Origin of the sequence: Sphingomonas aerolata (assembly GCF_003046295.1) — a bacterium.
Lineage (GTDB): Bacteria > Pseudomonadota > Alphaproteobacteria > Sphingomonadales > Sphingomonadaceae > Sphingomonas > Sphingomonas aerolata.
Map to the genome: position 1 here is coordinate 1 of NZ_PZZN01000004.1, position 106,145 is coordinate 106,145.

The 106,145-nt window shown below is 66.4% G+C and carries 80 protein-coding genes, 2 tRNA genes and 2 pseudogenes; 45 read left to right on the forward strand and 39 right to left on the reverse strand.

Features of this window, described 5'->3' with window-relative positions; all coding sequences use genetic code 11:
* The first annotated feature begins 309 nt into the window (after nt 1-309).
* Nucleotides 310-2,913, forward strand: a complete 2,604-nt coding sequence (locus tag C8J24_RS16820) for a glycoside hydrolase family 3 protein (RefSeq protein ID WP_107934342.1) — start codon at nt 310-312, stop codon at nt 2,911-2,913.
* A 22-nt stretch (nt 2,914-2,935) separates the two neighbouring features.
* Here the strand turns inward: C8J24_RS16820 and C8J24_RS16825 are convergent, their stop codons facing one another.
* The gene (locus tag C8J24_RS16825; protein ID WP_107934344.1) at nt 2,936-4,462 is read right to left on the reverse strand and encodes a hypothetical protein; all 1,527 of its coding nucleotides are present in this window, start codon (nt 4,460-4,462) and stop codon (nt 2,936-2,938) included.
* A 442-nt stretch (nt 4,463-4,904) separates the two neighbouring features.
* Complete coding sequence (locus tag C8J24_RS17665; protein ID WP_156363498.1) at nt 4,905-5,075, reverse strand: hypothetical protein; 171 nt, start codon at nt 5,073-5,075, stop codon at nt 4,905-4,907.
* A gap of 274 nt (nt 5,076-5,349) precedes the next feature.
* On the opposite strand from C8J24_RS17665, the gene paoA reads away from it, so the two are divergent.
* The 4 genes from paoA to C8J24_RS16845 all read left to right on the forward strand — a co-directional run bounded on the left by paoA (nt 5,350) and on the right by C8J24_RS16845 (nt 9,795).
* Nucleotides 5,350-5,991, forward strand: coding sequence for an aldehyde dehydrogenase iron-sulfur subunit PaoA (gene paoA / locus C8J24_RS16830; protein ID WP_037529025.1), 642 nt, complete (start codon nt 5,350-5,352; stop codon nt 5,989-5,991).
* Entirely contained in the window at nt 5,988-6,938 is a 951-nt protein-coding gene (locus C8J24_RS16835; RefSeq protein WP_056405928.1) for an FAD binding domain-containing protein, read from the forward strand. The genes paoA and C8J24_RS16835 overlap by 4 nt, the downstream gene beginning before the upstream one ends.
* Nucleotides 6,939-6,943: 5 nt before the next feature.
* The gene (paoC, locus tag C8J24_RS16840; protein ID WP_107934346.1) at nt 6,944-9,145 is read left to right on the forward strand and encodes an aldehyde oxidoreductase molybdenum-binding subunit PaoC; all 2,202 of its coding nucleotides are present in this window, start codon (nt 6,944-6,946) and stop codon (nt 9,143-9,145) included.
* Between the two features lie 125 nt (nt 9,146-9,270).
* Complete coding sequence (locus tag C8J24_RS16845; protein ID WP_107934348.1) at nt 9,271-9,795, forward strand: gamma carbonic anhydrase family protein; 525 nt, start codon at nt 9,271-9,273, stop codon at nt 9,793-9,795.
* 49 nt (nt 9,796-9,844) lie between these two features.
* On the opposite strand, the gene C8J24_RS16850 is transcribed toward C8J24_RS16845, so the two are convergent.
* Entirely contained in the window at nt 9,845-12,430 is a 2,586-nt protein-coding gene (locus C8J24_RS16850; RefSeq protein ID WP_107934350.1) for a M1 family metallopeptidase, read from the reverse strand.
* A 128-nt stretch (nt 12,431-12,558) separates the two neighbouring features.
* Here C8J24_RS16850 and C8J24_RS16855 point away from each other — a divergent pair, with 128 nt between their 5' ends.
* Complete coding sequence (locus C8J24_RS16855; RefSeq protein ID WP_107934454.1) at nt 12,559-13,533, forward strand: NAD(P)H-dependent flavin oxidoreductase; 975 nt, start codon at nt 12,559-12,561, stop codon at nt 13,531-13,533.
* A 41-nt stretch (nt 13,534-13,574) separates the two neighbouring features.
* Here the strand turns inward: C8J24_RS16855 and C8J24_RS16860 are convergent, their stop codons facing one another.
* The gene (locus tag C8J24_RS16860; RefSeq protein ID WP_107934456.1) at nt 13,575-14,036 is read right to left on the reverse strand and encodes a DUF1465 family protein; all 462 of its coding nucleotides are present in this window, start codon (nt 14,034-14,036) and stop codon (nt 13,575-13,577) included.
* A 168-nt stretch (nt 14,037-14,204) separates the two neighbouring features.
* Nucleotides 14,205-14,402, reverse strand: a complete 198-nt coding sequence (locus tag C8J24_RS16865; protein WP_031393918.1) for a YdcH family protein — start codon at nt 14,400-14,402, stop codon at nt 14,205-14,207.
* A gap of 221 nt (nt 14,403-14,623) precedes the next feature.
* Between C8J24_RS16865 and C8J24_RS16870 the strand changes: the two genes are divergently transcribed.
* Complete coding sequence (locus tag C8J24_RS16870) at nt 14,624-14,779, forward strand: YdcH family protein (RefSeq protein ID WP_081874429.1); 156 nt, start codon at nt 14,624-14,626, stop codon at nt 14,777-14,779.
* Between the two features lie 185 nt (nt 14,780-14,964).
* On the opposite strand, the gene C8J24_RS16875 is transcribed toward C8J24_RS16870, so the two are convergent.
* From C8J24_RS16875 to C8J24_RS17925, 3 genes are all read right to left on the reverse strand, one after another.
* Nucleotides 14,965-15,387: a PilZ domain-containing protein gene (locus C8J24_RS16875; protein ID WP_235188463.1), complete on the reverse strand. Its 423-nt coding sequence runs from the start codon at nt 15,385-15,387 to the stop codon at nt 14,965-14,967.
* 87 nt (nt 15,388-15,474) lie between these two features.
* Nucleotides 15,475-15,936 carry an RNA polymerase-binding protein DksA gene (gene dksA, locus C8J24_RS16880; protein WP_031393916.1) on the reverse strand — a complete coding sequence of 154 codons (462 nt, stop codon included), beginning with the start codon at nt 15,934-15,936 and terminating at the stop codon, nt 15,475-15,477.
* Nucleotides 15,937-16,459: 523 nt separating this feature from the next.
* Nucleotides 16,460-17,143 carry a hypothetical protein gene (locus C8J24_RS17925; protein ID WP_244180864.1) on the reverse strand — a complete coding sequence of 228 codons (684 nt, stop codon included), beginning with the start codon at nt 17,141-17,143 and terminating at the stop codon, nt 16,460-16,462.
* Nucleotide 17,144: 1 nt separating this feature from the next.
* Between C8J24_RS17925 and C8J24_RS17930 the strand changes: the two genes are divergently transcribed.
* Nucleotides 17,145-17,399: a PEP-CTERM sorting domain-containing protein gene (locus tag C8J24_RS17930; RefSeq protein WP_107934354.1), complete on the forward strand. Its 255-nt coding sequence runs from the start codon at nt 17,145-17,147 to the stop codon at nt 17,397-17,399.
* A 77-nt stretch (nt 17,400-17,476) separates the two neighbouring features.
* Here C8J24_RS17930 and C8J24_RS16895 read toward each other — a convergent pair whose 3' ends face one another.
* Nucleotides 17,477-17,917: a host attachment family protein gene (locus C8J24_RS16895; RefSeq protein WP_031441820.1), complete on the reverse strand. Its 441-nt coding sequence runs from the start codon at nt 17,915-17,917 to the stop codon at nt 17,477-17,479.
* Between the two features lie 97 nt (nt 17,918-18,014).
* Here C8J24_RS16895 and serS point away from each other — a divergent pair, with 97 nt between their 5' ends.
* From serS to C8J24_RS16920, 5 genes are all read left to right on the forward strand, one after another.
* Nucleotides 18,015-19,295 carry a serine--tRNA ligase gene (serS, locus tag C8J24_RS16900; protein WP_107934356.1) on the forward strand — a complete coding sequence of 427 codons (1,281 nt, stop codon included), beginning with the start codon at nt 18,015-18,017 and terminating at the stop codon, nt 19,293-19,295.
* On the forward strand, nt 19,295-20,059 hold the full coding sequence (surE, locus tag C8J24_RS16905; RefSeq protein ID WP_107934358.1) for a 5'/3'-nucleotidase SurE: 765 nt from the start codon (nt 19,295-19,297) through the stop codon (nt 20,057-20,059). Before serS ends, surE begins: the two co-directional genes overlap by 1 nt.
* Entirely contained in the window at nt 20,056-21,276 is a 1,221-nt protein-coding gene (locus C8J24_RS16910) for a peptidoglycan DD-metalloendopeptidase family protein (protein ID WP_244180865.1), read from the forward strand. The genes surE and C8J24_RS16910 overlap by 4 nt, the downstream gene beginning before the upstream one ends.
* Nucleotides 21,277-21,360: 84 nt before the next feature.
* Nucleotides 21,361-22,584 carry a tyrosine--tRNA ligase gene (gene tyrS, locus C8J24_RS16915; protein WP_107934360.1) on the forward strand — a complete coding sequence of 408 codons (1,224 nt, stop codon included), beginning with the start codon at nt 21,361-21,363 and terminating at the stop codon, nt 22,582-22,584.
* A gap of 105 nt (nt 22,585-22,689) precedes the next feature.
* Nucleotides 22,690-23,007: a PilZ domain-containing protein gene (locus tag C8J24_RS16920; RefSeq protein WP_107934363.1), complete on the forward strand. Its 318-nt coding sequence runs from the start codon at nt 22,690-22,692 to the stop codon at nt 23,005-23,007.
* A gap of 12 nt (nt 23,008-23,019) precedes the next feature.
* Here the strand turns inward: C8J24_RS16920 and recG are convergent, their stop codons facing one another.
* Nucleotides 23,020-25,071, reverse strand: coding sequence for an ATP-dependent DNA helicase RecG (gene recG / locus C8J24_RS16925; protein WP_107934365.1), 2,052 nt, complete (start codon nt 25,069-25,071; stop codon nt 23,020-23,022).
* 73 nt (nt 25,072-25,144) lie between these two features.
* Here recG and C8J24_RS16930 point away from each other — a divergent pair, with 73 nt between their 5' ends.
* Together C8J24_RS16930 and mfd are read left to right on the forward strand one after the other, a co-directional pair.
* Nucleotides 25,145-25,411, forward strand: a complete 267-nt coding sequence (locus tag C8J24_RS16930) for an FAD assembly factor SdhE (RefSeq protein WP_107934460.1) — start codon at nt 25,145-25,147, stop codon at nt 25,409-25,411.
* A 128-nt stretch (nt 25,412-25,539) separates the two neighbouring features.
* On the forward strand, nt 25,540-29,010 hold the full coding sequence (gene mfd / locus C8J24_RS16935) for a transcription-repair coupling factor (protein WP_056678762.1): 3,471 nt from the start codon (nt 25,540-25,542) through the stop codon (nt 29,008-29,010).
* 12 nt (nt 29,011-29,022) lie between these two features.
* Here mfd and C8J24_RS16940 read toward each other — a convergent pair whose 3' ends face one another.
* On the reverse strand, nt 29,023-29,466 hold the full coding sequence (locus tag C8J24_RS16940) for a YybH family protein (protein ID WP_244180866.1): 444 nt from the start codon (nt 29,464-29,466) through the stop codon (nt 29,023-29,025).
* Entirely contained in the window at nt 29,463-31,148 is a 1,686-nt protein-coding gene (locus C8J24_RS16945) for an EAL domain-containing protein (protein ID WP_234387242.1), read from the reverse strand. Before C8J24_RS16945 ends, C8J24_RS16940 begins: the two co-directional genes overlap by 4 nt.
* Before the next feature lie 115 nt (nt 31,149-31,263).
* On the opposite strand from C8J24_RS16945, the gene moaA reads away from it, so the two are divergent.
* The 6 genes and pseudogenes from moaA to C8J24_RS16975 all read left to right on the forward strand — a co-directional run.
* Nucleotides 31,264-32,292: a GTP 3',8-cyclase MoaA gene (moaA, locus tag C8J24_RS16950; protein WP_056678753.1), complete on the forward strand. Its 1,029-nt coding sequence runs from the start codon at nt 31,264-31,266 to the stop codon at nt 32,290-32,292.
* Complete coding sequence (locus C8J24_RS16955; protein ID WP_056405940.1) at nt 32,289-33,068, forward strand: NAD kinase; 780 nt, start codon at nt 32,289-32,291, stop codon at nt 33,066-33,068. The genes moaA and C8J24_RS16955 overlap by 4 nt, the downstream gene beginning before the upstream one ends.
* Before the next feature lie 90 nt (nt 33,069-33,158).
* Nucleotides 33,159-33,233 (forward strand) — tRNA-Asn (locus tag C8J24_RS16960).
* A 155-nt stretch (nt 33,234-33,388) separates the two neighbouring features.
* Nucleotides 33,389-34,219 (forward strand): aldo/keto reductase, encoded by an 831-nt coding sequence (locus tag C8J24_RS16965; protein ID WP_107934367.1) that lies wholly within the window; start codon nt 33,389-33,391, stop codon nt 34,217-34,219.
* A 7-nt stretch (nt 34,220-34,226) separates the two neighbouring features.
* Nucleotides 34,227-34,571 (forward strand): hypothetical protein, encoded by a 345-nt coding sequence (locus tag C8J24_RS16970; RefSeq protein ID WP_107934369.1) that lies wholly within the window; start codon nt 34,227-34,229, stop codon nt 34,569-34,571.
* A 73-nt stretch (nt 34,572-34,644) separates the two neighbouring features.
* Nucleotides 34,645-36,003: pseudogene (locus C8J24_RS16975) on the forward strand (L,D-transpeptidase family protein); the annotation flags it as partial.
* Between the two features lie 25 nt (nt 36,004-36,028).
* Here the strand turns inward: C8J24_RS16975 and C8J24_RS16980 are convergent.
* Nucleotides 36,029-38,101 (reverse strand): DUF885 domain-containing protein, encoded by a 2,073-nt coding sequence (locus C8J24_RS16980; protein ID WP_244180867.1) that lies wholly within the window; start codon nt 38,099-38,101, stop codon nt 36,029-36,031.
* Between the two features lie 109 nt (nt 38,102-38,210).
* On the opposite strand from C8J24_RS16980, the gene C8J24_RS16985 reads away from it, so the two are divergent.
* Nucleotides 38,211-39,164, forward strand: a complete 954-nt coding sequence (locus tag C8J24_RS16985) for a LacI family DNA-binding transcriptional regulator (RefSeq protein ID WP_107934371.1) — start codon at nt 38,211-38,213, stop codon at nt 39,162-39,164.
* 8 nt (nt 39,165-39,172) lie between these two features.
* Here C8J24_RS16985 and C8J24_RS16990 read toward each other — a convergent pair whose 3' ends face one another.
* Together C8J24_RS16990 and C8J24_RS16995 are read right to left on the reverse strand one after the other, a co-directional pair.
* On the reverse strand, nt 39,173-40,642 hold the full coding sequence (locus C8J24_RS16990) for a sugar porter family MFS transporter (RefSeq protein WP_208620999.1): 1,470 nt from the start codon (nt 40,640-40,642) through the stop codon (nt 39,173-39,175).
* Nucleotides 40,643-40,676: 34 nt separating this feature from the next.
* A complete protein-coding gene (locus C8J24_RS16995) occupies nt 40,677-41,612 on the reverse strand; it encodes a DMT family transporter (protein ID WP_208621000.1) in 936 nt (311 codons plus the stop codon).
* A gap of 282 nt (nt 41,613-41,894) precedes the next feature.
* On the opposite strand from C8J24_RS16995, the gene C8J24_RS17000 reads away from it, so the two are divergent.
* From C8J24_RS17000 to C8J24_RS17020, 5 genes are all read left to right on the forward strand, one after another.
* Nucleotides 41,895-42,878: a LacI family DNA-binding transcriptional regulator gene (locus C8J24_RS17000; protein ID WP_107934374.1), complete on the forward strand. Its 984-nt coding sequence runs from the start codon at nt 41,895-41,897 to the stop codon at nt 42,876-42,878.
* Nucleotides 42,879-43,003: 125 nt separating this feature from the next.
* Nucleotides 43,004-45,538 (forward strand): TonB-dependent receptor domain-containing protein, encoded by a 2,535-nt coding sequence (locus C8J24_RS17005; protein WP_107934376.1) that lies wholly within the window; start codon nt 43,004-43,006, stop codon nt 45,536-45,538.
* A gap of 13 nt (nt 45,539-45,551) precedes the next feature.
* Nucleotides 45,552-47,354: an alpha-amylase family glycosyl hydrolase gene (locus C8J24_RS17010; RefSeq protein WP_107934378.1), complete on the forward strand. Its 1,803-nt coding sequence runs from the start codon at nt 45,552-45,554 to the stop codon at nt 47,352-47,354.
* The gene (locus C8J24_RS17015; RefSeq protein WP_107934468.1) at nt 47,351-48,244 is read left to right on the forward strand and encodes an ROK family protein; all 894 of its coding nucleotides are present in this window, start codon (nt 47,351-47,353) and stop codon (nt 48,242-48,244) included. The genes C8J24_RS17010 and C8J24_RS17015 overlap by 4 nt, the downstream gene beginning before the upstream one ends.
* Nucleotides 48,241-49,557, forward strand: coding sequence for an MFS transporter (locus tag C8J24_RS17020; protein WP_107934380.1), 1,317 nt, complete (start codon nt 48,241-48,243; stop codon nt 49,555-49,557). The genes C8J24_RS17015 and C8J24_RS17020 overlap by 4 nt, the downstream gene beginning before the upstream one ends.
* Before the next feature lie 15 nt (nt 49,558-49,572).
* Here C8J24_RS17020 and C8J24_RS17025 read toward each other — a convergent pair whose 3' ends face one another.
* On the reverse strand, nt 49,573-50,691 hold the full coding sequence (locus C8J24_RS17025; RefSeq protein WP_107934382.1) for an ROK family transcriptional regulator: 1,119 nt from the start codon (nt 50,689-50,691) through the stop codon (nt 49,573-49,575).
* 141 nt (nt 50,692-50,832) lie between these two features.
* Between C8J24_RS17025 and C8J24_RS17030 the strand changes: the two genes are divergently transcribed.
* Nucleotides 50,833-53,370 carry a TonB-dependent receptor gene (locus C8J24_RS17030; protein ID WP_107934384.1) on the forward strand — a complete coding sequence of 846 codons (2,538 nt, stop codon included), beginning with the start codon at nt 50,833-50,835 and terminating at the stop codon, nt 53,368-53,370.
* On the forward strand, nt 53,367-54,596 hold the full coding sequence (locus C8J24_RS17035; protein WP_107934386.1) for a YdcF family protein: 1,230 nt from the start codon (nt 53,367-53,369) through the stop codon (nt 54,594-54,596). Before C8J24_RS17030 ends, C8J24_RS17035 begins: the two co-directional genes overlap by 4 nt.
* Nucleotides 54,597-54,748: 152 nt before the next feature.
* On the opposite strand, the gene C8J24_RS17935 is transcribed toward C8J24_RS17035, so the two are convergent.
* A complete protein-coding gene (locus tag C8J24_RS17935; RefSeq protein WP_244180880.1) occupies nt 54,749-55,018 on the reverse strand; it encodes a hypothetical protein in 270 nt (89 codons plus the stop codon).
* On the opposite strand from C8J24_RS17935, the gene C8J24_RS17940 reads away from it, so the two are divergent.
* Both C8J24_RS17940 and C8J24_RS17045 read left to right on the forward strand, forming a co-directional pair.
* The gene (locus tag C8J24_RS17940; RefSeq protein WP_244180878.1) at nt 54,924-55,268 is read left to right on the forward strand and encodes a TspO/MBR family protein; all 345 of its coding nucleotides are present in this window, start codon (nt 54,924-54,926) and stop codon (nt 55,266-55,268) included. The two genes, C8J24_RS17935 and C8J24_RS17940, sit on opposite strands and share 95 nt — an antisense overlap.
* Nucleotides 55,269-55,305: 37 nt before the next feature.
* A complete protein-coding gene (locus C8J24_RS17045; protein ID WP_107934391.1) occupies nt 55,306-56,097 on the forward strand; it encodes a DUF2189 domain-containing protein in 792 nt (263 codons plus the stop codon).
* Between the two features lie 53 nt (nt 56,098-56,150).
* On the opposite strand, the gene C8J24_RS17050 is transcribed toward C8J24_RS17045, so the two are convergent.
* The 5 genes from C8J24_RS17050 to C8J24_RS17070 are packed head-to-tail and all read right to left on the reverse strand — an operon-like array spanning nt 56,151 to nt 66,567.
* Complete coding sequence (locus C8J24_RS17050) at nt 56,151-58,493, reverse strand: GH92 family glycosyl hydrolase (RefSeq protein ID WP_107934393.1); 2,343 nt, start codon at nt 58,491-58,493, stop codon at nt 56,151-56,153.
* 22 nt (nt 58,494-58,515) lie between these two features.
* Nucleotides 58,516-59,961 carry a glycoside hydrolase family 125 protein gene (locus tag C8J24_RS17055; RefSeq protein WP_244180869.1) on the reverse strand — a complete coding sequence of 482 codons (1,446 nt, stop codon included), beginning with the start codon at nt 59,959-59,961 and terminating at the stop codon, nt 58,516-58,518.
* Complete coding sequence (locus tag C8J24_RS17060) at nt 59,958-62,315, reverse strand: GH92 family glycosyl hydrolase (protein WP_107934397.1); 2,358 nt, start codon at nt 62,313-62,315, stop codon at nt 59,958-59,960. Before C8J24_RS17060 ends, C8J24_RS17055 begins: the two co-directional genes overlap by 4 nt.
* Nucleotides 62,312-63,454 (reverse strand): glycoside hydrolase family 43 protein, encoded by a 1,143-nt coding sequence (locus tag C8J24_RS17065; RefSeq protein ID WP_244180871.1) that lies wholly within the window; start codon nt 63,452-63,454, stop codon nt 62,312-62,314. The genes C8J24_RS17060 and C8J24_RS17065 overlap by 4 nt, the downstream gene beginning before the upstream one ends.
* Before the next feature lie 29 nt (nt 63,455-63,483).
* The gene (locus tag C8J24_RS17070; RefSeq protein ID WP_107934401.1) at nt 63,484-66,567 is read right to left on the reverse strand and encodes a TonB-dependent receptor; all 3,084 of its coding nucleotides are present in this window, start codon (nt 66,565-66,567) and stop codon (nt 63,484-63,486) included.
* A gap of 403 nt (nt 66,568-66,970) precedes the next feature.
* Between C8J24_RS17070 and C8J24_RS17075 the strand changes: the two genes are divergently transcribed.
* Nucleotides 66,971-69,331 carry a GH92 family glycosyl hydrolase gene (locus tag C8J24_RS17075; RefSeq protein ID WP_244180873.1) on the forward strand — a complete coding sequence of 787 codons (2,361 nt, stop codon included), beginning with the start codon at nt 66,971-66,973 and terminating at the stop codon, nt 69,329-69,331.
* On the opposite strand, the gene rsgA is transcribed toward C8J24_RS17075, so the two are convergent.
* From rsgA to C8J24_RS17670, 3 genes are all read right to left on the reverse strand, one after another.
* Nucleotides 69,328-70,326, reverse strand: a complete 999-nt coding sequence (rsgA, locus tag C8J24_RS17080) for a ribosome small subunit-dependent GTPase A (protein WP_167396803.1) — start codon at nt 70,324-70,326, stop codon at nt 69,328-69,330. The genes C8J24_RS17075 and rsgA overlap by 4 nt on opposite strands.
* A gap of 195 nt (nt 70,327-70,521) precedes the next feature.
* Nucleotides 70,522-71,214 (reverse strand): VIT1/CCC1 transporter family protein, encoded by a 693-nt coding sequence (locus C8J24_RS17085; protein WP_107934405.1) that lies wholly within the window; start codon nt 71,212-71,214, stop codon nt 70,522-70,524.
* A complete protein-coding gene (locus C8J24_RS17670) occupies nt 71,211-71,747 on the reverse strand; it encodes a DUF3833 family protein (protein ID WP_167396804.1) in 537 nt (178 codons plus the stop codon). The genes C8J24_RS17085 and C8J24_RS17670 overlap by 4 nt, the downstream gene beginning before the upstream one ends.
* A gap of 220 nt (nt 71,748-71,967) precedes the next feature.
* On the opposite strand from C8J24_RS17670, the gene C8J24_RS17095 reads away from it, so the two are divergent.
* From C8J24_RS17095 to C8J24_RS17115, 5 genes are all read left to right on the forward strand, one after another.
* On the forward strand, nt 71,968-72,492 hold the full coding sequence (locus tag C8J24_RS17095; protein WP_208621001.1) for an RNA polymerase sigma factor: 525 nt from the start codon (nt 71,968-71,970) through the stop codon (nt 72,490-72,492).
* Nucleotides 72,492-73,514, forward strand: coding sequence for a FecR family protein (locus tag C8J24_RS17100; protein ID WP_107934412.1), 1,023 nt, complete (start codon nt 72,492-72,494; stop codon nt 73,512-73,514). The genes C8J24_RS17095 and C8J24_RS17100 overlap by 1 nt, the downstream gene beginning before the upstream one ends.
* Before the next feature lie 139 nt (nt 73,515-73,653).
* Entirely contained in the window at nt 73,654-76,872 is a 3,219-nt protein-coding gene (locus C8J24_RS17105; protein ID WP_167396805.1) for a TonB-dependent receptor, read from the forward strand.
* A 138-nt stretch (nt 76,873-77,010) separates the two neighbouring features.
* On the forward strand, nt 77,011-79,491 hold the full coding sequence (locus tag C8J24_RS17110) for a glycoside hydrolase family 95 protein (RefSeq protein ID WP_244180875.1): 2,481 nt from the start codon (nt 77,011-77,013) through the stop codon (nt 79,489-79,491).
* Between the two features lie 23 nt (nt 79,492-79,514).
* The gene (locus C8J24_RS17115; RefSeq protein ID WP_107934418.1) at nt 79,515-81,440 is read left to right on the forward strand and encodes an alpha-L-fucosidase; all 1,926 of its coding nucleotides are present in this window, start codon (nt 79,515-79,517) and stop codon (nt 81,438-81,440) included.
* A 767-nt stretch (nt 81,441-82,207) separates the two neighbouring features.
* On the opposite strand, the gene C8J24_RS17120 is transcribed toward C8J24_RS17115, so the two are convergent.
* Together C8J24_RS17120 and C8J24_RS17125 are read right to left on the reverse strand one after the other, a co-directional pair.
* The gene (locus C8J24_RS17120; protein WP_146163733.1) at nt 82,208-82,474 is read right to left on the reverse strand and encodes a hypothetical protein; all 267 of its coding nucleotides are present in this window, start codon (nt 82,472-82,474) and stop codon (nt 82,208-82,210) included.
* A 62-nt stretch (nt 82,475-82,536) separates the two neighbouring features.
* The gene (locus C8J24_RS17125; protein WP_031393879.1) at nt 82,537-83,052 is read right to left on the reverse strand and encodes a YciE/YciF ferroxidase family protein; all 516 of its coding nucleotides are present in this window, start codon (nt 83,050-83,052) and stop codon (nt 82,537-82,539) included.
* A 224-nt stretch (nt 83,053-83,276) separates the two neighbouring features.
* On the opposite strand from C8J24_RS17125, the gene C8J24_RS17130 reads away from it, so the two are divergent.
* Complete coding sequence (locus C8J24_RS17130) at nt 83,277-84,086, forward strand: SirB1 family protein (protein ID WP_107934422.1); 810 nt, start codon at nt 83,277-83,279, stop codon at nt 84,084-84,086.
* An 83-nt stretch (nt 84,087-84,169) separates the two neighbouring features.
* Here the strand turns inward: C8J24_RS17130 and C8J24_RS17135 are convergent, their stop codons facing one another.
* The 3 genes from C8J24_RS17135 to C8J24_RS17145 form a co-directional block, all read right to left on the reverse strand.
* On the reverse strand, nt 84,170-84,532 hold the full coding sequence (locus C8J24_RS17135) for a hypothetical protein (protein ID WP_146163734.1): 363 nt from the start codon (nt 84,530-84,532) through the stop codon (nt 84,170-84,172).
* Between the two features lie 185 nt (nt 84,533-84,717).
* Nucleotides 84,718-85,236, reverse strand: a complete 519-nt coding sequence (locus tag C8J24_RS17140; protein ID WP_107934427.1) for a general stress protein — start codon at nt 85,234-85,236, stop codon at nt 84,718-84,720.
* 162 nt (nt 85,237-85,398) lie between these two features.
* Entirely contained in the window at nt 85,399-85,965 is a 567-nt protein-coding gene (locus C8J24_RS17145) for a hypothetical protein (RefSeq protein ID WP_107934429.1), read from the reverse strand.
* Between the two features lie 478 nt (nt 85,966-86,443).
* On the opposite strand from C8J24_RS17145, the gene C8J24_RS17150 reads away from it, so the two are divergent.
* Nucleotides 86,444-88,369: a S9 family peptidase gene (locus C8J24_RS17150; protein WP_107934431.1), complete on the forward strand. Its 1,926-nt coding sequence runs from the start codon at nt 86,444-86,446 to the stop codon at nt 88,367-88,369.
* Between the two features lie 663 nt (nt 88,370-89,032).
* Nucleotides 89,033-90,835 (forward strand): GGDEF domain-containing protein, encoded by a 1,803-nt coding sequence (locus C8J24_RS17155; RefSeq protein ID WP_107934433.1) that lies wholly within the window; start codon nt 89,033-89,035, stop codon nt 90,833-90,835.
* An 868-nt stretch (nt 90,836-91,703) separates the two neighbouring features.
* Here C8J24_RS17155 and C8J24_RS17165 read toward each other — a convergent pair.
* The 3 genes from C8J24_RS17165 to C8J24_RS17175 form a co-directional block, all read right to left on the reverse strand.
* Nucleotides 91,704-93,170, reverse strand: a complete 1,467-nt coding sequence (locus C8J24_RS17165) for a S41 family peptidase (RefSeq protein WP_167396806.1) — start codon at nt 93,168-93,170, stop codon at nt 91,704-91,706.
* A gap of 82 nt (nt 93,171-93,252) precedes the next feature.
* Complete coding sequence (locus C8J24_RS17170; protein WP_208621002.1) at nt 93,253-94,350, reverse strand: helix-turn-helix domain-containing protein; 1,098 nt, start codon at nt 94,348-94,350, stop codon at nt 93,253-93,255.
* A gap of 405 nt (nt 94,351-94,755) precedes the next feature.
* Nucleotides 94,756-95,496 (reverse strand): glycine-rich domain-containing protein, encoded by a 741-nt coding sequence (locus C8J24_RS17175; protein ID WP_107934438.1) that lies wholly within the window; start codon nt 95,494-95,496, stop codon nt 94,756-94,758.
* A 177-nt stretch (nt 95,497-95,673) separates the two neighbouring features.
* Here C8J24_RS17175 and C8J24_RS18090 point away from each other — a divergent pair, with 177 nt between their 5' ends.
* Complete coding sequence (locus C8J24_RS18090) at nt 95,674-96,045, forward strand: DUF938 domain-containing protein (protein ID WP_420894124.1); 372 nt, start codon at nt 95,674-95,676, stop codon at nt 96,043-96,045.
* 178 nt (nt 96,046-96,223) lie between these two features.
* Here C8J24_RS18090 and C8J24_RS17185 read toward each other — a convergent pair whose 3' ends face one another.
* Complete coding sequence (locus C8J24_RS17185) at nt 96,224-97,117, reverse strand: Gfo/Idh/MocA family protein (protein ID WP_107934442.1); 894 nt, start codon at nt 97,115-97,117, stop codon at nt 96,224-96,226.
* Between the two features lie 252 nt (nt 97,118-97,369).
* Between C8J24_RS17185 and C8J24_RS17190 the strand changes: the two genes are divergently transcribed.
* The 3 genes from C8J24_RS17190 (at nt 97,370) to C8J24_RS17200 (ending at nt 102,658) form a co-directional block, all read left to right on the forward strand.
* Nucleotides 97,370-99,652, forward strand: coding sequence for a TonB-dependent receptor (locus tag C8J24_RS17190; protein ID WP_244180876.1), 2,283 nt, complete (start codon nt 97,370-97,372; stop codon nt 99,650-99,652).
* A gap of 510 nt (nt 99,653-100,162) precedes the next feature.
* Nucleotides 100,163-101,494, forward strand: a complete 1,332-nt coding sequence (locus C8J24_RS17195; protein WP_107934444.1) for a Gfo/Idh/MocA family protein — start codon at nt 100,163-100,165, stop codon at nt 101,492-101,494.
* A 396-nt stretch (nt 101,495-101,890) separates the two neighbouring features.
* Complete coding sequence (locus C8J24_RS17200) at nt 101,891-102,658, forward strand: NIPSNAP family protein (protein ID WP_167396807.1); 768 nt, start codon at nt 101,891-101,893, stop codon at nt 102,656-102,658.
* 100 nt (nt 102,659-102,758) lie between these two features.
* On the opposite strand, the gene C8J24_RS17205 is transcribed toward C8J24_RS17200, so the two are convergent.
* The 4 genes from C8J24_RS17205 to C8J24_RS17220 are packed head-to-tail and all read right to left on the reverse strand — an operon-like array spanning nt 102,759 to nt 105,426.
* Nucleotides 102,759-103,781 (reverse strand): sensor histidine kinase, encoded by a 1,023-nt coding sequence (locus C8J24_RS17205; RefSeq protein WP_107934448.1) that lies wholly within the window; start codon nt 103,779-103,781, stop codon nt 102,759-102,761.
* Nucleotides 103,774-104,550 (reverse strand): winged helix-turn-helix domain-containing protein, encoded by a 777-nt coding sequence (locus C8J24_RS17210; protein WP_244180877.1) that lies wholly within the window; start codon nt 104,548-104,550, stop codon nt 103,774-103,776. The genes C8J24_RS17205 and C8J24_RS17210 overlap by 8 nt, the downstream gene beginning before the upstream one ends.
* A 40-nt stretch (nt 104,551-104,590) precedes the next feature.
* Nucleotides 104,591-104,935: a UrcA family protein gene (locus tag C8J24_RS17215; RefSeq protein WP_167396808.1), complete on the reverse strand. Its 345-nt coding sequence runs from the start codon at nt 104,933-104,935 to the stop codon at nt 104,591-104,593.
* Nucleotides 104,932-105,426, reverse strand: coding sequence for a periplasmic heavy metal sensor (locus C8J24_RS17220; protein WP_167396809.1), 495 nt, complete (start codon nt 105,424-105,426; stop codon nt 104,932-104,934). Before C8J24_RS17220 ends, C8J24_RS17215 begins: the two co-directional genes overlap by 4 nt.
* 315 nt (nt 105,427-105,741) lie before the next feature.
* Here C8J24_RS17220 and C8J24_RS17225 point away from each other — a divergent pair.
* Nucleotides 105,742-105,876: pseudogene (locus tag C8J24_RS17225) on the forward strand (arsenical resistance protein ArsH); the annotation flags it as partial.
* 177 nt (nt 105,877-106,053) lie between these two features.
* Here C8J24_RS17225 and C8J24_RS17230 read toward each other — a convergent pair.
* Nucleotides 106,054-106,130, reverse strand: a tRNA-Met gene (locus tag C8J24_RS17230).
* Nucleotides 106,131-106,145 lie beyond the last annotated feature (15 nt).

Sequence of the window (106,145 nt, forward strand, 5' to 3'; positions counted from 1 at the left end):
CAGCAACCAGACCGTGTGGCCGTTCGCTGCGGTGACACCCCTCTAGGGCCCATCCCCAATCCCGTCAAACGCAAATTTCACTTTTATGGCAATTTCTACGAGCTGGCGCGTTCTGCGCCCCCGTGACGCTTATATCCGGCTTTCTGAGCGGTGGCAGACAGCACCGTGGTTCGGACGCCAGCTCGATCCTTCCCTTGCTTGTAACGTAAATGATTTGCCCGACGCCCCGCTGCAGCGATAGCAGGGTGGCAATGCCCGGGGGCGTCGGCATCAGTCGGAGAGCTTCGAACCGGGATCAGGGAGATAAGGATGTCGACGGGTTTCTCATCGGTGACGATCGCACTGCTGCTACAGACCGCGGCCGCGCCGATCGCGCCGCGACCGCCGGCCTCGCCGCCCCCTGCCCCTGCCCCGACATCTGCTCCAATATCTGCCGTGCCGGCCGCGAGCCCGACGTCCAAACCGGTTTCGGCGGTCGCGAATCCAGGTCTCTGGCCGACCGCGAAGGCCATGCCTTTGCGCGATGCGAAGATCGAGGCGCGGCTCGACGCAATCGTCGCGCGCATGTCGATCGAGGACAAGGTCGGCCAGTTGATCCAGGTCGACATCGCCAGCATCACCCCCGCCGATCTGCGCACCTACAAGCTTGGCTCGATCCTCAACGGGGGCAATTCGGGACCGAACGGCGACGATCTTGCGCCGCCGATCGAGTGGCTGAAGCTCGCGGATGCCTTTTACGATGCGTCGATGGCGCGCAGCGACGGTCGGCCCGCCATTCCGGTGATCTGGGGTACCGACGCGGTGCACGGCAACAACAACATTCCCGGTGCGACGCTCTTTCCGCATAATATCGGCCTCGGTGCGACGCGCGACCGTGACCTGATGCGCGAGATCGGCCATGTGACCGCGATCGAGACCGCCGCCGCCGGGATCGACTGGACCTTCGCGCCGACGCTCGCAGTGGTTCGCGACGATCGCTGGGGCCGCACCTATGAAAGCTATTCGGAGGAACCCGCGGTCCAGGCCGATTTTGCCGGCGCGGTGATCGAGGGCGTGCAGGGCAAGGTCGGCACCAGGGATTTCCTTGCCCCCGACCGGGTGATCGCGACGACCAAGCATTTCCTCGGCGACGGCGGCACCGGCGGGCGCGACCAGGGTGATGCGCTGATCCCCGAAACGGCGCTGCGCGACATCCATCTCGGTGGCTACCCCGCCGCGATCGAGGCAGGTACGCAGTCGGTGATGGCGAGCTTCTCGAGCTGGAACGGCGCCAAGATGCACGGCAATAAGAGCCTGCTGACCGGCGTGCTCAAGAACCGGCTACATTTCGACGGCTTCGTCGTCGGCGACTGGAACGGCCACGGCCAGGTCGAGGGCTGTTCGAACGAGAGCTGCGCCGCCGCGATCAACGCGGGGCTCGACATGTTCATGTATTCGGGCAGCGGGTGGAAGACGCTTTACGCCAACACGCTGAAGCAGGCGCAGTCGGGCGAGATCTCCGCCGCTCGGCTCGACGATGCGGTCCGCCGCATCCTCCGCGTCAAGCTGCGCGCCGGCACGTTTCATCGCGGTCGCCCGTCGTCGCGCGCGCTCGCGGGCAAGATGGAGCGGATCGGCGCGGCCGACCACCGTGCGATCGCACGGCGGGCGGTGCGCGAATCGCTGGTGCTGCTCAAGAACCAAGGCGGGCTGCTGCCGCTCAAACCCTCGGCCAACATCCTGGTCGCGGGCGGCGGTGCCGATGATATCGCGCAACAGGCGGGCGGCTGGTCGCTGACCTGGCAGGGTGGCGGCCTCACCAATGCGAACTTCCCCAATGCCCAGTCAATCTGGTCGGGCATCGACGCGGCGGTCAAGGCGGCGGGCGGCACCGCGACGCTGTCGGCGAACGGCAGCTTCGCGAAGAAACCCGATGCGGCGATCGTCGTGTTCGGCGAACAGCCCTATGCCGAGTTCAAGGGCGACCGCCCGACGCTCGACTATAGCCCCGACGACAAGGCCGATCTCGCGCTGCTGCGCAAGCTCAAGGCGGCGGGCGTGCCGGTGGTGGCGGTATTCCTCTCCGGCCGGCCGCTCTGGGTGAACGCCGAGCTCAACGCCGCCGATGCGTTCGTCGCGGCGTTCCTGCCGGGCAGCGAGGGCGGCGGCGTCGCCGACGTGCTGTTCCGCACCAAGGACGGCCGCATCGCGAACGACTTTCGCGGCAAGCTCAGCTTCTCCTGGCCCAAACGCCCCGATCAATATGTGCTCAACCGCGCGGACCCCGGCTATGATCCGCTGTTCGCCTATGGCTATGGGTTGAGCTACGCGAAGCCGGGCACCGTCCCGAAGCTCGACGAGACGCGCCCCGCCGGACTCGCCGTGGCATCGAGCGGCATCGTGTTCGGCAAGGGTCGCGTCCCCGAAGGCTGGTCGCTCGTCCTCGCCGAACAGGGACAGTCGAAGGTCCGCCTCCTTGGCGTCAATGCGACGACGACGAACCGGCGGCTCACCGCCTCGGCGGTCGACCGCCGCCGCCAGGAGGATGCACGCAGCCTCGTCTGGTCGGGCGGTGCGGCCGAGGCACGCATCGAGGCGGATCGTCCGCTCGATCTCACGCGGGAGAGCAATGGCGAGTTGAGCCTCGTCGTCGACCTGCGCGTCGATCGCGCCGCCAGCGCACCCGTCACGCTCGGCATGGTCAGCCATGACGGTGCCGTGGTGAGCGTCCCGATCACCAGGACGCTCGCGACCGGTACGCCGGGCGAATGGCGCCAGGTCGTCGTGCCGCTGCAATGCTTTGCCAAGCGCGGTGTCGACATGGCGGATGTCACCGCACCCTTCGTGCTCGCGACCGACGGCGCGCTTGGGGTGTCGGTATCCGACGTGAGGATCGATTCGGCGCCGGTGCCGATGACCCAGTGCGGCGACTGAGGTCGATCGGCGTCGCGGCCGCCTAGACGGCGTTCGCGTCCAGCGGCGTCGTCCGCGGTTGGAGGCGGAACGGATCGAACCCCTGCGGCAGCCCGACGCTGACGGGATTCGGCAGGATCCGCCCTACCCGCGTCGCCGCGGCGACGACGTCGGGCGCGGTCCGGACCGCGTCGTCGACCGGGTCCGTCAACCGGTCGAGCGGCGTCGTCGTTGCGGAGCCGGTCGGCTGGACATAGCGCAGCGCCCAGTCGCGGGTCGTCTCGTCGGCAAGCCGGCGGATGACGAGCGCGCGCGCCGCGGCCTGGTCGCCCCGACAGACATACATCTGCATCGCGGCGCCCGGCACCAGCGCTTCGTCCAACAGCACCTCTGCGGTGACGGGTTCGGCGGCAGCGCTCTGTCCAGTCCGGGCGAGCGCACAGGCCTGCCAGGCTTTGACGAGCAGGACGGACGCGCGGTTGACGTTGCTCCCGTATCGTTTCGCCCGATCGAGAAAGACGTCGGCGCGCGTGAGGACCTGCGGCCAGTCGGTCTCCATCGCCGCCAGCTGCAGATAGGCGCCGTCGAGATTGAGGCCATTGCCCTGGTCGTCGGCCGGCACGGTCGTCGCGACCCTGGCCAGCAATGCCCGCGCCTCGTCATAGCGCCCCTGATGCGCCAGCGCCCTGGCGACGATCGGCGCGAGGAACACGCCCTCGCCCCGCGGCGCGCCCGCGGCACGCGCTTCCACGGGCACCGCCGCTCCGGTGTCGATCGCGTCGAACATCGGCAAAAACAGGCCGAGCACCGCGGGATACGCCTCGAGGCGGGAGAGGCGACGCGCATAGGGCGTAGCGGTGTCGAAATCGGCAGCCGCCGCCCAGTCGCCGCGCAACTCGTCGAGGTAGCGCCGCGACTGGGCGGCAAGATCGGCACCGGCCCACTCGGCGATCCGCGGCCAGAGCGGCGCATAGCGTCGGTCGATATACAAGGTGAGGAGATCATCCGGATCGCCGATCGTCGTGACGAGGTTTACCGCCTCGTCAGTCGCTGCGCCTGGCGACATCCGCATCGCCTCGCGCGTGCGGGACAAGGCTGCGGTCGAGCGTTCGGGCGCGAGCCCCGAACTGAAGCCGATCTCGCCAAGCCGGGCGTTGAGCCGGTCTGCCCGGCTCCGGTCGCCGATCTCGGTCAAACGCCCCGTCAACGCCATGACGACGTAGCGGTCGAAATGCCGCGTCATCTCAGGCGCGAGCCGGCTGGCCTGGAGGAGGAGATCCGCGGCGCGCTGCGGCGAACCGGAAAAGGTATAGATGCCCGTCGCGACGAGTTTCGGCCGCGGATCATCCGGCAGAAGCCGCAGCGCCTCCTCGATCGCCGCGACCGCGGGGCCGGTCGCCTGCGCGCTTGCGAGAACACCGGCCCGCACCGTCTGCACCATGCCGCGCAGCGGCGTCGGCCGCGGCAGCTTGGCAAGGACCGCATCGAGCCGGGCGATGTCGGGCGATCGTCCGGCGATCGCCGACGCTGCCTCCGCCATCACCGCGCGATCTGCGGGATCGGTCGTCATCGCTAGGGGATCTGCGACCTGGGCGCGGGCCACCCCTGGGGTCATGCCATAAGCCATCGTCGCGGCAACCGCGGTTAGCGCCATTCCAGATCCAAAAACCGGTCTCATGCTGTTCCCCTCTGCACAGATCCGAGCACAGGGCGCGCAGACTGTCCATCGCTCCATCTCCGACATTTTTTGACGTCGAGTCGCGGCACCGATGAAAGCGCGAGGGTGCGGACTGTGCGCGCGCTGCAGCAACCGGCAGCGCGCACAGTCAGGGCGAGCGACGCTGGTCACGGATCACCGCGGTTATCGGCTGCCTTAACCGGCATCGGCCGCGCGCGAGCGGATCAAACGCCGAGACGGATCATGCCCAGACGGTCCAGCTGACGATCCTCAAGAACGGGACCTTTGCTGGCTCCACGACTGACGTCGTTTCGACTCGCCGAGCGCCAGACCCTCAGGCGGGGTCCGCGCTGCCCTGTTCGGTGATCGGATGGAGCGCGGCGCGCACGTTGACCGACGTCAGCTCCTGTTCGATCCAGTCGACACAATCGCTGATCTTCGCCCCGACCAGCGCGTTGCCGCCCTCGTCCGCGATGCGCAACGCCTCTTCGAGGAGGAAAGCCATCGACCTCAGTCGAGCAACCGTCTGCGCGTAACTCTGCATCGCTCAATCCCTTGATCGTGATCATGACGATATCAGAATTGCGTGCGATTTGAAGGGTCAATGACGGTGTCGGATTGGGACTTTTGGCTTAGACCGTCGATTATCTCGGTCCCGCCCTATGGCGCGGCAGCCGCCTGATACCTATTTTTTCCGAGTTAGGGCGGATTCCGGCGTGGCAACGCAACCGGTTCCGTGGCGATCCGTTCGTTAGCGGATCAGGGAGCTTTAGATCTTTATGAACAGCAATGACGGATTTCCCGTATCGCGCCGTGGCGTGATCGCGGGTGGCGTAGCGACCGCGACCCTGACCGGGACCCCGGTGGGTGCGCAGGTTGCGGCACCGCAACAGACCCCGCCGACGACGATGCCGGTGACGCTCAAGGTCAATGGCCGCAATACGCTGATCGAGGTCGACACGCGGACGACCCTGCTCGACGCATTGCGCGAGACGATGAAGCTGACGGGCACGAAAAAGGGCTGTGATCACGGCCAGTGCGGTGCCTGCACAGTCATCGTCGAGGGCCGGCGGATCAACAGCTGCCTGACGCTCGCGGTGATGCACGAGGGCGATTCGATCACTACCATCGAGGGTCTCGGCACGCCGGAGAAGCTGCACGCGATGCAGGCCGCTTTCGTTAAGCATGACGGCTATCAGTGCGGCTATTGCACGCCGGGCCAGATCTGCTCCGCCGTCGCGACGCTCAACGAGATCAAGGAAGGCATCCCCAGCCATGCCACCGGCGACATCGCCGCCAAGCCGAAGGTGACGACCGCCGAACTTCAGGAGCGGATGAGCGGCAATATCTGTCGCTGCGGCGCCTATTCGAACATCATCGACGCGATCCACGACGTCGCCGGCACGGAGCGCATGGCATGAAGGCCTTTACCTTCGAACGCGCCAAGACCGCGAGTGCCGCCGCGGCAGCCGCCGTCCGCACCCCGGGCGCCAAGTTCATCGCGGGCGGGACCAACCTGCTCGACCTGATGAAGCTGCAGATCGAGACGCCGCAGCATCTGATCGACGTCAACGGCCTCGATCTGGACACGATCGCGCCAACCAGCGACGGCGGCCTGCGGATCGGTGCGCTGGTTCGCAACACCGACCTCGCCGCTGACGCCCGCGTCCGCAAGGATTATGGCGTGCTCAGCCGTGCACTCGTGTCGGGCGCGTCCGGCCAGTTGCGCAACAAGGCGACCACCGCGGGCAACCTGCTCCAGCGGACCCGCTGCCCCTATTTCTACGACACGACCAAACCCTGCAACAAGCGCCAGCCGGGCAGCGGCTGCGCGGCGATCGGTGGCTTCAACCGCAATCTCGCGGTCATGGGGACCAGCGATGCCTGCATCGCGACGCACCCAAGCGACATGGCGGTCGCGATGCGGGTGCTCGATGCGACCGTCGAGACGGTCAATTCGGCCGGCCAGACGCGCGCTATCCCGATCGCCGACTTCCACCGGTTGCCGGGCACGACGCCGCATATCGAGACCGCGCTCGCCCCGGGTGAGCTGATCACCGCGGTCACGTTGCCAAAGCCGATTGGCGGCACGCACATCTATCAGAAGGTCCGTGACCGTGCCTCCTACGCGTTCGCTTTGGTGTCGGTCGCGGCGGTCGTCCAGCCCGATGGTCGCGGGCGCCTTGCCTTTGGTGGCCTCGCGCACAAGCCGTGGCGGGTCGAAGCTGCCGAGGCGCAACTGCCCAAGGGTGCCAAGGCCACGGCCGCGGCCGTTCTGGCTGGTGCCCGCACGACGTCGCAAAATGCATTCAAGCTGCCGCTGATCGAACGCACGATCCACGCAGTGCTCGAAGAAGCGAAGGCCTGATCGCCATGAAGTTCGATACCCCCGCAACGACCAACCCGATCGACCGCATGAAGGTCGTCGGGCAACCGGTCGACCGCATCGACGGCAAGCGCAAGACCACTGGAACCGCGCGCTATGCCTATGAACGCAACGACGCCGCCCCCAGCGCGGTCTATGGCTATATCGTCGGCGCGGCGATCGCCAAGGGCCGGATCGAGCGGATCGATTTCGCCGAAGCCAAGGCTGCACCGGGCGTGCTCGCCGTCGTCACGCATGAAAATGCCGGTACGGTGGCCAAGGCGCAGGCGCATACCGCGCGCATGCTCGCGGGACCTGACGTCCAGCATTTCGACCAGGCGGTCGCGATCGTGGTCGCATCGACGTTCGAACAGGCGCGCGCCGCTGCCAAGCTGGTCCGCGTCACCTATGCCCGCAGCGCCGGAAAGTTCGATCTTGCCGCGGAGAGGTCCGCCGCGGTGAAGCCGAAGGACGGCAAGCCTGATACCGCGATCGGCGACTTCGCCGGCGCCTTTGCCAAGGCCCCGGTCAAGCTCGACCAGACCTATACCACGCCCGATCAGAGCCATGCGATGATGGAACCGCATGCGACGACCGCCGCGTGGACGGGGTCGAAGCTGACGCTGTGGACCTCGAACCAGATGCTCAACTGGGCGGTGCGCGACATGAGCAAGACGCTCGGCATTCCCAAGGAGGACATTCACGTCCTGTCGCCCTTCGTCGGCGGCGGCTTCGGGTCGAAGCTCTGGATCCGCAGCGATGCGGTGATGGCCGCGCTCGCCTCGCGCGCGATCGGTGGCAAGCCGGTCAAGGTCGCGCTGACCCGTCCGCAGATCATGAACAACACCACGCACCGGCCGGCGACGATCCAGCGGCTGCGGATCGGCGCGCGCAAGGACGGCACGATCACCGCGATCGCGCATGAAAGCTGGTCGGGCGATCTCCCCGGTGGCGGACCCGAGACCGCGCCGAACGTCACCCGGCTGCTCTATGCGGGTGCGAACCGGATGACCGCGACGCGGCTCGCGACGCTCGACCTTCCCGAGGGCAACGCGATGCGCGCACCCGGCGAAGCGGTCGGGCTGCTCGCGCTCGAGGCGGCGATGGACGAGCTTGCCGAGACGCTGAAGATGGATCCGGTTCAGTTGCGCATCGTCAACGATACGCAGGTCGATCCCGAATCACCCAAGCGCGCCTTCTCGCACCGCGATCTCGTCGGCTGTCTCAGGACGGGCGCGGAGCGGTTCGGCTGGAACAAGCGCAATCCCGTGCCGGGCCAGGTCCGCGAAGGCCGCTGGCTGATCGGCATGGGCATGGCATCCGCCTTCCGCGACAATGTCACGATGAAGTCGGGCGCGCGCGTCGGGATCGACAAGAAGGGCGTCGTCACCGTCGCCACCGACATGACCGACATCGGCACGGGCAGCTACACGATCATCGGGCAGACCGCGGCCGAGATGATGGGCGTGCCGCTCGACAAAGTGATCGTCCTGCTCGGTGACAGCAGCTTCCCCGTCTCGTCCGGTTCGGGCGGCCAATGGGGCGGCAACAGCTCGACCGCCGGCGTCTATGCGGCCTGTTCGGCACTGCGCGACAGCGTCGCACGCAAGCTCGGCTTCGACCCGACCGACATCGTCTTCGAAGACGGCAAGGTGAAGTCGGGCAACCGCAGCGTCTCGCTCGCCGAGGCGGCGGGCGATGCGGGCCTGTCGGCGGAGGACTCGATCGAGTTCGGCGATCTGACCAAGACCTATGCGCAGTCGACCTTCGGCGCGCATTTCGTCGAGGTCGCGGTCGATTCGGCGACCGGCGAGGTTCGGGTGCGCCGGATGAGCGGTGCGTTTGCCGCCGGGCGGATACTCAACCCCAAGTCGGCGCGCAGCCAGGTCATCGGCGCGATGACCATGGGCGTCGGTGCGGCGCTGATGGAGGACGCGGTCGTCGACAAAAGGTTCGGCTATTTCGTCAATCACGACATGGCCGAATATCATGTCCCGGTGCATGCCGACGTGCCCTATCAGGACGTGTTCTTCATGGACGAGACCGATGCCAAGTCGTCGCCGATGAAGGCCAAGGGCGTCGGCGAGCTCGGCATCTGCGGCGTCGGCGCCGCGGTCGCGAATGCGGTCTACAATGCCTGCGGCGTCCGGATCCGCGAATATCCGCTGACGCTCGACAAGGTGATCAAGGGCATGCCGCCCGTCGCCTGACGGCCTGTCCTGCCGCCCTTGCAGACGATCCCGCCGTATCGCAGACATCGAACCGATGATCTGCGGTGCGGCGGTGTCGTTTCCGGCTTCGTCGCAGCCCGCGGGTTCGACGGAGAGACCTTGCGATGCCGCTTTATGCCCTGGGCGACAAACGCCCCACCTGCCACCCGACCGCCTGGGTCGCGCCGAGCGCCGATCTGATCGCCGATGTCCAGCTGGGCGAGGCGGCGAGCGTCTGGTTCGGTGCGGTCGTCCGCGCGGACAACACGCCGATCGTCATCGGCGCGCGGAGCAACATCCAGGAGGGCGCGATGCTGCATTCGGATCCCGGCGCGCCGCTTCGGATCGGCGCGGATTGCACGATCGGCCATCACGCCATCCTCCACGGCTGCACGGTCGGCGACCGGTCGCTGATCGGCATGGGGGCGATCCTGCTCAACCATGCGGTGATCCCGGAGGACTGCATCGTCGGCGCCGGCGCGCTCGTCACCGAGGGCAAGACCTTCCCCGCGGGCAGCCTGATCATCGGCAGCCCGGCCCGCGCGGTCCGGCAGCTCGATGCGCAGGCGATCGCGGCGCTCCGCGTCTCCGCCCGGCATTATGTCGAGAAGGCCCGCGCCTGCGCAACCGGACTGACGCGCATCGACTAGGGGTGAGCACCGGATCCCGGGACATCGCCCGGGGTCCGGTGCCGCTGTGTCAGCGTGCGACCCACTTGGTGACGGCAGGACGCAGCTGGTCAGCGGCGGCCTTGCGGACCGCGATCGTCGACAGCGACCGCGTCACGCCGCCCCGTGACGAGGCGGGCAGATATTTGTCCGCAAAGGTGCTGATCTTGCCCGGCATCGCAGGATCGTTCGAGCCCGCGCCGAGCCCGACGATATAACCCGATCGCGTGCTCGCCTCGAGGAAGCTCTCGACCAGCTCACGGTTCGCGACCGCCCAGTCGAACGCCAGGTCGGGATGCGCCCCCGCGACGGCGCGGAGCAGCCCGGCCTTTTGCGGCGCGGAGATCGTGTCGGTCTTGAGCAGCGCGAGCGCCCGCCCCGCAGTTGCAGGGTCGCGTGCGGCCCCGAGCAGCGTCACGAACCGGTTCTTGGCAACCGGGCTCTTCTCCGCCTTGGCGAGCGCCAGCAGCGCGTCCCATTCCGCCGGGGTCGCATTGACCGCATAGGTCGACAGGATCGGCTGGCGGATCGCCGGCGGGATCGCGGTCGGATCGGTCGCAAGCGCCGCGACGTAGCGCCGCGCGCGGTCCGCGACGCCCGTATCGCCATTGGTGCCGAGCCGCCCGACCAGCGTCTCGCGCAAATTGCTCGTCAGCGGCGATTCGCCCGGTTTAGCCTCGAAGCCGATCCGCGCGAGCACGGGGCCGAGGATCGCGACCGACCGCGCGCGCAGCGGCGCCTCGAGCGGGGTGTCGTCGTACAGCCCGGTGATCCGCCCGAGCGCGCCTGCGACCGACGACCATTCGAGCGGATCCGCGTCCGGCCCGACCTTGTCCATCACCGCGAAATAGCGCGACAGGTCCTGATAGCCGCCCGCGGCGAGTGCGAAATCATCGCCCAGCGTGCCCAGCCGGTCGGCGAGGTCTAGCCTGGCATAGTCGCGGACGATCGCGGCATGCCCCGCATCGTCATACATCACGCGGGTGTAGCTGCCCTTGCCGCGGTTGAGGACGACCGTACCGCATCCCCGGATCGTGACTCGCGACGGCGCCGCGCCGGTGACGATCGTCGCCGTCTGCGCACCACCGAGATTGCCCACGACCAGCGGCACGTGCCAGGTCTGCGGCGTCTTCGATGCCGCATCGAGCCCGAACCGCCCCTGCGTCAGCGTGGCGGTGGTAACGCCGCCGTTGCAGGTCGCGCCCGTCATCGTCACCAGCGGCACGCCGCCCTGCAGGGTGAAGTCGTGCGCGATCTCGGCGACCGGCTTGCCCGCGGCTGCGGACAATTCGGCCCAGAGCTGTTCGGTGACCGTGTTGCCATATTTATACTTGGCCATGTAGCTGCGGATGCCCTTGCGGAACACGTCGGGGCCGAGCGTTGATTCGAGCATGCCGATCACGGCCTGCCCCTTCGAATAGGTGATGCCGTCGAACGCTTCGCCGATCTGGTCGACGGTCTCGACCTTGCGGATGATCGGGTGCGTCGCGGACGTTGCGTCGATCCCCATCGCCCCCTCGCGCTCGCCCGACACCGCGGCCGCCTCGGACTTCCACGCTGGCACGAGTACGCCGCTCGACTTGCCCTCCATCCACGAAGCGAACCCCTCGTTCAGCCACAGATCGTCCCACCACGCCATGGTGACGAGATCGCCGAACCACTGGTGCGCCATTTCATGCGCGACGACGGTGTAGATGCGCTGCTTGGCGCTTTCGGTCGCGCGCTTGGGATCGAACAGCAGCTCGTTCTCGAAATAGAAGATCGCGCCCCAATTCTCCATCGCGCCGAAAAACTGGCTGGATCCCGGCCCCGCGATCATGTCCATCTTGGGCAGCGGATAGGGCTGCCCGAAATAGTCGTTGTAATAGGCGAGCAGGTCCTTCGCGGCGGCGAGCGCATAATCGCCCTGGTCGACGACGCCCTTGCGGCTGATGATGCCGATCTCCGTCTTGCCGGCCATCAGCGTCTTGCGCTCCATGTCCCCCATGCCGAGGAACAGCAGATAGCTCGACATCAGCGGCGTCTCGCCGAACTTGTAGAGCTGCGTGCCGTCCGCCTGCTTCGTGATCGCCGTGGCAGGCATGTTCGAGAAGGCCAGCTGAGCGCCCGGCGCGACCGCGGACAGGCGGAACTTCGCCTTGAACGCGGGCTCGTCCCACATCGGTGCGAACCGGCGCGCGTCGGGGGCCTCGAACTGGGTCGCGAGCATCCGCGACGACGACCCGTCGGCATTGGCATAGTCGATCGCGAACAGCCCGGACGCGGACTGGTTGATCTTGCCCGTCCAGGCAAAGGCCAGGCTGTGCCGCCCGACGCTCGCCGCCGCGGGCAGCGTCACCGTAAGCAGCTGTGCTGCGGCGTCCGCCTTTACGGTGGCGGGGCGGCCGTCGAACGTCGCCGAGGTGATGCTCAGATCCGCCGCGTTCAACTGGATCGTCCGGGTCGCCTGCTTGACGTCGATGGTCACCGTCTCGGTCCCGCTGAACGTCATCGCCTTCGCGTCCGGGCGCACCTGGATATCGTACAGGATCGGCACGACGCTGCGCGGCAACTGACCTGCGGCAAGCGCGGGCGCAGACACGGACAGCGCCAGCAAGGCGGCAACGGCAAACTTCATGGCGGCACATCTCCGGAACACTCTATGCCGACCGCTCTAAGCATTTGCGGTCACATGGCAATCACACGTGACTGCCGCTCTAACCAGAGTGCTGGCGCAGCCGTTTCGGCTGCGCTATGAAACGCGCCATGACCGTACCCGCTATTCTAAAGAGCCTGCGCCTGCCCGTGATCGGGTCGCCGCTGTTCATCATTTCCGGACCCGACCTGGTGATCGCCCAGTGCAAGGCGGGCATCGTCGGATCCTTCCCGGCTCTCAATGCGCGACCGCAGGCGATGCTCGACGAATGGCTCCACCGGATCACCGAGGAGCTGAGCGCGCACAACCGCGCCAATCCCGATCGCCCCGCCGCGCCGTTCGCGGTCAATCAGATCGTCCACAAGTCGAACGACCGGCTCGAACGTGATCTCGAAACCTGTGCCAAATGGCAGGTGCCGATCGTGATCACCTCGCTCGGCGCGCGTGAGGATCTGAACACCGCAGTGCATGGCTGGGGCGGGATCACGCTGCACGACGTCATCGACGACCGGTTCGCGCGCAAGGCGATCGAAAAGGGTGCCGACGGCCTGATCGCGGTCGCCGCGGGCGCCGGCGGCCATGCCGGACGACTGTCGCCCTTTGCGATCATCCAGGAGATTCGCCAGTGGTTCGACGGTCCGCTAGCGCTGTCGGGCGCGATAGCAACTGGCGACGCGGTACTCGCCGCGCAGGCGATGGGCGCCGATTTCGGCTATATCGGCTCGCCCTTCATCGCGACCGTCGAGGCGAATGCCGATCAGGCCTATAAGGACGGCATCGTCGCGGGGCGCGCGGCGGACATCGTCTATTCGAACCTGTTCACCGGCGTGCACGGCAATTACCTGCGCGCGTCGATCGTCGCGGCGGGGATGGATCCCGATGCGCTGCCCGAGGGTGATCTGAAGACGATGAACTTCGGGGCCGGCGCCAATGCCGAGGGTGGATCGAAGCCCAAGGCGTGGAAGGATATCTGGGGATCGGGCCAGGGGATCGGCGCGGTCACCGCGGTCGAGAGCGTCGCCGACCGCGTCGACCGGCTCGAGCGCGAATATCGCGCGGCACGCACCCGGCTCGGCCTCGCCTAGGCTAGCCTAGGCCCGTCTGACGGTACGCCCCGCCCGCCGCGCTAGAGCACGCGGGCGAGGCGATCCTGCATCGACAAGGCGGGGCTGGCGGCGGGCCGTGGCGCATCGAGCGCGGCGTCGAGCAGCGCGACGCGCCGGTGAAGCTGCATGCTCGCGGTGATCAACGCCCTCGCGCTGGGCGGAAACGCCGCCAGCATCGCGTCATCGGTCACCGGCGCCTCGCCGAGCCGCCGCGCCGGATCCAGCGCCTCGCCCCGCGTGAGTTCGCCAGCCTGGACCGCGCGCTGCGTCAGCAACCACGCGAGGACATGGAGCAACCGGGTCGTGACCTTGAGCGATTCACAGCTCAGGCTGACGCGGACGAGCGGTTCGAGCGCGTCCCGGTCGGTCCGTCCCGTATCGTCGAAATAGGCTCGCGCCTCTTCGGCCAGCCGCATCGCCTCACGGTACAGCGCACCGATCATGCGGTCTTGCAGGGGCAGTTCGGGCGGTCGACCAATCATTCTGCCCGACTGCCATAGCCGCATCGCCGCGCCCATCGGGAAAACGCAGCGATGCGCCAGGATGTGTCCCGAAACGCGCCGCTTCGATCGACCGCTCGATCTATATTATGACGCAATTTGAAGGCGCTGGCCGAAATCACGCCCCGCATCCGCGCGTGCTCGGACGGATCAGGCGATGATGTCGGGGATCAACTGGTCCTCGAACGCGGCAATTTCGTCGCGGAGCCGCAGCTTGCGCTTCTTGAGCCGGGCGATCTGCAGCTGGTCGGGAACGGTGAGCGACCAGAGCGCGGCGATCGCCGAATCGAGGTCGCGATGCTCGGTCCGGATTTCGTCCAGCCGGACCCTGATCTGTGCCTCGTCCACCATCATGTCCTTCGCCCACCCCTGCTACGCGGTCCTTAGCAAATGCATGGCATTGCGCGAGCACCAAAAACTGCCCGGCGCGCGCCGTCCGTGGTCACAGGACTCGGCCCGTCGCACGCGCCGGCTCGCCCGGTCGATTCACCAATCTTCGTTAAAGACTTTTTGCTGGGGCGATGGTTTACTCAGCACCCCAACACGAATGCAGAAGGAGTTTTTCCACCATGCAAACGACGCACCAGGCTGCGCTGGAAACCAAGCATCAAATGCTCGACCGCCGGATTTCCGAAGAGGTACACCGGCCTATGCCCGACGCGCTGGCGCTCGCAGGACTGAAGAAGCAGAAGCTTCGCCTGAAGGAAGAACTCGCCAACCTCTAGACCCCACGCCGTTCGTGGCGGCGGGCGATCGGCCTGTCGTCACGCGGTTCCGGCTTTTCCGATTCCTTCCCCCTCGGGAAAGCCGGACTGGCGGGGTGCCGGATACGCCACCACCGCCTCGTCAGTCAGCCCGTCTATTCAACCGTCACCGGCAACTTACCGCTGCCCCGCTCTACCGAACGAGGTCACCGCGACCGCGGCTCCCGGAACACGATCGGCTTGGCGAAGGTCGGCGTCGTCTGTCCCTGCCCGACTGATTTGCGCGCCTTCATCGGGTCGATCGTCTCATCGAGCGCGATTCCCAGGCGACCCTGCGTGCACCACGCCACCCGTCCGGTAACCTCACCAATCCCACGCAGGTCGATCGTGACCGGCGTATCGACGGCGAGCGGCCGATCGAACTCGATCATCAGCCCGCCCTCGGACAGATTGCGGACCCGCACCTCGTAAACACCCGCACCGTCGGCATAGCTGAACCGCGCGATCATCAGCAGACTGTCACGGACCGGCCGGTTCTGGCCCGGGTCTGCGCTATCCTCGACGGACTCCCCGGCGCCGGCACCTGCCGCACCCTCGGCGCCCAACGACCCTTGGTTTCTCATGTCCATCCGTGTTCCTGTGTCCCGACGTCGAGATATGCGTCGCATATATCAGAAGGCGGACCACGTGCCTATGCGCTGTTCGCCGATCCGGTATCAGTCCTCGCGGGAGATTTTTTCGTTGCGCTCGTGGCGTTCCTGCGCCTCCACGGTCATCGTCGCGATCGGCCGCGCCTCGAGGCGTGCCAGGCTGATCGGTTCGCCCGTGACTTCGCAATAGCCATATTCGCCGTCGTCGATGCGGCGGATCGCCGCCTCGATCTTCGAGACGAGCTTGCGCTGGCGATCCCGGGTCCGCAGTTCGATCGACCAGTCGGTTTCGCTCGACGCACGGTCGGTCAGATCCGCCTCGCGCAGCGAATCGACCTGGAGCTGCGATAAGGTTTCCTGCGATTCCCGCAGGATAGCGTCCTTCCACTGCTGCAGCTTCTGCCGGAAATAGGCCTGCTGACGCAGGCTCATGAACGGCTCGTCCGCCGTCGGTCGATAGCCATCGGCATCATTGGCTGCTGCAAGATTGGTACCGTGCTCGTCTACGCGATTCATTACCGTTGCCATACCACTCTCCCTCTGGCCGGTCGGCGCGAAAAGCCGCGTCTCGAAGCCACCCCCAAATGGTGAAAGGGCCTATAGTCTTACGTGTTCCGGACCACAAGCGAGCAGACTTGCGCTTGGATCGATAATGAAGACACATTCTTGCGTACCGATGCATCCGGGTTACACCGCCCGCCGACGGCCTCAGCGAGTCCCCGCAATCGGTCCGCCGCCATGATCCTGGATGCGACAACTGTCCCGCCACGGCACGGTCTGCGTATTGAGCGCCCCGCCCGTCGCGATATTGTAAGAATGACCACCAGATCACGTCATGGGCGCTTGCGCTTAACGCTTTGTTTTGCGCTTTGTGCGAACACGGCGTCCGAGTGCCGTGAACGCGATCCGACGTCGTCTGCGCGTCGGCAACGAGAGAGACTTTGAGTATGTCGGTGCGGATGGCCTTGGCCAAATTATGCGCGTGTGCCTGCGGAGGCGCGATCATCGGAGGCGGCGCCGTCCATGTCGCCGAGCGTCCGAAGCGCGCGATTCAGACCAAGACGATGACCAAGCGCGTTGTCCCCCGCCAGATTGGCGCCGTCGCCCGTCCCCGCATTCGTCGCGTCGTCACCACACGGACGACCGCCTGCGCGCCGGCCATGGTGACGGTCGCCAATGCGCCCCCGGTTCCCGTGGGGTTCGCCGACCCGTTCGTGGGCGGCGCTGGCAGCCCGACCGCGGTGCCGGTGAACAGCGGCGGCGGCTTCTTCGGCGGCGGCGGCCCGGGTGGCGGCTTTGGCGGCGGCGGCTTTGGCGGCGGTTTCTTCGGCGGTGGCGGCTCGGGCGGCAGCATCGTCATCTCGTCGACCTCGAGCGGGGGCTCGTCGAGCACGAGCGGCGGATCGACTTCGAGCGGTGGCGTCAGCAGCACCTCGTCGACCGGCGGGTCATCCACGGGCGGGTCATCCACGGGCGGATCATCGACAGGCGGATCATCGACAGGCGGATCGTCGTCCAGCACCGGCGGCGCGTCGGTGTCGAGCACCTCGTCGTCCGCCAGCGGCGGGAGCAGCGGTAACGTATCGTCCTCGTCGAGCGGGAACGTCTCATCTTCGTCCAGCGGGAACATATCCTCCTCATCCAGCGGTAACGTCTCGTCGTCGTCCAGCGGAAACGTGTCTTCCTCGTCCAGCGGCAACGTCGCCTCGTCGACCAGCAGCAGTTCGGGCGGCAACGTGTCGTCGACCAGCAGCGGATCAAGTTCGACCTCGTCGTCGAGCTATGGATCGAGCAGCGCAGGCTGGAGCAGCAATGGCGGCTGGAGCTCGAACGGCGGCTGGCATGGCTCGAACGGCGGTGGCAATGGCAGCACCGGCTCGAGCGGCGGGCCACCCGCCCCAGTTCCGGCACCCCCGATGGTGCTTCTGTTCGGCGCCGCGGCCGCGGCCCTCGTCGCACGTCGCCGGTTCGCGAAGCGCGCCGCCGACTGATCCTGCATAAATCTCGGACATGAAAAAAGGCCCGCAACAACGTGTTGCGGGCCTTTTCAACTAGCGGGTGGCAACGGTCAGGCGTTCTTGAGCGCCGTCTCGATGTCGGCAATCGGATGCCCGGTGAGATCCTTTGCGAGCTCGCCCGCCAGCCTGCTGCTGACCGCCTTGTGATAATGTTTGCGCATCTCGCCCAGTGTCTTGGGCGGCGCGACGATGACGAGCGAATCGAAGTCGTTTTTCAACGCACGCGTCTTGAGCAGCTCGGCTGCGTCGGCCGCGAACCGGTCTTCCTCGATCTGATGAAAATCGGTGGGTTCGACCGAGCTCTGCGCGGCACCCTGCGGGGACGAGGCGCGGCCGGCCGAGTCGGTCGCCTGATCCCGCGTCGCGGGGTTCTCCTGCTCGACCGCCTCTTCGACGACGAGGTTCGGAAAGGCGGCATCGCCCTCGTTGCGCAGGAACAGCATCTTGCGGCCATCGGCGACCATGACGACGGACTTGTGCGGAAGATCCACGGGCTTTCTCCTCTTTGATCTGTGCCTCTGCCCTCCCCAACGTCCCGCGGGCGCACCGGGTTGCGCGCGCTTGCCGGCCTCGGCATAGCCTAGCGCCATGCATGATATCCGTCTGATCCGTGAAAACCCCGCCGCGTTTGACGCAGCCCTCGCCCGCCGCGGCGCTGCCCCCGCCAGCGATCGGCTCGTTGCCCTCGACGAGCGCCGCCGTGCGACGATCGCGGAGGCGCAGGCCGCGCAGACCCGCCGCAACGAGCTTTCCAAGGCGATCGGCCAGGCCAAGGCGCAGAAGGACGAACCGCGCGCGCAGGCGTTGATGGCGGAAGTTGCCGCGCTGAAGGCCGCGCTGCCGACGCTTGAGGCCGACGAGGCGGCGCTGACCGCCGAGCTCGATACGGCGCTCGCGGCGATCCCTAATCTGCCCGCATCGGACGTCCCGCCGGGCGTCGACGAGAGCGGGAATGTGCTCGTCCATGCACGCGGGACGAAGCCCGACTTTGCCTTCGCCCCGCGCGAGCATGACGTCGTCGGCCCGGCGATCGGGCTCGATTTCGAGACCGGCGTTGCGATGTCCGGTGCCCGTTTCACGCTGGTACGCGGCCCCGCCGCACGGCTGCAGCGCGCCCTCGGTCAGTTCATGCTCGACCGGCTGACGCGCGATCACGGCTTCGAGGAAGTCGCGCCGCCGCTGCTGGTGCGCGACGAGGCGGTGTTCGGCACGGGCCAGCTGCCCAAGTTCGCCGAGGACCTGTTCCGCACGACCGACGGCCGCTGGCTGATCCCGACCGCAGAGGTCAGCCTGACCAACATCGTGCGCGAACGGATCCTGACCGACGGCGAACTGCCGCTGCGCTTTGCCGCGCTGACGCCGTGCTTCCGCTCGGAGGCCGGGTCGGCCGGTCGCGACACCCGCGGCTATATTCGCCAGCACCAGTTCGACAAGGTCGAGATGGTCGCGATCGTCACCCCGGACCAGTCCGAGGCCGAGCACGAGCGGATGACGCAGTGCGCCGAGGGCGTGCTCGACGCGTTGCAGCTTCCGTTCAGGCGGATGCTTCTATGCGGTGGCGATATGGGCTTCACCGCGGCGCGCACCTATGATCTGGAAGTCTGGCTCCCCGGCCAGGCGCAGTATCGCGAGATATCCAGCATTTCGACCTGCACTGATTTCCAGGCGCGTCGCATGAACGCGCGCTATCGCCCCGAAGGCGAGAAGGCGACGCGGTTCGTCCACACGCTCAACGGCTCCAGCCTCGCGGTCGGCCGCACGCTCGTCGCGGTGATCGAGAATTATCAGCAGGCGGATGGCGCAGTCGCGGTACCGACCGCGCTCCAGCCCTATCTGGGCGGCCTCACCCTGCTCGAGCCCGCTGCCTGATGCGGATCCTGCTGACCAATGACGACGGCTATCACGCGCGCGGGCTGAGGGTGCTCGAGGCGATCGCCGCGACGCTGTCCGACGATGTCTGGGTGGTGGCGCCGGCGGAGGAACAGTCGGGCGCGGGCCATTCGCTGACGCTGTCGCGACCGCTGCGCGTGCGCAAGTTTGCCGAGAAGCGCTATGCCGTCGCCGGCACGCCGACCGATGCGGTGATGATGGCGCTGGCCCGGATCATGAAGGACAGCCCCCCCGACCTGATCCTGTCGGGGGTCAATCGTGGCGCCAACCTCGCCGAGGACGTGACCTATTCGGGCACCGTCTCCGCTGCGATGGAGGGTGCGCTGGCCGGGGTCCGGTCGATCGCGCTGAGCCAGGTCTACAGCCGGGAAGGCATGGGCGATTCGGTCCCGTTCGAGGTCGCGGCCGCCTGGGGCGAACGTGTCCTGCGCCCGCTGCTCGATGCGCCGCTCGCCCCCCGGACGCTCGTCAACGTCAACTTCCCCGTCGGTGCGGCCGATGCGGTGCGCGGCATTCGCGTCGTCGGCCAGGGCCTGCGCGACTATGGCCGGTTGCAGATCGTCACCAACACCGACCCGCGCGGCTATGAGTATCACTGGTTCGCGCTCAGCGGCGCGGTCGAGACGCCGCTTCACGCGACCGATCTGGAGGCCATTGCGGACGGCTATATCTCGGTCACGCCGCTGCATCTCGATCTGACGCATGCCGAGTCGCTGGACATGCTGGGACGCGCCTACGCGTGACGCGCGCCGCCGCGATCCTGGGCGCGGCGCTGGCTCTCGCCGGGTGCATCCCGAGCGTCGACACGCCGGTCCGGTCCGACCGCGGGCCGCCGCCGCAGTCGCTCGAACGGATCCAGCGCCTCCCACCCGCCGACCCGCAGGACCGCTCCGCGAACGACGCCCGCGATCGCAGCGACGCCGCCCGATCCGACCCCTATGACGCTCCGCCGCGTCGGCGCACCTATCCGCGCCGCGTGGAGCGGCAGGACGCCAGCCCTGCCCCCTCACCCGTCCGGCGCGCCGATCGCACCCCCGTGCCCGTCTCGACGCTGCCGGCGCCGCGCCCCGCCTGGGAGGAGCGCCCGGTCGCAGCGGATGCGCAGCGCGTCGAGCAATCACTCTACACGGTCCGCCCGGGCGATACGCTGCTCGCCATTGCCGAACGCTCGGGGGCGAGCAGCGAGGCGATCGCGCGCGCCAACGCGATCGCACCGCCCTTCACGATCCAGACGGGACAGCGACTGACCATCCCGGCAGGCCGCTATCACCTCGTCCGGCGCGGCGAGACCGGGATCGCGATCGCGCGTGCCTACGGGGTCGCCTGGTCGCGCATCGTTGCCGTCAACGCGTTGCTCGAACCCTATGTGCTGCGCGCGGGCCAGCGCATCGTCATCCCCGATACCGAAGGCGGCACGAGTCTTGCCGATCGGGCCGCCGCGTTCACGCTCGACGTCGACGACATCCTGACCGGTGGCGAGCCTGCACTTGCGACCAACCAGGCGCCGGTCCGCCCGACCCCGACCCCGCGGCGCATCCTGCCGCCGAGCGCGGTTGTCACGGCGCCGGTACGGCTCGCGGGCGGCGGCTTCCTCTGGCCGGTCGACGGCCGCGTAGTGAAGCGGTTCGGCCACGGCGCCAGCGGCGAACGCAATGACGGCATAAAGATCGCGGTTCCGGTATCGACCCCGATCCGCGCCACCGCCGACGGCGTCGTCGCCTATGTCGGCGACGGCATTGCCGCACTTGGCGGGCTGGTGATCGTCAAGCATGGCGGCGGCTGGACCAGCGTCTATGGCCATGCCTCGAAACTGCTGGTCCAGCGCGGCCAGAGCGTGAAGCGCGGCCAGACGATCGCGCTCTCAGGCGACACCGGATTCGCCGATCGCCCCGAACTCCATTTCGAACTCCGCAAGGGCCGCACCCCGGTCGACCCGTCGTCGCAACTCCCCCGCAGCTGATCCCCCCCGTTCAGCGAACGAAAGCTCGCATGACGATTGGCGGCCGGGATGACGGACCGCACAACCGCTGCTAGTGGCTCCTCCATGACCTACCAGTCCGACCTGCTCACCACGCTGACCGCGCGCGGTTATGTCCACCAGATGACCGACGCCGCCGCGCTCGACGCGCTCGCGGGCAAGCAGGTCGTACCCGGCTATATCGGCTTCGACCCGACCGCGCCGTCGCTCCACGTCGGCAGCCTCGTCCAGATCATGCTGCTCCGTCGGCTTCAGCAGACCGGACACAAGCCGATCGTCCTGATGGGCGGCGGCACCGGCAAGATCGGCGATCCGAGCTTCAAGGACGAGGCGCGCAAGCTGCTCGGCGAGGACGGCATCAAGGCCAATGTCGCCTCGATCCGCCGTATCTTCGAACGCTTCCTGACGTTCGGCGACGGCCCGACCGATGCGGTCATGCTCGACAACGCCGAGTGGCTCGACGCGCTCGAATATATCCCGTTCCTGCGCGACGTCGGCCAGCATTTCTCGGTCAACCGGATGCTCGCGTTCGATTCGGTGAAGCTCCGCCTCGACCGCGAGCAGTCGCTGAGCTTCCTCGAATTCAACTACATGATCCTCCAGGCCTACGACTTTCTCGAACTGTCGCGCCGCGCCGGATGCCGGCTGCAGATGGGCGGCTCCGATCAATGGGGCAACATCGTCAACGGCATCGAGCTGTCGCGCCGGATGGACGGCACCGAGGTGTACGGCGTCACCACCCCGCTGATCACGACCGCGGACGGCGGCAAGATGGGCAAGACGATGTCGGGCGCGGTCTGGCTGCACGAGGATCAGCTGCCGCATTTCGATTACTGGCAGTTCTGGCGCAACACCGACGACCGCGACGTCGGCCGGTTCCTGCGGCTGTTCACCGACCTGCCGCTCGACGAGATCGCGCGTCTCGAGGCGCTCGAAGGCGCGGAGATCAACGCCGCCAAGGTCGTGCTCGCCAACGAGGCAACCGCGATGTGCCGCGGCCGCGACGCCGCCGAGCAGGCGGCCGAGACCGCGCGCAAGACCTTCGCGGAAGGCGCGTCGGGCGACGCCCTGCCGAGCCTGACCTGCACCGGGACCGGCATCGGCGTCGTCGAGGCGCTGGTCGGGCTCGGCTTCGTCGCATCGAATGGCGAGGCGCGACGCAAGATCGGCGAAGGCGCGGTACGCGTCGACGGCGAACCGCTGCGCGACCCCGCCGCCACGATCCCCGTCGCCGCGCCGGTCCGCCTCAGCCTCGGCAAGAAGCGTCACGGAATGCTGCTGCCCGGCTGACCCGCCGGACCGGCACGGTCATGAACACTGCGTTAGGGATGGTTGGTGGCACGGGCTTCATGATGTCGGCCTAGCCCTCGACCGGGGCACAGCGGGGACTGACCAATGCCGAACCAAGCGACGTCTAGGCACGAGACGCGGTCTGAGCCGCGCGACGAAGTGATGCACCGCACGCGTGCGGCGGACAGCGCAGGCACCGAATTGAGGCTTACGTTGGTCAACGTCTCGCCAAGCGGCCTCATGGCGCGCTGCGACGGCGTTTTGGACGCCGGCGAGCGGCTCCACGTCCGCATGCCGATCGTCGGTGACATCCTCGCCCACGTCCGCTGGTCGCTCGGCGGACGGATCGGCTGCGCGTTCGACCGGACGATCCCGCCCAAGGCCTATTACGGCATGCTCGCGGCGATGCTCCGCACCAGCTGACCGGGCCGCCCGTCAGCCCGATCGCAGCAACGCCACCCCGGCATCGCGGTCGAACAGGTACAGCGCGGTGCGTGCCGCCTGCCCCCGCGGTCCCTCCAGCCCGCCGTCGCGATCGATCAGCAACCGCGCATCGTCATGCGCGCATTGCAGCAGGTCGGCCATCATGTCGGGCGTCGCGAGCCGGAACGCCATCTCGCCCGACTGCTTCGTGCCCAGCAGTTCGCCCGCGCCGCGCAACCGCAGATCCTCCTCGGCGATCCGGAAGCCGTCATTGGTCTCGCGCATCAGCGCCAGCCGCGCCCGCGACGTCTCGCTGAGCGACGATCCGCGCATCAGCAGGCAGATCGACCGGCCGGTCCCCCGCCCGACGCGCCCGCGCAGCTGGTGAAGCTGCGCGAGACCAAACCGGTCGGCATGCTCGATCACGATCAGCGTCGCATTGGGCACGTCGACGCCGACCTCGATCACCGTCGTCGCGACGAGCACCGCGGTGCGCGCGGCGGAGAACTCGGCCATCACCGCGTCCTTCTCGGCAGGCTTCATCCGGCCATGGACCAGCGCCACCTTGTCGCCGAACCGCGCACGCAGCGTCTCCGCACGCATCTCGGCCGCCGCGAGGTCGCTCTTCTCGCTCTCCTCGACCAGCGGGCACACCCAATAGGCCTGCCCCCCGTCCGCCAGATGCCGGCCGAGCGCGTTGACCACGTCGTCGAGCCGATCCTCCGAAATCACCCGCGTCTCGATCGGCTGGCGGCCCGGCGGCATCTCGTCGAGCCGGCTGACGTCCATCTCGCCATATTGCGCGAGCGTCAGCGTGCGGGGGATCGGCGTCGCGGTCATCGCCAGCAGATGCGGCGGCGCGGTGCCCTTGGCCTGCAGCGTCATCCGCTGCGCGACGCCGAACCGGTGCTGCTCGTCGACCACTACCAGCGCGAGGTCCTTGTAGGCGACCGCGTCTTGGAAGATCGCGTGCGTGCCGATCAGGATGTCGATCTCGCCGCTCGCCAGCGCCATCAGCGTCGCCTCGCGCACGCGCCCCTTGTCACGCCCGGTCAGCACGCCGACCTCAATCGGCAGCCCGGCGAGCGTCTTCCTGAGCGTCTCGTAATGCTGGCGCGCGAGAATCTCGGTTGGTGCGAGCATCGCCGCCTGCGCCCCCGCCTCGACCGCGATCAGCATCGCCATCGCCGCAACCAGCGTCTTGCCCGAACCGACATCGCCCTGCAGTAGCCGCAGCATCGGCGCGGTCTGGGCGAGGTCGCCCTCGATCTCCCCCACCGTCCGCGATTGCGCGCCGGTCAGCGTATAGGGCAGCTTGAGCATACCCCGCAGCCGCCCGTCGCCGTGCAGCGCCCGCCCGCGTCGTTTCCGGGTATCAGCCCGGACGAGCGTCATCGCGAGCTGGTTGGCGAACACCTCGTCATAGGCCAGCCGCTCGCGCGCCTTGGCATCCGAGGGATCGGCGTGGATCCGCGCGAGCGAATCGTGCCAGCCCGGCCACTCGCGCTTCGCCTTCAGCCCGGGCTCGATCCACTCGGCCAGATCGGGCGCGCGCGCGACCGCCTGCGTCGTCAGCGCCGCCAGCCGCCGCGATGTCAGCCCCTCCGACAGCGGATAGATCGGCTCGCGCTCGCGCAACTCCTCGTCCTGCTCGACGATGTCCGGGTGAACGATCTGCAGTTCCTGGCCATATTCGTCGAGCCGCCCCGACACGCGCCTGGCCTCGCCGATCGGCAGCAGCTTCTTCGCCCAGCCCGAACTGCCGCCGAAGAAGACGAGGCTGACATAGTTGCCATGCTCGTCGGTCGCCTGCACGCGCGTCGGGCCACGCCCCGCGCTGACGCGATACTCGCGTGCGGTCAGCGTGATGACGATGATCCGCCCGGCATCGCTCGACATCAGCTCGGTGCGGGGCACACGATCGACATAGCCGGTCGGCAGATGGAAGGCGACGTCGACGACGCGCGCGAGCCCCAGCCGGTCGAGCGGCTTGGCGAGCGCAGGCCCCACCCCTTTCAGGACGAGGGTTTCGGCGAACAGCGGATTGAGGATTTCGGGTCGCATGACTATCTGCCCCCTATAGCCCAGCCGACGCCCGCCGCCAGCGGGTCGCCGGTCAATCGGCGTTGGAGATATGATGGACCACGAAACCCGCCTCAAGCGCCTCGGCTTCCGCAGCTCGCACCGGGGCACGCGCGAAGCCGACATGATGATCGGCGGCTTCTTCGAAACCTATGGCCGCAGCTGGACGCCCGAGCAGCTCGACTGGTTCGAGGCGCTGCTCGAACAGCAGGACGTCGACATCATGGGCTGGGCGATCGGTTCGATCCCCTGCCCGCCCGAATGGGACGGCCCGATGATGCAGGCGATGCGCGACATCGATTACGTCACGGTCGTGAAGTAACGCCGAGACACTGTTCCCCGGCGAAGGCCGGGGCCCAGTTGGGGGACGTCGATGATTGACGTCGAAACCTGATTTACGATTGCCTTCCCAACTGGGCCCCGGCCTTCGCCGGGGAACGAGAAGCGAATATGCCAGATCTGAACACGATCCTCTCCGCGACCACCCCGCTGACGCTGTCGGGCGTGCCATCGGGGTTCCAGCCGTCGCTGCTCGCCGACCTCGCCCGCGCCGCGAAGACGCGCGCGGTGTTCATCGCGCCCGATGATGCGGCGATGCGCGCGATCGCCTCGACCGCGGCCTATTTTGCGCCCGATCTCGAGGTGCTGAGCTTCCCCGCCTGGGATTGCCTTCCCTATGACCGCGCCTCGCCGACGCTGCGGATCATGGCCGAGCGCGTCGCCGCGCTGCACCGCCTGCAGGCGAAGCCCAAGGGCCCGCAGCTCCTGCTCACCACGGTCAACGCGGCGACCCAGCGAGTCCTGACCCCGTTCCGTGTCCGCCAGCTCGTCGCCCGCCTCGCGCCCGGCGAACGGATCGGCCGCGACACGCTCGCCACGCTGCTCCAGGCGAACGGCTATGTCCGCACCGACACCGTCCACGACCAGGGCGAATATGCGGTGCGCGGCGGGATCGTCGATCTCTACCCGTCGGGCGAGGACCATGCGCTGCGTCTCGATTTCTTCGGCGACGAGATCGAGAGCGTCCGTACCTTCGACGCCGCCGATCAGCGCACTACCGGCCGGATCGACGGCTTCGTCCTCCTCCCCGCCTCCGAAGCCCTGCTCGACGAGGAGTCGATCAAGCGCTTCCGCACGCGCTACCGCGACGCGTTCGGCGCGACCGCGACGGGCGATCCGATGTATCAGGCGATCTCCGACGGCCGCCGCATCGCCGGCATGGAGCATTGGCTGCCGCTGTTCGAGGACAAGATGGCGACCTTGTTCGACCATCTCGGTGGTGACGACGTTGTTGTCCGCGACAGCGGGGTCGGCGCCGCGGCGGAGAGCCGGTTCGAATCGATCACCGATTATTACGCGAACCGCCGGCGCGCCGAAGCCGCTCAGCCCGGCAGCTATCGCCCGCTGGGTGCGACCGCGCTCTATCTCGACGCGCCACACTGGTCCGTCGCGCTCGACGCCGCCACCGCGCATGTCGTCACACCATTTCACGAGCCGACCAGCGCCACCGTGCTCGACTTCGACGTCGACGGCCCGCGCGATTTCGGCCCCGAGCGCGCCGCGCAGGCGAACATCTACGAAGCCGTCGCCGATCACGTCGAGAAACTGCGCAAACAGGGTCGCAAGCCGATCCTCGCCAGCTATTCCATCGGCGCGCGCGAACGTCTGGGGAGCCTGCTTGCCGATCACGGGATGAAGGGCGGCAAGCAGGCCGAAACCTGGCAGGAGGCGCTCGGCGTCTCGGATACCGCCAAGAGCTTCGGCGTCGCGCTTGTCGTCCTCCCGCTCGACCACGGGTTCACCGCGCCCGGCGTCGCCGTCCTCACCGAGCAGGACATGCTCGGCGACCGCCTCGTCCACCGCAAGAAGCGCAAGAAATCCGCCGACGCGTTCCTCGCAGAACTCGCGACGCTGACGCCCGGCGATCTGGTCGTCCATACCGAACACGGCATCGGTCGCTATGAGGGGCTGACTTCGATCCCCGTCGGCCAGAGCCCGCACGACTGCGTCGCGCTCAGCTATGCCGGCGGCGACAAGCTCTACGTGCCGGTCGAGAATATCGACGTCCTCTCGCGCTACGGATCGTCGGAGGAAGGCGCATCGCTCGACAAGCTCGGCGGCGAAGGCTGGCAGCGTCGCAAGTCGAAGATGAAGGAGCGGATCCGCGAGATTGCGGGCGAACTCATCGCGACCGCCGCCGAACGCGCGCTCCATCCCGGCGACGTGCTCGAACCCGACGCCAGCGGCTATCCCAGCTTCGTCGATCGCTTCCCCTATGAGGAAACCGAGGATCAGGACCGCGCGATCGAGGAGGTTCTCGCCGATCTGTCCGCGGGCAAGCCGATGGACCGGCTGGTCGTCGGCGATGTCGGCTTCGGCAAGACCGAGGTCGCGCTGCGCGCCGCGTTCGTCGCGGCGATGGGCGGCAAGCAGGTTGCGATCGTCTGCCCGACGACGCTGCTCGCGCGCCAGCACTACAACAATTTCGTCAGCCGGTTCGAAGGCTTCCCGATGAACATGGGCCGCCTCTCGCGGCTCGTCACCGCGAGCGAAGCGAAGGCGACCAAGGAGGGACTGGCGAACGGAACGATCGACGTCGTCATCGGCACGCACGCGCTGCTGGCCAAGAACATCGACTTCAAGCGGCTCGGCCTCGTCGTCGTCGACGAGGAGCAGCGGTTCGGCGTCACGCACAAGGAGCGGCTGAAGGCGCTCCGGGCCGACGTCCACATGCTGACGCTGACCGCGACGCCGATCCCGCGCACGCTGCAGATGGCGATGTCGGGCATCCGCGAGCTGTCGGTGATCCAGACCCCGCCGGTCGATCGCCTCGCGGTGCGCACCTACATCATGCCGTTTGATCCGGTCGTGCTGCGCGAGGCGCTGCTGCGCGAGCATTATCGCGGCGGCCAGAGCTTCGTCGTCACCCCGCGCGTCGCCGACCTGCCCGAGATCGAGGAGTTCCTGCGCGAACAGGTGCCCGAGATCCGCTTCGTCGTCGCGCACGGACAGATGTCGCCGACCGAGGTCGAGGAGCGCATGTCCGCCTTCTACGACAAGAAGTTCGAGGTGCTCGTCTCGACCACGATCATCGAGAGCGGGATCGACATCGCGTCCGCCAACACGATGATCGTCCACCGCGCCGACCGCTTCGGCCTCGCCCAGCTCTACCAGCTCCGCGGGCGCGTCGGCCGCTCGAAGACGCGCGCCTATGCCTATCTGGTCACCCCGCCCGAGCGGCAGATGACGGTGACCGCCGAGAAGCGGCTGAAGGTGCTGTCCGATCTCGATTCGCTCGGCGCCGGGTTCCAGCTGGCGAGCCACGATCTCGACATCCGCGGGGCCGGCAACATGCTCGGCGACGAGCAGACCGGGCATATCAAGGAGGTCGGCTTCGAACTCTACCAGGCGATGCTCGAGGAGGCGATCATGGACGCCAAGTCGGGTGGTCTCGCCTCCGCACGCCCGAAGGACTTCTCGCCGCAGATCACGGTCGACGCGCCGATCCTCATCCCCGAGGAGTATGTCCCTGATCTCGACCTCCGGATGGGGCTGTATCGCCGCCTGAACGAGCTCGAGGAAGGTCAGGAGATCGAGGCGTTCGCCGCCGAGATGATCGACCGCTTCGGCCCGCTGCCCGACGCGACCGAGAATCTGATCAGGGTCATCGAGATCAAGCTGAACGCGAAGCGCGCCTGCGTGTCGAAGATCGACGTCGGCCCGCGCGGCGTGCTGGTCTCGTTCCACAACGATACGCCGCCCAATATCGACAAGCTGCTCGCCTATGTCGAACGGCTCAACGGCGTCGCGCGGCTGCGGCCCGACAGCAAGCTGGTGCTCCAGCGCGCCTGGGGCGATCCCAAGGCACGGCTGCACGGTGCGCTGCAATTGTCGAAGGGGCTGGCGAAGGCGGCGGGCTGAGCGCCGCCGCGCTCAGCTGCTGTGATCGGCGACGATCTTCCATGCGTCGCCGCGCCGCTCGAACAGCAAGGTCGTCATCCCCGTCTCGGTCGAGGTCGCGCCGGTCAGCGTCCAGCGCGCGACCAGCAGGGCATGGGTCGGATCGATCCCGCGCAGCTCGGCCGGGACGAAGCTCAGCTGCCCCCTGGTGTTGCCACCACCCGTGAAGCTTGGTGCATAGCGCGCTGTTATTGCGGCCTTTCCGCGCACCAGACCCTTGGGCGTCACGAACACCGCATCGTCGGCATAGACCGCGACGAACCGGGCAAGGTCGCCCGCATTCCACCCCGCCGCGCTCGCCGCCATCGCCTCCCGAATCGCCACCGATGCGGGTGCCCGGTCGGGCGCGGCGAGTACGGGCGTGACGGCCGTCGCTGCGGCGACCGCGACGATCATCGCGGATCCTGCCCGGCTCATGTCCGGGTCACCAGTTCGAGCAAGGCCGCGTCGCCGACCGGCTCGGACAGCAGGAAGCCCTGATACAGGCTGGCCCCGCACGCCGCGAGCAGCTCCAGCTGCTCGCGTGTCTCGACCCCCTCGGCGATCACCGACAGGCCGAGCGACCGCGCCATCGTGATCGCGCCGGCGACGACGACCCGGTCGCGCGGGCTGCCGCCGATGTCGTGGACCAGCGCCTTGTCGATCTTCACATAGTCGAGCGGCAGGTCCTTGAGATAGGCGAGGCTCGAATAACCCGTGCCGAAATCGTCGATCGCGACGCGGCACCCCGCCCCGCGCAATTCGGTGAGCAGCGTCGACGCGCTGGCGAGATCCGCGATCAGCCCGGTCTCGGTGATCTCCACGGTCAGGCGCCCGCGCGGAAAGCCGCTATCGTCGACCCGCGCGAGGAACAGCGTGGCGAAGCCGGGCCGCGCGATATCCGCCGCGGTGAGGTTGAGCGACACGCGCAGCGTCGCCAGCGCCTCTGGCCATGCCAGCGCGCGTGCCAGGACCAGCCGCTGGATATGGTCGGACAGCGCGATCCCAAGATCGGCGCGGTCCGCGGCCGCGAACAGCGCATCCGCCCCCAGCGGGCCGAGCTTACGGTGATCCCAGCGCGCGAGCGCCTCGACGCCCGTGATCCGCCCGCTCGCAATCTCGACCTGCGGCTGGAAGCGGATGTCGATCTCGTCGAGCTCGATCGCGTGATGCAAGTCGATCGCCAGCGCATCGAGCGACATGTCGTGCGCCGCCGATGCGATCTGCAGCATCGCGCCGTCACTGGTCTTGGCCTTGGCGAGCGCCCCGAACGCGCGCCGCATCAGCGTCGCGGCACCGTCCGCCGGATCGCTCGGATCCCCCGGCTGGTGGCTCGCGACACCGAACCGGCAGCCGAGCACCGCCAGCGCGTTGGCGACCGCGAACGGCCGCGCCAGCGCCTCGTCGAGCGCCGCGATCAGCGCGGCGATGTCCGCGGCCCCGGCCCCGACCACGAGCGCGAGATCCGCACCGCCGAGACGCGCGACGCGCGCGGCGCCCGCCATCGCCTCGGCCGCGACCGCCTCCGCCCGCTCGACCGCGACCTCGATCAGCGAATCGACCGCGGGCCGACCATGCGCGGCGTTGACGATGTCGAGCCGCGAAAGCGAGACGAGCACGACGGAGACCGGTTGTCCGTCGCCGATCCGCGCCGCGATCCACTGTTGCGCCAGGTTCGGATCGCGGCCGAAGCGAGCGCCGGCCATCGCGTCGCGGCGGTCGACGATGCCCGGCCTGCCTGGCGCGCGCGTCACATGGCGCGCCGCGAAGCGCAGCGACTGGATCAGTTCGCCGTCGCTCGCCGGATCGATCAGGAAATGCGTAGCCCCCAGCTCGAACACGCGGTCGAGCGCCGTACAGTCGCGGCGCGAAAGGACGAACAGCAGCGCCGCGCCATCCTCGGCCACCCGGGGGGCGATCGTCTGCGCCGCCGCCAGTCCCTGCGCGATCGCCCCGCGCGCATCGATCAGCACGACCGGCGCGCCGCTTTCGGCATAGGCCGGGTCGATACCGCTGGCGGTCGCGGTCACCACCGCATCCCAGCCGCAAGCCACCGCAATATCAGCGATCTCCGCGAAGTGACGGAACGAGCATGCGAACAGCATCGTTCTGTTCAGCATGTCCTTTGTATCCAGTGTGGCCGGTGTCATCGCCGACAACCTAGCCACCCCATCGCCCGTCGCCAATCCTGGAACGCACTTGCCGCTCGACACTGCACCACCTAGCTCTGTTGCTATGGCGTCTCACTCCCCTTCGAGCCACTCCGCAACCGTCGATCGTCCGCTGGTCGACCGGCATCAGCGGACGATCAAATATCTGCGGATTTCGGTCACCGACCGCTGCGATCTGCGGTGCCGCTACTGCATGTCCGAGGCGATGACCTTCCTCCCGCGCGCAAAGCTGCTGAGCCTCGACGAGATCGCGATCATCGCCGAGCGGTTCATCGCGCGCGGCGTGACCAAGATCCGTCTCTCGGGCGGCGAGCCGCTCGTCCGCCGCGACGTCGGTGATCTCGTCAAGCGACTGGGTGGCAATCTCGGCCGCGGGCTCGAGGAGCTGACGATGACCACCAATGGCACGCGGCTGGCGGAGCATGCGCCGGCGATGGTCGATGCGGGCATCCGCCGCGTCAATGTCAGCATGGACAGCCGCGATCCCGAACGGTTTCGCTACATCACCCGGCACGGCGACGTCGCGCAGGTGATCGGCGGCATCATGGCGGCGCGCGATGCGGGGCTCGCGATCAAGATCAACATGGTCGCGCTCAAGGGGTTCAACGAGGACGAGATCGCGCCGATGCTCGCCTGGTGCCGTGACGAGGGGTTCGACCTGTCCCTGATCGAGACGATGCCGCTCGGCGCGATCGACGAGGATCGCACCGACCGGTTCCTCCCGCTGACCGGCGTGTTCCGCGATCTCGAGACCCGGTTCCGGCTCGAGCGCGATTCGTACAAGACCGGCGGACCGGCGCGCTACTGGAATGTCGACGGTACCGGTACGCGGCTCGGGCTCATCTCGCCGCTGACTGCCAATTTCTGCGAAGGCTGCAACCGCGTTCGTCTCACGACCGAGGGCAAGCTGTACCTGTGCCTCGGGCATGACGATCAGGTCGACCTCAAGGGTGCGCTGCGCGACGGCGGCATCGCCGGGCTCGACGAGGCGATCGACGCGGGCCTCTACGCCAAGCCAAAGCGGCACGACTTTCGCATCGGCGAGGGCGAAGGCCCCGCGGTCGCGCGTCACATGAGCGTCACCGGCGGGTGACCGACTATGTCCGCCGGGCGCTGGTAGCCTCCGCCACCCCGCCGGCACAGGCCGCCGCCGCCCAGCTCGCCGATCTGGGCGACTGGGTCGAGCCCGAGGAGGCGGATGTCGTCATCGCGCTCGGCGGTGACGGGTTCATGCTGCAGACGCTCCATGCAATGCTCGAACGGCGCAAGCCTGCGGTCCCGGTCTTCGGAATGAACTTGGGCACCGTCGGCTTCCTGATGAACGAGTGGCGGCATCACGGCCTCGAAGACCGGCTTTCGCGCGCCAAGCCGTTCAAGGTCACGCCGCTCAGCATGACCGCGACCGGAATCGACGGACGCACCCTCACCCTCCCCGCGATCAACGAGGTCTCGCTGCTGCGCGAGACGCGCCAGACCGCCAAGCTCGAGGTGACGGTCAACGACCGCGTCGTGCTCGCCGAACTGGCCTGTGACGGCATCCTGGTCGCGACGCCCGCGGGCTCGACCGCCTACAACCTCTCCGCGCAGGGCCCGATCCTGCCGCTCGGTTCGGGCATGGTCGCGCTGACGCCGATCAGCCCGTTCCGTCCCCGGCGCTGGCGCGGTGCGATCCTGCCCGACAAGGCCCGGATCGGCATTCGCGTGCTCGACCCCGGCAAGCGCCCCGTCTCCGCGGTCGCCGACCAGCGCGAGATCCGCGACGTGGCACAGGTCGACATCTGCATGGACCGTGCGCGTGAACTCACCCTGCTGTTCGATCCCGAGCATGCGCTCGACGACCGCATCACGATGGAACAGTTCGCAGCATAGCCCTGGCCCCGGCGCAATTTGTTGCAGAAATCGACAAAAACCGGGTTGCATCGTCCAACTGGCCGTTTATAGAGCCGCCTCCGGCAACGTTCCCTGATAGCTCAGCGGTAGAGCTCTCGACTGTTAATCGAGTGGCCGTAGGTTCGAATCCTACTCAGGGAGCCATTTTCAAGCCGCGAAATCTCGCTTCTGGCGAGACTCCCCGCGCCAGACCGCGGCAAGATCCCCCGATACACTATTTGCAATACAACCCTCGCGGCACGCATCCCGCGCGTCCGACCGGCGTTGACCCCTGACGACCAGAGCGATTGGGGCAGACGATGAAATCGGTGATTCTCCCGGGCGGCGAGACGGTGCCAGCTCTGGGCCAGGGAAGCTGGATGATGGGCGAGCGCGCCGATCGTCGCAAGGCCGAGACCGCAGCGTTGCGCGCAGGCGTCGAGTGCGGGATGACGCTGATCGACACGGCGGAGATGTACGGCGACGGCGCCGCGGAAACGCTGATCGGCGATGCGCTCCACGATGTCCGCGACACGCTCTTCCTCGTAAGCAAGGCCTATCCCCAGAACGCCTCGCGCGATCGCCTCACCGCCGCCTGCGAGGCGAGCCTTGCGCGGCTGAGGACCGACCGGCTCGATCTGTATCTGCTGCACTGGCGCGGGTCGGTACCACTGGCCGAGACGGTCGAGGCGATGGAACGGCTCAAGACCGCGGGCAAGATCCGCCACTGGGGTGTCAGCAATCTCGATACGCAGGACATGGCCGAGCTCGCTGCAGCGGGCGGACAGGACTGCGCGACCGACCAGATCCTGTACAACCTGACGCGGCGTGGTCCCGAGCATGACCTCCTCCCCTGGCTCGACCGTCACGACATTCCCGTCATGGCCTATAGTCCGGTCGAACAGGGCCGGCTCCTCGCCGATCCGGCGCTGACCCGGATCGCGCGCGACATCGGTGCGACGCCCGCGCAGGTCGCGCTCGCCTGGGTGCTGCAGCGCCCCGCGACGATCGCGATCCCGAAGGCCGCGAGCGTGGCGCATGTCCGCGAAAACCGGGCGGCGGCCGATCTCGTGCTGTCGGCCGACGATTTTGCCGCGCTCCACGGCGCGTTTCCCCGCCCGCGGTCGCCACAACCGCTCGAGATGCTCTGAGCGCGGCATGGCCGGCAGCACGCCCCCCAAGGCCTATCCGACGACCCCCGACGGCCGCTATTTCGTCGTCCGCGGCCGATTGTGGCGGTGCGCGGATCCGTCGCTGCCCGAAGCCGATCGTGCCGAGTTGGTGCGGGCACTGATGGCGGCGCGACGCGCGGTCGGCGTAGCCGGACGTCGGGACGATGCCGACGCGGTCGCCGCTGCACGTGCCGACGTCGATGCGGCCAAGCATGGGCTCGGCGAACGCGGCCCGGTCTGGTGGCATGACGGGTCGCCCGACTATAACCGCCACATGGCCGCCAACACCCCCTATGCAGCTTGGTTCGCGGGAATTTCGCCGTCGATCTGAGCCGATGCGGCGACTGGTACGTTGAACAGGGATGACAGTGACGACCCTGCGAGCCCGGCTCGCGTCCGGCGCGATGCCGCTTGCACTCCTCCTGACGAACGGCGCCGCCGGTGCCCAGCCCGCCCAGACTGCGCCAAGACGCGCCGCGCCCCCTGCCAAGCCGAGCGCTGCACCCGCTGCGATCGGCGGCGTCGTCATCAGCCGGCAGGCGGTGACGGACGAGACCGTCCGCGCGGTCTATACCAAGGCGAAGTGGCGTGCGGTCTGGTCGGATGCCGATGTCGCTGCGCTCAACACTGCACTCGGCGACCGCAGCCGTCACGGGCTCGATCACGTCGCCTTCCTGCCCGACCTGCCCGCCGACGCGGCCCCGGCGGATATCGACGTCGCCCGCACGCGCGTCGCGCTCGCCTATGCCGGTGCACTGGCAAGGGGCCGCGTCGATCCGGCGACGCTGCATCAGGTCTATACCCTGCCGCGACCCAGCGTCGATCTCGCCACCGGGCTGGTCGCCGCGATCGCGCGACACAAGGTCGAAGACTGGCTCGAAAGCCTCGCGCCGCAGGATGCCGACTATCGCCTGCTGTCCGATGCCTATCGCGTCTTCAGCGAGAAGGCGCTCAACGCGCCATCCGGCCCGGCACCGCTCGAGGCGCCCGCCCAGACGGGCGCGGCCGCGCTGATCCGCGTCGGCACCCGCGATCCGCGCGTCGCGACGATCGTCGAACAGCTGGTCGAGAGTGGCTATCTCCTCACCCCCGGCCCCGTCGCCGCGCCGACGCTGGCGCAATCCGCATCGACCATCGCCGGCCTCCAGCCGGCCACCCCGTCCAGCGCCCCGGTCTATACGCAGGCGATCGCCGACGCGATGAAGGGGCTGCAGACCGATTACGGCATCGCCGCGGACGGGATCGTCGGGCCCGAGACTCTGAAGGTCCTCAATCTCGGACCCGGTGATCGCGCGCGCGCGCTCGCGGTGGCGCTGGAGCGGCGGCGCTGGCTCGAACGGACGCCCCCGGCCACGCGGATCGACGTCAACACCGCCGCCTCGCAACTGCGCTATTACCGCGACGGCGTGCTGGTCGATCAGCGCAAGGTGATTGTCGGCGAACCCGGTCGCGAGACGCCGGCCTTGTCGTCGCCGATCTACCGCCTCGTCGCCAACCCGACCTGGACCGTGCCCAAGTCGATCCAGAACGGCGAGATGGCCAATGTCGACGACGCCTATCTGCAGGAGCACAACATGGTCCTGCGCGACGGCTGGATCGTCCAGCAGCCCGGCCCGAGCAATGCGCTCGGCCTCGTCAAGTTCGACATGGCGAACGATCAGGCGATCTATCTGCACGACACGTCCGCCCCCGGGCTGTTCGACCGCAGCCAGCGGCATCTGAGCCATGGCTGCGTCCGCGTCGAGGATGCGATCGGCTTCGCGCAGATGCTCGCCGATGACCAGGGCGTTACCGAGGCATGGCAGACCGCGCAGGCGTCGGGCGAGATGCAGTTCGTCCCGCTGCCGCGCCGCATCCCGGTGCGGCTGCTGTACGAGAATGTCTATGTCGGCGACGCCGGCAAGGTCGCCTTCCGTACCGATCCCTATGGCTGGAACGATCCGGTCGCCGAACAGCTCGGGTTCGAGCGATCGGCGGCGCGGCGTGCCGAAGCCCGCGACATCGATATCGGCCCGTGAGCGTGGGGCGCAAATAGCCCCTGCTCGCGGTGATGTACCGCGTGACGTTGCCGGTCAGCACGTCGAGCGGGACGTTGCCGCCCGCGAGGACCGCCTGATTGAAGTCCCGCACGTCGAACCGCGTACCCAATTCGGCCTTGGCGCGCGTGCGCTGCGCGACGATCTCGGTTTGTCCGATCTTGTAGCCACAGGCCTGACCCGGCCAGGCGCAATAGCGCTCGACCTCGCTCACCGCGTTGCTCATCGGCAGTCCGGTCGCGGCGACGAACTCGCGCAACGCCTGTTCGCGCGTCCAGCCCATCGCATGGATCCCGGTATCGACCACCAGCCGTACCGCACGCCACGACAGCCCCATGAAATAGCCGAGCCGCCCCGCCGCATCGCCGTCATACAGGCCAAGCTCATCGGCAAGCTGTTCGGCATAGAGCGCCCAGCCCTCGGTATAGGCGTTGAACGCCAGCACCGATCGGATCAGCGGCAGTTGCTGCGCATATTCCCCCTGCCAGACATGCCCGGGAATGCCCTCGTGGAATACCAGATCGGGGATCGTGACGCGGTTGTGGATCGTGGGATCGCCCAGATTGACCCAGATCTTGCCCGGGATCGATCCGTCGAGCGCGCCCGGCCCGCCATAGGCGGCGGGTGCCCCCGCCTCCTGCGCGAGCGGCATCCGCCGGATCTCGAGCCTGGCGGTCACCAGCGTGCGGAACGCCTGAGGCAGGCGCGGGCGGATCGCATCGATCCGGCCCTGCATATAGGCGACGATCTGCTGCCTGCCGGCATCGTCGTTCGGGAAGGCGATGTCGGGCCGACGCTGCAGTTCGGCCGCGCGCTCCGCCACCGTCCCTTTGGTCAGCCCGAAGCCCTTGAGGATTCTGTCCATCCGCGCCTGCAACTCGACGAGCTGCGCACGCCCGAGCGCATGGATCTCCGCCGGGCTCCGCCGCGTCGTCGTTCCTGCGCGCAGCCCCCAGCCATACCAGGCCGCGCCATGGGGGCGCGATCCCAGCCCAGCGACGTCGGTTGCGACCGCGCGCTGCGCGGTGAGCTCCGCGATCTGCCGCTCGAGCGCAGGGACGACGGCATCGCGCACGATCTGTGTCGCACGCCGGGTCCAGTCGCCGGGGATCGCCTGCGTCTTGCGCGCGAGCGGCCCGATCAGCGGACCATCGACCGCCGCCGCCTCGGCCAGCGTACGTCGCATTCCAGCCAGCGTCTTGTCGAGCAGGAAGCCGGGCGGGACCAGCCCCTGCTCGCGTGCGGTGCGCACCCTGCCCGTCTCGTCATCGAGCTGTTTCGCCATCGCCGTGACCCGCGCGAGATAGGCCTCGGCGTCCGCCGCAGTGCGCAGCGGCTGATCGCCGTCGAGCAGCTGCGGCACGTCGAGCCAGGCGCCGACATTCTGGATGACGGCATAGGGCGTGTTGCGCCAGTCTCCGATCGTCGCGACGCCGTAAGGCAGCGCCATCCCGTCCAGCGCGGTCTGGAATGCGCTCTGCGTCACCGAGATGCTGGTCAGCGTCGCCTGATCGATCCCGTCGCGCGGTAACCGGCCGAGCGCCGCCAGCCCGTCGGTGAGGACGCGTCGCCGCGCGGCGATGCCCGCCGGCGACCGGTCGTCGAGCTGCCCCCGCAAGGCCGCATGCGCCCCGGTGTCGAGCCCGAGCCCGGTCGCCTTGCCGGGATCGAGCGTCAGCAGCTGCCACGCGAGGCGGTCGAGAAGAGTCGCCGCGTCGGCGGATGTCGACGAGCGGCCGGCAGTCTGTGCGGAGACGGGTGCGGCGGCGAGCGTGGCCGCGATGCCGGCAAGCGCGTCGCGGCGGCGGAACAGGGGGTCGTTCATCCTCGAAACATGGACTTGCCATCCGCCGCGGTCAAACGCGCCGCCCTGCCATCACGGTGGACAAACACCCGCCGCCGCCTAGAGGTCGGCGCGGAAAGGGCTGAGCCACGTGACGATCGGACTGAAGGACATCGCTGCACGCGCCGGCGTCTCGATCGCGACGGTGTCGCGCGTCCTGTCGGGCAAGCCCGTCCGCCCCGCCTATCGCAGCCGGGTCGACGATGCGCTGGCCGCGCTCGATTATCGCCCCAATCTGGCGGCGCGGCGGCTGCGTTCGATGCGCGCGAGCGTGATCGGGCTGATCGTGCCCGATATCGGCAACCCGTTCTTCGTCGCCTTCGTCCAGGCGGTCGAGGGCTATGCCTGGCGCGAGGGGCTGCGCGTCATCCTGTGCAACAGCGGCGAGGATCCCGCGCGCGAACGCCATTACCTGCAGCTGCTCGAGGACGAGCGCGTATCGGGGATCATCCTCGCCCCGACCCGGGCCGGCGGCGTGCCGGAGACCGCGACGCCGCTCGTGCTGGTCGATCGCGTCGAGGGAACGCCGCAGGTCGACAGCGTCAAGCTCGACAATGCCGGCGCGGCGAGCGCGCTGGTCGACGCGCTGCACGCATCGGGCTGTCGGCGGATCACCGGCCTGTTCGGCGAACGCGGCAGCACCGCGGTCGACCGCCGTCGCGGCTATGCCGCCGCGCTCGACCGCCACGCGCTCCCCGCGCGGATCATCGACGTCCCGCACGAGCCCGCAGCGCGCGCGGCCTGCGTGCGGGCCGCGCTCGCCAACACCGCCTGCGATGCGGTGCTGGTCGGCGACACGTTCCTGATGCTCGAGGCGGCGGTCGTGTTACGCGGCCGACCCGATCCGCAGGCATCGCCCGTCCGGCTCGCGGGGTTCGACGACGCCGCCTGGCTGCGCCTGCTCGATGCCGCACCGATCGTCATCGAGCAGCCGGTCGACGAGATGGCGCATGCCGCGCTGGCGCTGCTCGTCGAACGCATGACCGGTGCGGGGGGCGACGCCGTCCGGCTCGTCTTCAACGGGACGATCGTCAGCCCCGCCTGAGGTTCAGGTCAGGCGGCGGCGGCGATCGCGGTTTGCCCGCGCGTCGGGCGGAACCGGCCGCTGCGCAGCGCGCTCTCGATATCCTCGAGGCTCGCGCCCGCCGTCTCGGGCACGAAGAGCAGCACGAACACGAACGACGCCAGATTGACCCCGGCATAGACCCACATCGTTGAGCCCAGCCCGATCGCATGGACCAGCGATAGCGCGGTCCCCGTGACGATCAGGTTGCTGCCCCACAGCATCGCCGCGTGCAGCGCGGTCGCGGGGCCGCGCATCGCCAGCGGGAACATCTCCGCGCCGAGCAGCCAGCCGCACACCTGGATGCCACCCGAATTGAAGAGCATGAACGCCAGCAGGAAGCCGATCGTCAGCCAGCCCTGCCACCCGCCATGCGCACCGCTGGCGAACATGATGCCAAGCCCGATCAGGCTGACGACCGATCCCGGGATCATCACCAGCATCAGCCGCCGCCGCCCGATCCGGTCGACGAACAGACAGCCGAGCAGCGTCATCATCGCATAGACGATCGCGACGCCGAGGCTGGCAAGCAGCGCCGACTCCTTGCCGAACCCTACCCCCGACAGGAAGGTCGGCGCGTAGTAGATCATCATCTCCAGCCCGCCGCACTGGGTGAAGAACGCGACGCCCAGCGCCGCGATCAGCGCAGGCCGTGCCCAGCTCTGGCGAATGCCGCGCCAGCCGCTATCGGCCGGATCCGCGTCGGTCGTCGCATCGCGGATCTGGGTGACTTCGTGGCGGATCTCGCGGCGTGTGGTCCGCACGCGGCGCAGCACGTCGATCGCGGCGTGGATGCCGATATTCTCGGCGGCCCAGCGCGGGCTGCGCGGCATGAACGCCATCGCGACGAAGACAATCGCGGCGGGGATCGCCGCAACCGCGACCATCGTCCGCCAGCTCCAGACATCGTGCAGACCGAACCCGACGATGCTGGCGAGCAGGATGCCGACGCCGATCGCGACGTTGAACATCGTCACCAGATTGCCGCGACGATGCTGCGGCGCGAGTTCGGAAATATACATCGGCACGACCTGGGTTGATCCGCCGACCGCCATGCCCAGGAACACCCGCGCGGTGATCAGCGCGCCGACGCTCGGCGCCATCGCACAGGCGATCGCGCCAAGCGTGAACAGCGCGCTCACCCCCATCACCGACAGCTTGCGGCCGATCCGTTCGGACAGCCAGCTCGTCGCCAGCGCACCGATCACCGCGCCCGCCAGGATCGCCGCGGTGACGATCTCCTGCATGCGGTGATCCAGCCCGAACTCGTCGGTGATCGACAGCAGCGCCCCTGATATGATCCCCGTGTCATAGCCATAGAGCGCCCCGCACACCGCGGCGACGAACGCTGCGGTTCGCAGCACCCGGTCGCCATTGGCATAGGGTTCGGGAATTCTCGGCTCGTTGCGCGCCGTCAGGCTGCGCCGCGTCAGGGATGGGGCGATGCTGTGATCTGTCAAAACGTAAAGGACTCCGTGGTTGTCGAAAGGCTGTTCAGCGCGGGCGCAGCGCGAAGCGGCGACGCCAGGACGGCAGGCGGATCTGCTCGCGCGCCCAGGTCAGCAGGCCGGCGCCGATGATGACGGCAATGCCGGCAAAGGTCGGCAGGTCGACGCTCTGGTGAAACACGGTGTAGCTGAGCGCGACCGCCCAGATCATCTGGCTGTATTGCGGCGGCGCGATCCGGCTGACCGCGACGCGTTGCGCCGCGAGCATCAGCAGCGCCTGGCCGAGGATCGCGAGCAGGCCATAGCCGGCAAGCAGGACCATCTCGGCGCCGTCCGGCCAGCGAAACGCCTGCAGCCACAGCAGCGCCGCGCCGTTGATCACCAGCGGTCCGATCAGCCCCGCGCCGAGCATCGACACACGCTTCTCGCCCGCGCCACCGGCGCGAAACAGCACGATGACGATCGCGCTCGACAATGCGCACAGCATCGCCGCGCCATGGCCGAGATCGAACGCGCGCAGCCCCGGACGCAGCACCATCAGCACGCCGACGAAGCCGATCGCCACCGCCGCCCAGCGCCAGGCACCGACCTGTTCCTTCAGGAACAGCATCGACAGCAACGTCACCAGCATCGGCATCAAGAAGATCAGCGCGAACGCCTCGGGCATCGGCAGCCGCGTGAAGGCGACGACGCTCGACAGGCCGCTGATCGATGATCCGATCGCGCGCGCCAGCCATAGCGAGCGTCGTGTCGCGCTGAACACGTCAAGCAGACGGTCGCCGGGCGTCCGCACGAAGGGCAAGGCCACCAACCCGAGCAGCGCGCCAGTGAACGTCACCTGGAACGGGCTGAACGCGCCTTCGAGTAGCTGCACCGACGCGTCGCTGAACGCGAAGGCAGCATAAGCCAGGAAGGCCAGCGGCACGCCGCCGATGGCCGCCAGACGCGCGCCATGGCTCTGAATGGTAAGATCGATGCTCAATTGCGTCTCTCGGGCTGGCGTGGACGGTGACGACTCCCCGGAGCCGCGGGCACGAGCGAACGCCGCCACCGCCCGACGTCACCGGATAGCGGGGCGGCAAACAGCTCTGTCTCTTTGCGTATCCCGCTCCTACCGACAGCAGGTGAAGGACGCAACAGAAAACGTTTTCTGTTTTAGCCCCCCCGTCGTAAGCACCCCGCTTCGATCGCGCGCAATTGCGGCTTGGCGCGGCTGACGGTACGACCGGGCGATCACCCGTGACGATGAGGATATCCTATCGCAATGAAGCTCGCCGATCTGGCCGTGCTCGCCGGCGTTTCGACCGCAACCGTGTCGCGGGCCCTGGCCGGGCATTCGTCCGTCAATGCGCAGACACGCGCACGCATCCAGGCGCTGGCGCAGGAACATGACGTCCGTCCCAACCAGCTCGCGCGCAACCTGCGGCTGAAGAGCACCGGCGCGATCGGGCTCGTCCTGCCGCTCGGCCATGCCCGCACGCAGCATCTCACCGATCCGTTCTTCCTGACCCTGCTCGGGCTGCTCGCCGATCTGCTGGTCGAACGCGGCTACGACATCCTGTTGTCGCGGGTCATCCCCGACGGTGACGACTGGCTCGACCGGCTGGTCGACAGCGGCCGCATCGACGGCCTGCTCCTCGTCGGCCAGTCCGACCAGGGGGCGGTGATCGAACGCGTGTCGCACCGCTATGCGCCGCTGGTCGTGTGGGGCGCGTACCGGGCGGACCAGAACCATCTGACGATCGGCTCGGACAATGTCGCAGGCGGACGTCTCGCGGGCCGCCGCATGATCGACCAGGGGCGGTCCCGTCTGATGTTCGTCGGCGACCCCGCCCCGCCCGAATTCGCCGATCGCTACGCCGGATTCGCCGCCGCCGCCGCGGAGGCGGGGCTCGCCTGCGAGCTGCTCGAAACGCCGATGACCCCGGAGGCCGTGCACGCGGCGATGGCGCAGCGGCTCGCCGCCGCGCCGCCCCCCGACGGCATCTTCGCCGCGTCCGACGTCGCCGCGATGAGCGCGCTGCGCGCGCTCGCCGAAGCCAGGATCGACGTCCCCACCACCACCGCAGTGATCGGCTATGACGACGTCACGCTGGCGGCACATACGTCGCCCGCGCTCACCACCATCCGCCAGGATCTCGCCGAGGGTGCCGCGCTGATGGTCGATCGCCTAATGCAGCGGATCGCGGGCCATGCGACCGGATCCGCGATCGTCACGCCCGTCCTGATCGAGCGCCAGTCCGCCTGAATCTCTCCGCATGCGCTGGCCTCAACGCTTCGCAATCGATTGCACAACACATCTTGCAATCGATTGCGAAAAGCGTATGAGGCGATTCTGGGCTTCATAGAAAGCCACCGCGCAGGGAGGATATCATGAAAGCACGTTACGTTTTGCTCGCCGGAATCGCCGCCACGTCCTTCGCGACGGTGGCCGCAGCGCAGACCACGCCCATCCAGGACACTCCCGTTCAGGCCGCACCCGCACCGGGCGAGCAGCCCGCCGACACCACCGCGACGCCGGCGCCGATCGACGGCCAGGACGACATCGTCGTCACTGCGGTCGCGCGCGGCACCAACCGCCTCAACACCTCGATCACGACCAGCTCGATCGGCTCCGACGCCTTGATCCAGCTCGCGCCGCGCACCTCGGGCGAGCTGTTGCGCAACCTGCCCGGCATCCGCGTCGAGGCTTCGGGCGGTGACGGCAACGCGAATATCTCGGTCCGCGGCCTGCCGGTCGCATCGGGCGGCTCGAAGTTCCTCCAGCTCCAGGAAGACGGCCTGCCGATCCTCGAGTTCGGCGACATCACCTTCGGCAATGCCGACATTTTCCTGCGCGCCGATTTCAACGTCCGCACCGTCGAGTCGGTCCGCGGCGGCTCCGCCTCGACCTTCGCGTCCAACTCGCCCGGCGGCGTGATCAACTTCATCTCGAAGACCGGCGAGCAGGAAGGCGGCGCGTTCCAGCTGTCGAGCGGGCTCGACTACCGCGAATTCCGCGTCGATTTCGACCAGGGCGGCAAGCTCTCCGACAGCGTCACCTATCATGTCGGCGGCTTCTATCGGATCGGCGACGGCCAGCGCGAGGTCGGCTTCGACGGCGTCAAGGGCGGCCAGCTCAAGGCGAACATCACCAAGTCGTTCGACAATGGCGGCTATGTCCGGCTCTACGGCAAGTATCTCGACGACCGCGCGATCGGCTACCTCCCCAACCCGGTGCGCGTCACGGGCAGCAACAGCGACCCCGATTACAGCAGCATCGCCAATTTCTCGATCAACAACGGCACGCTGCACAGCGCCAACATCCGTACCGCGCAGACGCTCGACGGCAACAACCGGCTGACCACGCGCTCGATCCGTGACGGCCAGCACCCGGTCGTCTATTCGGCGGGCCTCGAGACGCAGATCCCGCTCGCGGACGACTGGAACATCGTCGAGCGGTTCCGCTACGCCGACATTTCGGGCGGCTTCACCTCGCCCTTCCCTGCCAGCGTCGATTCGGCGCAGTCGATCGCCAACGGCATCGGCGGCGCGGGCGCACAGCTCTTCTACGCCAGCGGCGCGCAGGCCGGTCAGCGCATCGCTGACCCCGCCTCGCTCAACGGCAACGGCCTGCTCGCCAACATCGTCCTGTTCGATGTCGACCTGAAGAGCCTCAACAACATCACCAACGACATCCGCCTGAACGGTTCGCTGCCGTTCGCCGGCGGGTCGCTCGCGGTCACCGGCGGCTTCTATGCCTCGCGTCAGGACATCAAGAGCGACTGGCTGTGGACCTCGTCCGTCCAGACCGTCGCGGACAATGGCCGCTCGGAACTCGTCGACGTCCGCACCGCGGCGGGCGTGCCCGTCACGCAGAACGGCATCCCCGGCTATTCGGCGAGCTTCTTCGGCAATTGCTGCCGCCGCTCCTATGACCTCGACTACACGACCTACGCACCGTTCGCGCAGCTCGGGCTCGAGCTCGGCCGGTTCAACATCGACGGTTCGCTGCGCTATGATTTCGGTCGCGCGCGCGGCAGCGTCGCCGGCTCCGATCTCGGCACCGCGTTCGGCAGCGGCATCACGACGTTCGACATCAACGGCGACGGCGTGATCTCGGCAGCCGAGCGTCAGGTCGCGGTGATCCCCAACGCCCGCTCGCCGCTCGATTACAACTATGACTACCTGTCCTATTCGGGCGGCGTGAACTTCCGCCTGACCGACAGCACGGCGGTGTTCGGTCGCTACAGCCGCGGCGGCCGCGCCAACGCCGATCGCCTGTTGTTCGGCCCCTCGATCAACACCGCGACGGGCGGGCTGACCGACCAGGGCGCAGCGGTCGATTTCGTCCGCCAGCTCGAGGGCGGGTTCAAGTTCCGCCAGGGCGGCGTCTCGCTCTACGCCACCGGCTTCTGGGCGCGTACCGAGGAACAGAATTTCGAGGCGACGACGCAGCGTTTCTTCAACCGCGAATATGACGCCAAGGGCGTCGAGATCGAGGGTCGGATCGCACGCGGGCCGTTCTCGCTCTCGGCCGGCGGCACCTATACGGATGCCGAGATCACCCGCGACGTGCTCAACCCCGGGGTCGAGGGCAACCGCCCGCGTCGCCAGGCCAAGTTCATCTATCAGGCGACGCCACAGGTCGATTTCGACCGCGTGACGATCGGTGCGAACGTGATCGGCACGACCGACAGCTATGCGCAGGACAACAACGTCCTCAAGATGCCGGGCTATACGCAGGTCAACGCGTTCGTATCGATCCGCCCGGCGGACAATGTGACGCTGTCGGTGAACGGCAACAACCTGTTCGACGTGAAGGGCATCACCGAAGCCGAGGAGGGTGCGATCCCGACCAACGGCATCGTCCGCGCCCGGTCGATCACCGGTCGCACGATCTCCGCCGCCGTCCGCTTCGGCTTCTGATCGGCTGACCCAGGTGCGCGTATCCTCCCCCACCGAGCGTCGCCTCGCGGCGCTCGGGCCCCGCCTGCGCCGCCAGCTCGAACGCCTGTATGGCAGTACCGGGCTGGCGATCTGGCCGCGGCTCGAGGCGATCCTGCGCGAGCGGGCCGCCGAACGCCCCGCCGCAATGGCCGCGCTCGACGAGGCGCGGCTCGCCGACCCCGACTGGTTCGTCGCGCCCGACATGCTCGGCTATTCGACCTATGTCGACCGCTTCGCCGGGACCGTCGAGGGCCTGATCGGGCATGTCGACCATCTCGAATCGCTCGGTGTCCGCTATCTCCACCTGCTCGCGCTGTTGAAGGCACGCGAGGGCGACAGCGATGGCGGCTTCGCGGTCGCCGACTATCTGTCGGTCGAGCCACGACTGGGGACGATGGCCGATGTCGAGCGGCTGGCCGCACGGCTGCGTGAGGGGCGGATAAGCCTGTGTGTCGATCTCGCGCTCAACCATACCGCCGACGATCATGCCTGGGCGCAGGCGGCACGCGACGGCGATCCGCATTACCGCGCCTTCTACCACGTCCTCGGCGACGACGAGGCGCAGGCCTATGAGGCCGATCTGCTGCAGGTCTTCCCGACCACCGCACCGGGTAATTTCACGCATGTGCCGGCGATGGGCGGACAGGTCTGGACGACCTTCTACCCGTTCCAGTGGGACCTGAACTGGGCGAATCCGGAGGTCATGCTCGCGATCGTCGACACGATGCTCCGGCTCGCCAATCACGGGTTCGAGGCGTTCCGGCTAGACTCGATCGCGTTCCTCTGGAAGCAGCTCGGTACCGATTGCCGCAACCGGCCGCAGGCGCATTACATCGTCCGCGCACTGCGCGCCGCGCTCGACATCGTCGCCCCCGCGACCTTGCTCAAGGCCGAGGCGATCGTCCCGACCGCGCTGGTCCCGCCCTATTTCGGCGCGGACGAGGGGTCGGACTGGGATGGCGGGTTCGAGCCCGAATGCCATCTCGTCTACAACAACTCGCTGATGGTCGCCGGCTGGGTCGGGCTCGCCGAGCAGTCGGCCGCGCTGCCCCACGCGATCGTCGCGGCGAGCGGCGGCCTGCCGCGCGGCGCGAACTGGCTCAGCTATGCGCGCTGCCACGACGATATCGGCTGGGGCGCGGTGATCGGCGACCTTGCCGGGATCGACCCGGACCCCGTCGCGCGGCTGACCATCGCGGCGAAGTTTCTCGACGGCGCAGACGGCAGCTGGGCGCGGGGCGAACCGTTCCAGTCCGATGGCTCCGTGCTGCATGGCTCGAACGGGACGATGGCGTCGCTTGCCGGGCTCGAGGCCGCGCGGACCGATGAGGAGCGCGAGCATGCGTTTCGCCGGATCGCGCTGCTCAACGCGCTGTCGATCGCCAGCGGCGGGCTCGCCACGCTCTATATGGGCGACGAGGCCGGCCTGCTCAACGACCACAGCTATCGCGACGATCCCGATCGCGCGCATGAGGGGCGCTGGCTGCACCGCCCGGTGATGGACTGGGACGCGCTCGACCGCGTTGCCGCCCTTCGCATTTCCGGCGACATCAGGGCGCTCCGCACCGCGCGCATCGCCAGCGGCGGGGCCGGCGCGCCCGCGACGATCGCCACGTCGACGTCCGCGCTGCTCGGTATCGCCTGTGGCAGCGACCGCGTCTTCCTCAATTTCTCGCCCCATGCGGTCCAGGTCGGCGATCTCGCCGGCTGGCACGACCGGGTGGCGGATACCCCCATCGGAGACGACGCCATGATCGGTCCCTGGAGCGTGCTTTGGGCAGGACCCTCGGCATGACCGCCGCCCCGCCGCTGTTCGGCTGCATCGAGGCGGGGGGCACCAAGTTCGTGCTCGGCGTCGCGCGTGATCCCGACACCGTCCTCCGGACCGCACGCATCCCCACCACCACGCCCGACGAGACGCTTGGCGCCGCGCTCGAATTCTTCACCGCGGCGCAAGCCGAATGGGGCGCGGTCGACGCGCTCGGCATCGCCTCGTTCGGCCCCGTCGATCTCGACCGCTCCTCACCGGGCTGGGGCCGGATCGTCGACACGCCCAAGCCCGGCTGGAGCGGCACCGACCTGGTCGGTCCGTTCGCCCGCGCGCTCGACTGCCCGGTCGGGTTCGACACCGACGTCAACGGCGCGATCCTCGCCGAGAGCCTGTGGGGCGCCGCCACCGGCGCCGACATCGCGGTATACGTCACCGTAGGTACCGGCATCGGCGGCGGTGCGCTGGTCGAGGAACGCCCCGTGCATGGCAGTCGCCACCCCGAAATGGGCCATATCCTCCCCCGCCGGCATCCCGACGACCGCGACTTCGCCGGCACCTGCCCGTTCCACGGCGACTGCCTCGAAGGACTGGCGAGCGGACCTGCGATCGCCGCGCGCTGGGGCGCGTCGCTGTCGGAGCTCGGCCCCGATCATCCCGCGCATGACATCGTCGCCTATTACCTCGCCCAGCTGGTCGTCGCGCAGCAGGCGCTGCTGTCGCCGCGGCGGATCGTCCTCGGCGGCGGCGTGCTGGGAACCCCCGGGCTGCTCGACCGGGTTCGCGACCACGCCGCTCGGATGGCGAACGGCTATTTCGGCACCCACGATTATGCCACCCTCATCGTCGCGCCGGGACTTGGCGACCGCGCCGGCTTGCTCGGCGCACTGGCACTCGCACAAAGGGCGCGTCGATGACCAAACCCCGTCTGTCGCTGATCCGCCTCATCGAGATGAATCTCGGCTTTCTCGGGCTGCAATTCTCGTTCGGCCTGCAACAGGCCAACATGGCGCCGATCTACGGCTATCTCGGCGCGGACGAGGCGAGCCTGCCGCTGCTCTGGCTCGCAGGGCCGGTGACCGGTCTGCTGATCCAGCCGCTCATCGGCGCGATGAGCGACCGCACCTCGACCCGGATCGGGCGGCGGACCCCCTATTTCCTCGTCGGCGCGATGCTGTGCAGCCTGTGCCTGCTCGCCATGCCGTACAGCCCGACTTTGTGGGTCGCGGCCAGCCTGTTGTGGGTGCTCGACGCCGCCAACAACGTGACGATGGAGCCCTACCGCGCCTATGTCGGCGACCGGCTGCCCGATGATCAGCGCGCCGCGGGGTTCCTGACCCAGTCCGCATTCACCGGCCTCGCCCAGACCTTGTCCTATCTCGCGCCGTCGCTGCTCGTCTGGATCGGCTTCAACAAGGATGCGGTTGACGGCAACGGCATTCCCGACATCACGCGGATCGCCTTCTTGATCGGCGCGGTACTGTCGCTCGCGACGATCCTCTGGTCGGTCCTGCGCGTGCCCGAGCTGCCCTTGCCCGAGGAGGAAAAGGCGCGGCTGGCGAAGGAACCGCTCACGCTCGGCGGCACGCTGCGCGACCTGAAGACCGCACTGGTCGAGATGCCGCGGCCGATGCGCCAGCTCGCGCTCGCCATGCTGTGCCAATGGTATGCGATGTTCGCCTATTGGCAGTTCATTACCTTCGCGGTCGCGCGCTCGCTGCACGGCACGGCCGATGCGAAGAGCGTGGCGTTCCGCGACACCGTGCTGACCGTCGGTCAGCTCGGCGCCTTCTACAATGCGGTCGCGTTCGTCGCGGCGATCGCGCTGGTGCCGGTCGCCCGCCGCTTCGGCGCAAAGACGGCGCATGCCGGCTGCCTGCTCGCATCGGGCGTCGCGATGCTGGCGATCCCCGGCATCCGCGACGAGGCGGGGCTGTTCGTCGCGATGCTCGGCATCGGTATCGGCTGGGCGAGCATGATGGGCAATCCGTACGTCATGCTGATCGACATGATCCCGCCCGAACGCAACGGCGTCTATATGGGCATCTTCAACATGTTCATCGTCATCCCGATGATCATCGAGAGCCTGACCGTCCCGCTCTTCTACCATTCGCTGCTCGGCGGCGACCCGCGCAACATCCTGTATGTGTCGGGTGCGCTGATGGTGCTCGGCGCGGCCGCGACGCTGCGGGTCCGGATGCCCGCGACGGCGACGCGATCGGCGTCGTAACGGCGGGACCGGGCGTCAGCCGACCGCGGTCGCGTGGATCGGCATCAGCGCCGCGCCGATCGTCGCGGCCGCGCCCTGCAGCGTCGATACCGAGATGCGCGGCGGGACGCTGCAATGGTCGCCGATATGCATCGCGCCGAAATCGATGTGGCGGACCAGCGCGTCGAGGATCGGCGTCGGCAACGGGCTCGAGATCACGAACTCACCCGGATCGATCCAGGCGATGCCCCAGTTGATGATCGGCCCGATCTGCCCCGCGGCCCGGCGCACCCACGCATCGACGACCGGCTCATAGCCCTGGATTACCCGGTCGAAATCCACCAGCGAGTCGATCGCGCAGCCCGCCTCGCGCAACGTCGACAACAGGTCGAGCGTCGAGGGGCGCGGCGCGCTGGTCGGGTAGAGGCAGCCGATCTCCCCCGCGCTCGCCATCGCCCCGCGCAGGATCCGCCCCTCGACGATGATTCCCGCGCCGATCCCGTGCCCGAGCAGGATGACGACCGCGGTCGAACAGCGCCGCATCAGTCCCCCGACATAATATTCGGCGAGCGCCGCCGCGTTCGCGTCGTTCTCGATCCACACCGGGTGGCCGATATGCTCCTCGAACAGCGCCTTGAGGTCGATCCCGCGCCACGCCGCCAGGCTGTCGACCGTCCAGCGCCGCGTCCCCTCGATCGACAAGGCCGCGCCCGGCACGCCGATCCCGACGCCGAGCAGCCGCCGGCCGAGCAGCCGGTTCGCGATCGCCATCTCGTGCATCGCGGTCGTCACCCGCTGCGCGAACACGCGCGGATCGGGATCGTCGAACGGCGCGGACCGATGCGCGATCACGCCGCCCGCATAATCGACCAGCGCCACCTCGAGCAGCCCGCGGTGGAGCATCGCCCCGACCCCGTATCCCGCCTCGGGCGAGATCTGCAGCGGGACCGCCGGGCGGCCGGGCGCGACCGGGGCCGCCCCCGGGCATTCCTCGATCAGCCCGTGCGCGAGCAGCGTCGCCGACAGCCGCGTGATCTTGGTCGCGCTCATTCCCAGGTCGGCGGCGAGGTCCTTGCGCGATCGTGCCCCCCAGGACCGCAGGATCTGCATCACGCGCCGCTCGTCGTCATCCAGTCTTAACCGCGCCATCGCCATCAGCCCACGTCCTTCGCCGCACCGAATAGCCGATTAGTTTATTTCGTGAAATTAATTAATTTTGTCATATTCCCCGACCACCGGCTGACATATCAATCGGGTGGGAGAAACAATCATGACAAAACACGGCTTGCGTTCGGGATGTGCGCTGATCGCGCTGGGGATTGCGGCACAGACGCCGGCCTGGGCACAGACGGCGCCATCGGCCCCCGCCGCCACCACCGCGACCGCTGCCGACCCGGCCAGCGACCCGCGCAGGTTGATCCCGCCCAGGCCGACCCTGCCCAAACCGACCCCGTCGCCGGCACCGACATCATCGTCACCGGCTCGGCACGCGAGCAGCGTCGCTTCGATGTCTCCTATGCGGTCAACTCGCTCAGCAACGCCGACATCCAGAAGCTCGCGCCGCTCAACTTCGCCGATCTGCTCGGCAAGCTGCCGGGGTTCGCGGTCGAGAACACCGGTGGCGAGGTCCAGAACATCATCCGGCTGCGCGGTCTGCCCAGCGACGGCGGCCTCGTCACGTTCCAGCAGGACGGCCTCCCGCTGTTCCATGAGAATGACGGCAACTTCTTCCGCGGCGACAGCCTCAACCGCTTCGACCTGATGACGCAGCGCGTCGAGGTCGTGCGCGGCGGCCCCGCCCCCGTCTATGCGAGCTATGCAGCCGCGATCGTCAACAATATCACCGTCTCGGGCACCGACACGGTGCGCGGCAAGGCACAACTCACGCTCGGCGACACCGGCCTCTACCGGATCGACGGCTATCAGGCCGGGCCGATCGACGATTCGACCTATTACGCGATCGGCGGCTTCCTCCGCCGCCACGACGGCTATCGCGACAACGGCTTCCCCAACGACCGCGGCGGCCAGGTCCGCGCCAACATCAAGCATGACTTCTCGAACGGGTCGCTGCGCGTGTCGGGCAATTACCTGAACGACCACAACGTCTTCTACCTGCCGATCCCGACCGCCGACCCGCGCGATCCGTCCAAGTCGCTCAACCAGTATATCGACTTCTTCAGCGGCACGATGAACTCGCCCACGCTGCGCGACGCGACGATCCGCTACCGCGAGGCCGATGGCACGACGCGCAATGTCGGCGCCGATCTCGGCAATGGCCGCCATACGCAGTTCGGCAATGTCGGCGTTCAGTATGACGCCGATTATGACGGCTGGAAGGTCGCCGCCAAGGGCGGGGTCAGCATCGGCAAGCTCCACTTCAACGCGCTCTATTCGACTAGCAACCCGTCCGATGCCACCGCCTTTGCGGGCAGCTATCTGACCGCCGCGCGCACAGCCTTCGGCGCGGGCGTCACCCGCCTCGGCTATGCGATCGCCGGCACCGACGGCGCCGAGGTCTATGACCCCAATGCAGCCTCCGGCCTGGTCGTCCCCGCGCAGTTCCGCGACGTCACGTCGAAATTCTACTCGACCCAGGGCGATCTCAGCGTCACCCGATCGATCGCAACCGGCTTCGGCACGCATGACCTGCGCGTCGGCGTCTATGGCAGCCTGTACGGCGAAACCAACGAGGTCGCCTCTCAGGACTATCTGCTCGAGGTCCGCGGCAAGCCGCGCACGCTCGACCTGATCGCCTATAACGCCGCCGGCCAGGCGCTTGGTTCGGTGACCGACAATGGCGTGCTGCGCTATACGACCACGCTCAACCGCGGCAACACCGACGCGTCGATGTATGCCTTCTACGCCAACGACACCTGGGAACTGACCCCGGGGCTGAAGATCGACGGCGGCATCCGTCACGAACGCTACAGCTTCGACGGCTATGCCTTTGCGACGACCTCGGCCAATCTCGGCGACCCGACGACGCTCGCCGACAATGCCGTGCGCGCCTTTACCGGCCAGATCATCCGCTCCTCGCTCGCGCCCGACATCACCAACTGGACCGCGGGCATCAACTACGACGTCACCCGCCATCTCGGCGCCTATGCGCGCGCCTCGCATCTAGAAACCCCGCCCTCGACGCAGGTCACCTATCAGATCAACCCGACGATCCTGACGCCCAAGGCCAACCAGTATGAGGTCGGGCTGAAGGCCGCGTTCGGCCGGTCCTATCTCTATGTCATCGGCTTCTACACGCGCTACGACCCGCTCAACGCCTCGTTCGTCGCGCTCGACCCGGTCACCGGCCGCAACGACCAGTCGGTCCCGTTCGTCGGCAAGGCGGACATCAAGGGGATCGAGATCGACGGCAATCTCGCGCTGCCCTACGGCTTTGCGGTCACCGGCGCGCTCACGGTCAGCGATCCCAAGTACAAGAGCCTCGTCAACGCGAACGGCGCCAGCGCGGGCGATGTCGAGGGCAACCAGCTCGTCCGCGAGCCCAAGGTCTATGGCAATATCCGCCCCTCGGTCGATTTCGACATCGCCGGCAATGCGGTCCAGCTCTATGGTCGCTACGAATATGTCGGGAAACGCTATGTCGATTTCTTCAACAACACCGCGCTGCCCGCCTATGGGACGGTCGGCGCGGGCATCACGCTGACGCGCGACACGTGGCAGATGCAGGTCGTCGGCGACAACATCTTCAATGCGAAGGGCCTGACCGAGGGCAATACGCGCACCGACCAGCTCAGCGGCCAGGGCACCGCGGACGCGATCTACGGCCGTCCGATCTTCGGGCGCAACGTCCGCCTCGTGGTCAGCAAGTCCTGGTGACCGGCCTGCGGATGATCCTCGCGGTGGCGCTGGCGGGCACCTCATCGGTACCGCTCGGCGCGCAGGGACCGGCGCCGGCAACGACCGGGCAGGTCGGGGCAGTCGGGCAATCCCCCGATGCCCCGATCGACGGACTCTCGCAGCGCCTGTTTCCCCGGCTCGTCGCGTTGCGCACGACGCCGGGCTGGGCGCAGGCGCTCGACCGCGACCCGGCGATGCGCACCCTGCAGGCTGCGCGCACCGCGCGGCGCGCGGCATGCGGTACCACAGCCGCCTGCACGATCGAGGCGGCGATCTGGACGACCGAGGATCGCACCACGCTCGCCGCGATCCTCGACCGGCTCGCGGGCACGCGCGGGCTGCCGCCGCTCGCGGCGAACGCGGATCTCGCACCGGTCGCGGCGATCGATGCCGAACTCGACGGGCTCAACGCGGTGCTGCGCGTCTACGGGCTCGGCCATCCGTCACGCTATCCGGCGATCGACGGCCCCGTCTTCACCCCCGCAGTCCCGTATTTCGCCGACGGAGTCGCGGTCGGCATCGAGTTCGCCCACGCCGCCTCGGGCGCCGCACCCGACACGCTCGACGGCAGCGTCGCGCTCGCGCTCGCGCTGCTCGATGGCAACGAGGCGACCGCGGCGACGCTGTTCGAACCGCTCGACGACCGCGAGAATGCCGGCGCCCGCGCCGCGGCCGCCCGCACCGACTGGGCCGCCTTCCGCTATACCGCGCTGATCGTCCCCGGCGTCGGGCCGGAGGACGGCGCCACACGGCTCAGCCCGCGCAGCAAGCTCCACGCGCTGCTCGCCGCGCAACGCTATCGCCAGGGGCTCGCCCCGTTCATCCTCGTCTCGGGCAGCGCGGTCCACCCGCGCGGCACCCGCTTCGTCGAAGCCGTCGAGATCCGCCGCGCGCTGATCGAGCGCTACGCGGTCCCCGCCGATCGCATCATCCTCGAACCCTATGCGCGGCACACGACGACCAATCTGCGCAACGCCACGCGGCGGATGGCCGCGCTCGGCATCCCGCTCGACCGGCCGACGCTGATCGTCACCGACGCGCAGCAGAGCGCCTATATCGAAAGCCCGACCTTCACCACGCGCAACACCGCCGAGCTCGGCTACATGCCCGGCACGATCGGCCGGCGGCTGTCCGTCTACGACCTCGAATTCCGCCCATCGCGCCAGTCGCTCCGCCAGGATCCCCGCGATCCGCTCGACCCATGACCAATGTCCTTCAGCGGTCAGACCCCGCAAACACAAACGCCCCAACCCCACCACGAACCCCCACCCCGGCGAAGGCCGGGGCCCAGTTGGGGAACGACACTGATCGGGGACAACGCACGTGCCTACCCGCCATCCCGACCCCGTTCCGGTCGTCACGGTCGAGCCGCATCCTCACCAATCCGCTCCTCCTCACCCTGCTCCTCACCCCCGCCGCCGCCGCATCCGCCCAGGACACCCCCGCCGATCTCGTCGACCCCTTCGTCGGGACACTCGCCGATTTCGGCCAGCTCACCCCCGCCGCGGTCGCGCCGTTCGGCATGGTCCATCATCCTCGGCCTCGCCGCCTGGTCCGCGTCGATCGCCTGGACCGCCGCGCCCGACGCCGCGACCCGCGCGGAGGTGGTGACGCTGTTTGCGGTCAACGCGGTCTTCCACCTGCTGTGGAGCCCGCTCTTCTTCCGCGCCCGGCGCCCCGACTGGGCGCTGATCGAGGTCGTGTTTCTCTGGGCGTCGCTGGTCGCGCTGGTCGTCGGGCTCTGGCCCATCGACCGCTTCGCGAGCCTGTTGATCGCGCCCTATCTCTTGTGGGTCAGCTTTGCGGCCTGGCTCAACTGGGCGATCGTGCGGCTGAACCGGCCGTTCGGTCACGCCGCCCAACGATACCCCGCATGACGAGGATATACGCCACCCCCTGAACGGAGAGCAGATCATGGCCACCCATCCGCACAGCTTCATCGCGCCAGCACCCGCCATCCCCGAGATCCGCGAGATCGGCACCGCCGACCTTCGCTGGGCCCTCGCCGAGGGGTGGAAGGATTTTCTCGCCAAGCGCGGCGACCTGATCGTGATCGGCCTGCTCTATCCGATCGTCTGTCTGGTCGCCGCGGTGGTGACGTACAACGCGCCGCTGCTGCCGCTGTTCTTCCCGCTGGTCGCAGGGCTCTCGATTCTCGGCCCCGCCGCCGCGTCGGGCTTCTACGAACTCGCGCGCCGCCGCGAAGAGGGGCGCGACTCGAGCTGGTGGCATTTCCTCGATCCGCTCAACGGACGCAGCCGCCTGCCGCTCGCGATCCTCACCGCCGGGCTCGCGGCCCTCATGGTCGGGTGGCTGGCGACGGCCTATGCGGTCTATGACCTGACCTTCGGTGCGACCGCGCCGCTGCGGATCGGCGACGTCGCGGGCCGGCTGTTCACCACGCAGGAGGGGTGGACGCTGATCCTGCTCGGCAATCTGGCGGGCGCGCCGTTCGCGATCGCCACGCTGGTCTTCGCGCTGGTCGCGTTCCCGATGGTGGTCGATCAGCCGGTCGATGCAGGCCTCGCGCTGCGCACCTCGCTCGCAGCGGCGCGGCGCAACCCGCGCGCGGTGTTCGGCTGGGGCGCGCGTGTCGCCGGACTGCTGGTCCTCGGGCTGATCCCGCTCGCGATCGGGCTGGCGGTGGTGCTGCCCTGGCTCGGCTATGCGACCTGGCACCTCTATACGCGTCTGGTCGTCCGCTGACGCACCCCCGCGCCGCGCCCGGTGCAGCAGCACCCGGCGCGGCGCGGTCGCCCTCAAGCCCGCGTCGGGCGCGGCCCGGGGTGATAGGATGGCGGACGATCCGCCTTCGCCGTGCCGAAGCGTGACGGCTTGTCCCCCATCACGAAGGCGAGCTCGCCACCCCGGGCGAGATCCGCATGCCCGATCCAGTTCTTCGTCCAGGGCTTGCCGTTCCACCGCACCGACTGGACATAGGGCGCCTGCGGACCATTGCCCGACGCGGTGATCCTGAGCGTCTTGCCACCGCCCAGCGCGACCTCCGCGGCATCGAACAACGGCGAGCCGAACACATAGACCGCGCTGACCGGATCGACCGGGTAGAGGCCGAGCGCTGAGAAGATGAACCACGCGCTCGTCTGCCCGCAATCGTCATTGCCGATGACGCCGTCGGGATCCGCCTTGTACATCTCGGTGCACAGCCGCCGCACCATCGCCTGCGTCTTCCACGGCGCACCGGCATAGGCATACATATACGCGGCATGCTGGTCGGGTTCGTTGCCATGCGCATATTGGCCGACCAGCCCCGAAATGTCGGGCGGCGCATTCTTGGGTAATGTCGACGGCGCGACGAACAGCGCGTCGAGCTTCTTCACGAACCCGGCATCGCCGCCGAACAGGTCGATCAGTCCATAGATGTCGTGCTGGTTGAGGAAGGTCGCCTGCCAGCCATTCGCCTCGGTATAGTCGCGGTGCTTGTCGGGGTTGTGGCCGAGCTGGATCGGGTCATAGTCCGCCCACCATGTCCCGTCCGCGAAGCGCGGCCGGGCAAAGCCGATCTTCGGATCGATGACGTTGCGATAGTTGAGGCTGCGCTTGCGCAACGCCTGCGCGTCGGCGGAGGCGCCCGCCGCGTCCGCGAGCACCGCCATCGCCCAGTCGTCATACGCATATTCCTGCGTCCGGCTGACCGACTCCCAGACCTTGTCGGCGGGGATGAAGCCGAGGTCGTAATAATAGCCGCGGCCGAGCGTGCTCTCCAGATCGCGGAAGCTGCGGTCGAACGCACGGCGGCGGATCTGCGGCCAGGCGGCGGCATAGTCCGCCTTCACGCCCTTCACGCACGCTTCCGCGAGCACCGACACCGAATGCCAGCCGATCATGCAGGCGGTCTCGACACCCTGGAGCGGCCAGACCGGCGAACCCGCCGGGCTCTGGATCGTCTGGCGGACCAGATCGCGCGTGAACTGCGCGGCCTTGTCGGGCTGGACCAGATTGAGCAGCGGGTGCAGCGCGCGATACGTGTCCCACAGCGAATAGGTGCTGTACGCGGTGTCGCCCGCCGCCGCTGTGTGCACCTTGCGGTCGAGCCCGACATAGCGGCCGTCGCGGTCGGTGAAGAGCGTGGGCGACAGGAACGTGTGGTACAGCGCGCTCGCCATGATCGTGCGTTGCTCGGGCGTGCCGCCCTCGACACGGATACAGTCGAGCTGCGTCTGCCAGGTCCGCGCCGCCGCGCGCCGGACGCTGTCGAACTGCCAGCCCGGGGCCTCGCCCGCCAGCGCGGCCTTGGCGCCCGCGACGTCGACCGCGGAGATGCCCGTCTTGATCAGGATCGGTTCGCCGCCCGCCTGGTCGAAGAACAGCGCGACCTTCAGCCGGTTGCCGGTGATCGCCTTCGCGCCCGCGGGTGCCGGCGTGTCGTCGTCGCCGAAGAATTCGACGCGGTCGGGGCGACGCGACAGTTGCATCGCGAAATGGATCCGCCGGCCCTTGGCCCAGCGGTGGACGCGGCGGCTGCCGGTCAGCATCCCGTCGGGCGACAGCGCCAGCGACGCCTCGTCGATCAGCACACCCTTGTCCCAGACGTCGAGGATCATGTGCGCGAAGTCGACCAGGATGTGCCCCGCGCCCTGCGGGAAGGTATAGCGGTGATGCCCCGTCCGCTCGGTCACGGTCAGCTCGGCGAGCACGCCCGATTCGAGCTTCACACGGTAATAGCCGGGCTCGGCCAGCTCGTCGGAGAAGCGCTGGCGATAGCCGTCCTGCGGCTTGTCGAGCGCACCGGGTTTGAGCTTCAGCGGTCCGCGCGTCGGCACGACGAGCACGTCGAGCATGTCGCCGATCCCCGTCCCCGATAGATGCGTGTGACTGAACCCCATGATCGAGCCGTCGTCCTGGTGATAGCCCGAGCACGCGTCCCAGCGGCTGTTGTCGGTGTCGGGGCCGAGCTGGACCATCCCGAACGGCAGCGACGGCCCGGGATAGGTGTGGCCGTGACCGCCCGTGCCGATGAACAGATCGGGCTTACCCGCGGTCGGGCGCTGGCCCTGCGCGGTGGCAGCGGCGGCGGGCAGCACGCCCGCAAGGCCGGCAAGCCCGGTGGTGGCAAGCACCTGGCGGCGGTTGGCGGTGGTCATGTGTCTCTCCCGTGGGTCCATGTCAGTAGCGCGCGGCGAGCAAGGCGGGCTTGCGGCGCTCGAGGTCGAGGATCAGCTCGCCGAACAGCCCGTTGGCCCAGGCGAACCAGCTGCGCGTAAATTTCGTTGGATCATCCTTGTGAAAGGATTCGTGCATGAAGCCCGTGCCGCCATGCGTCGTCTTCAGCCATGTCAGGCACTGGCGGATGACGGCGTCGTCGTCGCTGTTCATCGCATGCGTGACGATCGACATCGGCCAGATCATGTCGAGGCCGATATGCGGCCCGCCGATCCCTTGCGCGGCCTTGCCCGCAAAGAAATAGGGGTTGCGATCGCTCCAGGCGAGCGCGGCGGTGCGGCGGAACAGCGGGTCGGCGCGGTCCGCCGCGCCGAGCAGCGGCAGGCCCGACAGGCTCGGCACGTTGGCGTCGTCCATGAAGATCGCATTGCCGAAGCCGTCGACCTCATAGGCCCAGACCTCGCCCCCCTGCCCGTCCGGCATCCGGCCATGCGCGCGCAGCGCCGCCTCGACCTCGGTCGCCAGCGCCTCGCTGTCCGCCGCGCCCGCGGTATCGCCGCGCGCCTCGCGCTGGACCGTCGCCAGCATGCGCAGCGCCGACACTGCGAACAGGTTGGACGGGATCAGGAAGGGGTAGAGGCACGCATCGTCCGACGGACGGAACATCGAATGGATCAGCCCGACCTTGCGCGTCGGTGCGCCATAGCCTTCGAACATCAAGGTCTCGGTCGGCGAGACGTTCAACCGCTGGAAATGATACGGGCCCTTGCCGTCCTTGCGCTGCTGTTCGCGGAAGGTCGCGACCGCGCGGACCATCGCCTGCGCCCACAGGTCGTCGAACGGCGTCTTGTCGTGCGTCGCGGTCCAGTAACCGTGCGCGAGCCGCATCGGGTAGCAGAGCGAGTCGATCTCCCATTTCCGCTCGGCGACGCCCGGCTTCATCTCGGTCTGGTCGGTCCGCGCGCCCAGGTTCGATTTCGCGGTCGGGTCGTCCATGAACGCGTTGGCGTACGGGTCGATCAGGATACAGCGCGCCTGCCGAGCGATCAGCCCGACAAAGACCCGGCGCAGGCCTGCGTCCTTGGGTGCGAGATGGACATAGGTCTGCATCTGCGCCGAGCTGTCGCGCAGCCACAGCGCCTCGATATCGCCGGTGATGACGAACGCGTCGGGCTTGCCGTCGACCATGCCCAGCCGGACCGTGGTGTCGAGCGTGTTGGGGTAGCAATTCTCGAACAGCCAGGCGAGTTCGGGGTCGGCGATCTTCGCCTTCACGCGCGCGATCTCGGCCTCGACCGCGGCGCTGACGAAGCGACGCTCGCCACGCGGCGGGCGCTTGCTCGCCAGCGGCGCGGCGATCGCCCCACCGGGTAGCGCCGCCGTCAGTGCGAGCGCCGCCGCGCCGGTCATCACGTCGCGGCGGCGGGGGGTGAAGCGCGCGCCGCTCATGGCTTGGCCACCGGTGCGCTCATCGAGAAGGGCGCAGCACTGCTGGCCGCACCCCATTTGCGGTTCGGCGTCGCCCCCATCACGAAACGCAAAGTGCCCCCCTTCTGCAGCGCCTCGCGCGTCAGCCACGGCTTGTCGTGCGGCGTGCCGTTGAAGCTCGCCGACTGGATATAGACATTGCCCGGCCCATTGTTCGCCGCCTCGATCGTCAGCGTCTTGCCGCCCGGCATCGTCAGTTTGACGGTGCGGAACAGCGGGCTGCCGATCGCATATTGGCCGACCGCCGGTGTGACCGGATAGAAGCCGAGCGCGGAGAACACGTACCAGGCCGAGGTCTGGCCATTATCCTCGTCACCCGGATAGCCGTCGGGCGTCGGCGCGTAGAGCTTCTTCATCACGTCGCGGACATGATATTGCGTCTTCCACGGCGCCCCCGCCCAGTCATACAGATAGGGCATGTGCTGGATCGGCTGGTTGCCATGCGCATATTGGCCCATGTCGACGATCTGCATCTCGCGGATCTCGTGGATCGTCTGCCCGTAATAGCTGTCGTCGAAGATCGGCGGCGTGGTGAAGACCGAATCGAGCCGCTTTACGAACGCGTCCTTGCCCCCCATCAGGTCGGCGAGCCCCTGCACGTCCTGCATCACCGACCAGCTGTAATGCAGCGCATTGCCCTCGGTGAACGCGTCGCCCCATTTATACGGGTTGAAGGGGGTCGACCAGCTGCCGTCCTGGTTCCGCCCGCGCATCCACCCGCTCTGCGTGTCGTAGAGCTTGCGGTAATTCTGCGCCCGCGCGGCATAGAGTTTCGCATCCTCGGTCTTGCCGAGCGCACTCGCCAGCCGCGAGATCGAGAAGTCGGCAGTCGCATATTCGAGGCTGCGCGCGGCATTCTCGTTGATGCCGACGTCATAGGGCACATAGCCCAGCCGGTTGTAATATTCGACGCCCTCGCGCCCGACCGCGCCGACCACATTGCCCTTCTTGTCGACCGGACGCCCCTGCGACGTGGTCGCGTTCTTGACCATCGCCTCGTACAACGTCTCGACGTCGAACCCGCGCACGCCGTTCAGATACGCGTCGGCGATCAGGTTCGCCGAGTTCGACCCGATCATCACGTCGCGGTGGCCGGGGCTCGCCCATTCGGGCAGCCAGCCGGACTCCTTGTAGGTGTTGACCAGCCCCTGCATGATCTCGCTGTCGCGCTCGGGATACATCAGTGCGAAGAACGGGAAGACCGCGCGCCACGTGTCCCAGAAGCCGTTGTCGGTGTAGAGAAAGCCCGGATGCACCTTGCCGTCATAGGGACTGTAATGGACCGTCTGGCCCTTGGCATCGACCTCGTGGAACATGCGCGGGAACTGCAGCATGCGGTACAGCGCGGAGTAGAAAGTGCGCCGGTTGTCGATGTCGGGATCGCTCACCTCGATCCGGTCGAACTCGCGCTGCCAGACCGCCTTCGCCTTGGCCTTGGTCTGCTCGAAGCCATCGCCGCCGATCTCGCCGCGCAAATTGCGCTCGGCCTGGTCGAGGCTGATGAACGACGACGCGACCTTGACGCCGACCTGCTCGCCCTTGCGCGTCTTGAAGCTGACGACTGCACCGACATGATCGCCCTCGCGCATCGGCGTCGCGGCGATCTGGCCGTTATCGTCCCAGGTCCGACTGACGGTGAAGGCGTGGTCGAATTCGGCGACGAAGTAATTGTGGAAATTGCCCGGCACGCCGCCGTGATTGTTGCGGACATAGCCGGTGATCCGGCGCCTGGCCGGGTCGACCGACACCATCGATCCGCCCGCATAGCCGTCGAGGATGATGTGCGCGTCGTCGCTTTCGGGGAAGGTGAAGCGGAACTGCGCAGCGCGGTTGGTCGGCGCGACCTCCGCGGTCACGTCGTAATCGGCGAGATAGACCTTGTAGCTATAGGGCCGGCTCTCCTCGGCCTTGTGGCTGTACCACGAGGCGCGTTCGTCCGCCTTGACCTTCAGCGCGCCGGTCGTCGCCATCAGCGCGAACGCGGCATAATCGTTCATCCAGGGGCTGGGCTGGTGCGTCTGCTTGATGCCGTTGATCTTGTTGCCGTCATAGGTGTAGCCCCAGCCGCTGCCCGGCTTGCCCGTCACCGGCGTCCAGAAGTTCATCCCCCACGGCACCGCGACCGCGGGATAGGTGTTGCCGTACGAAAGCGTATAGTCGGAATCGGTGCCCATCAGCGGGTTGACGAGGTCGACCGACGGCTGCGCGTCGGCGCTGGCCGCAGCCTGTGCCGACAGCGGCACCGGTGCGACGAGCGCGATCGACGCGACCGCCGCCACCGTGCCGCGCAATGCGGCGATTACCCTGTGTCTCACATCGCTCTCCCAGATGAATGTTGGTCGCGCCCTGAAGCGGTTGGCCCGGCGGTTGACCCGGCACGGATCGGCCGCGGCGCGACGCCGGTATCGGTCATGACGACGGGCTCGATCGTACCGTCGGCGGCAAAGACCATGCGGTCGACCGCGATCTGCCGGTGTTCGCCGCGATCGGTGTCGAGCGGCCGCCGGTGATAGGCGATGTACCAGTCGTCGGTGCCGGGCACGTTGACGACCGAATGATGCCCCGCGCCGCGCGCGATGCGCAGGTCCTGCGACAGGATCTTGCCCTTCGGCGTGAACGGCCCGGTCGGGCTCGGCGCAGTCGCATAGGCGACGCTATAGTCCGGCCCGGTCCACCCGCCCTCCGACCACATCAGATAATAGACCCCGCGACGTTCGATCATGAACGACCCCTCGACATAGCCGGGGGGCGTGATCTCCTTGAACATCGTCCCGTCGGGAAACGGCAGGACGCGCTTGAGGTCCGGGCTGAGCCGGACGACGTTGCAATGCTTCCACCCGCCATAGAAGAGATAGACCTGCCCGTCGCGATCCCGAAACGCGAACGGGTCGATCGGCTGCGCACCATTGTGGAACGCGCCGACCAGCGGCTTGCCCAACGCATCCCTGAACGGACCGCCCGGCGTCGCGCTGACCGCGAGACCGATCCCGCCGAGCTCGGCATCGCTCTGGATGTCGTTCGCGCTGAAGAACATGTAATAGCGCCCGTTCGCCTGGAGCACCGACGGCGCCCAGATCGCATAGGCGGCCCAGCCCGCATCCTGCACGTCGAACACGCGGCGATGCTTTGTCCAGTGCACCAGGTCGGGCGACGAAAACGCGTCGAAGAAGGTCTGCATGCCATAGGACGGGCGGACCGTCTTGCGCAGTCGGGCGGCCTTTTGCACGGGCGTGAAGCGGCTCGGCGCTACGGGCTTTCCGGCATGGTCGGAATAGGTCGGGTAGATCCAGTATTGCCCCGCGAACACGCGGATCTCGGGATCGGCATACCAGCCCGGCACGATCGGGTTGGACGCGGTCGCCGCACCACAGGCGAGCAGGCCCGCCAGCGTCAGCGCCCGACGCAGGACCCGGGGATATCTTTCAAAAAAACGGTGGCTCCGCGAAGGAGCCACCAGGGGAGAGGAAGGTGTTGGCCCCGCCATCAGAAGTTGAACGACACGCCGACATAGGCGCGGCGCCCGAAGTAATTCCGATAGACGAAGCGATCCTTGGTATCGTTGCCGAGATGCTGGCTCTCTTCCGACTTGGTCAGGTTGATGATCGAGGCGGTGATGTTGAGCCGGTCGGTCAGCGCGTAGGCGGCGTTGAGATCGACCTGTTCATAGGGGCTGGTATAGACGTTCAGCCCCGACTGGAGCCCGCCGACGACCTCGCCGCGGCGGTTGTACGATGCGCGGACCAGCACCTTGCCATGTTCGTAGAAGACCGAGGCGTTCATCTGCGTCTTCGCGCTCCCGACCAGCGCGGACGAGCCGACCGACTGGCCGTCGAGCGTCACGTCGGCGACCGACGTGTCGTTATAGGTGAAGTTGACCTGCGCACCCAGCCCGAAGGACAAAGTGTGCTGCGCATAGAGCTCGACACCCTGCGACCGCGCGTTCGATCCGTTCGCAACCGTCGAATAGGGCTGGATCAGCACCTGTTCGCCCGCCACTTCGCGCGTGACGTTCAGCACCAGCGGCACGACGAAATCGGACACGTCCTTGCGGAACAGCGTCGCGCCCAGCACCGAGCCGCGATGGAAATACCATTCGATGCCGGCGTCATACTGCCATGCCGAGAACGGGTTGAGTTCCGAATTGCCGCCGCTGCCCGACCAGCCCTCGAATTCGCCGAACTGGCCGCGGTCGAACGCATATTCGGGCGAGCGATAGGTCAGCGACCGTTCGGACCCGAGATTGGCGAAGGACGGCCGTGAAATGACCTTGGCGACCGCACCGCGGACCAGCAGGTCCGGGGTGATCTCGTACGAGATGTTGAAGCTCGGCAGCCAGTCCGTGTAGGTCTTGGTCTGGTCGGCCCGCGTGTTGACGATCGTCTCGCGTACGCTCAGCGGCAGGACCTGGCAATTGCCGTCCGCGCCCAGCGGGCGGTTCGGATCGAACGAACCGTTCGGCCCGTTGACGCAATAGTCGTTCAGATACTGGAGCCGGTCGGACGTGTTGCCCGACTGACGCGTATTGGCCATCCGCACACCGACATTGCCGCGCAGGCCGCCGGTGCCGAAGTTCGCCTGGGCGTACCCCGCGAACACGCGCTCGCCCAGATCATAGACGAAGTCGCGCTCGTTGACGCGGACCGCGTCGCCATAGGTCGCGTTCAGATAGCTCAGATATTTGTCGAAATTGATCCCCGGCACGACGTTGGCGTTGAACCCGCCGTTGATGTTGCCGATCGGGTTTTCGTAGAAGAATTCCGGCCGCGCGACCGCGCCGGCCGCGGTATCCTGATAGCGGATCTCATTGGCCGCATCCGCATACCATTCATTGCGTCCGGTCTCGCGGTGGATGCTCAGGTCACGCCATTTGCCGCCGATCTGCACCGACTTCAGGAACCCGTCGAACCGGCGCGTCAGGTCGAGCTGGAGATACCGCTGCGCCAGGTCGCTGTTCGTGAAGCTCGAATTGGTCGATCCGACGTCGATCTGCGCGATGCCGTTGCGGATGTTCTGCTGCAATTCGGGCGAGAAGGTGAAATCGGCGATGCCGTTCGAAATGTCCCAGTTGCTGACCAGATTGCCGTTCTGCTCCTGGCCGGGTATCGTCAGCCGCGGCTTCGAAGCGACGCTGAACCGCGTCGACGGGCCGCCGCTCGACTTGGTCTTGCCGAGTTTCAGCACCGCTTCGAACCGGTCCTGGCTGTACTTCACTTCGGTTTCGAACGTGTTCGAGACCTGCTTTTCGCGGCTGTACGTGCCGCCGATCTGCGGCGTTTCCATCGTGCACGGGGTCGCGCGCGCCAGACAGCCCGTCCCCGCCGCCGGCACCGCAAAATTGGCCGACTGAAAGATCGTCCCGCTCTTGTCGAGCGTCGCGCCGGTGAAGAAGTCGTTATAGCCCCATTCGGGGATCTTCAGGTTATTGGCGGTATAGTCGCTGCTATAGCCGAAGCGGAAATAGTTCGACGTGACCGTGACGTTCTCGAACGGACGAAACTGCGCAGTCGCCTGGATGCCATAGCGTTCGCGTTCCTGGTCGAACACCTGCGCATTGACCGACTGCGGCGCCCAATAGCCCGAATAATGCGTGCCGTCGCGCGCGGTCGTGCCCTGCCCCGGCCAATAGGAGATCGCGTCGTCATTGGCGAAGGGCTTGCCGTTGACATCGGTCGCGGGCGTCAGGACATTGCCCTGCGCGTCTCGGTCGCTCCACCACAGCCAGCTTTCCGAGCTGCTGCGCAGTTCGCGGTTGGTCCGCTTCTGCCACACGCCGCCGACGAGCAGGCCGAACGTCTCGTCCTCGTTCTTCCACGACAGCTGTCCGCCAAGCTGCGGCTCGAACTTCTCGGTGGTGTCCGAATAGGTGCCCTCAGTCGAGACGAAGCCCGACCAGGCCGGGACGTCGAACGGCTTGCGCGTGTTGAGGATGATCGTGCCGCCGACGCCGCCTTCTTCCAGCCGTGCCTCGGGCGACTTGTAGACCTCGGTGCTGGCGATGAAACTGGACGGCAGCAGGACATAGTTGAACGACCGCTGTGGATCGCCGCTGTCCGCGCCGGCCAGGAAGTTGCCGTTGAGCAGCGTCAGCGTCAGGTCGGACTGGAGCCCGCGGATGCTGACCCGCGCGCCTTCGCCGCCGTCGCGGGTGATGACCACGCCCGGCACGCGCTGCAGCGCGTCGGCGACGTTCTTGTCGGGGAACTTGCCGATGTCCTCGGCGGTGATGACGTCGACGAACGCATTGGCTTCGCGCTTCTGGTTCAGGCTCTTCTCGATCGAGCGGCGATAGCCGGTGACGACGATATCCTGCTCACCCGCGACGGCCGACGCGGTGTCCGCCGTCTGGCCCGAGGGCGCGGTCGCCGTCGATGCGGGCGTGACCGCGTCGGGCGTTACGGTTTCGCCGCCGGTCTGCGGTGTCGCGGCGGCTGCGGGCAATGGCGGCGCCACCTCCTGCGCGTGCGCCGTCCCGGCCAGTGCCGCGCTCAGGCTTGCCCCCGCGAGCAGAAACCGCAGCGCGCGGCGGCGATGCGACGGAACGGCATATATTGTCTTGGTTGCGCTCATCAGACTTCCCCTTTTCGGCGTGCGGGACGTCCTTGCCCCCTCACGTCTCCCTGCCGATCGCGTGCCTGCCCCCGTATTCGGGTGGGACGTCCGGTTCATCGGATCATCACGGTACGTCGTCTTTGCTTGCCTATTTGCCAATTATAAAAGTAAATTGTCAAATGGATTATGCGGAACAGATTTATGCCGTTTCGGTCTCAATATTCGCAACATTCGCCGCGGCTCGGAACTTGGCCGAACCGGCACCAAATCTGCTGACCGATCGACCGGCGGCGCGCCGTCTTGCCAAATCGCGCCGCAAACTGAATGCTGTCGTCTTCAACTCGGCCGGTATCAGCACCCGGCCTTGCCGCTCCGGCCCCAGACTCCGGAGCCCCTTCCCCTCCCAGATCGGGTGACCGCCATGCCAATGCTCAAGCGTCTCTGCCTCGCCGGATCGGCGCTCGCCCTGCTCGCCGTGTGCCCCGCGCCCGCCCCCGCCCTCGCCCAGACCGCGCCGCGACCGAGCGACTCGGTCGATCCGCTGATCGGCACCGGCGGTGAGGGGCACACCTTCCCCGGCGCCGTCGCGCCGTTCGGCATGGTGCAGCTCTCGCCCGACACCGACACGTCCTGCGTCCTCCGCGACTGCTATCCGCACGCCGCGGGCTATCGCTACGACGACCCGACGATCGTCGGCTTCAGCCACACCCATTTCTCCGGCGCCGGCCATTCGGATCTCGGCGACGTGCTGGTGATGCCGGTCGCCGGCGACGACGTGCCGATGGACCCGGGAACGCCCGCCGCCCCCGGCTATCGGTCGCGCTTCTCGCACGCCACCGAAACCGCGAAGCCCGGCTATTACGCCGTCACGCTCGCCGATCACGGCATCCGCGCCGAGATGACGGCCGGCTCACGGGTCGGCGTGCATCGCTACAGCTTTCCCGCAGGCAAGGCGGCGCATCTCGTTCTCGACCTCCGCTCGTCACTCTACAATTACCCCGGCAAGATCCTGTGGTCGGGGCTGCACCTGCGCGACGACGGTGTCCTGACCGGCTTTCGCGAAACCCGCGGATGGGCCCCCGGGCGCAAGCTCTTTTTCGCGATGCGCTTCTCCGCCCCCCTGACCGGCCACGCACTCGTCAACCGCGAGACCGCCATTCCCTATAAGGGGTTCCAGGGGCCGGGCCGCGACAGCGATGCGCTCGCCGAAAAGCTCGGCCAGGCGCTCGAGGAGCGTCTCGATTTCGGCGTCCTGACAAGACCGCTCGAGGTGAAGGTCGGCATCTCAGGCGTCGACGAAGCCGGCGCGCTCGCCAATCTCGACGGTGAAGCGGGCGGCTTCGACGATATCCATGCGCAGACGCAGGCTGCCTGGGATACCGCGCTCGGCGCCGTCACGTTCGAGGCCGAGGCGCCGATGCGCCGCATCTTCGCCACCGCGCTCTACCACAGCCTGCTCGCGCCCAGCATCTGGAGCGACCGCGACGGCCGCTATCGCGGGCCCGACGACCAGATCCACCAGGCGACCGATTTCACGGTCCGGTCGACCTTCTCGCTCTGGGACACGTTCCGCGCCGAACACCCGCTGCTGACCCTGATCCAGCCGGAGAGGACGAACACCGACATCGTCCGCTCGCTGCTCGCCAGCCAGACGCACAGCCCCGACGGCATCCTCCCGGTCTGGCAGTTCGCCGGGCGCGAGACGTGGACGATGATCGGCTATCACGCCGTCCCCGTCATCGCCGATGCCTATATGAAGGGGATTGGCGGCTTCGATGCCAATGCGGCGCTGGACGCGATGGTCGCGAGCGCCGACCATGCCAGCTATGGCGGTCTCGGCGAGTATATCGCGCGGGGCTATGTGCCGATCGACAAGGAACCCGAAGCCGCCTCCAAGACCGTCGAATATGCCTATGACGACTGGACGATCGCGCGAATGGCGCGAAAACTCGGCCGGTCGGACATCGCCGCGCGCTTCGAGAAGCGGGCGGGCAACTGGCGCAACAGCTTCGACGCGTCGTCGGGCTGGCTCCGCGCGCGCAAGACCGACGGCCAGTTCCGCACCCCCTTCGACCCGACCGCAATCAACTACGGCTCCGACTATACCGAGGGAAATGCGTGGCAATATAGCTGGTTCGTGCCGCAGGATCAGGCGGGGCTCTTCCGCCTGCTGGGCGGCGACGCCAGGACGATCCGGAAGCTCGACGCGATGTTCGATTTCGACCTGTCGAAGATCGACTACAGCCACGCCGAGGATATTGCCGGGCTGATCGGCCAGTATATCCACGGCAACGAGCCGAGCCATCACGTCGCCTATCTCTACAGCTATGCCGGGGCGCCCTGGCGGACGCAGGAGCGGCTGGGGCAGATCGTCGCCAGCCAATATGCCGACACGCCGGCGGGATTGAGCGGCAACGACGATCTCGGACAGATGTCCGCCTGGCTCGTGTTCACCGCGCTAGGCTTCTACCCGGTCGCACCGGGCGCGAACGAATATGTCATCGGCCGCCCCTTCCTGCCCAAAGCGACACTGATGCTGCCCGGCGGCAAGCGGTTCGTGATCAGCACGGACAACCTCTCGACCACCAATCGCTACGTCCAGTCGGTCACGCTGAACGGCCGGCCCCTCACCCGCACCTATCTCCGCGATGATGAGATCCGGCAGGGCGGCGAATTGCGGTTCGTGATGAGCGCCCGGCCGAACCGGCAATGGGGAAAAAGCGCATCATCGCGCCCGTTCTCGACCTCTACCGCAGTTTCAAGCCCCCCGACGCGGCGCTAGCGAGAGCGCCGTCGGGAGGTGCGTGCGGTGGCGGCGGTCTCGCCCGCTTCCAGCGCACGCCAGCGTGCAAAGCGTTCGGGCGTCAAAGTGCCCGCGTCGATCCCCGCGCGCACCGCACAGCCCGGCTCTCCGCCATGCGCGCAGTTCGAGAACCGGCAGTCCTGCGCGGCAAGGGTAAAGTCGTCGAACACTTCCGCGATGCCCGCGGCCGCGTCGGACAATTGCAATTCGCGCATGCCCGGCAGGTCGAGCAGCCAGCCGCCCTGGTCGAGGCGATGCATCTGGCGCACCGTCGTCGTATGCCGCCCCGTCCCGTCATGCTCACGGATCGCCTGGGTCGCGATGCTCGCGGAGCCGCGCAACGTGTTGACGAGCGTCGACTTGCCGACGCCCGACGACCCGAGGAAGGCGACGGTCTTGCCGATACCGCACCAGGCGGCGAGCCGCGCTACAGCGCCAGGTTCGCGGCCGTCGACGGTCTCGACGATCAGCCCGGGCTCGATCGCGCGAACCGCGTCCACATAGGTCTCCGGCGTGTCCGTCAGGTCGATCTTGGTGAGGATCACGACCGCATCGACCCCGACCTCACGTGCCAGCACCAGATAGCGCTCCAGCCGCGCGACGCTGAAATCCTGGTTGCACGACGCGACGAGGAAGACCGTGTCGACATTAGCGGCGATCATCTGCTCACCGCGCGGATCACCCGGCGCACGGCGCTTGAACAGGTTCTTGCGACCGAGCACACGCAGCGCCTGCGCCCTGTCCGCGCTGGTCAGCAGCCAGTCGCCCACGGTCGGGTGATCGTCCGACGGCGTGGCACCGGCAATATAGGGCGACAGATCGCCGGCCCAGCCCGCCCCTGTCACGGCGATCTGGCCGCGGTGGACGGCCATGACCCTGGCGGGATGACAATAGGCGGCTTCGGCGGCCGAGACCTGGCTTTCGAAATGTGCGTCCCAGCCAAGCTGTTCCAGGGTCTGATCAGCAGAATCCATAAGGGTACAGCAGCATCTTTCCTTGCGGGCCGATCGCCGGCCCTTCCGTCTACGATCCGGTCGTATACGCCGATAGGAGGCGGTTACCAGTCGCACCCACGATCAAAAACGCTGCTATTCGGCCTCGTATGTCGAAGCCGCCGCGCTCGCATTCAGGCAAGCCGGGGAAATCCGCACCCGGATTGGGGCCAGGTATCAGACCGCGCGACCCACGAGATGCCCGATCGCGGCCGTCGCGGCCATCGCCGCGGCCCCCCAGAACAAGACGCGAAGCGCCGGGCGCCACGGGCTTGCGCCACCCGTTCGCGCCCCGACAATGCCCAGCAGCGCGAGGAAGACCAGAGTCGCCGCAGTCACCGCTACCAGCCGGTGTGGCGCAGGCGTCAGGATGGCCACCAGCAGCGGCGGTATCGCGCCGACGACGAAGCTGACAGCGGACGCGAATGCCGCCTGGAGCGGGCGGGCCATGACGATTTCGGAGATGCCGAGTTCGTCACGGGCATGCGCGCCGAGCGCATCATGCGCCATCAATTGCCGCGCGACCTCGCTCGCGATCGTCGCATCGAGACCGCGCGCCACGTAGATCTGCGCGAGTTCGTCATGCTCATGCGCCCAGTCGGTGGCGAGTTCGCCATGCTCGCGCGCCAGATCGGCAGCCTCGCTGTCTGCCTGCGAACTGACCGACACATATTCACCCGCGGCCATCGACATCGCCCCCGCGACCATCGCCGCCGCGCCGGCCACGAACACGGCGCCGGTCGTTGCGCCCGATGCGGCGACGCCCGCGATCAGGCTCGCGGTCGACACCATCCCGTCATTTGCGCCGAGCACCGCGGCACGAAGCCAGCCGCTCCGCGATACAAGATGACGTTCGCGATGCGCGCTCATGGCAGTATCCTGATGGTTTCGCCGAGCGTCGCCACCGTCATGCCGAGTTTGCGGACGATCAGCCGGTTCTGCGCGACCCGGGCATCGGGTGACAGCGTCAGCCACTGATCGACCATCATGCCGCCGCGCATACGAAAGGCCAGATGCAGGCGATTGCCGACCGCCTCGCCCGTCACCGGTCCGGACGCGTCGGTCAGCGTGCCCGTGTAGCGCCCGTGCCCGAGCGGAACGATCCGCCATTGCCGATCGCGCGGCGGCTTGCCCTGCTGCTCGATATGCTGGTCCAGGATCAATGTTCCGTCGGGAGCGACGCGACCGACGCTCGCGACATGCGTCCGGACCGGCGCCCGAAATGCGATCTTAAGCACGCCCGTGCCGTCCAGCCGCCCGGCGAAGAACCGTTCGGCGACAAAGGCCGGTTGCGCGGCGATCGACGCGGTGCTCGGCCCACCCGCGCAGGCACACGGCAGCAGCGCAAGCGGCACTGCGACGAAACTCGTCAGACGGGGAACCGGGATCATCCTCTGCTTCATCGCCATCCTCGTCGTCGCATGCGCCGCAGGGCTCGCAATCCGCGGTCGCGCTCTCGCGCCAGGACGTTGCGTTCGGCCGTTCTCGCCGAGCTGGCAATATGTATCTACCCACCCCGCCCGCGGTACGCGCTGCTGATCGTGGAGTTGCCTGACGAACCCCACCGACCAAAGCGCTCGTTTAAACTGTGCACATCGCGCGCCTGCCCGTCTATCTAGCATGATGAAGCATAGGCCTCCGGCCGGCGCGATGCCGGCACGCGATCTGTCGGCGGTCATGGAACGCATGCGACCGGCGCTCATGGCGTTCTTCGTCCGTCGTCTCAGCGATCCCGTGCAGGCGGAAGATCTGATCCAGGATCTCTTCATCCGCATGGCGACGATGAGGGGGCCGGCCACCGACAACCCCGAAGGCTATATCTTCCAGGCAGCCGCCAACCTGTTGCGCGATCAATATCGACGTGACGCGACGCGGTACCGATATCAACAATCACGAGCGACCGATGCCGACCTCGGCGTCGATCCGATCGACGCCGAGCGGTTGCTGTCCGCGCGGCAGAGCGTCGGGTGCGTGGCACGTACGCTGGGCGGACTGCCTGACCGGACTCGCCAGATCTTCATTCTCTACCGGTTGGAGGGCATGCAGCGTAAGGCGATCGCCGATGCGTTCGGCATTTCCGTGAGCGCGGTCGAGAAGCATATCGCCAATGCAATGCGTGCGCTGCTTGCCGCCATGGGAGACTCGTAATGACCGCGCCGCAATCCGATGCGGACACCGTCATCGACTGGTGCCTGCGGTTGTCCGACGGGCCCTTGTCTCCGAAGGAGCGCACCGACCTGCACGCGTGGTTGGCCGACGACCCGCGCCGGGGCGAGCGCCTGGGCGCAGCGCTTGCCGCCTGGGACGCGGTTGAGGAAAATGCCGACGCTCCCGAGATGCTCGCGCTACGCCGCGAAGCGCTCGGTGCCGTACATCGCGCGGGGCAGCGGCGCTGGCTCCGGACGCCGATGGTGTCCCGACCTGTGGTCTGGGCGATCGCGGCTGTGCTCCTGCTTGCGCTTTCGCTGGGCTCGCTGGCGTGGCGCCACGGCGGCCGCGACGAATATCGCACCGCGATCGGTGAGCGACGTGTCATCGCGCTGGCCGATGGCTCGCGTCTGTCGCTCGACGCCGACAGCATGGTCACGGTCGCCTTCAGCCCGCAACGCCGCGACATCGTCCTTGAGAAGGGCCGCGCGCGCTTCAAGGTCGCAAAGGATCCGCTACGCCCGTTCGCCGTGCGCAGCGGGCGAAACGTGGTGATCGCAACCGGGACCGAGTTTTCGGTTGAAAGGCTCAGCCGCGAAGTGCGGGTCGCGCTGTTCGAGGGTCGGGTCGCGGTGTTGCGTGATACCCCCCAGGGGCAGATGAACGAGGTCGTCCGGCTGGGTGGGCACCAGCTGACCGCAGAGCGCGCGCTGACCCCGGGGCATGAGATCGGCCTGCCGGTATCGGGGTTCGTCGGATCCGTGAGTTCATCGATCGGAAACGACGGCTGGGGCGCGGAGCAGGTGAGTTTCACGTCGGAGACACTCGTCGCCGCCGCCGAACGCATGAACCGCTATGCCCAGCGCCGCCGGATCATTGTCGATCCGGGTGCCGCGGACATTCGCGTCAGCGGGGTCTTCAACAATGGCGACGTCGATGCCTTTGCCGACGCAATTGCCACAACCTTCCCGGTCGATGCCGCTGTTACCGGCGAGGCGATCCGCTTGAGCCGCCGTCGCTGAAACCGAGATAAAGCGAAATTATAAGATAATTTCCGTAATGAAGTGAGTGTTCGGCACCCTCGCACGTCACAAAAGTATAACAGAGGAAGAGGGGCGATCGATGATGTTAAGGGACCGACGAATTCTCGGCGTAAGCTGCGTGGCAATCGCGACGGTGATGGCGGTTTCTCCGGCACAGGCGCAGCGGGTGGTTCGCGTCGACATCAAGGCGCAGCCACTCGGCCCGGCGCTACGGTCGCTCGGCCGCCAGATGCACGTGCAGATGGTGTTCGACGAAACCCTCCTCGCCGACCGCGTATCCCCGACAATCAGCGGTTCGATGACGCCGGACGTGGCGATCGACCGGCTCCTGCAGGGCAGTGGTCTCGTCACGTCGCGAACGGGACAGGGCGTCTATGTGATCGCACGCCCCGCCGCGCTGACGCGCGTGGCAATGACGGGGTCTCAATCACAGGTTTTGCCGCAACGCCCGGCGAACCAGCCCGACACGGAACAGGACGACACGACGGGTCCGACGCCGCCTGGTGGCGACATCGTCGTGACGGGCTCGCGCATCCGGTCGAAAAACCTCGTCGAAACCGCACCGGTGACCAGCGTCAGCCAGGCGGACATCAAGCTGCAGGCAGCCTTCAGTGTCCAGGAGGTGCTGAACCGCGTTCCGGCAATCAAAAACAACGACACCAATTTATCGAACGGCAACGGGCGCCAGCAGTTCGATTTTCATGGCCTCGGGACGAACCGGACGCTCACGCTGATCGATGGTCAGCGGATCGGTGTCACCGAAGGGATCGATGCGTCCGTCGTGCCGGTTGGACTGATCGAGCGCGTCGATCTGCTGACCGGCGGCGCATCTGCCGTCTATGGCTCGGACGCTATCGGCGGCGTGGTGAACTTCATCCTCCGCAAGGATTTCGAGGGCGTCAACGCGAACGTCAATTACGGCTTCTACAACGCCGACAATCGCGACAACATCGCCGCGCAGGCCGCGCGTGACGCAGGCTTCGCCGTGCCCAGCGGCATGGCCAATGATGGCGGCCGGTTCGACGCCAATATCAGCATGGGCAAAAATTTCGCCGGCGGCCGCGGCAACATCTCGCTCTTCGGGGCCTATAGCCAGGTCGAGCCGGTCCTCGCATCGTCGCGATCGTTTTCCGTCTGCCCGATCACCTTGTCGGCGCAGTCGGTCGTCTGCGCCTCACCGTCCTCGGCAACGCCGGCTGGCTATTTCCAGGCGCTGTCCGGGCCGGCGCAGAATGGCTCCGTCCTCACGAACGCGGCGGGTGGGGGTCGCGAATTCGTCCCGTTCACGGGGGCCAACGGCTACAATTACAACGACAGCTTCTACTTCCAGCGCGAGAACAAGCGATACAACGGCGCCGTCTTCCTCAACTACGAGGTTTCCCCCGCGCTGCAGCTCTACGCAAACGGGCTCTATCTGAGGTCCGAGTCGCGGAGCCAGTCGGATCCCGCTACCATCCAGCCCGGTTCGATCCCCTATGACATCAACTGCGACAACCCGCTTCTATCGCAGCAGCAGGCAGGCGCGTTGTGCGGTACTGCCGCGGGGACGGCAACGAACGTCCGCACCGATGTCCGCTACCGCTTTACCGACGCGCAGTCGACGCTGTCGTCCAACGAGATCTATCGCGCGGTGGCGGGGTTTCGCGGCGATCTGGGCAGCGCATGGCATTATGACGTAGGCGGCGTTTATTCGACCACGCTCTATCGCCAGCAACAGCTCGGCCGCATCGACCCCGCCAAGGTCGCCACCGCACTGCAGGTGGTCGACGTCAACGGCACGCCGACCTGCGCCGCGGTGGTCAGCGGATCCGACCCGAGCTGCGTCCCGCTCGACATCTTCTCCACCAACGGGCCCAGCGCCGCGGCCGTCGACTATCTGTCGTTCGCGCAAGGCGGCGGCGTGTTCCGCGAGCGGTATGAGCAATGGGTGGGCAATGCCAACGTCACCGGCGACCTCGGCGAATATGGCATCAGAAGCCCGTTTTCGACCAAGGGGATCAACATCGCGGCTGGCGGGGAATATCGGTCGAGCGGCTATCGTTCGCGCCCCGACGCCGCCTATCAGGCTGCGTTCGGGTCGACGCCCTCGACATTGTCCAACAACGCGGTCGACCTCTACGGTGAGGTCAACGTGCCGCTGGTCAGCGATCGCCCCCTGATCCGCGACCTGAGTATCGGCGCCGCGATCCGTGGATCGAAATATTCCGGGGTCGAACGGGTGCGGTCGACGTACAAGATCGACGGCAGCTGGCGGCCGATCGAGGATCTGCTCTTCCGGGCGAGCTACAACAAGGCAACCCGCGCACCGAGCATCTACGAACTCTCATCGAACGCCAACGCCAGTTACGGCGTGCTCGACACGAACACGCTGGGCGATCCATGCGCAGGGACGAGCCCCGTTGCCAGCCGCGAAGTCTGCGCGAGCACCGGCGTGACCGCCGCACAATATGGCGCGATCCAGCAATGTCCGGATTTCCTGTGCACTGTCCGCAACGGTTCCGAAGGTCTGGTGACGCCCGAAGTCGCGCACACCTACACCTACGGCCTCGTCCTGACGCCCCGCATGCTGCGCGGTTTTTCCGCGACCGCCGATTATTACAGCATCGAGATCCAGAACGGCATCGGCTATTACCGCGCGATCGACTTCCTGCAGACCTGCGCGAACACCGGCTATGATTTCTTCTGCGGACAGCTGAAGCGCAACGCCGACGGGACGCTGTTCAGCAACGCCGGAGCAGCAACGGGTTATATCAACCAGGGATACAGCAACCTTGGCCGAACGAATGCCCGCGGGTTCAACTTCTCCGCCAATTACGACACGCGGATGGGCAACTGGGCGCGGTTCTCCACCAGCTATGTCGCGACGCTGCAGACCGCCAAGGGCGGTGATCTCGGCCTCCCCGACACCGACTTCAACGTGGTCGGGCTGTTCGGGCCCTATGCCGGGCAGGGCTATCGCCGGTATCAGCACAATTTCCGGTTTACGCTCAGCTCGCCCGAAGCTGCGCAGACTCAGGCGCTGGTCTCGGTCAACTGGAGGCATAATTCGGGGCTGAAGAACTCGCGCCTCGATGGAAATCCGATCTTCGGCGAGGACGATCCGAACGTGCCGGATGCGTATAAGTATCTGCCGGCCTATGACGTGTTCGACCTGAGCGGCAGCGTCACCGTATCGCGGGCGTTGACGCTGCGACTGGTCGTCAACAACGTGCTCAACAGGGCGGCGCCGGTTCGTCCCAGCCCCCCGCTCGAGGCGGCGGAGCGCGTCAACACCTCACCTTCGGTCTATGATGCGCTCGGCCGGTCTATCAACATCGGGGCGACCCTGGATTTCTAGGGCCGTAGCCAGGCATGGCGGCGCCACCGGACGCGCCGCCATGCGGGAAGGGAAAGCATGACGGGTCAACCACCGGGCGTCGCCGACGCATTCGCCAGCGTATCACGTCGCCGCGTCATGGCAGCAGGGACCGGTTCCATGTTCGCCGGGCTCTTCACGGGGCTGGGCGCCGCCGAAGCCAGCGCCCCCGGCGCGGACGAGCGCCACCGGATTGCGGCGACCGAGCCCGCGAGCGAGTGGCTGCTCGGGCACCCCGTGGGTAACGGCCGGCTCGCCGCGATGATGGGCGGCGGGGTCGTACGCGACATATTGTCGCTCAATCACGATACATTGTGGAGCGGCCAGCCCGACGTCAACCCCGGGCAGGCGGGCGTCGATCGAGACCATGCCGATCCTCGCAACCGGGACGCACTCGCTGCAGTTCGCCGCGCCGTGTTCGCCGATGATCCGATCAGTGCCGATCAACTGAGCCATGCTCTCCAGGGGCCGTTCAGTGCGAGCTATGCTCCGATGGCGGATCTCCACCTCGAGATGGACCATCGCGAAGCCCCGCAGGACTATCGCCGGACGCTCGACCTCGATCGCGCGGTTGCATCCGTCACGTATCGCGCTGGCGGGACAGGCTTCGGCCGCGACCTGTTCGCCTCGCACCCCGATGGCGTGATCGTGCTGCGCCTCACCGCGGATCGACGCGGCATGATCGATTGCCGCCTGATGCTGACGAGCAAGCTGCGCGCGACGGTGACGGCCACCGCGCACCCGGGCAGCAACCAGATCACCCTGCTCGGCAAGGCGCCCACGCAGAGCGAGCCCGATTACCGCGACGTTCCCGACCCTATCCGATATTCGGATAGCCCTGGTTGGGGCATGGCGTTCGCGACGATCCTGTCGGTCGAAACCGATGGCGGCGCAATCACCGCGTCGGAGAGCGCGCTGCACATCCGCGGCGCCACAACCGCGATCGTCCGCATCGCCGCCGCCACAGGGTTTCGCCGCTTCGACCTCGCGCCCGACACACCAGTCGCCGCGGTCCGCGCTTCGGCCGAACGCGACCTCGCGGCTGCCAGACGTCATGACTATACGACACTAGTAAAGCGTCACGTCAGCGATCATCAGGCGCTCTACCGTCGCGCCTCGCTCGAACTCAACGGCACGATCGGGGACGGCGATACACCGCGTGCCGAACGCCTGTTCCAGCTCGGCCGCTATCTCCTCATCGCCAGTTCCCGTGCCGATACGATGCCCGCCAATCTTCAGGGCGTGTGGAATGCAGCGGTACGTCCGCCTTGGAGCTCGAACTACACGACGAACATCAATCTACAGATGAACTATTGGGCCGCCGAGACCTGCAATCTCGCAGACTGCCATCTTCCGCTGATCGATCACATCGAACGACTCGCGGTCACCGGCGCGCGCACCGCGCGGAAATTCTACGGAATGCCGGGCTGGTGTGTGCATCATAACAGCGATTTGTGGGCAATGAGCAACCCCGTCGGTGCGGGTGTCGGCGATCCCAATTGGGCGAACTGGCCGATGGCGGGCCCATGGCTGGTGCAGCACGTCTGGGATCATTACCGCTTCGGCGGCGACCGCGACTTCCTCAAGACGCGCGGCTTTGCATTGATGCAAGGCTGCGCCGAATTCTGTGCAGCCTGGCTGGTTCGCGATCCGCGAAGCGGCCATCTCACGACCGCCCCGTCAATCTCGCCTGAGAACCTGTTTCTGACCGCGACCGGCAAGTCAGCCGCGATCTCGGCAGGCTGCACGATGGACCTCGCGCTGATCCGCGAACTGTTCACGAACTGCATCGCAGCCATGGCAGTAATCGGTGATGTCCACGGGCTCACGGTGCGCCTCGCCGGGTTGCTGAAGCAACTCGAGCCCTATCGCACCGGCCAATATGGCCAGCTTCAGGAATGGGCGACCGACGTCGCCGAGCAGGACCCGGGCCACCGGCACATCTCGCATCTCTATCCGCTCTATCCTGGCGATGCGATCGACCCCGTCCGGACGCCCGCGCTCGCCCGGGCTGCGCGCGCGTCGATCGCGCGCCGCGAGGCGCATGGCGGTGCCAGCACGGGCTGGAGCCGTGCCTGGGCGACCGCGGTCTGGGCCCGGCTGGGTGACGGCGCGCAGGCCGGGCGATCGCTTTCCGCGTTCATCGCCAACAGCGTCGCAGCGAACCTGCTCGACACGCATCCGGCAAAGCCACGGCCCGTATTCCAGATCGATGGCAATCTGGGCATCACCGCGGCGATCGCGGAGATGCTGCTACAGAGCCGCGAAACCGAGATCGCGCTGCTGCCTGCGGTCCCCCCGCAATGGACCAGCGGTCGCGTCGTCGGGCTCCGCGCGCGGGGCGGTCACGAGGTCGCGGTCGCGTGGAGCGATGGCCATGTCGACGCGACGGTAATTGCCGGCGACACGCGCCTTTCGGTCCGATTGCCGTCAGGGTTCGAACCGCTCAAGGTTGTTCAGCGGGGGGCGATCGTCCGGTTCGAGCAGGATGCACAGTCTATCACGTTCGAGACTGTGAAGGGCCGACGCTACGACGTCGCGGTACGCAGAACCGCTCCGAACGCCGCCAGCAGCACGCCACGCGAGAGCGATGCCACATGACCCGAAACGTTCCAGGAGTCCCCATGTCGATCATCACCCGCCGCGCTATGCTTGCCTCGGGGCTCGCCTCCGGCCTGGCATCGACAGCGTCGTCTAGCGGCTGGGCGCGCAAGCCATCGCCCGGAACTTCACCCGCGCCCTGGGGAGCAACCCCCTCCCCGCGCCAGCTGGCCTGGCACGCACGCGAGCAATACGCCTTCGTCCATTTTTCGATCAACACCTTCACCGATCGCGAATGGGGCTATGGCGACGAAGACCCCAAATTGTTCGCACCAACCGACTTCTCGGCGGATCAGATCGTCGGAGCGGCCAAGGCCGGCGGCCTGCGCGGGATCGTGCTTACCGCCAAGCATCATGACGGATTCTGTCTCTGGCCGACGATGCTGACCGAGCATTGCGTCAGGAACAGCCCGTTTCGTGATGGTAAAGGCGATGTGGTCCGCGAATTCGAGCAAGCGGCTAGGCGCGCCGGCCTAGACTTCGGCCTTTATCTGTCACCCTGGGACCGCAATCACGCCGAATATGGCCGCCCCGGCTATCTCGACTATTACCGCAAACAGATCGTCGAACTCTGTACGCGCTACGGCCAGCTGTTTGAGTTCTGGTTCGACGGCGCCAACGGCGGCGACGGCTATTATGGCGGCGCCCGCGAGACACGGAAGATCGACTCCGAGACCTATTATAATTGGCCGTTGATCTTCGCCCTGGTGCATCAGCATCAGCCCATGGCCTGCACCTTCGAACCGCTAGGGTCCGACGTGCGGTGGGTCGGCAACGAGGATGGTGTCGCCGGCGATCCGTGCTGGCCGACTATGGCCAACCGCAAACCGAGCCAGGCGGACGGCAATGCCGGTCTTCGCAACGGCCCCTTATGGTGGCCCGCCGAAACCAACACCTCGATCCGCCCGGGCTGGTTCTACCACGCCGACGAGGACGCGAAGGTCAAGGATCCCAAGCGGATGCTGCAATTGTTCGACGAATCGATCGCGCGCGGCACCAATCTGATCCTGAATCTGCCACCCGACAGGCGCGGCCGTCTCGCCGATCCCGACGTCGCCATTCTGCAGTCATTTGGTACCGCGCAGCGCGCGACGTTCGCGGACAATCGTGCGACCGGCGCGCTCGCGTCGGCCGATCACGTTCGCGGGCCGCGCTTTGCGGCGGCCAATGTGCTCGATCGGAGTCCTGATAGCTATTGGTCGACCCCCGACGCCGTGCATACGCCAAGCCTTGTCCTCGACCTTCCGCCCGGCCGCAGCTTCGATCTCGTCCGGATCCGGGAGTTCCTGCCGCTTGGCGTCCGCGTCGACCGCTTTGCGGTCGACGTCGATCGCGGCAAGGGGTGGTCGGAGATCGCATCGGGCACGTGCATCGCCGCACAGCGTGTCGTCCGCCTGCCCGCGCCCGTCGTCGCACGACGGCTGCGCCTGCGGATCGTCGCCGCACAGGCGTGTCCGGCGATCAGCGAGATCGCGCTGTTCCGCCAGATCGCGCCGATCGCAGTCGCGCTGCCCGCCGCGCGTAGCCGCGATGTGCTGCAGGCGTCCGAGATATCGATCGTCTCGGCATCGGGACAGACTGCCGGCGCCGTGCTCGACAATGATTCGAACACAGTCTGGCAGGTTCCCGTTGCGTCGACGGCGGATCGGCCGACCGTCACATTCAAATTGACCACGCCTCAGCACTTGGCTGGCTTCATCCTGACGCCCTCGCGCGCGGTGATGACGGATACCGCGCCACCGAAACGGTTCCTTGTCGAGACAAGCCTCGACGGGAAGACATGGGTCAAGGCGGCTGCCGACGAGTTCTCGAACATCGCCAACGCGCTCTCGCCGCAGCGCATCGTGTTCGATACGAAGGTTAACGCTGTCTACGTCCGCATGACCTTCATCGGTCTTGCATCCCCCAGGAGGCATATGGCCATCGCCGGCATCGACCTTTTTAGGTAGAGGGCGGCAGGCGCGATACGTATCCCGCCTGCCGCCGACGGTTATCTGCGGATGAACGCGAGGATGTCGGCGTTGATGACGTCGGCGTGTCATGCGGATAGCCTGGATAGGTCTTGAGCCTGCCTCCCATCGGGTACCAGTTCCGGCAAGGGGTGCGACCTGATCATCTTCGCCCTGATTACCGGCACAGGCTGGTCGGCGATGCGCGCGACCGGGCGTTGCGAGACTATTGGAAGAGCGAATCCAACTTTGTCGATGTCGATTCGACCGCCAGCAGCTTCGATCCGAGGACGGGCGAGCGAGCCTTTCGATGACGGGTAACGCGCGCATGGATTGGACCTCAGGCTGGTATCCAACCACGGGATGGCGAGCGGCTGTCGTGCTGATTTCGCCCGCGACGCCGGGCGCGACCGTGATGCGCCGTACGCCGTCCCCTATCCACTGCATACGCGCACGGTGGAAACGATCCTGTTGCCGCAAGAACGATATCGCCAGGACAGTCGCGGGCATCGAACATCGCCGCCGTGTCACGTTAAAGGGCGGCATGTTCACCGCGAAGCGCACCCGCCGACGAGTTCGCAGCCTATGGCGTATCGCCCTGAGATGGGTCGCATCGCCGGCGCTCATGATCACCCACCCACGCGTCTATCACAGTATCAAGACGGGTAGGACGCTCGACGCTGGAAGTGGCGGTCTTGTTCAGGACAGCAAATCTGTGTGCCCTGCCCTCAACAAGAGGCATAATCCCGTAGCTGGTCGGGGCAGTTTCAGTGCTCGTTGGAATGCCGGTCTTCGGCCGGCGTGTAATAGCGCGCGATATCCGCTTCGGTGAGGGCATGACCGCTCGACTCCTCAACAAGCGCGGCGATTTCGCCATCGGTCTTCCCGGCGTTGCGCAGCTGCTCGATCTCGTCGCTTACCATGTTGATGAAGGCGGGGACCGGGAACCGTTCTTCACCCAGGCCCAGTGCATCACGCATGTGTTTTTGCGCACGTAAGGCTTCGGGAAGCGTGAACGCGATATCATCAGCCATCGAACGTGCCTTTCATGGACTATATATGGTCGGGGGGCATTGGCCCCCCGACACCGAAACGCTTATGCGGTGACCGCTTCCGCTTTGACGTTCACGCTCGACGTTGCCATCGCGGTCAACTTGTCGTCGGTCGCATATTCCTCATCGAGCGTTTCTTTCAGGATCGCAGCGATATCGGCGCGGCCGAGCTGGTTCGCCCAAGCGATCAGCGTGCCATAGCGCGTGATCTCGTAATGCTCGACGGCCTGTGCCGACGCGATCAGCGCGGCATCCAGAACGGCTTTGTCCTCGATCTCGCCGGCGACTTCGTTGGCTTCCTTGATGATGCCGTCGATCGCTGGGCAGGTCACGGCCTTCGCCTTTTCGCCCAGCAGGTCGAAAATCCGCTCGAGGCGCGTGATCTGCCCTTCCGTCTCACGCAGATGGGTTTCGAAACCCTGCTTCAGGGCTGGCGCCGTTGCCTTGGCCACCATCTTCGGCAGCGCCTTGGTGATCTGGTTTTCCGCGTAATACACATCCTGCAACTGGTGCAGGAACAGGTCGTCGAACGTCACGATATCTTTGGAAAACAGGCCCATGATAGTATCCTCGCTAAGCAAATGGCTGCGAAGCAGACTGCTCCGGCACCGCCGCAACGCGCCGGCTCGGGGGTAAGTTTCGTTCGGGTCGGCGCAGCCTTCACGCCAGTCCGATCGGTGGCGGCGTGTTGATCCTCGACGCCGGTCCGGTTGTCGCTCGGCTGATCATGCCGGCAGTCAAGTCGGGCATAGGAACGATCGGAAGAGCCCCCATCTAGCGTCTTATGACCAATAGCATTCTTCATCTCGGGCTCATGGAAGACGGGGAGATCGAGCTCGATCTGGCCGCCCTGGAACTCGCAGCGCTCGATCATCCCGGTATCGACTTCGACGACTATCTCGACGAGCTCACTGGCATAGAATTGGCCCTGCGCGCTGCGGACGGCGACGCAGCAGGCAACGTCGCTCAGGCCCAGACGCTGCGCAGCGTCATGGTCGAGGATTTCGGATTCTCCGGCGACCGCACGCACTACGACGATCCCCAGAATGCGGACCTAATCGCTGTCGTCGATCGACGGCTCGGCCTGCCGATCAGTCTGTCAATCCTCTATGTGGCAATGGCCCGACGCCTTGGATGGTCGGCGATGCCGCTCAACACCCCCGGTCACGTCCTGGTCCGCCTTGGCGACGCACCGGAGGCGCTGATCATCGATCCCTTCAATGACGGTCGCATCGTCGCCCCCGAACAGGTGGAAGCCTTGTTGGAGCAGATGACGGGCCAGGCGCGGTTTTCCAACGGGATGCTGCCCCTGTCGAACCGATCGGCGCTTGTTCGACTGCTGCTCAACCAGGCGACCCGTGCAGAGCAGGTCGGCAATCCCGCGCGCGCGCTAGTCCTGTACGACCGCATGACGATCGTTGCGCCCACGCACGCCCATGGTTGGTGGGAGCGAGCCAGACTTCAGCTGGTCGCCGAAGATGTTGCCGGCGCCCGCAACAGCCTCAGCGCGATGCTCGAAATTTCCCGGGACGACGATTTGCGCCTGCAGGTATCGGCAGCGCTCGATGCCCTTCCCCGGCCAACGCCTTCGTGAACGTCCCGGGGGACTGGTTCTACCCCAAGCGCCCTTTGGGAAGGCCTCTGCCTGCGAGAAGATCGTCGAGCTCTAGTATATTTTTAGCTCGCTGGCTTCGTGATGCCTGGTAGCTTCGCCGCGCGGAGCTTGCTCAGCAGATCGCGTGATTCCACGGGGGCCGCCTGTTTGAACAGGCTGAACAGCGCGCCATCGTCCAAACCGCTGATGTCAAACCCGATCGACAAGGCAATGGGCTGACGAAGACGAGCACCGGGCTGCGCCTCGAGGACGAGTACGAACCACTGCATGCCAACAGGGGGCTGTCCGATATTCTCGGCGAACTCCCCTGCAACGGCCTGGCGTATCCGGATGCGTCGATCGAGATTATTGTTGAACCAGGCCGCGTCCCCGTGCGTGGCCACCTCTGCGATGCGGTCGTCGATCGAGCGGGGTGTACTGATCATCATGAGGTCCTGACATGCGCCATTGCGGGGCGGCCTGTAGCGGGCCTGGTCACATTGGCAAATGGCGCGATGGGCACACGGGTTCGGCTCAGGCGCCGCGATACTCGCCTTCGATGCTGTCCAATGCCGAGACGGGGCGCCCCCTTCGGAACGCCCGCTTTTTAGAGCCAGCAAAGCAGAGCGGATTACGCCGACGCGACCTTGGCACGCGTCGATGTGTGACCGCCGGAGCGATACAGCACATCGGCTGCATCCTCGGGAGCGACCCCTGCCCCGGCTGTATCGACCGACACGAACACGCCACCTTCGTTGATGCAACCCTCATAATAGCTGGCATCGACCCGGCTGACGCCATGGTCCGTCATGACTTTCTCCAGCCCCCCGACGGCGCCACCGAGCGCCGCACCGACGACGGCCGCACCGGGGATCGCTGCCGACGCGATCGCGCCCGCTGCAACCAGAGGGCCGACGCCGGGTATTGCGAGTGCGGCGATACCGAGCAGCGTTCCGATGCCAGCGCCGGCTGCGACCTTGCCGACAAACTCCTGCGTGTCGCCGTTGCCGTCTGTGGTCGTGTTCTTGCCATCATGCTGCGCCACGATCGAAATCGCGCTGTCGCTAATGCCCGCCGCGCGCAGCTCTGAAACGGCGCGCTCTGCATCGGCGTGATTGTCGAAAACGGCTGATACGAGGGTCGTGCTCATGATGATTCATGTCGACAGTTCGGTTTGCTCACGGATCTAGAAGCCGTGTTGAAGGATGATCGTTCCGGATATTGAGGGTTAGCGAAGCGGTAACCATGAATAGCAGCGTCCCGACACAGGACGCCGTGCGCGGGATAGACCATGCCCTTGGGCAGGTGCGACTCAAGTGTCGCTTTTTGCTTTTCGCCATTGTCGCATCGCGGCGTCATATCGTTGACGCTCGGCTTCGACTGCAGCCTCTGCCGCGCCGACGTCTGCGCGGTGTTGTTCTTCAAGCTCACGTCGCTCGCGGGCCAGTTTGGCCTCCCGGTCCGCCAACCCCTTCATCCTGCCGCCGTAATCGGCCGCCACCGTCTCCAGCGCAGCCTCCGCCGCCTCGAGCTTCGCGCTGCTCGGCTTCGGTTTCGGTGCAGACTTCGGTTTTTGCGGCTGTTCGGACGTTTCGGGGCGCGCCGAAACATCTCCCCGCGCTGTCCGCAGTTCGGGGACCGGCATGGCCTTGATCTGCTCCGCGGTCGTGCCCCGAGAATGCTTCACGACCACGCCTGGCGACGCCAAAGGCTCTGCGGTCAGCGCGGGGTCTGTGACGAGCTCAGCTATCCCTCGCGCGAACGGGTCTCGCTCGCTGCCCCAGGCCTCGAGGGCAGCGTTCTGACTCGTTGCAGCGACATAGGCATCATTGAAGCCAGCGACCGTCCTGTAAACCTTCAGCTTTTGCGCACGAGCCATACGGTCTGATACCGCGCTATGTGCTGAAATAGAAGTTGGCGCCGGTCGCCCTTCCGGTACCGACGCCAAAGCCCACCTCCGGGCTTACCGGACATTGAATCTCGCTCGGCTGTTTGTGGCATCGTCGGTCCGATCACGACCTGCCTAGATATATTAAGGAGAAGCGCCGCCATGGCTACGCATTCCATCGATGCTGAAGTTAGCAGGTAACTGTGTCGGCTTGCGTCGAGAAGCGGCTGGAACTGCGATAAAGACCATTTTTTGGCTCAAGCTGTAGGCGACGCTTGCGATCATCGAGCGTTCTATTGTTGAGACGCAAATCGCACTCCCTGCGATGGACGCGAGATGTTCGCCGATCGGCTGAGGATAGAATCGGGGCGATAAATCACGATGTCGATCACGCGAGACCGCTAGCAATTCAGCGGACCCGCTGTACCCGCCCTTGACCTAACGGTGCCCGGCGACCGACAACCGGCGAATGATCAAGCCTCTCGTCGCAACCGTCGCGCTGTTCGCGCTCGCTACCGGAACCGCAGCGCAGACCGTGCCGACGCAGCAGGTCGGCAGCGCCACGCTCTCTGGCGTGCCCAGTATCCCCGTCGAGGTGCGCGAGGCGGTGCAGCGCTATCAGAATAGTCGGGCGGCGCAGTTCGAGGATTGGCTGCCGGACGGCTCGATGCTGATCGCGACGCGCTTTGGCGCAACGCAGCAATTGCATCACGTCGCAACCCCCGGTGGCGCACGCAAACAGATCACGTTCGGTGCCGAGCCGATTGCCGCCGCGACGACGATCCCCCGCAGCGATCGTTTCGTGATGACGCACGACACGGGCGGGGACGAGTGGTTTCAACTTTATACGCGCGGCCTCACCGGTGTAGCCACGCCGGTGACCGAAGCCGGCACCCGCAACCAGTCGCCGGTTTTCAGCAAGGACGGCGCGCTGATGGCATGGGCGCGGGCGACCAAGGGAAGCGCCGCTTATGCAATCCTGGGGGTCGACCCAAAAGCGGGCGGCAACCCGCGCACGCTTTACCAGTCCGACGGCGCGGTGGCGCCCGCCGATATCGCGCCCGACGCCGCGCGGCTGATATTTGTGCGCAGCCTTTCCAACCGTGAGGACCAACTGTTCGAGCTGGATCTCAAGACCGGCAAGGCGGGCCGCATCGCGCCGAAGGCTGACGCTGCCGTCTATGCCGACCCACGCTATCTGCCGGGCGGACGGAAGCTGATCGCCATCTCCGATTCCGGCAGCGACACGCGCCGACTGGTCGAGATCGATATCGCCAGCGGCGCGCAGACGGTACTGACGCCGAACCTGAAATGGGACGTCGAGAGCTTCGATCTGACGGATGACGGGCGCGTGCTCGCCTATTCCGTGAACGAGGACGGCTTCTCGCGCGTGGTGGTGCAGGATCGGGTCACCCGCCGCGCGCTACCGCAACCGGTGCTGCCGCGCGGCGTCCTGACCGCGCTCAGATTTTCGCTCGACGGCAGAAATCTGGCGATTGGCCTGACCTCGGCCACTTCCGCCGGTGACGTGTGGAGCTGGGGCGTGACCGGAGGCGGCCTGACACGCTGGACCGAGTCGGAGCTGGGCGAACTCGATCCCGCCACGCTTGCCGAGCCCGAGCTCGTACGCTTCAAGTCCTTCGACGGCCTGTCTGTCCCGGCTTTCGTCTATCGGCCCAAGGGCTTGCCGGCAGGCACGCGGACGCCGGTAATTATCGACATCCATGGGGGCCCGGAGGCGCAGACGCGCCCGATCTGGAACTATGGCGCGCAATATTTTGCCGATGTGTTGAAGGCGACGGTGATCCTTCCCAACGTCCGCGGCAGCGACGGCTATGGCAAGCGCTACCTCAACCTCGACAATGGCGTGAAGCGCGAGGACTCGGTAAAGGATATCGGCGCCCTGCTCGACTGGATCGACACGCAGCCGGGCCTCGATGCAGGTCGTGTCGCGGTTTATGGTCAGTCCTATGGCGGCTATATGAGCCTTGCCGTCATGACGCATTATTCGGACCGGCTGGTCGGCGGGGTCGAGCGCTACGGGATCAGCAACTGGAACACGTTCCTCCAGAACACCGAGGCCTATCGTCGCGACAATCGCCGCGCAGAATATGGCGACGAGCGCGATCCGGCGATGCGCGCGGTACTAACGCGGGTGTCACCGTTCACGAATGTCGCGCGGATCACAAAGCCGATGCTGGTGATGCAGGGCGCCAATGACCCGCGTGTGCCCCAATCAGAATCGGACCAGATCGTGGCGCGCCTGCGCGCAAACGGCAACGACACTTGGTATGTGGTGTTCGCCGACGAAGGGCACGGCTTTCTGAAAAAGCCGAACAACGATCTGCGGCGCGAGGTGGAAACCGTATTCTTGAGGCGTCTGTTTGAGCGGTAGCGTTGGGGGGAATAGGCCTGGGCGGAATTTGCCGCGCGCCTTTGCGATGTTGACCCACAGGCAGACTTTGATGCCGCTGCTTCAGCTGCTTGCGCTCAGACATCGGTTTAGGTTGGCGCCACGTGCTCCTTCGTCGCTTGCCGTACGAACACCGAGAACGCCAGCGTGACGCCTGCGATCATAAGGATGCCTTGGAACGTCAGGGGCTAGCCGTGCGCTTGCCCTGCCCGGCTCGTCACTGCGCTTGCCGCCGACCCCTGGTCCACGAGCATCTGCTAAATCTGTTGCAGCGCCCCAGCGTGTCCGCGGGCGAGGCTGGCATTGGGCACGGTGCCTAGCACCGCCGCCCCAAGCGTGCTGTCTAGATTTCGGGCAAACAAGCTGGAGGCCGTCGTGGCCCCGCTTTGCCAAACCCACGCTGCCCTGGATCAGCTTGAGGCGCTGAAGATCCGCGGCGGGCGGGTTCTGCGCCGCAATCTTCACATAACGCCGCGTAGGCATCCCCAAGGGCGGGTGCGCAGATCAGACGACCTGCTCTGTTTCGCATGGCGCCGGCCGAACCTCGCTATCGGCGATGGAGCCAAATTTGGAGCAGGCTTCACAACCGATTGAAAATACACCAGTCCTTATGATCCGTTAACCGTCGCCTCCTACATTTTGCGCATGAACCGAATAGCCCACCGTGTAACCGAGCTCACACGTTTTGCAGCGCTACCGATCGCCACAGGCGTTGGTTACTATCTGGCGGCCTTCGCGTCCCTCTACCTTACCCGCGGTGCTGACGGGATCGCGATGCTGTGGCCGCCCAGCGGCATTCTGTTCGCAGCCTTACTGGTCGAACCTCGGAATCGCATCGTGTGGCACATAGGCGCCGCAGCAATGGCCAGTCTCGCTGCCAACCTCGGCGGCGGGAATGGCGTCCTGCTTTCGATCGGTTTCACGCTCGCTAACGTGTCCGAGTCCGGATTTGCGGCATGGCTTTTACGAAACCGAACGCGGCGTCGTGATTCATTCACCGATCCAAAGGGCTTGGTCTGGTTCTGCATCGCCGCAGCGGCCGCGGCAGCGTTGAGCGCGACGATCGCCGCCTGCGCGACAACGGCTGTCGGGATCAGCTTCTGGCTTTCGTGGTTCACGACTGATCTGCTGGGAATTCTAATCGTTGCCCCGCTCATCCTGATCTCGGGCCGAGCCTTCTATCGCAAAAGGTTTCGCGATGGCCTGGCAGCAGCCCCGCAAGCCATCGCGATATTTCTGCTCGTGGCCAGCGTGTCGATAATCGCTTTCTCTCAGGTCAACTACTCGCTGCTTTTCCTGCCGATGCTTGCAGTCCTTCTGGCAGCGTTGCGAATGGGTCCGTTTGGCGCCGCCGGAAGTGTGCTGATCGTTGCCACGGCCAGCTCATTGGCCCATATTTTCGGCTCTGATCCGCAGGCAATCGCTGATGGTCAGGCGTATGCACGTAGCATCTTTCTGCAATTCTATCTGCTGGCCCTGTTCGCGGCTGCCCTGCCGATTGCCGCCTTGCTTGCGACTAGACAACAGCTGATCGATAGCAACGCGAACAAGCTGCGGTTGCTCGAGCTTGCCGAAGGTGCGGCGCACGTGGGTCATTGGCACCTGGATTTGTTGACCCAGCTTATAACATGGTCGGACGAAGTCTTTCGCATTCACGGTGTGGAGAACCGCGTTCCGCCGTCACTCGACACCGCGATAGACGCCTATCACCCTGACGATAGGGATGCGGTTTCGGCACATATCGGGCGCTCCCTCGAACACTGCGTGGGTTTTGAATTCACCGCTCGCATCGTCCGCCCCGACGGGGAGGTACGCCATGTGTTTTCGAAGGGTGAGATTGACCGAAACGGCGTCAATGAGTCGATTGGCCTGTTCGGCATTATCCAGGACATAACGACCCAGGTTGCGCATGAAGCCGAGATCGAACGGGCCCGCACTCGTGCTGAGACCGCCGCCCGCAACGCGATAATTCTTGCCGAAACAGACCAGCTTACCGGAATTGCAAACCGGCGCCGTACCAGCTTTGTGCTTGAGCAGACGTTGCTGCTCGCCCGCGAAACCGGGCACCCAATGTCCGTCGCGATGTTCGATATTGATCACTTCAAGCGCATCAACGACACCTACGGGCACCACACAGGCGACGAGGTGCTCAAGAGGGTGGCAGCAGGCGCTGCCGCGGAACTGCGCAGCGGCGATACGCTCGGTCGCTTCGGAGGTGAAGAATTCGTGATCGTGTTACCGGATGCCGCAGCGGATGCGGCAAGCAAGGTCGCCGAACGGGTGCGTCATGCGATCGGCACGGACAACTGTACGCCGGGCGTCACGGTGAGCATTGGCGTGGCTGAAATGGCGCCTGGGGAGACTTGCGACGCGCTGCTGAGGCGAGCCGATGATGCGCTGTATGGTGCAAAGAACGAGGGTCGCAACAGGATGCGGCTGGCCGCCTAGCGAAGTCGTCCGTAGACGCAGCCGTACTTCCAATGCCTGTCCCAATTGCGCATTCGCGAATGGCCTGTCGGCGACAAGAAGCGGGAGAGATGGCGCTTAACGAATGGCCGTTATGGGTTGCCCGTATAGCCACTCTGAACGTCCGGCATTGGGCGCTAGCTACCGGTCCGCTTTGCAGCTGGTAAGACCCAATAGATGACACTTAGATCAGCCTACCCGCTTCCCACAGATCGCTGCTAATTCATGTTCTAAGTTTGATCGCTTCTCGGTTTTCATGGCGCATGCTGGTAGGTGACTGCTCACCCTCGTCGCGAGCAGCCGGACCAGTTCCGGCTGCATAAATTCAAAACTGTTTATTACGTCAAACAAATCGCGTGCTTGCCTGCCAGAGCCGCCCGGATATGAAGCTGGAGCTTGCTCCGCTGCGCCTTCGACCCGGCTGACCATTTCAGCCGTGAGCGAGTTCTCAGCGTCATGGTTAGGACGCGCGTCGGGTACGAATGCGGTGGCGGCTATCCCACTAATTGGTCCAGCGACTTCTAGAAACGGCTTGAGCTTGCGTCTCTCCCCGATCGGAACGCCCGGCCCGTCCGTCGGAAGCACAGCAAGGCACCCTCACGGTAAGTTAGCGCGGTGTCATTCAGCACCTCGGTGATGAGTTCGGTCCTGTCCTGATCGAGGCAGAGATCGGCGGTCTGATCGGATCTCGCAATCATGCTGATGAAGGTAGCTAAGACCTCTATCTTGGTCGACCTCGCGACGACTACGACAGCGGTGCCCCAGACCCGGACATTCGCAGTGGTTCCGGCTTACCAGCTCCGGTCGTTCGTTCATCTCGGACGCACGCGCTCGGAGCCGCCGCCATTCGTCACGCAAGTGCCCGGCGCACCGGGCTATCAATGCCCTTCGCGATGTCTGCCCGCGTGACCGGGATTGTTATGTCCGGCGTAACACCCCGGTCGGGTTGCGGGGTCGTCGGAAACCGGCCGATCAACGGCAGGTCGGCTTCCAGCCCGGTCGCAGGCAGTCGCACGAAGTAGAAGCAGCCACCGTTGATCCCGCGCCGGTTGCCGCCGGTCGTCTCACCGATCAGCGTTGCAAGGCGATTGCGGCGGACGAAATCCGCGAACTGGAACGTCGCCGAGCTGTTTTGCGGCCCGATCAGAACGCGCACGTCGCCCTCATAACGCGTACCCCGCGGTCTGATCGGGTCCACCCGATCGCCTTGCGTATCGAGCCGGAGGAACCGGTCGCTGATCCTGGTCGCATTCTCTCCCAGATGATCGAAACTGCGGTCCCACGTGTCGAGCACAGGCCGCAGGTCGTCGGGCACGGTGCGGTAGCGGACGAGCCTCTGGACCTCCTCGAACGGCGTCTCGCGTTCTACCAGCCGTTCGGCGAGCGCGTTGCCGCAGTCGAGCCCCCCCTCGTTCGCGCGCAGATCGACGACCAATCGCGGCACCCGCTCGGCGACCAGCCGGTCGACCGCCTGATCGAGCCAGCCGCGCCAATCCCACTTGCTATCGTAGAGACCCCAGCTCGGCATCGACAGAAGCGCGGCGTCACCGCGCCGCTCGATCGTCCAGACCGGCGTGTCGCCGCTCGCATCGACGCCGGCGTGCGCGGTGGTACGGCGCTGCGCCAGCGAAACGCCGGCAACGGTCGCGGTACGTCGCCGTCCGGAGGGGTCTTCCACCGTCAGCTGATAGCGGTCCTGCCCGAACAGCATCGAGAAGAAGATGTCGAAGGTCTCGTAGCGGTCGTCGCCCTGGACCGAGAGAAGGCGGCGACGCTTGGCATCGTTGTGCCCATCCGCACGCACGAGCGGCATGAGCGCGGCGAGGATCGCGCTCGCGGATCGGCCATTGACCGCCAGGATGCGGCTTCCCCGCGAGATCCCCGTGGCGAATGGATCAGCCGTGACGACCATCGCGTCGCCGATCCAGAGGACGTCGAACGGCAACCGATCCGGTGCTTCGAACAACGCGACGGCGATCTCGCGTCGCTGGTTGTAGAAATTGGCATAGCTATGGCCGTAGCGCACGGTCGCGAGAAAGCGCGACAGCGTGAGGTAGAACGCCCGTAGCGTCATGGGGATGGCCGCCGCTTGGTCTAGCGCTGCGAAGCGGGCATCGATCTCCCGGGGCGTATTGTAACGGTGGATGCCGGGGTGGAGCTCGGCATATGCCCTGCGCAGTAACGCGACGTCCTCGCGCATCGCCGCGGCGCGGAGCAGCGTCGGACTGGATGAGGTCCGGGCGAGCAGCGGCGAGGCTGCAAAGGTGGCGCCGAGGCCGCCGAGCACGGCGCGGCGGGACGGTGGCGATGCGATCATGTCAGCTCCGACGTTATGGATACCCCCTTCAAGCATGGCCGAGCGCGTACGCGTCGCCTCATCATCGCCCATGCCATGCGGTTTATCGTTTGTGAGACGCCCGATACGCACTCGGAGCGCGACCATAGCGCCGCTGGAAGGCGCGGTTGAAGCTCGCCTTCGACGCGAACCCGGCGTCGAGCGCGATCGCCAAGACCGGCCGGGAATCGTCCGCCGCCAGCGCCGCTGCCACATCCTCGCAGCGAAGACCGTTGACGAAATCCGAAAAGCCGACGCCCAGCCCCTCATTGAGCGCGCGCGACACATAGGTCTCGTTGGTCCCAAGCAGGCTCGCCAGCCGCCGCAGCGTCAGCGCGTCGTCGCGATACCACCCGTTATCGCGGATCCGCGTCGCCCATTCCTCCCCTTGCGCCTGCCAGTTTCGAACGGCGGGTGATCGCACCTCCGGATGCTCCAGTGTGTCGAGCGCCGGAAACGGCAACGCGAGATACCGCCATCCTGCGATCCCGAGATACAAAGCGAACCCCGCGATCGCGGCGTAGAGCGGCATCAGCCCCCTATAGCCGAGCGGCGTCACCGCATCGACCAGCAGCCAGCCCGCCCAGACGATCGCCAGCAACGGATAGGCGACGGCGGTGCGGCTGAGCCACGCCGTCGCGAACCGGGCGTCGTCGCTGCGCTTTTGCGACAGGGCGTCGCGGTAGTCGTGCAACAGCCGGATCGTCCACGCGCCATAGACGACGAAGCTGATCGCGAGCAGCGATGCGACGATCGCATTGCCGGTCGTGAAAGCAAGATCCGCCCAGTGACGCTTCAGCGGCGTCGGCAGGAGGAAGGCGGCAGCCTGATAGGCGAACTGGATGGCGCCAGGTAGCAGGTGTCGCCAGGCCGCGGGCGACCAGCGGCCGGTGACGAGCGCATAAGCATGCAGATAGAGGAGCGGCGGGACCAGCAGCGCGTTCGAGAAGGGCGCGAAGGTCAGCCACCACCAGCGATCATAAAAGCCGGCAAACCCGATCAGCCAGGGCACGAAGACGCCGGTCATGACGATCAGCAGCGTGGCAAGCGTACGCGCCGCCAGCCGGTTGTGAAACGACGTCGACAAGCCGACCGCCAGCGGAAGCAAAATTGCCGCTGCCACCGTGAGGACAGCCGTGCGCCAGCCAAAGACCAGATCCATGACGGTCAGCGTAGCTTAGTCGACACCCAAAGCTAGAGATCCCATTTCGGAAGGAGGCCAGTCGCCTCACCTGCGCACATCCGAGCACCCCCTCAGCGCTTGCACAGCTTAAAACTTGCGGCTCACGGCCGCTCGAAAGACGGGATGGCAAAGACCCAGAACCACTCGTGCAGCAGTGTCTTTGAGCAGGCCGAAAGCGGACGTCCGTTCACCTCTGCCGCTCGTGAGCGAATATCAGGACGCAGTGCGCGTGGCGGCAAATCCCGCGGGCCCCACTCCGGAGCAAAGGTAGTGCGAACAGCTTTACAGTATTCGGGTTGGTGCTGGCGTGCACCGCCGTCGACGCGCATGTCTCGCTTGGCGGCGGTGCGCCCCTCCTCGTCGCCCGTCGCAAGACGGGGTGGGTCATGAGCACCCCCCGCCGCATCCCCCGCCGCACCCGCCATCGCCGCTACCGCATCCGTCCGACCCACAAGCGCCACCGTCGAAGTTCAGATCGAAACGACGACCAGCTGTGCCGGCCTTTAGTCGCGCACCTTGGATCCAAGTGACGATCGCAACGGCAAGGAGGAAAACCGCAACCAGCGCCACCATATCTTGAACGATCAGGACAACCAGGCCGGCGCAAGTGAACCCGACCAACGTCGCCTCTTCCGCGCCCAGAAGCGTCTTTCTGGTCCGGTCGATCCGCTGGAAATTTCCCGAGAATCGTTCGGTGGGATCGGGCCAAACATCGTCAGGCGGCGCAGCACCGAAGGTGTCCAGGTATAAATTGAGCGTATGCGCGTAGCGGTTACGATAGTGCTCGCGCTGCTCGGGGCCACCCGATGTCGGCTCGTGATGAATATCGCGCGCGACGATATCGCGGCAGAGGCCGTGCCAATAATCGCGGGTATAAGCCAGATGCAGATGCCACGCCTGATCAATTGCGTCCGACGGCGTAAGCTGCTCATCGCTGATCGCGACCAGCGCGAGGAAGCGACGATATTCCGTCGCGACCCGGTCTGCAAACGACCCGGTCCATCCGTTCTCTGCGGCCAGCCTCCCTTCGAAGCTGAGGGCTGCACCGGGCTGGCCGATGCTCAGGGTCTCGATCCTCCCAATGAGAATCCTTCGCGCCATATGCGCGGGGCTGTTCGGTTCCATACCCCATTAGATTAGTATGATATTGTTTCAGGATTGTGACGCCGATGGCGACCGAGCGATCCGGAGTCCGCCGCCCGCCTCTCGACCGTTACGTGGTGCGACAAGGCAGACAATGTCCGACCGCCACTCGGCCTCTACACTGCCGTCTAAGACTGACCGATCGCAAGCGCGGCGCCGATCTCGTGCATCAACATGGTCTATATCAGCCTGTGGTCGACGACGCTCGGGCTGCTCGCTGCGGCGGCCCGCCTGTTGCGAGCGGGCGATCCATTGTTCCTGCACGCCCCCTTTCACCGTGCAGATCAGCCGACCGGGCCGTCCCACGAAACGTTCAAGGCTTCCCTGAAGACACGCAACTCGCTCTGGGGCTTACGCGACGGCGTGACGGTGATCGTAGCAGCTGACGGGTCCACGCTGACTCGCATCGTCCAAATGCCGGCGAATATCCCTTGGGTTGTTTGCAACGCAATTCGCTTCAGACCTGGCCCATGGCAGTCCGAGGGACTGCCGCCACGCACGACCTTCTTTGCCCTACGACCCACAAGCTGACGTTGCAGGGCATTCCCCCCGCCGAGCTGCGGACACTCATTCAATGAGGTTTCCGGCTAAGCCACTGCATGCCGCCATTTAGGCGGTTGTCGGCACTGGCGTACATGAAGTGGGGGCGACCTTGTCGGTGCGCGCTGTGCGCCGACGCCTTCAAATCACGGAACGCGTGTCCGAGACTTCACGCCTCCGTGTGACGGACGATGGCCTCGCATATTTCATGCGTAGCGAGAATAGCGGCGGCATCGACCGGCCTTCGCTCACGCGCCGCAAGCAGGAAGTCGTCGCACATCGCCGCAAAGCCGCGCTGCTGTCCTACCGAGATCCAATCGCCTCGTCGATGTAAGCGCTGTGTCCCGCTCGTCTCGACGCGATCGGCAAGGTTCAGCACGGTATGACGTGCCCCACCGCCAATGACGTCCAGGCGTTCCTCGTCAAGCCCACTGTTACGATGCATTGTGCCGATGGCGGTAAACCCGTCGCCTGCCAGCGTGAGGGTGATCGTGTGGATCATGCCGTCTACGACATGGGTTTCGATGTTGCGTCGGCAAACCGGTCCTGGGGCTAGGAACAGCAGCGTATCGACGACATGGATGAAGTCATCGAAGACGACCTTCCGCGGTTCGTTGGGTTGCCGGTAGCGGTGCTTTTCGAGGATGATGAGGTTCGCGTCGATGCCTCGCAATGCGACATAATCTGGCGCAAACCGCCGGTTGAAGCCGACCATGAGCGGAACGACACGGTCCGTGGCCAAGGCGACAAGCGCTTCGACGTCGCCGAGATTATCGGCGAGCGGCTTGTCGACGAAGGTCGGGACGCCTCCCTCAACAAGGAGCCTGACGAGCTCGCCGTGTGCCTGCGTGGACGCGTGGACGAAGGCGGCGTCGAAGGATGTGGTGGAAAGCGCATCTGCAGCGCTGGTGTGCCGATGCCCGATACGAAACGAGCGGCCGATCTCGTCGAGGACGCCCGCGTCGCGCGTCGCCAGGTGAATGTCGAGATCAGCTCGCGTCGACAGAATCGGAAGATATGCTTTGCGAGCGATGTCACCCAGCCCGATGAGAAGCACGCGCATATCTATTCCCCGGTCCGGCACGATCGCCGCGTCTGCCGGGCGGCAATAGCTTCACGATTGCGCGCTCCGCAACCAATCGTCGGGGATGACTGCGGCGCCAACTGGGGCAAAGATGTCGCGGTGCGCAGCAAAAATGCATCGCCGCCGATCGTGTCTCTTGCCGCACGTTGCAGTGATGTTACCGGTCGGGGTCGGATCCGGGTCACACGGATCGACGCAGGAGGATGTTCGAAGCCCAAGGGGGGACCATCCATGATTCGCTTGCCCGTTCGTACGTCTGCCATCGCCCGGCTGCTGGCCGCCAGCGCGCCGTTATTCGTCTGTGCCACACCCGCCGTCGCGCAGGACCAGGCGCCGACGGGGCAAGCCGTCGGCGATCCGGCCGGCGAACAGGGCGTCGGCGACATCGTCGTCACGGCGACCCGCCGTCGGGAATCGTCGAAGGACGTGCCGCTCGCGGTCACCGCGATCAGCGGCGAGAAACTCGACGTGCTCAACTCGAGCGGCCTCGATATCCGGTTCCTCGCCGGTCGCACGCCGAGCCTTCAGGTGGAATCCTCGTTCGGCCGCACCTTCCCGCGTTTCTACATCCGCGGGCTCGGCAATACCGATTTCGATCCGAACGCCGCACAGCCGGTGTCGGTGGTGTATGACGACGTCGCACTCGAAAATCCGATGCTGAAATCCTTCCCGGTGTTCGACCTGCAAAGCGTCGAAGTGCTGCGCGGGCCGCAGGGCACGCTGTTCGGGCGCAACACGCCAGCCGGCGTCGTGAAGATCAATTCCGCCAAGCCGGATCCGGACAAGGCCTCGGGCTATGCGACCGGATCCTGGGCGACCTACAACACGATCAACGGCGAGGCGGCGCTGAACCTGCCGATCGGCAACGGCTTCGCATTCCGTGCATCGGGCCTGATCCAGTCGCGCGACGATTGGGTCACCAACGATTCCACGACGGGCAATGCCGATCGCAAGCTCGAAGGGTATCGCGATGTCGCCGGCCGCTTCCAGCTCGGCTATACCAGCGGCGATTTCAACGCCTTGCTGAACGTCCACGTCCGTGATCTCACGGGCTCGCCGCGCATCTTCCGCGCCGGGCTGTTCAAACCCGGCACCAACGACTTCAACACCGGCTTCGACCCCAAGCATGTCACGCTCGACGGCTATACCAGCCAGAGCCTGACGCAATGGGGCACCAACCTGCGGCTCGATTATCACCTCGACGGCATCGGCACCTTCTATTCGGTCACCGGCTATGAACAGGCCAAGGTCGAGAGCACCGGTGATGTCGATGGCGGCAACAGCTACCCGTTCACGGGCGGCACGATCGGCGCGATCGGCGTCGGGCTGTTCCCGTCGAACACCGGCGGCCTCACCAAGCCCAAGGAGTTCAGCCAGGAACTGCGCTACGCCAGCGAGGACATGAACGGCATCCGCTTGCAGGGCGGGCTGTATTATTTCTACCAGACGCTGCGTTATCATCAATATGACTATGCGTTCGGCGGTACCGGATCGCGTGCGACCGACCTGACGCAGGACATCTTCCACGACAATCGCAACGAGAATTACGGTGCGTTTGCATCGATCGAGGCGAAGCCGACCGAGTTGCTGACGTTGCGCGCGGGCGTCCGCTATTCGCACGACTATCGCAACGACCTCGTGACCGCACCGATCCCCGGGACCGGGATCAGCGACACACTGCCCGCGCGTGCGGTCGTCCGTGGCTCGAACGTGACCTGGGACGCGAGCGCGACCTATGAGCTGACCCCCGCGATCAACGTGTATTCGCGGCTTGCGACCGGCTATCAGGGGCCGGCGATCCAGGACCGCGTGACGTTCGGCAGCGTCCAGAGCACCGCACCGAAGCAGACGACCTTCTCGGGCGAGAGCGGCTTCAAGGGGACGCTGCTCGACCGGAAGGTGAACTTCTCGATCGACGCCTATTGGTACAGCACCAAGGACCTGCAGATCACTGCGGTCGGCGGCAGCAGCAACTCGGCCCGTCTGATCAGCGCGGACAAGGCGATCGGCTACGGCGTCGAGGGCGAGTTCGAGGCGCGGCCGGTGCCCGAATTGTCGCTGACCGCAAGCGGCAGCTACAACTTCACCGAGATCCGCGATCGCTCGATCGGCGTGGGGGTCTGCGCGACCTGCACCGTGCTCGATCCGATCGTGAACGGATTTGCGATGATCGACGGCAACGATCTTCCCCAGGCGCCACGCTGGATCGCCAACTGGACCGCGCGCTACGGCATACCGCTCGCGAACGGTGGCGAGGTCTATGCCTATACCGACTGGGTGTATCGCAGCCGCATCAACTTCTTCCTGTACGAAGCGGTCGAGTTCACCGGCAAGTCGTCGCTCGAAGGCGGGCTCAAGGTCGGCTATAAATCGCCGCAGGGGTATGAAGTCGGCGCGTTCGTGCGCAACATCACGAACCAGTATCGCAGCATCAGCGCGATCGATTTCAACAATCTGACGGGCATGATCAACGAGCCGCGGATCATCGGCGGCCAGTTCAAGGTAGCGTTTTAAGTTAAGACGCCGAACTGGGCACCTTGCGCGCAATCCTGGTGTGAAAGTGAGCGTCGCGACCTCGAACTCCTCGACAAGGGCCGTCGCAAGCGCGGCGGCCTGATCCAACGCTGCCGTCGAACCACCGGCAACGGCCGCCAGCCAGACGGAGATGGCTTAGAGCACGTCATTACAGGTAGCACGGTCAGTGTCGGCGTGGGCGAGGAGCGCCAATGCAGGCGCGGCTTCGTCAGGAAGGGTATCATTCTCATCGACCAAGCCAACATACATCAGATCTTGCGGGTGCCCAACTGCCATCGAAGAGGGTGAGCACTGCTCTATCATTCGGATCGTTATTTCGACGATGCGTGACGCTCTTGGTCATGGCCGACCGAACGCTGCTTTTCGCGTGGATGACCTTGATCAGGAGCTGAAACTGCGTTTTGCGGCGCACTCCCTTTGCGTCTGTGGACTTGCGAAGGGGCGGTTGGGCGCTACCAATGCCGTCAGGACAGATTGGGGAGGACCAACATGACCACCAGCTTCGACCGCCGCGCCCTCTTGGTTGGCGGCCTCGCAGCCTCAGCCGCTACCGTGGCGCCGCTTAGCCAGGCCTTTGCCCAGCGCCGCGGCCGGGTGTCGGCGAACGACAAAGTCCAGGTCGGTCTGATCGGTTGCAAGGGCATGGGCTGGTCGGATCTTTCTGCCATGTGCAAGCGGGCCGACGTAGCGCCCGTAGCCCTTTGCGACGTCGACGCTACGGTCCTTGCGGCACGCGGTGCCGAATTGAAGAAGGTCTCAGGCCGCACGCCGAAGCTCTACGACGACTATCGTCGGATGCTGGACGACAAGTCGATAGACGCGGTGATCATCGCCACGCCCGACCATTGGCACGCGCTTCAGCTGGTCGATGCCATGTCCGCGGGCAAGGACGCATATTGTGAAAAGCCGCTCGGAAACTCCATTGCCGAATGCCGTGCCATGGTCGCCGCCAAACAGCGTCACAATCGTGTGGTTCAGGTTGGTCAGTGGCAACGCAGCAACCAGCACTGGGCAGACGCAATCGCGCATGTTCAGTCCGGCGGCATCGGTCGGGTCCGAAAGGTCAAGGCTTGGGCGTACATGGGATGGATGAAGCGCGTCGTTCCCCAACCGGATCAGGCCCCACCCGCTGGCGTCGATTATGATCGCTGGCTTGGCCCCGCACCGCTGCGCCCCTTCAACCCCAATCGCTTCCACTTCAGCTGGCGCTGGTACTGGGACTATGCGGGCGGCCTGATGACCGACTGGGGCGTCCATCTGATGGACATCGCGCTGTTGGGCATGAAGGCCGAGGCACCTCGTTCGGTCAGCGCGCTTGGCGGCGCCTATGGCTATCCGGGCTCGGCGATGGAAACCCCGGACACGCAGACCGCCATCTACGACTTTGGCGACTATTCCGTGGAATGGGAGCATGCGGTCGGCATCAGTCAGGGCCCCTATGGCGGTCGCGACCACGGCGTCGCCTTCGTCGGCGAGACCGGCACCCTTGTCGTCGATCGTGGCCAGTGGCGTGTCACGCCAGAAACAAGCGATGGCAGAGCCATGACTCGGGAGATCCCGGTCACGAAAGCCAAGGACGAGGGGCTCGACCGGCACACAGCCGACTTCATTGCCTGCGTTAAAGATCGCACGCGCACGCCAGCGTGTACGATTGAGGCGGCGTCCAACACCGCCATCGTGTGCCAGATGGGAAACATCGCGTTGCGCACAGGCCGCAAGGTGAATTGGGATGCTGCATCAGGTCAGTTCAGGGATGACGCAGAAGCGAACGGACTAATCACGCCCCATTATCGTACACCCTATCGGCTGCCAGCTGCATAAGCCGACTGGCCGTAATGCCGACAGGGTGGAACCGCTGCGCCGCGCGCTCGACAGTGGCTCTTGCCATTCGTCGATATGGACTGACCGAAGGTCGGCCATTCGGTTGCCAGTTTCACCTCCCCAACTCTGGTCGCACTTACACATTAGCTGAACAACCGCCTTCGATGATTAGGCGCTGTTAGCATTTATCCGGATATCATAGCGCTGAACCAGTTGACGTCACCCAGCTGTCGCCTTGGAGGCAGGAATGCCGCGAGGTCGGCGTATGTCAATCATCAGCGGGCAGACATCGCGGATTGACGACGGTTGCGGCTTGCGCTCGACTGGCCCGGACGGCTTTGCGAGGACATGATGGCATATCCAATTGATCGACGTTCGTTGCTCGCAGGGGCCGCTATGGGCGGCGTGGCGCGTGCAACTGTCGAGGCTGAGGCTCAGCCCCGCGACGCGGCGGCAACCCTGGAAATCTACGAACTGCGGACCTATAGGCTGGTAAACGGCCCCATGAAGGACCGTCTGGACGCTTATCTCAGGAACGCCTTTATCCCGGCGGCACGACGCGCAGGTTGCGGGCCGGTGGGTATATTTACGGTGGCGATCGGGTCCGAAAGTCCAACCGTCCATGTTCTCGTCCCCTATCCCTCGATCGAGGATTTCGTGGCTTTGCCCGGCAGGCTCACCGCCGATCCGAGCTACACCACGGCTGCCGGCCCGTTTTTAAAGGTGACGCCAGACGCGCCGCCATACACGTCCCTCGAGGTGAAGCTGATGCGCGCCTTCCCTCACTTTCCTCGTCTCGAGTTGACCGACGCCTCGAGCAGCAACAAGACTCGCATATTCGAACTCAGGACGTATTTCAGCCACAGCGAAGCGGCCGGAATGACCAAGATCGGGATGTTCGACACGGGCGGTGAAATCGAGATATTCCGTCGGACTGGCCTAACGCCGGTCTTTTTCGCCCAGGACCTCACCGGAGCTCGCCTGCCGAGCCTGACCTACCTGCTGACCTTTCCCGACCTTGCGACCCGTGAACGAAACTGGCGTGCCTTCGGGTCGGATCCCGCTTGGCGCCGGCTCATCTCAACGCCGGGGCTTACCGACCGCGAAATCACCACCGGGATAGACAACCAGATCCTAAGTCCGGCGTCGTTCTCGCAGATTTGATCCACGAGCGGGCGTTCGCGCCCTATGTGCTCCCCGAACTTCGGTCGTCCGTTCGTTTAGATCCCCGGCCGCTTTTCGGGCGGCATTGCAGCAGAGCTGTTCATCTCGGCAATGCCACCCTGAACCGACCACCGCCTGTCTCGGCTGCGATGCAGCGCACCTCACCACCGTGTTGCCGTGCAATCTGACGGACAAGGCTGAGACCGAGGCCATATCCGCCATCACCCTCGTTCGCGCCGCGTGCTCTGTAGAACGGCGTGAAGATGGCCTCACACTCGCTCGGAAGGACGCCTGCGCCACCATCGTGGACCTCAAGCGCGATCTCATTTGCACAGGCTGTCAGCGTGACGAGGATCTGTGTCCCGCCGCCATGGCGTTGCGCGTTTTCGAGGAGATTGCGGATCATCCGCCGCAGAAGGACTGCGTCGCCGGACATCTTCACGCGCACGCCCGCGAACCGCGCGGTCGCGCGCGCACATTCTTCGGCAACGAGCGCGGTCAGATCCACGACCGTTCGCGAACTCGCATGCACTGACGTCCCGTCGAGGCGGCTCGCCAACAGCACTTCCTCGACCAGCTGGTCGAGCTCCATCACATTGCGCGCTAACTCCGCGCGTACTGCGACAGACGGTGCCTCGGACAGCAACTCGATCGCCATGCGGATACGCGCGAGCGGCGATCGCAGTTCGTGGGAGGCATTGGCTAGCAGGATCCGCTGCGCGCTCATCAACGCTTCGATACGCCCGGCCGATTGGTTGAAGCTCATTGCCAGCCGCGCAATTTCGTCGCGCCCCTCGACGGCAACCCGGCTCGACAGATTGCCCGTCCCCCAGGCATCGACGCTGGCCTGGAGCCGCTCGAGCCGGCGGGTAAGCCGGCGAACGACGGGGAATGCAGCGACCGCCACGACCACCGCAATCGCCAGCAGCAGCGCCAGCATGGCGAGATGGCCACGGAAGCCCTGCATGGCCGCTGGAGCCGCGCCGTAGCGCAGATGCGCCAGTCCAAAGAGAGTTGCCGCCGCGGTTAGGCTCGCCAGCAATGCGAGATAGATCCGCCAATACAGGCGCTGCATCAGGCGGGGTCGGCCGCTGTCACCGTCCAGCACGTCAGGCTCAGCCATCCTGCACCCGTGCGAACACGTAGCCCGATCCGCGCACTGTGATGATGCGCCGAGGCTGCCTGGGATCGTCTTCGATTGCGGCACGCAGGCGTCCTATATGAACGTCAATCGATCGGTCGAATGGCTCGTGGCTTCGGCCCTTCAACGCGTCGATCAGCTGGTCGCGCGACAGCACGCGACCGGCGCGCTCGGCGAGCACCACGAGCAGATCGAACTGATAGGCGGTCAGCGGGCAACCCTGCCCGCCCAGCTGTGCCACGCGCGCATCGCGGTCAATCTCCAGCCGCCCGAACCGCAGTCGCGGCAGGCTGTCCGCCGCCGCCAGGGCCGGTCGGCGCAGCACGGCGCGTAGCCTGGCCAGCAACTCGCGGGGCTCGAACGGTTTGGGAAGATAGTCGTCAGCGCCTAGCTCCAGGCCGATTACGCGGTCGAACGGGTCACCCTTTGCCGTGAGCATCACAATCGGCACCGCGCCTGCGGGCGACGGCAATGCACGGACACGCCGGCAGATGTCGAGCCCGTCGCTGTCGGGGAGCATCAGGTCGAGCAGCACGGCGGCGAACCCCGCACGCTCGTGGTCGCGCAACGCGGCTAGGCCCTCCTCGCCGGCCGTGGCGTGCGCGATGAGATAGCCGTGCTGGGCCAGATAGGTCTTCACCATCGCCGCTAAACGGCGATCGTCTTCGATCATCAGGATGTGCTGAATAATGGCCTTGGCCTTCAGATGATGATGCAGGGGTGTCCAGCAGACCATACAGGCTTCGCGCACTCCGCAAAGCCTGTAGGCTAGGTCCGACGATCGCTTGCCGTCAGCGACTCGTGTCGACCGCGAGTACTGCGACCTCGACCGCTTCTGCCGCATGGGCGGCAGCAATCTGGTCAAGTTGAGCCGAAGCACGGGCTATGGCAGTTTGAGTACAGCGCATCTCGCTCAGTTTCATCGCCAATGGCAAAACATCCTGGGTGGCGCATACCCGACGCGCTGCTCCATGGATGCGCCTCTGAAGGGTTGCCCGGCCGGCTTCGCCGCGTAGATCGAGATCGGCAACGCTGACGCGTTCTATCAGGGTCTGGCTTGACGGCGACGTCAGCAGCGCGGCGCTGGCGTCGACTGAGACGGCCAGTATGCATACGCCAGCCAAAAAGGGGCTCACAGTCCTGCCCCCTTGTGATGGACTGCCTTGAGATGAGCAGCCAATCGGACGCGCTGTGATGGTGTCAGCACCTCGGCGGCGTCGGCCAGCCCTTGGACGATCCGCCGCGAGGCACGGTCCGCCTGCTGCACCTGCTCGACTCGCAATGCCTCCAACCCGGCGCGGTCGATCGACGGCTGCAACACCAGGACGTATGCACGTTGGTGTGCGGTCCGGAACTGTGCGTGAAAGGCATTCAGATCGGTATGGACCGAATTGGCGATTAGCTTCAGCTGCGCCCTTTGCTTGGGCGTGCCGTCAGGCAGAATTTGCGTTAGAATTTTGTTGAAGTGCGCGTCGTTGATCGCAGGATCCGCTGTTGCCGAATGGCCAGACAACCCGCGTAAGGCCGGTACCGCCGAGGCTAGGCCAGCACCGGCGATCGCTGCGGTCACGGCCACGACGGCCAGCAGCCCGGCAACTGTCCGGCGTCGTTGAAAATATCGGTTCATTGCACAGCGCCCCATCGAATTCAGCCGACGAACTATTCGTTGGCCGCCCTGCAATGGCAGCGCGTCTTGGCTTCAAGATGTGTACCGGGTAAAGTTTTGCAAACGTCAGCCAATTGGTGGCGACACACCTTTGTCTAACTCAACGACCGCCCTGTAGCTCTTCTGTGGGCTCGACCCATATGCGACGATATCGTCGCGGCATTCCTTGCAGGGTATGAGGTGGAGACGCAGCGCCTGGAGACCGAGACGGTCAGCATCCGCCCGGATCGTGAAGTCGGACTCGCGAATCTCGACCGGCAGATCGGCCTTGCGAAGATGGAGAAGATGGTCCGCTTCACGGTTGTGCTCCGCCCTCACGCGGCCCAGAACGTCGACCGGTATTCGGAACGGAAGGATTCCGGCGTGCCGATCGATCCGACAATCGATCTGTCGAGCATCGCTACGGCGTAGCATCGACCACGGTGAAAGAATGCCAAATTTGGGCAGGCACGTTCCAGCGCTCCGGCTTTGACCTGAGCTGTTTCCACCATCTATCTATAGAGCGAGTTGGTCTTAATGTTCGGACTACGCGCTGGCATAATAACCACGACAGCCCCGAAGCTTTCGCTTCGGGGCTGTCGTAGGAGTTGGTTGCGGGGACAGGATTTGAACCTGTGACCTTCAGGTTATGAGCCTGACGAGCTACCGGGCTGCTCCACCCCGCGACGGTCCTGTTAGGG

Bases quoted from the DNA above. Each gene is read 5' to 3' on its own strand.
- C8J24_RS16820 (WP_107934342.1), top strand. From the start codon at position 310: ATGTCGACGGGTTTCTCATCGGTGACGATCGCACTGCTGCTACAGACC.
- C8J24_RS16825 (WP_107934344.1), bottom strand. From the start codon at position 4,462: ATGACGACCGATCCCGCAGATCGCGCGGTGATGGCGGAGGCAGCGTCG.
- C8J24_RS17665 (WP_156363498.1), bottom strand. From the start codon at position 5,075: ATGGCTTTCCTCCTCGAAGAGGCGTTGCGCATCGCGGACGAGGGCGGC.
- paoA (WP_037529025.1), top strand. From the start codon at position 5,350: ATGAACAGCAATGACGGATTTCCCGTATCGCGCCGTGGCGTGATCGCG.
- C8J24_RS16835 (WP_056405928.1), top strand. From the start codon at position 5,988: ATGAAGGCCTTTACCTTCGAACGCGCCAAGACCGCGAGTGCCGCCGCG.
- paoC (WP_107934346.1), top strand. From the start codon at position 6,944: ATGAAGTTCGATACCCCCGCAACGACCAACCCGATCGACCGCATGAAG.
- C8J24_RS16845 (WP_107934348.1), top strand. From the start codon at position 9,271: ATGCCGCTTTATGCCCTGGGCGACAAACGCCCCACCTGCCACCCGACC.
- C8J24_RS16850 (WP_107934350.1), bottom strand. From the start codon at position 12,430: ATGAAGTTTGCCGTTGCCGCCTTGCTGGCGCTGTCCGTGTCTGCGCCC.
- C8J24_RS16855 (WP_107934454.1), top strand. From the start codon at position 12,559: ATGACCGTACCCGCTATTCTAAAGAGCCTGCGCCTGCCCGTGATCGGG.
- C8J24_RS16860 (WP_107934456.1), bottom strand. From the start codon at position 14,036: ATGATTGGTCGACCGCCCGAACTGCCCCTGCAAGACCGCATGATCGGT.
- C8J24_RS16870 (WP_081874429.1), top strand. From the start codon at position 14,624: ATGCAAACGACGCACCAGGCTGCGCTGGAAACCAAGCATCAAATGCTC.
- C8J24_RS16875 (WP_235188463.1), bottom strand. From the start codon at position 15,387: ATGGACATGAGAAACCAAGGGTCGTTGGGCGCCGAGGGTGCGGCAGGT.
- dksA (WP_031393916.1), bottom strand. From the start codon at position 15,936: ATGGCAACGGTAATGAATCGCGTAGACGAGCACGGTACCAATCTTGCA.
- serS (WP_107934356.1), top strand. From the start codon at position 18,015: ATGCATGATATCCGTCTGATCCGTGAAAACCCCGCCGCGTTTGACGCA.
- surE (WP_107934358.1), top strand. From the start codon at position 19,295: ATGCGGATCCTGCTGACCAATGACGACGGCTATCACGCGCGCGGGCTG.
- tyrS (WP_107934360.1), top strand. From the start codon at position 21,361: ATGACCTACCAGTCCGACCTGCTCACCACGCTGACCGCGCGCGGTTAT.
- C8J24_RS16920 (WP_107934363.1), top strand. From the start codon at position 22,690: ATGCCGAACCAAGCGACGTCTAGGCACGAGACGCGGTCTGAGCCGCGC.
- recG (WP_107934365.1), bottom strand. From the start codon at position 25,071: ATGCGACCCGAAATCCTCAATCCGCTGTTCGCCGAAACCCTCGTCCTG.
- C8J24_RS16930 (WP_107934460.1), top strand. From the start codon at position 25,145: ATGGACCACGAAACCCGCCTCAAGCGCCTCGGCTTCCGCAGCTCGCAC.
- mfd (WP_056678762.1), top strand. From the start codon at position 25,540: ATGCCAGATCTGAACACGATCCTCTCCGCGACCACCCCGCTGACGCTG.
- C8J24_RS16940 (WP_244180866.1), bottom strand. From the start codon at position 29,466: ATGAGCCGGGCAGGATCCGCGATGATCGTCGCGGTCGCCGCAGCGACG.
- C8J24_RS16945 (WP_234387242.1), bottom strand. From the start codon at position 31,148: ATGCTGAACAGAACGATGCTGTTCGCATGCTCGTTCCGTCACTTCGCG.
- moaA (WP_056678753.1), top strand. From the start codon at position 31,264: ATGGCGTCTCACTCCCCTTCGAGCCACTCCGCAACCGTCGATCGTCCG.
- C8J24_RS16965 (WP_107934367.1), top strand. From the start codon at position 33,389: ATGAAATCGGTGATTCTCCCGGGCGGCGAGACGGTGCCAGCTCTGGGC.
- C8J24_RS16970 (WP_107934369.1), top strand. From the start codon at position 34,227: ATGGCCGGCAGCACGCCCCCCAAGGCCTATCCGACGACCCCCGACGGC.
- C8J24_RS16980 (WP_244180867.1), bottom strand. From the start codon at position 38,101: ATGAACGACCCCCTGTTCCGCCGCCGCGACGCGCTTGCCGGCATCGCG.
- C8J24_RS17000 (WP_107934374.1), top strand. From the start codon at position 41,895: ATGAAGCTCGCCGATCTGGCCGTGCTCGCCGGCGTTTCGACCGCAACC.
- C8J24_RS17005 (WP_107934376.1), top strand. From the start codon at position 43,004: ATGAAAGCACGTTACGTTTTGCTCGCCGGAATCGCCGCCACGTCCTTC.
- C8J24_RS17015 (WP_107934468.1), top strand. From the start codon at position 47,351: ATGACCGCCGCCCCGCCGCTGTTCGGCTGCATCGAGGCGGGGGGCACC.
- C8J24_RS17020 (WP_107934380.1), top strand. From the start codon at position 48,241: ATGACCAAACCCCGTCTGTCGCTGATCCGCCTCATCGAGATGAATCTC.
- C8J24_RS17025 (WP_107934382.1), bottom strand. From the start codon at position 50,691: ATGGCGATGGCGCGGTTAAGACTGGATGACGACGAGCGGCGCGTGATG.
- C8J24_RS17030 (WP_107934384.1), top strand. From the start codon at position 50,833: ATGTGCGCTGATCGCGCTGGGGATTGCGGCACAGACGCCGGCCTGGGC.
- C8J24_RS17045 (WP_107934391.1), top strand. From the start codon at position 55,306: ATGGCCACCCATCCGCACAGCTTCATCGCGCCAGCACCCGCCATCCCC.
- C8J24_RS17050 (WP_107934393.1), bottom strand. From the start codon at position 58,493: ATGACCACCGCCAACCGCCGCCAGGTGCTTGCCACCACCGGGCTTGCC.
- C8J24_RS17055 (WP_244180869.1), bottom strand. From the start codon at position 59,961: ATGAGCGGCGCGCGCTTCACCCCCCGCCGCCGCGACGTGATGACCGGC.
- C8J24_RS17070 (WP_107934401.1), bottom strand. From the start codon at position 66,567: ATGAGCGCAACCAAGACAATATATGCCGTTCCGTCGCATCGCCGCCGC.
- C8J24_RS17075 (WP_244180873.1), top strand. From the start codon at position 66,971: ATGCCAATGCTCAAGCGTCTCTGCCTCGCCGGATCGGCGCTCGCCCTG.
- rsgA (WP_167396803.1), bottom strand. From the start codon at position 70,326: ATGGATTCTGCTGATCAGACCCTGGAACAGCTTGGCTGGGACGCACAT.
- C8J24_RS17085 (WP_107934405.1), bottom strand. From the start codon at position 71,214: ATGAGCGCGCATCGCGAACGTCATCTTGTATCGCGGAGCGGCTGGCTT.
- C8J24_RS17670 (WP_167396804.1), bottom strand. From the start codon at position 71,747: ATGAAGCAGAGGATGATCCCGGTTCCCCGTCTGACGAGTTTCGTCGCA.
- C8J24_RS17095 (WP_208621001.1), top strand. From the start codon at position 71,968: ATGAAGCATAGGCCTCCGGCCGGCGCGATGCCGGCACGCGATCTGTCG.
- C8J24_RS17100 (WP_107934412.1), top strand. From the start codon at position 72,492: ATGACCGCGCCGCAATCCGATGCGGACACCGTCATCGACTGGTGCCTG.
- C8J24_RS17110 (WP_244180875.1), top strand. From the start codon at position 77,011: ATGTTCGCCGGGCTCTTCACGGGGCTGGGCGCCGCCGAAGCCAGCGCC.
- C8J24_RS17115 (WP_107934418.1), top strand. From the start codon at position 79,515: ATGTCGATCATCACCCGCCGCGCTATGCTTGCCTCGGGGCTCGCCTCC.
- C8J24_RS17120 (WP_146163733.1), bottom strand. From the start codon at position 82,474: ATGGCTGATGATATCGCGTTCACGCTTCCCGAAGCCTTACGTGCGCAA.
- C8J24_RS17125 (WP_031393879.1), bottom strand. From the start codon at position 83,052: ATGGGCCTGTTTTCCAAAGATATCGTGACGTTCGACGACCTGTTCCTG.
- C8J24_RS17130 (WP_107934422.1), top strand. From the start codon at position 83,277: ATGACCAATAGCATTCTTCATCTCGGGCTCATGGAAGACGGGGAGATC.
- C8J24_RS17135 (WP_146163734.1), bottom strand. From the start codon at position 84,532: ATGATCAGTACACCCCGCTCGATCGACGACCGCATCGCAGAGGTGGCC.
- C8J24_RS17140 (WP_107934427.1), bottom strand. From the start codon at position 85,236: ATGAGCACGACCCTCGTATCAGCCGTTTTCGACAATCACGCCGATGCA.
- C8J24_RS17145 (WP_107934429.1), bottom strand. From the start codon at position 85,965: ATGGCTCGTGCGCAAAAGCTGAAGGTTTACAGGACGGTCGCTGGCTTC.
- C8J24_RS17150 (WP_107934431.1), top strand. From the start codon at position 86,444: ATGATCAAGCCTCTCGTCGCAACCGTCGCGCTGTTCGCGCTCGCTACC.
- C8J24_RS17155 (WP_107934433.1), top strand. From the start codon at position 89,033: ATGAACCGAATAGCCCACCGTGTAACCGAGCTCACACGTTTTGCAGCG.
- C8J24_RS17165 (WP_167396806.1), bottom strand. From the start codon at position 93,170: ATGATCGCATCGCCACCGTCCCGCCGCGCCGTGCTCGGCGGCCTCGGC.
- C8J24_RS17170 (WP_208621002.1), bottom strand. From the start codon at position 94,350: ATGGATCTGGTCTTTGGCTGGCGCACGGCTGTCCTCACGGTGGCAGCG.
- C8J24_RS17175 (WP_107934438.1), bottom strand. From the start codon at position 95,496: ATGGAACCGAACAGCCCCGCGCATATGGCGCGAAGGATTCTCATTGGG.
- C8J24_RS17185 (WP_107934442.1), bottom strand. From the start codon at position 97,117: ATGCGCGTGCTTCTCATCGGGCTGGGTGACATCGCTCGCAAAGCATAT.
- C8J24_RS17190 (WP_244180876.1), top strand. From the start codon at position 97,370: ATGATTCGCTTGCCCGTTCGTACGTCTGCCATCGCCCGGCTGCTGGCC.
- C8J24_RS17195 (WP_107934444.1), top strand. From the start codon at position 100,163: ATGACCACCAGCTTCGACCGCCGCGCCCTCTTGGTTGGCGGCCTCGCA.
- C8J24_RS17200 (WP_167396807.1), top strand. From the start codon at position 101,891: ATGGGCGGCGTGGCGCGTGCAACTGTCGAGGCTGAGGCTCAGCCCCGC.
- C8J24_RS17205 (WP_107934448.1), bottom strand. From the start codon at position 103,781: ATGGCTGAGCCTGACGTGCTGGACGGTGACAGCGGCCGACCCCGCCTG.
- C8J24_RS17220 (WP_167396809.1), bottom strand. From the start codon at position 105,426: ATGAACCGATATTTTCAACGACGCCGGACAGTTGCCGGGCTGCTGGCC.